Source organism: Nocardia sp. NBC_01388 (assembly GCF_045040085.1).
Lineage (GTDB): Bacteria > Actinomycetota > Actinomycetes > Mycobacteriales > Mycobacteriaceae > Nocardia.
The window spans coordinates 2,065,803-2,178,856 of the sequence record NZ_CP109553.1 but is presented as its reverse complement, the minus strand read 5'-3'; the positions used below and the strand labels follow the sequence as shown (position 1 = coordinate 2,178,856).

The 113,054-nt window shown below is 66.5% G+C and carries 113 protein-coding genes, 2 tRNA genes and 3 pseudogenes (2 of these 118 cut by a window edge); 52 read left to right on the top strand and 66 right to left on the bottom strand.

Translation table 11 applies throughout. The features are described from left to right. The 3 genes in view from OG716_RS10180 to OG716_RS10170 are tightly spaced (at most 32 nt apart) and all read left to right on the top strand, a layout consistent with a single transcriptional unit that may run on beyond the window. Positions 1-616: the end of a form I ribulose bisphosphate carboxylase large subunit gene (locus OG716_RS10180; RefSeq protein WP_355131685.1), read on the top strand. 842 nt of this gene lie to the left of the window's left edge; the window shows 616 of its 1,458 coding nt (coding positions 843-1,458); its start codon lies off the left edge, out of view; it ends in the stop codon at positions 614-616. A 32-nt stretch (positions 617-648) separates the two neighbouring features. After that, the gene (locus OG716_RS10175) at positions 649-1,071 is read left to right on the top strand and encodes a ribulose bisphosphate carboxylase small subunit (protein WP_405137382.1); all 423 of its coding nucleotides are present in this window, start codon (positions 649-651) and stop codon (positions 1,069-1,071) included. Positions 1,072-1,084: 13 nt separating this feature from the next. Further along, a complete protein-coding gene (locus tag OG716_RS10170) occupies positions 1,085-2,140 on the top strand; it encodes an AAA family ATPase (RefSeq protein ID WP_405137381.1) in 1,056 nt (351 codons plus the stop codon). Here the strand turns inward: OG716_RS10170 and OG716_RS10165 are convergent. Beyond that, complete coding sequence (locus OG716_RS10165) at positions 2,086-3,375, bottom strand: RNA-guided endonuclease InsQ/TnpB family protein (protein WP_405137380.1); 1,290 nt, start codon at positions 3,373-3,375, stop codon at positions 2,086-2,088. The genes OG716_RS10170 and OG716_RS10165 overlap by 55 nt on opposite strands. A gap of 121 nt (positions 3,376-3,496) precedes the next feature. On the opposite strand from OG716_RS10165, the gene OG716_RS10160 reads away from it, so the two are divergent. Together OG716_RS10160 and OG716_RS10155 are read left to right on the top strand one after the other, a co-directional pair. Continuing rightward, the gene (locus OG716_RS10160; protein WP_405137379.1) at positions 3,497-4,561 is read left to right on the top strand and encodes a class 1 fructose-bisphosphatase; all 1,065 of its coding nucleotides are present in this window, start codon (positions 3,497-3,499) and stop codon (positions 4,559-4,561) included. Positions 4,562-4,601: 40 nt separating this feature from the next. Further along, positions 4,602-5,480 carry a phosphoribulokinase gene (locus OG716_RS10155; RefSeq protein WP_297616995.1) on the top strand — a complete coding sequence of 293 codons (879 nt, stop codon included), beginning with the start codon at positions 4,602-4,604 and terminating at the stop codon, positions 5,478-5,480. Between the two features lie 68 nt (positions 5,481-5,548). Here the strand turns inward: OG716_RS10155 and OG716_RS10150 are convergent, their stop codons facing one another. Both OG716_RS10150 and OG716_RS10145 read right to left on the bottom strand, forming a co-directional pair. Then, positions 5,549-6,148 carry an HdeD family acid-resistance protein gene (locus OG716_RS10150; protein ID WP_405137378.1) on the bottom strand — a complete coding sequence of 200 codons (600 nt, stop codon included), beginning with the start codon at positions 6,146-6,148 and terminating at the stop codon, positions 5,549-5,551. 70 nt (positions 6,149-6,218) lie between these two features. Next, on the bottom strand, positions 6,219-6,941 hold the full coding sequence (locus tag OG716_RS10145) for a YoaK family protein (protein WP_405137377.1): 723 nt from the start codon (positions 6,939-6,941) through the stop codon (positions 6,219-6,221). 151 nt (positions 6,942-7,092) lie between these two features. Between OG716_RS10145 and OG716_RS10140 the strand changes: the two genes are divergently transcribed. Then, positions 7,093-8,259 carry a thiolase family protein gene (locus OG716_RS10140; protein WP_405137376.1) on the top strand — a complete coding sequence of 389 codons (1,167 nt, stop codon included), beginning with the start codon at positions 7,093-7,095 and terminating at the stop codon, positions 8,257-8,259. Between the two features lie 80 nt (positions 8,260-8,339). Here OG716_RS10140 and OG716_RS10135 read toward each other — a convergent pair whose 3' ends face one another. Continuing rightward, positions 8,340-8,609 (bottom strand): hypothetical protein, encoded by a 270-nt coding sequence (locus OG716_RS10135; protein ID WP_405137375.1) that lies wholly within the window; start codon positions 8,607-8,609, stop codon positions 8,340-8,342. Between the two features lie 411 nt (positions 8,610-9,020). After that, positions 9,021-9,500 carry a winged helix-turn-helix transcriptional regulator gene (locus tag OG716_RS10130; protein ID WP_405137374.1) on the bottom strand — a complete coding sequence of 160 codons (480 nt, stop codon included), beginning with the start codon at positions 9,498-9,500 and terminating at the stop codon, positions 9,021-9,023. 103 nt (positions 9,501-9,603) lie between these two features. Here OG716_RS10130 and OG716_RS10125 point away from each other — a divergent pair, with 103 nt between their 5' ends. The 3 genes from OG716_RS10125 to OG716_RS10115 all read left to right on the top strand — a co-directional run bounded on the left by OG716_RS10125 (position 9,604) and on the right by OG716_RS10115 (position 11,806). Continuing rightward, on the top strand, positions 9,604-11,010 hold the full coding sequence (locus tag OG716_RS10125; RefSeq protein ID WP_405137373.1) for an MFS transporter: 1,407 nt from the start codon (positions 9,604-9,606) through the stop codon (positions 11,008-11,010). Positions 11,011-11,159: 149 nt separating this feature from the next. Next, on the top strand, positions 11,160-11,360 hold the full coding sequence (locus OG716_RS10120) for a hypothetical protein (protein ID WP_405140308.1): 201 nt from the start codon (positions 11,160-11,162) through the stop codon (positions 11,358-11,360). Next, positions 11,321-11,806 carry a serine hydrolase gene (locus OG716_RS10115; protein ID WP_405139621.1) on the top strand — a complete coding sequence of 162 codons (486 nt, stop codon included), beginning with the start codon at positions 11,321-11,323 and terminating at the stop codon, positions 11,804-11,806. Before OG716_RS10120 ends, OG716_RS10115 begins: the two co-directional genes overlap by 40 nt. Here OG716_RS10115 and OG716_RS10110 read toward each other — a convergent pair. Further along, positions 11,803-12,333, bottom strand: coding sequence for an NUDIX hydrolase (locus OG716_RS10110; protein WP_405137372.1), 531 nt, complete (start codon positions 12,331-12,333; stop codon positions 11,803-11,805). The two genes, OG716_RS10115 and OG716_RS10110, sit on opposite strands and share 4 nt — an antisense overlap. A gap of 54 nt (positions 12,334-12,387) precedes the next feature. On the opposite strand from OG716_RS10110, the gene OG716_RS10105 reads away from it, so the two are divergent. Next, positions 12,388-12,837 carry an SRPBCC family protein gene (locus OG716_RS10105; RefSeq protein WP_405137371.1) on the top strand — a complete coding sequence of 150 codons (450 nt, stop codon included), beginning with the start codon at positions 12,388-12,390 and terminating at the stop codon, positions 12,835-12,837. A 1-nt stretch (position 12,838) separates the two neighbouring features. Here the strand turns inward: OG716_RS10105 and OG716_RS10100 are convergent, their stop codons facing one another. The 6 genes from OG716_RS10100 to OG716_RS10075 form a co-directional block, all read right to left on the bottom strand. Next, positions 12,839-13,693: a DUF1524 domain-containing protein gene (locus OG716_RS10100; RefSeq protein WP_405137370.1), complete on the bottom strand. Its 855-nt coding sequence runs from the start codon at positions 13,691-13,693 to the stop codon at positions 12,839-12,841. Between the two features lie 176 nt (positions 13,694-13,869). Next, positions 13,870-14,175 carry a hypothetical protein gene (locus tag OG716_RS10095; protein ID WP_405137369.1) on the bottom strand — a complete coding sequence of 102 codons (306 nt, stop codon included), beginning with the start codon at positions 14,173-14,175 and terminating at the stop codon, positions 13,870-13,872. A gap of 153 nt (positions 14,176-14,328) precedes the next feature. Further along, the gene (locus tag OG716_RS10090; protein ID WP_405137368.1) at positions 14,329-14,784 is read right to left on the bottom strand and encodes a hypothetical protein; all 456 of its coding nucleotides are present in this window, start codon (positions 14,782-14,784) and stop codon (positions 14,329-14,331) included. Between the two features lie 137 nt (positions 14,785-14,921). Next, on the bottom strand, positions 14,922-16,043 hold the full coding sequence (locus tag OG716_RS10085) for a nitronate monooxygenase (protein ID WP_405137367.1): 1,122 nt from the start codon (positions 16,041-16,043) through the stop codon (positions 14,922-14,924). 140 nt (positions 16,044-16,183) lie between these two features. Beyond that, positions 16,184-16,585: an NUDIX domain-containing protein gene (locus tag OG716_RS10080; RefSeq protein ID WP_405137366.1), complete on the bottom strand. Its 402-nt coding sequence runs from the start codon at positions 16,583-16,585 to the stop codon at positions 16,184-16,186. A 14-nt stretch (positions 16,586-16,599) separates the two neighbouring features. Further along, on the bottom strand, positions 16,600-17,169 hold the full coding sequence (locus OG716_RS10075; protein WP_405137365.1) for a TetR/AcrR family transcriptional regulator: 570 nt from the start codon (positions 17,167-17,169) through the stop codon (positions 16,600-16,602). A gap of 39 nt (positions 17,170-17,208) precedes the next feature. Between OG716_RS10075 and OG716_RS10070 the strand changes: the two genes are divergently transcribed. Beyond that, entirely contained in the window at positions 17,209-18,450 is a 1,242-nt protein-coding gene (locus OG716_RS10070) for a KasA/KasB family beta-ketoacyl-ACP synthase (RefSeq protein WP_405137364.1), read from the top strand. Positions 18,451-18,462: 12 nt separating this feature from the next. Here OG716_RS10070 and OG716_RS10065 read toward each other — a convergent pair whose 3' ends face one another. Then, positions 18,463-19,143: a phosphatase PAP2 family protein gene (locus OG716_RS10065; protein WP_405137363.1), complete on the bottom strand. Its 681-nt coding sequence runs from the start codon at positions 19,141-19,143 to the stop codon at positions 18,463-18,465. Between the two features lie 128 nt (positions 19,144-19,271). Between OG716_RS10065 and OG716_RS10060 the strand changes: the two genes are divergently transcribed. Further along, a complete protein-coding gene (locus OG716_RS10060; RefSeq protein ID WP_405139619.1) occupies positions 19,272-19,991 on the top strand; it encodes a response regulator transcription factor in 720 nt (239 codons plus the stop codon). On the opposite strand, the gene OG716_RS10055 is transcribed toward OG716_RS10060, so the two are convergent. Genes OG716_RS10055 through OG716_RS10040 form a run of 4 tightly spaced genes read right to left on the bottom strand, consistent with a single transcriptional unit; the run spans position 19,908 to position 22,303 of the window. After that, positions 19,908-21,356: an ATP-binding protein gene (locus OG716_RS10055; RefSeq protein ID WP_405137362.1), complete on the bottom strand. Its 1,449-nt coding sequence runs from the start codon at positions 21,354-21,356 to the stop codon at positions 19,908-19,910. The two genes, OG716_RS10060 and OG716_RS10055, sit on opposite strands and share 84 nt — an antisense overlap. Further along, positions 21,346-21,558 carry an MYXO-CTERM sorting domain-containing protein gene (locus tag OG716_RS10050; protein ID WP_405137361.1) on the bottom strand — a complete coding sequence of 71 codons (213 nt, stop codon included), beginning with the start codon at positions 21,556-21,558 and terminating at the stop codon, positions 21,346-21,348. The genes OG716_RS10055 and OG716_RS10050 overlap by 11 nt, the downstream gene beginning before the upstream one ends. Positions 21,559-21,611: 53 nt before the next feature. Continuing rightward, positions 21,612-22,025 carry a hypothetical protein gene (locus OG716_RS10045; protein ID WP_355131557.1) on the bottom strand — a complete coding sequence of 138 codons (414 nt, stop codon included), beginning with the start codon at positions 22,023-22,025 and terminating at the stop codon, positions 21,612-21,614. Then, positions 22,022-22,303 carry a hypothetical protein gene (locus OG716_RS10040; RefSeq protein WP_355131559.1) on the bottom strand — a complete coding sequence of 94 codons (282 nt, stop codon included), beginning with the start codon at positions 22,301-22,303 and terminating at the stop codon, positions 22,022-22,024. Before OG716_RS10040 ends, OG716_RS10045 begins: the two co-directional genes overlap by 4 nt. A 160-nt stretch (positions 22,304-22,463) precedes the next feature. On the opposite strand from OG716_RS10040, the gene mtnA reads away from it, so the two are divergent. From mtnA to OG716_RS10020, 4 genes are all read left to right on the top strand, one after another. Then, positions 22,464-24,227 (top strand): S-methyl-5-thioribose-1-phosphate isomerase, encoded by a 1,764-nt coding sequence (gene mtnA, locus OG716_RS10035; protein ID WP_405137360.1) that lies wholly within the window; start codon positions 22,464-22,466, stop codon positions 24,225-24,227. Between the two features lie 21 nt (positions 24,228-24,248). Next, positions 24,249-24,824: a 1,2-dihydroxy-3-keto-5-methylthiopentene dioxygenase gene (locus tag OG716_RS10030; RefSeq protein ID WP_405137359.1), complete on the top strand. Its 576-nt coding sequence runs from the start codon at positions 24,249-24,251 to the stop codon at positions 24,822-24,824. After that, on the top strand, positions 24,821-25,504 hold the full coding sequence (gene mtnC, locus OG716_RS10025) for an acireductone synthase (RefSeq protein WP_405137358.1): 684 nt from the start codon (positions 24,821-24,823) through the stop codon (positions 25,502-25,504). The genes OG716_RS10030 and mtnC overlap by 4 nt, the downstream gene beginning before the upstream one ends. 142 nt (positions 25,505-25,646) lie before the next feature. Beyond that, entirely contained in the window at positions 25,647-26,309 is a 663-nt protein-coding gene (locus tag OG716_RS10020; RefSeq protein ID WP_405137357.1) for a maleylpyruvate isomerase family mycothiol-dependent enzyme, read from the top strand. Between the two features lie 193 nt (positions 26,310-26,502). On the opposite strand, the gene OG716_RS10015 is transcribed toward OG716_RS10020, so the two are convergent. The 8 genes from OG716_RS10015 to OG716_RS09980 all read right to left on the bottom strand — a co-directional run bounded on the left by OG716_RS10015 (position 26,503) and on the right by OG716_RS09980 (position 34,328). Beyond that, a complete protein-coding gene (locus tag OG716_RS10015; RefSeq protein WP_297624611.1) occupies positions 26,503-27,105 on the bottom strand; it encodes an ATP/GTP-binding protein in 603 nt (200 codons plus the stop codon). Continuing rightward, entirely contained in the window at positions 27,086-27,457 is a 372-nt protein-coding gene (locus tag OG716_RS10010) for a DUF742 domain-containing protein (RefSeq protein WP_297624609.1), read from the bottom strand. Before OG716_RS10010 ends, OG716_RS10015 begins: the two co-directional genes overlap by 20 nt. Then, entirely contained in the window at positions 27,457-27,882 is a 426-nt protein-coding gene (locus OG716_RS10005) for a roadblock/LC7 domain-containing protein (protein ID WP_327139512.1), read from the bottom strand. The genes OG716_RS10010 and OG716_RS10005 overlap by 1 nt, the downstream gene beginning before the upstream one ends. Next, positions 27,860-30,394: a nitrate- and nitrite sensing domain-containing protein gene (locus tag OG716_RS10000; RefSeq protein ID WP_405137356.1), complete on the bottom strand. Its 2,535-nt coding sequence runs from the start codon at positions 30,392-30,394 to the stop codon at positions 27,860-27,862. Before OG716_RS10000 ends, OG716_RS10005 begins: the two co-directional genes overlap by 23 nt. A gap of 100 nt (positions 30,395-30,494) precedes the next feature. Continuing rightward, entirely contained in the window at positions 30,495-31,067 is a 573-nt protein-coding gene (locus OG716_RS09995) for an ATP/GTP-binding protein (RefSeq protein ID WP_355131576.1), read from the bottom strand. Between the two features lie 8 nt (positions 31,068-31,075). Continuing rightward, positions 31,076-31,483, bottom strand: a complete 408-nt coding sequence (locus tag OG716_RS09990; RefSeq protein ID WP_405137355.1) for a roadblock/LC7 domain-containing protein — start codon at positions 31,481-31,483, stop codon at positions 31,076-31,078. Further along, entirely contained in the window at positions 31,461-33,830 is a 2,370-nt protein-coding gene (locus OG716_RS09985; protein ID WP_405137354.1) for a nitrate- and nitrite sensing domain-containing protein, read from the bottom strand. The genes OG716_RS09990 and OG716_RS09985 overlap by 23 nt, the downstream gene beginning before the upstream one ends. 186 nt (positions 33,831-34,016) lie before the next feature. Continuing rightward, the gene (locus OG716_RS09980; protein WP_405137353.1) at positions 34,017-34,328 is read right to left on the bottom strand and encodes an alpha/beta fold hydrolase; all 312 of its coding nucleotides are present in this window, start codon (positions 34,326-34,328) and stop codon (positions 34,017-34,019) included. 455 nt (positions 34,329-34,783) lie between these two features. Between OG716_RS09980 and OG716_RS09975 the strand changes: the two genes are divergently transcribed. Next, the gene (locus tag OG716_RS09975; protein ID WP_405137352.1) at positions 34,784-36,337 is read left to right on the top strand and encodes a succinic semialdehyde dehydrogenase; all 1,554 of its coding nucleotides are present in this window, start codon (positions 34,784-34,786) and stop codon (positions 36,335-36,337) included. A 61-nt stretch (positions 36,338-36,398) separates the two neighbouring features. On the opposite strand, the gene OG716_RS09970 is transcribed toward OG716_RS09975, so the two are convergent. Beyond that, positions 36,399-36,770: a hypothetical protein gene (locus OG716_RS09970; RefSeq protein ID WP_405137351.1), complete on the bottom strand. Its 372-nt coding sequence runs from the start codon at positions 36,768-36,770 to the stop codon at positions 36,399-36,401. A gap of 481 nt (positions 36,771-37,251) precedes the next feature. Beyond that, positions 37,252-38,514 carry a transcriptional regulator gene (locus OG716_RS09965; protein ID WP_405137350.1) on the bottom strand — a complete coding sequence of 421 codons (1,263 nt, stop codon included), beginning with the start codon at positions 38,512-38,514 and terminating at the stop codon, positions 37,252-37,254. 238 nt (positions 38,515-38,752) lie between these two features. Between OG716_RS09965 and OG716_RS09960 the strand changes: the two genes are divergently transcribed. Both OG716_RS09960 and OG716_RS09955 read left to right on the top strand, forming a co-directional pair. Then, on the top strand, positions 38,753-39,340 hold the full coding sequence (locus tag OG716_RS09960) for a hypothetical protein (protein ID WP_405137349.1): 588 nt from the start codon (positions 38,753-38,755) through the stop codon (positions 39,338-39,340). Positions 39,341-39,348: 8 nt separating this feature from the next. Further along, positions 39,349-40,026 carry a hypothetical protein gene (locus tag OG716_RS09955; RefSeq protein WP_405137348.1) on the top strand — a complete coding sequence of 226 codons (678 nt, stop codon included), beginning with the start codon at positions 39,349-39,351 and terminating at the stop codon, positions 40,024-40,026. On the opposite strand, the gene OG716_RS09950 is transcribed toward OG716_RS09955, so the two are convergent. Further along, positions 39,984-40,433, bottom strand: a complete 450-nt coding sequence (locus OG716_RS09950; protein ID WP_355131594.1) for a nuclear transport factor 2 family protein — start codon at positions 40,431-40,433, stop codon at positions 39,984-39,986. The two genes, OG716_RS09955 and OG716_RS09950, sit on opposite strands and share 43 nt — an antisense overlap. A 137-nt stretch (positions 40,434-40,570) precedes the next feature. Here OG716_RS09950 and OG716_RS09945 point away from each other — a divergent pair, with 137 nt between their 5' ends. The 4 genes from OG716_RS09945 to OG716_RS09930 all read left to right on the top strand — a co-directional run bounded on the left by OG716_RS09945 (position 40,571) and on the right by OG716_RS09930 (position 44,482). Next, positions 40,571-41,236 (top strand): ATP-binding cassette domain-containing protein, encoded by a 666-nt coding sequence (locus tag OG716_RS09945; protein ID WP_405137347.1) that lies wholly within the window; start codon positions 40,571-40,573, stop codon positions 41,234-41,236. Next, positions 41,233-42,015, top strand: coding sequence for an ABC transporter permease (locus OG716_RS09940; protein ID WP_405137346.1), 783 nt, complete (start codon positions 41,233-41,235; stop codon positions 42,013-42,015). Before OG716_RS09945 ends, OG716_RS09940 begins: the two co-directional genes overlap by 4 nt. A gap of 172 nt (positions 42,016-42,187) precedes the next feature. Then, on the top strand, positions 42,188-43,168 hold the full coding sequence (locus tag OG716_RS09935; RefSeq protein WP_405137345.1) for a terpene synthase family protein: 981 nt from the start codon (positions 42,188-42,190) through the stop codon (positions 43,166-43,168). A 150-nt stretch (positions 43,169-43,318) separates the two neighbouring features. Further along, positions 43,319-44,482, top strand: coding sequence for a polyprenyl synthetase family protein (locus OG716_RS09930; protein ID WP_405137344.1), 1,164 nt, complete (start codon positions 43,319-43,321; stop codon positions 44,480-44,482). 163 nt (positions 44,483-44,645) lie between these two features. On the opposite strand, the gene OG716_RS09925 is transcribed toward OG716_RS09930, so the two are convergent. Continuing rightward, positions 44,646-46,274 (bottom strand): amidohydrolase, encoded by a 1,629-nt coding sequence (locus OG716_RS09925; protein WP_405137343.1) that lies wholly within the window; start codon positions 46,272-46,274, stop codon positions 44,646-44,648. A gap of 33 nt (positions 46,275-46,307) precedes the next feature. Next, positions 46,308-47,834, bottom strand: coding sequence for a PucR family transcriptional regulator (locus tag OG716_RS09920; protein WP_405137342.1), 1,527 nt, complete (start codon positions 47,832-47,834; stop codon positions 46,308-46,310). Between the two features lie 267 nt (positions 47,835-48,101). Between OG716_RS09920 and OG716_RS09915 the strand changes: the two genes are divergently transcribed. Beyond that, positions 48,102-48,482, top strand: coding sequence for a YybH family protein (locus tag OG716_RS09915; RefSeq protein WP_405137341.1), 381 nt, complete (start codon positions 48,102-48,104; stop codon positions 48,480-48,482). 972 nt (positions 48,483-49,454) lie between these two features. Here OG716_RS09915 and OG716_RS09910 read toward each other — a convergent pair. From OG716_RS09910 to OG716_RS09870, 9 genes are all read right to left on the bottom strand, one after another. Continuing rightward, positions 49,455-50,963 carry a DUF222 domain-containing protein gene (locus tag OG716_RS09910; protein ID WP_405137340.1) on the bottom strand — a complete coding sequence of 503 codons (1,509 nt, stop codon included), beginning with the start codon at positions 50,961-50,963 and terminating at the stop codon, positions 49,455-49,457. A gap of 146 nt (positions 50,964-51,109) precedes the next feature. Continuing rightward, positions 51,110-51,709 carry a DUF1152 domain-containing protein gene (locus OG716_RS09905; RefSeq protein WP_405137339.1) on the bottom strand — a complete coding sequence of 200 codons (600 nt, stop codon included), beginning with the start codon at positions 51,707-51,709 and terminating at the stop codon, positions 51,110-51,112. Next, the gene (locus tag OG716_RS09900; protein ID WP_405137338.1) at positions 51,642-52,085 is read right to left on the bottom strand and encodes a hypothetical protein; all 444 of its coding nucleotides are present in this window, start codon (positions 52,083-52,085) and stop codon (positions 51,642-51,644) included. The genes OG716_RS09905 and OG716_RS09900 overlap by 68 nt, the downstream gene beginning before the upstream one ends. Positions 52,086-52,150: 65 nt before the next feature. Continuing rightward, positions 52,151-52,966 carry a hypothetical protein gene (locus OG716_RS09895; RefSeq protein WP_405137337.1) on the bottom strand — a complete coding sequence of 272 codons (816 nt, stop codon included), beginning with the start codon at positions 52,964-52,966 and terminating at the stop codon, positions 52,151-52,153. A gap of 209 nt (positions 52,967-53,175) precedes the next feature. Continuing rightward, positions 53,176-53,901, bottom strand: a complete 726-nt coding sequence (locus tag OG716_RS09890; protein ID WP_405137336.1) for an ANTAR domain-containing protein — start codon at positions 53,899-53,901, stop codon at positions 53,176-53,178. Between the two features lie 9 nt (positions 53,902-53,910). Continuing rightward, positions 53,911-54,777: an ANTAR domain-containing protein gene (locus tag OG716_RS09885; protein ID WP_405137335.1), complete on the bottom strand. Its 867-nt coding sequence runs from the start codon at positions 54,775-54,777 to the stop codon at positions 53,911-53,913. 24 nt (positions 54,778-54,801) lie between these two features. After that, entirely contained in the window at positions 54,802-56,664 is a 1,863-nt protein-coding gene (locus OG716_RS09880; protein ID WP_405137334.1) for a CheR family methyltransferase, read from the bottom strand. Further along, positions 56,664-57,263, bottom strand: a complete 600-nt coding sequence (locus tag OG716_RS09875) for a chemotaxis protein CheB (RefSeq protein ID WP_405137333.1) — start codon at positions 57,261-57,263, stop codon at positions 56,664-56,666. The genes OG716_RS09880 and OG716_RS09875 overlap by 1 nt, the downstream gene beginning before the upstream one ends. Before the next feature lie 43 nt (positions 57,264-57,306). Further along, positions 57,307-57,747: a T6SS immunity protein Tdi1 domain-containing protein gene (locus OG716_RS09870; RefSeq protein ID WP_405137332.1), complete on the bottom strand. Its 441-nt coding sequence runs from the start codon at positions 57,745-57,747 to the stop codon at positions 57,307-57,309. A 163-nt stretch (positions 57,748-57,910) separates the two neighbouring features. Here OG716_RS09870 and OG716_RS09865 point away from each other — a divergent pair, with 163 nt between their 5' ends. The 3 genes from OG716_RS09865 to OG716_RS09855 all read left to right on the top strand — a co-directional run bounded on the left by OG716_RS09865 (position 57,911) and on the right by OG716_RS09855 (position 60,741). Beyond that, positions 57,911-58,972, top strand: coding sequence for an AraC family transcriptional regulator (locus tag OG716_RS09865; RefSeq protein ID WP_327139544.1), 1,062 nt, complete (start codon positions 57,911-57,913; stop codon positions 58,970-58,972). Positions 58,973-59,092: 120 nt separating this feature from the next. After that, positions 59,093-59,926 (top strand): DUF4389 domain-containing protein, encoded by an 834-nt coding sequence (locus tag OG716_RS09860; RefSeq protein WP_405137331.1) that lies wholly within the window; start codon positions 59,093-59,095, stop codon positions 59,924-59,926. Then, entirely contained in the window at positions 59,923-60,741 is an 819-nt protein-coding gene (locus OG716_RS09855) for an SDR family oxidoreductase (protein WP_405137330.1), read from the top strand. Before OG716_RS09860 ends, OG716_RS09855 begins: the two co-directional genes overlap by 4 nt. Before the next feature lie 78 nt (positions 60,742-60,819). Here OG716_RS09855 and OG716_RS09850 read toward each other — a convergent pair whose 3' ends face one another. Beyond that, positions 60,820-61,002 carry a hypothetical protein gene (locus OG716_RS09850; RefSeq protein WP_327139547.1) on the bottom strand — a complete coding sequence of 61 codons (183 nt, stop codon included), beginning with the start codon at positions 61,000-61,002 and terminating at the stop codon, positions 60,820-60,822. A 101-nt stretch (positions 61,003-61,103) separates the two neighbouring features. Between OG716_RS09850 and OG716_RS09845 the strand changes: the two genes are divergently transcribed. Beyond that, positions 61,104-61,838 carry a molybdopterin-dependent oxidoreductase gene (locus OG716_RS09845; RefSeq protein WP_405137329.1) on the top strand — a complete coding sequence of 245 codons (735 nt, stop codon included), beginning with the start codon at positions 61,104-61,106 and terminating at the stop codon, positions 61,836-61,838. Further along, a complete protein-coding gene (locus tag OG716_RS09840) occupies positions 61,822-62,448 on the top strand; it encodes a cytochrome b/b6 domain-containing protein (RefSeq protein WP_405137328.1) in 627 nt (208 codons plus the stop codon). Before OG716_RS09845 ends, OG716_RS09840 begins: the two co-directional genes overlap by 17 nt. 428 nt (positions 62,449-62,876) lie before the next feature. On the opposite strand, the gene OG716_RS09835 is transcribed toward OG716_RS09840, so the two are convergent. The 3 genes from OG716_RS09835 to OG716_RS09825 all read right to left on the bottom strand — a co-directional run bounded on the left by OG716_RS09835 (position 62,877) and on the right by OG716_RS09825 (position 64,701). Beyond that, the gene (locus OG716_RS09835) at positions 62,877-63,308 is read right to left on the bottom strand and encodes a response regulator transcription factor (protein WP_405137327.1); all 432 of its coding nucleotides are present in this window, start codon (positions 63,306-63,308) and stop codon (positions 62,877-62,879) included. Positions 63,309-63,466: 158 nt separating this feature from the next. Continuing rightward, positions 63,467-63,967 (bottom strand): VC0807 family protein, encoded by a 501-nt coding sequence (locus tag OG716_RS09830; protein ID WP_405137326.1) that lies wholly within the window; start codon positions 63,965-63,967, stop codon positions 63,467-63,469. A gap of 206 nt (positions 63,968-64,173) precedes the next feature. Beyond that, a complete protein-coding gene (locus OG716_RS09825; protein WP_405139617.1) occupies positions 64,174-64,701 on the bottom strand; it encodes a TetR/AcrR family transcriptional regulator in 528 nt (175 codons plus the stop codon). A gap of 167 nt (positions 64,702-64,868) precedes the next feature. Between OG716_RS09825 and OG716_RS09820 the strand changes: the two genes are divergently transcribed. Next, a complete protein-coding gene (locus tag OG716_RS09820; RefSeq protein WP_405137325.1) occupies positions 64,869-65,813 on the top strand; it encodes an aldo/keto reductase in 945 nt (314 codons plus the stop codon). Between the two features lie 17 nt (positions 65,814-65,830). On the opposite strand, the gene OG716_RS09815 is transcribed toward OG716_RS09820, so the two are convergent. Then, positions 65,831-67,126, bottom strand: a complete 1,296-nt coding sequence (locus tag OG716_RS09815; RefSeq protein ID WP_405137324.1) for a glycosyltransferase 87 family protein — start codon at positions 67,124-67,126, stop codon at positions 65,831-65,833. On the opposite strand from OG716_RS09815, the pseudogene OG716_RS09810 reads away from it, so the two are divergent. Next, positions 67,057-67,500, top strand: a pseudogene (locus OG716_RS09810) (sigma factor); the annotation flags it as partial. The gene OG716_RS09815 and the pseudogene OG716_RS09810 overlap by 70 nt on opposite strands. Before the next feature lie 220 nt (positions 67,501-67,720). On the opposite strand, the gene OG716_RS09805 reads toward OG716_RS09810, so the two are convergent. Together OG716_RS09805 and OG716_RS09800 are read right to left on the bottom strand one after the other, a co-directional pair. Then, positions 67,721-68,650, bottom strand: a complete 930-nt coding sequence (locus OG716_RS09805) for an SMP-30/gluconolactonase/LRE family protein (RefSeq protein WP_405137323.1) — start codon at positions 68,648-68,650, stop codon at positions 67,721-67,723. 121 nt (positions 68,651-68,771) lie between these two features. Beyond that, positions 68,772-69,584 carry a helix-turn-helix transcriptional regulator gene (locus OG716_RS09800; RefSeq protein ID WP_405137322.1) on the bottom strand — a complete coding sequence of 271 codons (813 nt, stop codon included), beginning with the start codon at positions 69,582-69,584 and terminating at the stop codon, positions 68,772-68,774. Positions 69,585-69,739: 155 nt separating this feature from the next. Between OG716_RS09800 and asnB the strand changes: the two genes are divergently transcribed. Further along, entirely contained in the window at positions 69,740-71,584 is a 1,845-nt protein-coding gene (gene asnB, locus OG716_RS09795; protein ID WP_405137321.1) for an asparagine synthase (glutamine-hydrolyzing), read from the top strand. Between the two features lie 247 nt (positions 71,585-71,831). Next, complete coding sequence (locus tag OG716_RS09790; protein WP_405137320.1) at positions 71,832-77,939, top strand: amino acid adenylation domain-containing protein; 6,108 nt, start codon at positions 71,832-71,834, stop codon at positions 77,937-77,939. 149 nt (positions 77,940-78,088) lie between these two features. Here OG716_RS09790 and OG716_RS09785 read toward each other — a convergent pair. Both OG716_RS09785 and OG716_RS09780 read right to left on the bottom strand, forming a co-directional pair. Next, positions 78,089-78,171, bottom strand: a tRNA-Leu gene (locus OG716_RS09785). A 76-nt stretch (positions 78,172-78,247) separates the two neighbouring features. Continuing rightward, positions 78,248-78,565 carry a hypothetical protein gene (locus OG716_RS09780; RefSeq protein ID WP_405137319.1) on the bottom strand — a complete coding sequence of 106 codons (318 nt, stop codon included), beginning with the start codon at positions 78,563-78,565 and terminating at the stop codon, positions 78,248-78,250. Positions 78,566-78,692: 127 nt separating this feature from the next. Between OG716_RS09780 and OG716_RS09775 the strand changes: the two genes are divergently transcribed. Next, positions 78,693-80,978 (top strand): ATP-binding cassette domain-containing protein, encoded by a 2,286-nt coding sequence (locus tag OG716_RS09775; RefSeq protein ID WP_405137318.1) that lies wholly within the window; start codon positions 78,693-78,695, stop codon positions 80,976-80,978. Between the two features lie 84 nt (positions 80,979-81,062). Here the strand turns inward: OG716_RS09775 and OG716_RS09770 are convergent, their stop codons facing one another. Next, positions 81,063-81,893, bottom strand: a complete 831-nt coding sequence (locus OG716_RS09770) for a hypothetical protein (protein WP_405137317.1) — start codon at positions 81,891-81,893, stop codon at positions 81,063-81,065. Between the two features lie 251 nt (positions 81,894-82,144). Between OG716_RS09770 and mihF the strand changes: the two genes are divergently transcribed. After that, on the top strand, positions 82,145-82,459 hold the full coding sequence (gene mihF, locus OG716_RS09765) for an integration host factor, actinobacterial type (RefSeq protein WP_297624306.1): 315 nt from the start codon (positions 82,145-82,147) through the stop codon (positions 82,457-82,459). 134 nt (positions 82,460-82,593) lie between these two features. Further along, positions 82,594-82,676 (top strand) — tRNA-Leu (locus OG716_RS09760). Between the two features lie 61 nt (positions 82,677-82,737). On the opposite strand, the gene OG716_RS09755 is transcribed toward OG716_RS09760, so the two are convergent. Further along, entirely contained in the window at positions 82,738-83,289 is a 552-nt protein-coding gene (locus OG716_RS09755) for an MFS transporter (protein WP_405137316.1), read from the bottom strand. On the opposite strand from OG716_RS09755, the gene OG716_RS09750 reads away from it, so the two are divergent. From OG716_RS09750 to OG716_RS09735, 4 genes and pseudogenes are all read left to right on the top strand, one after another. Further along, the gene (locus tag OG716_RS09750) at positions 83,201-83,641 is read left to right on the top strand and encodes a hypothetical protein (RefSeq protein ID WP_405140306.1); all 441 of its coding nucleotides are present in this window, start codon (positions 83,201-83,203) and stop codon (positions 83,639-83,641) included. The two genes, OG716_RS09755 and OG716_RS09750, sit on opposite strands and share 89 nt — an antisense overlap. Before the next feature lie 19 nt (positions 83,642-83,660). Continuing rightward, positions 83,661-83,876, top strand: a pseudogene (locus OG716_RS09745) (alcohol dehydrogenase catalytic domain-containing protein); the annotation flags it as partial. Next, entirely contained in the window at positions 83,857-85,257 is a 1,401-nt protein-coding gene (locus tag OG716_RS09740; protein ID WP_405137315.1) for an amidase, read from the top strand. The pseudogene OG716_RS09745 and the gene OG716_RS09740, both read left to right, overlap by 20 nt. Before the next feature lie 214 nt (positions 85,258-85,471). Beyond that, on the top strand, positions 85,472-85,672 hold the full coding sequence (locus OG716_RS09735) for a hypothetical protein (protein ID WP_355121398.1): 201 nt from the start codon (positions 85,472-85,474) through the stop codon (positions 85,670-85,672). A gap of 66 nt (positions 85,673-85,738) precedes the next feature. On the opposite strand, the gene OG716_RS09730 is transcribed toward OG716_RS09735, so the two are convergent. The 6 genes from OG716_RS09730 to OG716_RS09705 form a co-directional block, all read right to left on the bottom strand. Continuing rightward, on the bottom strand, positions 85,739-86,986 hold the full coding sequence (locus tag OG716_RS09730; protein ID WP_405137314.1) for an MFS transporter: 1,248 nt from the start codon (positions 86,984-86,986) through the stop codon (positions 85,739-85,741). A gap of 67 nt (positions 86,987-87,053) precedes the next feature. After that, positions 87,054-87,851 carry an SPFH domain-containing protein gene (locus OG716_RS09725; RefSeq protein WP_405139615.1) on the bottom strand — a complete coding sequence of 266 codons (798 nt, stop codon included), beginning with the start codon at positions 87,849-87,851 and terminating at the stop codon, positions 87,054-87,056. 163 nt (positions 87,852-88,014) lie between these two features. Next, complete coding sequence (locus OG716_RS09720; protein ID WP_405137313.1) at positions 88,015-88,173, bottom strand: hypothetical protein; 159 nt, start codon at positions 88,171-88,173, stop codon at positions 88,015-88,017. 143 nt (positions 88,174-88,316) lie between these two features. Next, entirely contained in the window at positions 88,317-88,874 is a 558-nt protein-coding gene (locus tag OG716_RS09715; protein WP_405137312.1) for an AAA family ATPase, read from the bottom strand. A gap of 25 nt (positions 88,875-88,899) precedes the next feature. Continuing rightward, positions 88,900-89,394 (bottom strand): hypothetical protein, encoded by a 495-nt coding sequence (locus OG716_RS09710; RefSeq protein ID WP_405137311.1) that lies wholly within the window; start codon positions 89,392-89,394, stop codon positions 88,900-88,902. Positions 89,395-89,537: 143 nt separating this feature from the next. After that, a complete protein-coding gene (locus OG716_RS09705; protein WP_405137310.1) occupies positions 89,538-90,323 on the bottom strand; it encodes an SDR family oxidoreductase in 786 nt (261 codons plus the stop codon). Positions 90,324-90,415: 92 nt separating this feature from the next. On the opposite strand from OG716_RS09705, the gene OG716_RS09700 reads away from it, so the two are divergent. Then, the gene (locus OG716_RS09700) at positions 90,416-90,772 is read left to right on the top strand and encodes an ArsR/SmtB family transcription factor (RefSeq protein ID WP_405137309.1); all 357 of its coding nucleotides are present in this window, start codon (positions 90,416-90,418) and stop codon (positions 90,770-90,772) included. A 105-nt stretch (positions 90,773-90,877) separates the two neighbouring features. After that, on the top strand, positions 90,878-91,993 hold the full coding sequence (locus tag OG716_RS09695) for a hypothetical protein (protein ID WP_405137308.1): 1,116 nt from the start codon (positions 90,878-90,880) through the stop codon (positions 91,991-91,993). 168 nt (positions 91,994-92,161) lie between these two features. Here the strand turns inward: OG716_RS09695 and OG716_RS09690 are convergent, their stop codons facing one another. Further along, a complete protein-coding gene (locus tag OG716_RS09690) occupies positions 92,162-93,292 on the bottom strand; it encodes a glycosyltransferase (protein WP_405137307.1) in 1,131 nt (376 codons plus the stop codon). 131 nt (positions 93,293-93,423) lie between these two features. Between OG716_RS09690 and OG716_RS09685 the strand changes: the two are divergent. The 3 genes and pseudogenes from OG716_RS09685 to OG716_RS09675 all read left to right on the top strand — a co-directional run. Continuing rightward, positions 93,424-93,642, top strand: a pseudogene (locus OG716_RS09685) (GMC oxidoreductase); the annotation flags it as partial. A gap of 161 nt (positions 93,643-93,803) precedes the next feature. Further along, positions 93,804-94,025, top strand: coding sequence for a hypothetical protein (locus OG716_RS09680; RefSeq protein WP_327139593.1), 222 nt, complete (start codon positions 93,804-93,806; stop codon positions 94,023-94,025). After that, on the top strand, positions 94,022-95,245 hold the full coding sequence (locus OG716_RS09675; protein ID WP_405137306.1) for a hypothetical protein: 1,224 nt from the start codon (positions 94,022-94,024) through the stop codon (positions 95,243-95,245). The genes OG716_RS09680 and OG716_RS09675 overlap by 4 nt, the downstream gene beginning before the upstream one ends. Before the next feature lie 400 nt (positions 95,246-95,645). Here OG716_RS09675 and OG716_RS09670 read toward each other — a convergent pair whose 3' ends face one another. From OG716_RS09670 to OG716_RS09660, 3 genes are all read right to left on the bottom strand, one after another. Next, positions 95,646-97,112: an FAD-dependent oxidoreductase gene (locus OG716_RS09670; RefSeq protein WP_405137305.1), complete on the bottom strand. Its 1,467-nt coding sequence runs from the start codon at positions 97,110-97,112 to the stop codon at positions 95,646-95,648. A gap of 424 nt (positions 97,113-97,536) precedes the next feature. Continuing rightward, positions 97,537-97,845, bottom strand: coding sequence for a hypothetical protein (locus OG716_RS09665; protein WP_405137304.1), 309 nt, complete (start codon positions 97,843-97,845; stop codon positions 97,537-97,539). Between the two features lie 83 nt (positions 97,846-97,928). Beyond that, positions 97,929-98,930 carry a phospholipid scramblase-related protein gene (locus OG716_RS09660; protein ID WP_405137303.1) on the bottom strand — a complete coding sequence of 334 codons (1,002 nt, stop codon included), beginning with the start codon at positions 98,928-98,930 and terminating at the stop codon, positions 97,929-97,931. 178 nt (positions 98,931-99,108) lie between these two features. On the opposite strand from OG716_RS09660, the gene OG716_RS09655 reads away from it, so the two are divergent. From OG716_RS09655 to OG716_RS09645, 3 genes are all read left to right on the top strand, one after another. After that, positions 99,109-100,326, top strand: a complete 1,218-nt coding sequence (locus tag OG716_RS09655; protein WP_405137302.1) for a hypothetical protein — start codon at positions 99,109-99,111, stop codon at positions 100,324-100,326. A 387-nt stretch (positions 100,327-100,713) separates the two neighbouring features. Then, positions 100,714-102,063: a M20/M25/M40 family metallo-hydrolase gene (locus OG716_RS09650; protein ID WP_405137301.1), complete on the top strand. Its 1,350-nt coding sequence runs from the start codon at positions 100,714-100,716 to the stop codon at positions 102,061-102,063. Positions 102,064-102,087: 24 nt separating this feature from the next. Next, positions 102,088-102,624 carry a YbhB/YbcL family Raf kinase inhibitor-like protein gene (locus OG716_RS09645; RefSeq protein WP_405137300.1) on the top strand — a complete coding sequence of 179 codons (537 nt, stop codon included), beginning with the start codon at positions 102,088-102,090 and terminating at the stop codon, positions 102,622-102,624. A 117-nt stretch (positions 102,625-102,741) separates the two neighbouring features. On the opposite strand, the gene OG716_RS09640 is transcribed toward OG716_RS09645, so the two are convergent. Continuing rightward, on the bottom strand, positions 102,742-104,571 hold the full coding sequence (locus tag OG716_RS09640) for an AMP-dependent synthetase/ligase (RefSeq protein ID WP_405137299.1): 1,830 nt from the start codon (positions 104,569-104,571) through the stop codon (positions 102,742-102,744). A 139-nt stretch (positions 104,572-104,710) separates the two neighbouring features. After that, entirely contained in the window at positions 104,711-105,619 is a 909-nt protein-coding gene (gene ribA / locus OG716_RS09635) for a GTP cyclohydrolase II RibA (RefSeq protein WP_405139613.1), read from the bottom strand. A gap of 205 nt (positions 105,620-105,824) precedes the next feature. Here ribA and OG716_RS09630 point away from each other — a divergent pair, with 205 nt between their 5' ends. Further along, entirely contained in the window at positions 105,825-106,439 is a 615-nt protein-coding gene (locus OG716_RS09630) for a GTP cyclohydrolase (protein WP_405137298.1), read from the top strand. 7 nt (positions 106,440-106,446) lie between these two features. Here OG716_RS09630 and OG716_RS09625 read toward each other — a convergent pair whose 3' ends face one another. Further along, positions 106,447-108,003: a carbohydrate kinase family protein gene (locus tag OG716_RS09625; protein ID WP_405137297.1), complete on the bottom strand. Its 1,557-nt coding sequence runs from the start codon at positions 108,001-108,003 to the stop codon at positions 106,447-106,449. 555 nt (positions 108,004-108,558) lie between these two features. Here OG716_RS09625 and OG716_RS09620 point away from each other — a divergent pair. Continuing rightward, positions 108,559-108,834: a hypothetical protein gene (locus OG716_RS09620; RefSeq protein WP_355121447.1), complete on the top strand. Its 276-nt coding sequence runs from the start codon at positions 108,559-108,561 to the stop codon at positions 108,832-108,834. A 166-nt stretch (positions 108,835-109,000) separates the two neighbouring features. Then, entirely contained in the window at positions 109,001-109,426 is a 426-nt protein-coding gene (locus OG716_RS09615; protein ID WP_405137296.1) for a hypothetical protein, read from the top strand. Positions 109,427-109,530: 104 nt separating this feature from the next. Here OG716_RS09615 and OG716_RS09610 read toward each other — a convergent pair whose 3' ends face one another. The 3 genes from OG716_RS09610 to OG716_RS09600 are packed head-to-tail and all read right to left on the bottom strand — an operon-like array spanning position 109,531 to position 111,919. Next, positions 109,531-110,610 (bottom strand): quinone-dependent dihydroorotate dehydrogenase, encoded by a 1,080-nt coding sequence (locus tag OG716_RS09610; RefSeq protein ID WP_405139611.1) that lies wholly within the window; start codon positions 110,608-110,610, stop codon positions 109,531-109,533. Between the two features lie 32 nt (positions 110,611-110,642). After that, positions 110,643-110,909: a DUF5703 family protein gene (locus tag OG716_RS09605; protein ID WP_355121451.1), complete on the bottom strand. Its 267-nt coding sequence runs from the start codon at positions 110,907-110,909 to the stop codon at positions 110,643-110,645. Beyond that, positions 110,909-111,919 (bottom strand): YncE family protein, encoded by a 1,011-nt coding sequence (locus OG716_RS09600; protein ID WP_405137295.1) that lies wholly within the window; start codon positions 111,917-111,919, stop codon positions 110,909-110,911. The genes OG716_RS09605 and OG716_RS09600 overlap by 1 nt, the downstream gene beginning before the upstream one ends. Before the next feature lie 148 nt (positions 111,920-112,067). Between OG716_RS09600 and OG716_RS09595 the strand changes: the two genes are divergently transcribed. After that, positions 112,068-113,054, top strand: partial view of an RNA-guided endonuclease InsQ/TnpB family protein gene (locus OG716_RS09595; RefSeq protein WP_405137294.1) — the 5' portion only. It continues 336 nt past the right edge of the window; only the first 987 of its 1,323 coding nucleotides appear in the window; its start codon is at positions 112,068-112,070; its stop codon lies beyond the right edge, outside the window.

Sequence of the window (113,054 nt, the reverse complement as noted above, 5' to 3'; positions counted from 1 at the left end):
CATGTCGAAGTGGGCACGCCGCAATGGCATGCTGCTGCACCTGCATCGCGCCGGGCACTCCACCTACACGCGGCAGAAGACGCACGGGGTGAGCTTCCGAGTGCTGGCGAAATGGTGCCGGCTGATCGGCGTCGATCATCTGCACGCCGGCACTGTCATCGGCAAGCTCGAAGGTGATCCGCACACCGTCAAGGGGTTCTACGACACGTTGCGCGACAACCACATTCCCGCGAATCCGCGCAATGGCATCTTCTTCGACCAGGACTGGGCGAGCCTGCCCGGTGTCCTGCCGGTCGCCTCCGGCGGCATTCACGCCGGTCAGATGCACCAGTTGCTGGACCTGTTCGGCGACGATGTGTGCCTGCAGTTCGGCGGCGGCACCATCGGGCATCCGATGGGCATCGCCGCGGGCGCGGAGGCCAATCGCGTCGCCCTGGAGGTGGTGGTGAAGGCCCGCAACGAGGGTCGCGATCTGCTCAAGGAGGGCCCGGACGTGCTGCGCCGTGCTGCCGAGACCAATCGCCCGCTCGCGGTCGCGCTGAAGACCTGGGGCGACGTCACCTTCGAGTACACCTCGACCGACGCCCCCGATGCCGTGCCGACGTCCACTCGCTGAACGCCCTCTTTCACGAAAGCCAGGTAACCGCAATGCATCTGCGTCACGGCACCTTCTCGCACCTTCCGGATTTCACCGACGCCGATATCGCCGCTCAGGTGCGCTACGCACTGCTCAACAACTGGCCGGTCTCCATCGAATACTCCGACGATCCGCATCCTCGGAATATGTACTGGGAGATGTGGGGCCTGCCGCTGTTCGATCTCGATGAGCCCGACGGCGTGCTCGCCGAGATCAATGCCTGCCGGGCGACGTTCCCGCGCCACTACGTTCGCATCACCGCCTATGACGCGACGTACGGGCGGCAGACCACGGCGCTGAGCTTCCTCGTGCAGCGCCCGGCGGACGAGCCCGGATTCCGCCTCGACCGCACCGAGGGCGTCGACCGCACCCAGCGCTACGGCTTCCATCCCTACGCACTGGATGTTCGCCCCGGCGAACGCTACAGCGGCTGAACGGGTTTCGGCAGTGAGCACACAGCGCCCGGCAGCGCCCGGTGTCCGCGCACCTGCGGCCGGACACCAGGCGAACGGGTTTCAGATGCACCGGCCCGGGGCCACGAGCTCCGGTCCGGTGGCCGGGTCGGCCGGCGGTCCCGGACCGGAGGACACGGCGGCCGACCTCCTCGCCGCCGACGCCCTGCTGGATCTGTCCAGCGATGTCGCGGGCAAGGATGTCGAGGACACCCTCAGCAGGCTCGATGCCGAGCTGGTGGGATTGGCGAACGTCAAACGCCGGGTGCGGGAGATCGCATCCCTGCTGCTCATCGATCGCGCCCGGGAACGTTTCGGCCTGCAGGCCACCCGGCCGACCATGCATATGAGCTTCACGGGCGGGCCCGGCACCGGGAAGACCACGGTCGCCCTGCGCATGGCCGAGATGCTGCACGCGCTCGGCTATATCCGTAAACCCAAGGTGCACACCGTGACCCGCGACGATCTGGTCGGCCAGTTCATCGGCCACACCGCGCCGAAGACCAAGGAGGCCCTCGCCAAAGCCGCCGGGGGCGTCCTGTTCATCGATGAGGCCTACTACCTGTTCCGGCCGGAGAACGAGCGGGACTACGGGCAGGAGGTCATCGAAATCCTGCTGCAGGAGATGGAGAACGAGCGCACCAGCATGGTGGTGATCGTCGCCGGCTATCCGGACCGCATGGAGACGTTCTTCTCCGCGAACCCGGGCCTGTCCTCACGGGTGGCGCATCACATCGAGTTCCCCGACTACACCCACGACGAACTCCTGGCCATCTCCCAACTCATGGTGGCCCAGGAGAACTTCTCCTTCGATGATGCTGCCACGCAGGCGTTTTCACGCTACCTCGAACTGCGTATGACCCGGCCCCGCTTCGCCAATGCCCGCAGCGTGCGCAATGCCCTCGAACGCTGCCGCCTGCGCCAGGCCAAACGCCTCGTCGAATTGCACCGGCCGCTGAGCCGCACCGATCTGATCACGCTGACCGACAACGACGTCTACGGCAGCAGCGTGTTCGCGGACGCCCCCACAGCGGAGGTGTCAGCCCAGTGAGGAATTGACGCCATCCCCTCGAGGATGAGGGAACTTCCAGCTCTCGCGAACTGGGCTTTCTGCTTCATCGACGACTGCCCGCACGGAGTGCTCCGTTGAGGTCTAACACCATCTCCACAGACTGTTGCCGCCCGCCCGGCGGCCAGGATGTTCTTTGCGGCGTTGATATCCCGATCGTGGGACACGCCGCAGTCACCGCATGTCCAGGTTCGGATCTGCAGCGGCATCGATTCAGCGAGCGCACCACACTCGGAGCACAACTTCGACGATGGAAACCACCGGTCGACCACGATAACTTCGCGTCCGTACCACGCACCCTTGTACTCCAGCATCGCCCGAAATTCACCCCATCCCGCATCCGAGATTGCGCGGGCGAGCTTCCGATTCTTCACCATGTTGCAGACCGGCAAGTCCTCGACTACGAGCGTTTGGTTCTCACGTACGAGCCGAGTGGACAATTCGTGCAGATGCGCGCGCCGACGATCTGCGATACGTGCATGGATGCGGGCAACCTTGCGGCGAGCCTTGTTTCGATTTGCCGAGGCGGGCGCCTTTCGAGACAAGGCTCGCTGCGCCTTGACGAGTCGCGCACGATGGTGGGTTCCGTGGCGCGGGTTGGGGATCTTCTCGCCGCTCGAAAGTGTCAGCAACGCATCCAGTCCCATGTCGATCCCGACTTCGCCGCTGACAACCGGCAGCGGCTGAACGCGTGCGTCCTCGCACAACAGCGAGACAAACCAGCGTCCCGCACCATCTTGGGACACTGTCACAGTGGAGGGTTCAACTCCGTCGGGAAGTGGACGCGACCACACGATGTTCAGCGGGTCGGCCATTTTTGCGAGGGTCAGCTCGCCATGCTTCCATCGGAAACCACTGCGGGTGTACTCCGCTGCGGCACGAGACCGCTTGCGCGACTTGAATCTCGGATAGCCGGACCGTTTGCCCCAGAACCTCGTGAAAGCGGATTGCAGGTGCCGGAGCACCTGCTGCAGCGGTACCGACGACACGTCGTTGAGAAAACTGAATTCCTCGGTCTTCTTCCAAGCAGTAAGCATCGCCGACGTGTCGCTATAGGTGACCCGCTCACCGCGTCCTTCCCACGCCTCGGTCCGCGCCGCCAGAGCCAAGTTGTATACCTTCCGAACACATCCGAAGGTTTGGGCCAGCTCAGCTGCTTGCTGTGGCGTTGGATAGCAGCGGTACCGAAATGCTCGCTTGACAGCAGTGGAAGGCACGCCAGCGAAAGTAGCACATACGTTCGAACTGGATCCTCGTTTTGCGTAACGCATCTTTCGTGGCCCACCCCGCAGCGGGCCTTCCCTGGAATAGTTGATTAGAGGCGCGATGCCCGAAGGTATGAAGACACTCACCCGCTACACCATCGAGCAGGAGCATCGGCATCCCGGATCCTCCGGGGAGTTCTCGGCGCTGCTGAATGTGCTGGCCACGGCCACCAAAATCATTGCCAATCAGGTGATGCGGGGTGCGGTCGTGGGCTCGCTCGGCTCGTATGACGCCGATAATCTGCCGGTGACGGTGCATCGGAGGATGGATGCCATCGCACACGACATCATGGTGTCGGAAAGTCAGTGGAGTGGGCCGCTGTCGGCGCTGGTGTCCGAGCAGATGAGCGGATTCCATGCCGCGCCCGCGGAGGTCCGGCGGGGGAAGTATCTGCTGGCCTTCGATCCGCTGGACGGGTCCAGCAATATCGATGTGAACCTGCCGGTGGGAACGATATTCAGTGTGCTGCGGGCGCCGGAGGACGGGCGGGCGGCCGCGGCGGAGGACTTCCTGCAACCGGGCGTGCAGCAGGTGTGCGCGGGATTCACGCTGTACGGTCCGGCGACCATGCTGGTGCTCACCACCGGGAACGGAGTGGACGGGTTCACCTTGGATCGGGAGGTCGGGGCCTTCGTGCTCACCCATCCGCGCATGCGAATCCCGGACGACACTTCGGGTTTCGCGATCAATGCCGCCAATGAGCGGTTCTGGGAACGCCCGGTGCGCCGCTATGTGCACGAGGCGCTACAGGGCGTCGAAGGCCCGCGCGGGCGGGATTTCAATATGCGCTGGGTGGCCTCCCTGGTGGCCGATACCTTCCACATCCTCACTCGCGGTGGGCTTTACATGTATCCGCGCGACACCCGGCATCCGGCTCGCCCCGGCCGGGTGTCACTGCTCTACGGCGCCAACCCAATCGCCTTCATCGTCGAACAGGCCGGCGGGGCCGCCACCACCGGACACGAACGGGTACTGCAGGTGCAGCCGGGGGAGCTGCACCAGCGGATCCCGTTCATCTTCGGCTCGCGCAACGAGGTCGAGCGCATCGAGCGCTATCACACCGAACCGGACGAGGGTCCCATTTTCGACGCCTCACTGTTCGGCAGTCGCTCGCTGTTCCGCTCGGCGGGGCGCTGATCCGGCGCGAAATCCGCTGTCCGGCAATCGAGGAGGTGCCATGTCGGTCAAACATCCCGTCGTCGCGATCACCGGATCTTCCGGTGCGGGGACAACCAGCGTCACGCGGACCTTTCAGGAGATATTCCGCCGCGAGGGCATCAATGCGGCCATCGTAGAAGGGGATTCGTTCCACCGGTTCGACCGCAATGCCATGCAGCTGGCCATGGCGGAGGCGGAGCAGACCAACAATTCGCAGTTCTCGCACTTCGGGCCGGAGGCGAACCTGCTCGGCGAGCTCGAAACGCTCTTCCGCGACTACGGGGAGACCGGAGTCGGGCCGGTGCGCCGGTATCTGCACGACGATGCCGAGGCCAAACCCTATGGGCAGCCGCCGGGGACATTCACACCGTGGGAGGAGCTGCCGCCGGGCAGTGATCTGCTGTTCTACGAGGGATTGCACGGTGCGGCCGTCACCGAGGGCATCGATGTCGGCCAGTACACCGATCTGCTGGTCGGTGTGGTGCCCATTATCAATCTGGAGTGGATTCAGAAGGTGCACCGGGACAAGACCGAACGCGGCTACTCCAGCGAGGCGATCATCGACACCATCCTGCGCCGCATGCCCGACTACGTGAATCACATTTGCCCGCAGTTCTCCCGGACCTATGTAAACTTCCAGCGAGTGCCGACGGTGGACACCTCGAATCCGTTCACCACCCGCAGCATCCCGACCGCGGACGAGAGTTTCGTGGTGATCCGCTTCGCCGATCCCAAGGTGATCGATTTTCCGTATCTGCTGTCGATGCTGCACGACTCGTTCATGTCGCGGCCCAACAGCGTGGTCGTGCCGGGCGGGAAGATGGATCTGGCCATGCAGCTCATCTTCACCCCGCTGATCCTCCGGCTGATGGACAAGCGGCCCAAACGCCTTCGCTGACAATGCTTCCGCCGAACGAAAACCGGCGGCCGCCCCGCAGGGACAGCCGCCGGAAAGGAAAGCGGAACTCAGAAAGCGCTCGGAAGCCTGCCCGCGCCGCTCTTCACCTGGAAGGCGGAGATCATCTCGAAGATTCCGATGAAGATCAACCACCAGCCGGCCACCAGCGTCAGGGCGACGATGGAGGTGAACGGCGCCGCGATCAGCCAGCCGCCACCGATGACCAGCACGATGCCGAAGAAGATCGCCCAGCCGCGGCCCGGCATGCCGTCGAGCGAGAGCCCGGTGATCAGCGTGCTCACGCCGCGGAAGATCCAGCTGATGCCGATCCAGATGGCAAGCAGCAGAACCGCTGTCGCCTCACCCTTGTCGCGCCAATTATGGAAGCACAGGAAACCCAGGATGAGCGACAGAATTGCGCTGATAAAGCCCAGGATCCGCATTCCCGCGCTGAGGTGGACAGCGAATGCGGCAATGAGCTGGAAGAAACCGGATACGACAAGATAGATGCCGAAAAGAATGCCCGCGACGACAATCGTCTTACCGGGCCAGGCGAGGATCAGGATGCCCAGTACCACCGAGAGGAGGCCGGTCACCAGGATCGACTGCCACGCACTTCGGGCCAGAGCGTGGACCGGCCCTTCGGAAACTTCCTCTTTGGTTGTCATGCTCGAGAGGATATGCCCAGTTCGGGCGATTTGCGGTGTATTTGCTCGGTGTGGTGCACGGTTGTGATGGTCACGCCACGCCGTCGCCTCGGCGTTTCGGCTTGTGGTGCACCCAGCGCGGATCGGCCCACCACGTATAGGCCGCGACGATGGCCGATCCCGCCAACGCGGCGTCGAGCATGTTCGCACCGTCGACCACAAGGCTGACCAGTCCACCGATGAGCGCGCCGAGTGCGAACGAGGCGTATTGCACGCCGTAACCGAGCCAGTCGCGCACATTCCCACCACCGGCCACATGGCGTTCGACACCCTGTGCGAATTTCACCAGCGTGCCCGTCACGTAACTGACCGGAATTGACACCTCACCGTTCTTCACGAACGAGGTATTCAACGCGCCCATACCGAAGGCCACGAACACGATCTGTATCAGTCCGATTCCTCGTTCACCCAGAATATCGTCGACCACGTCCGCGCCGAGTAGGGCGAAAGTCGTCAACGTGGTCGCGCCGTGCGGATGATTGCTCCACCAGAATCGGCGAAACAGCGAGGCGATGAAAACGCCCAGCAGGAACGAGAAGATGAGCAGGGCAGCGCCACCGGCAAGAGTGTGATCGCCGGCGAAATTGCCGAGCACGGCACGCTCGGTATTACCCGTCATGAAGGTGACGAAATACCCGGCGGAATGGGTGTAGGCGGCCGCGCCGATATAGCCGGCCAGGATCGACAGGACCGAGGACAGGCGTGTCTCCAGATCCCAGAAGGGGCTGGGCGAGACATCCTCGAGGGGGGTCATGGCAACAGGCTAGCAACCGAATTGGGACTACCGGGGGAGGTGAATCCGGACCTTGAAACGCGGCCCCCGCACGGCTTCACGAGGGTGCGGTACAGTACTGATGTTAACCGGAATTCACATCCGGTTGGGCAGGCACGAACAAGGAGAAGCCATGACCTCCGCCGTCATCGTAGACGTCGTCCGCACCCCATCGGGTAAGGGGAAATCCGGTGGTGGACTGTCGGAAGTACATCCCGCGACACTGCTCTCGGGGGTGCTGGAAGCGCTCGTCGACCGGACCGGCATCGACCCTGCGCTCGTCGATGATGTGATCGGCGGTTGCGTGACGCAGAGCGGCGAGCAGGCGTTCAATATTTCGCGAACCGCAGTGCTCGCGGCAGGTTTTCCCGATGCGGTCCCCGCCACTACCGTGGACCGGCAGTGCGGATCCTCACAACAGGCCGCGCACTTCGCCGCCCAGGGCGTCATTGCCGGGGCCTATGACATCGCCATCGCCTGCGGCGTGGAATCCATGTCCCGGGTGCCGATGTTCTCCAATGCCCAGGGCAAGGACGCCAATCGCGGGCCTATCGCGCACCGCTACCCCGATGGTCTTGTGCAGCAGGGGATTGCGGCCGAAGTGATCTCCGCGCGCTGGAAGTTCGACCGCGCCGCACTCGACGAATTCGCGGCCCGCTCGCACCGGTTGGCCGCCGCGACTGCGGCATCCGGTGGTTTCGACAATGAAATCGTCCCCGCCGGAACTCTGACCGCCGACGAGACCATTCGACCCACCACCAGCGTCGAAGGCCTGGCCGGGCTGAAGCCCGCATTCGCGGATGCCGAGTTCAAAGCGCGCTTCCCCGACATCGACTGGTCCATCACGCCCGGCAACTCCTCACCGCTGAGCGACGGCGCGTCCGCGGCGCTGATCATGAGCGAGGAGAAGGCCGCACAGCTCGGCCTGAAGGCCCGCGCCCGCTTCCACTCCTTCTCGGTCGTCGGCGACGACCCGCTGCTCATGCTCACCGCCGTCATCCCCGCCACCCGCAAGGTCCTCGCCCGCGCCGGCCTGACCATCGACGATATCGACGCCTACGAGGTCAATGAAGCCTTCGCCCCGGTCCCGCTGGTCTGGGCGCACGAACTCGGCGCCGACCTCACCAAACTCAACCCCCGCGGCGGCGCCATCGCCCTCGGTCACCCGCTCGGCGCCTCCGGCGGCCGTATCCTCGCCACCATGCTCAACCACCTCGAGCAGACCGGAGGCCGCTACGGCCTCATGACCATGTGCGAAGCCGGCGGCCTCGCCAACGCCACCATCATCGAACGCCTCTGACGAATCCGAATCATGTGCGCCGCAAGAATATCCCTGCGGCGCACGCAGGCAGGCGCTACGGCGTCACCCGCCCGCGCTCTCTAACCGCCGGTCGGAAACCACTGCCATCCGGCGCCACCGTTGTCGATGCAAATCCAGCTCTGCCCGTCGGGAGACAAAATCTGTTCCTGATCGTTGGACGGACCACAAGGTTGCGATGGATAGGTGGCCTTGACGATATGAACGGCAGCCCGCTCGGGGACCGCCGCCGAAGCGGCCGCAGGCGCCGCCAAGACGACGGCCGCAAGACCGACTGCCGCGATCATCGGTCGGCTCACACCCCGGACAGCCGAAATCAGACGATTGCTCATAGAATTCCCTCCCGAAATTCGCAAGGCCCCAACGTCTTTCAGCCCTACCCCCTCGACTATGCCACGAACCCGGGCGCGGTGGCACGGCCGTCGACACCGTGGTTCCGCACCGACCGGGCTGTGGATTCGATTGCGGCCTGGCACGTTCGGTTTGACAGCGATGGTGGGCAAGCGACTCGCGGACACAGGGTTGCGTGGGTTGTCGGTGGGGAGTCGTAGCGCGGTCTCCGCGAAGTGAACGGTGGGGGTGGTGCCGGCGTGGTTGTGCGGGTTTCGTGGGATCAGGTGTTCGCCTGGCGAATGGGGCGGCAGTTCGTTGATGCCCGGGGTGGTTCGGATGCAGTCGAGGTGGCCGCGCGGCCGACTCTGCTTTTCGTGCGCTTACGTTGAGCGTCGGGCTGCTTCCCCCGACTACTCGGCCCTGGCCGGCAGCAGATCCGCAGACCGGGCCCCCGGCCCCAGGATCGGCTGAATATCGCGGCCGTGCAGCTGCTCGCCGCAGTCCGAGCACACCGGCCGCACCGTCATGGTGTGGCCGCACGCCTTGTGCACGGCCTCGATCGGCGGGCCGTCGGGGGCGGCCCAGGTGTCGCCCCACTGGCGCATGGCATTGACCACCGTCCAGAGTGAGCGCCCCTTTTCGGTGAGTTTGTAGTCGTAGCGGACCGGGTTGTCCTGGTAGGGCACTCTGTCCATGATTCCTTGGGCCACAAGGTATTCCAGGCGCTGGGTGAGTACGTTCCGGGCGATGCCCAGGCGCGAGCGGAAGTCGTCGAAGCGGGTGATGCCGAATAGCGCGTCTCGGATGATCAGGAGCGTCCACCATTCGCCCACGGCCTCCAGGCACTGGGCGATGGAGCAGTTCATGTCCTCGAAGCTCGTACGGCGCATGAGTCGAGCATAGTCGGTTGCTTCATAGAACTCACTGCTCTATCGTCCGTCTCATGATGCAACTCACTAATTGTGTGGGTGGCCGGCTGATGAGGGAGAGCTCGTGAACAGCGTTGTGGTGCGGAAGGAGCAGCGAGCCGTCGACTCGCGGGTGGTGCTCGGCATTGTCGCCGTCGGCGTGCTGCTGTCGAGCCTGGATCTGTTCATCGTGAATGTGGCGCTGCCGGAGATTGCGGCGGACTTCACCGGATCGAAGATCTCCGGGCTGTCGTGGGTGCTCAATGCGTACGCGATCGTGTTCGCGGCGCTGCTGGTGCCCGCGGGGCGACTGGGTGATCGCAGCGGAAACCGCCGCACCTTCCTGATTGGACTCGCGGTCTTCATTGTCGGATCGGCGCTGTGCGCGGTGTCGTGGGATGTGGGTGCGCTGGTGGCATTTCGCGTGCTCCAGGCGGTGGGCGGGGCCATGCTGATCCCGGCTTCACTGGGGCTGGTGCTGGCGGCGACGCCGCCGGAGCGGCGGGCCATGGCGGTGCGACTGTGGGTCGCGTTCGGTGGGCTCGGTGCGGCACTGGGACCGGTATTCGGCGGTCTGCTCGTCGAAATCGATTGGCGCTGGGTGTTTCTGGTGAATGTGCCGATCGGCTTGATCGCGCTGGTGATCGGCTTGCGGCTGCTGCCCGATCCGAGCGGTGACGGCGGCAGCCTGCCGGACGGCTTCGGCGCTCTCATGCTCGTGGGCTCGGTCGCGACATTCATTCTGGCGCTGGTGAAGGGTGAGGATTGGGGCTGGAGCTCCGCCCGCGTGATCGGCGGGTTCGCTGCCGCGGTGTGCTTCGCGATCGCCTTCGTGTGGTCCTCGCGCCGTCATCACAGCCCGGTGGTCGATCCGGCACTGCTGAAATTGCCGAATTTCGCTCTCATGCTGGCCAATTCGCTGCTGTTCAATATCGCGTTCGCGGGCATGCTGCTCTCGGTGGTGCTGTGGGCGCAGAACGTGTGGGGGTGGTCGGCGCTGCAGACCGGTCTGGCGATCGCACCGGGGCCACTGGTCGTTCCGTTCGTCGCGGTGCTGGCCGGACGGGTCATCGCCACATTGGGTGCGGGACTGGTGATCGCGCTCGGCGGCGTGTTGTTCGCGGCCGGAATCCTCTGGTGGACGGCAAGTATCACGCTGCAGCCGAACTACGCCGGTGGGCTGCTCGGCGGCATGCTGCTGACCGGACTCGGCGTCGGACTCACCATGCCGACCAGTTTCGCGGCCGGCACCGCCGGGCTGCCGCCGCAGCGTTTCGCCACCGGATCGGCGGTGCTGAGCATGGCCAAGCAGATCGGATTGGCTGTCGGCGTGGCAATACTGGTCGCGGTGCTCGGCACGCCGATCGGGCCCGATGCGACGCTCACGGCATTCCAGCACGGCTGGTACGTCATTGCCGGTGCGGCGGTGGCGGCCGGTGTGATCGGGCCGGCGGCCCGGCTGCCGCGCCCGGCCGGTGCCCAGGCCGAGTAATCGACGGTGCGCCGGTGTCGGTATCCCGGAGTGGGACACCGACACCGGCGCGCATCAGACTGCAGGCGGGGTTGGCACCAGGATTCTCAGGGCCGGACTCAGGGGTTGTCCCGATAGTCGGCGGACCCGGGTCTGCATACGGTCGATACATGCGAATTGCGCCGACGGTGACAGTGCTGGGCTTGCTTGCGGTGGCGGGATGCTCGTCCGTGAACTCCGACAACTCACCCAAAATGGTGACGAGTACACCGGTCGCCGTGTCCGCCCACCGGGTCGACCAAGTGCGCGCCGATATCGACGCCATTGTGCGATCCGGAGTCCCCGGGGTGATCGCCACCCTCACCGGCTGACCGATACCTACCTGCCCGCCACCGGTGACACCGGCCTCCGCGGCCCGCACCCGCACGGATACGGGACCGTCAACGGCATCGTCACCGACGAGACCCGGTCCGAGCCGTCCATTCCGTGGACGGCGGGCGCACTGATCTCCACCGGCTCCGACCTCAATCGTTTCTATTTGACTCTGCTCGCGGGGCAGATCGTCGCAGCCCCGCAGCTGAAGGAGATGCTGTCGGGCGCGCCGATGCCGGGTGGCCCCTTCTACTACGGACTGGGCATCGGAAACACCGAACTCTCTTGCGGCGCAGAGTACTTCGGCCATACCGGCGGTGTAGCCGGCTATGTCACCATTACCGGAGACACCCGGGAAGGCCGCGCCGTGACGATCGCAATGACGTCATCTCCCGACCCGGCGCCGGACTCCATGGCCCTGCTGAGCCACGCTCTCTGCCCCTAGGTGCGGCGGTGGAGCTCAGCGGCGAGGGTGAGGAGTTCGGGCATATGCGCGCCGTCCGTCGCCGCGAGGTCGACAGCCTCCGCCAACGAGAGGGCGCGGACCTCCAGAATCTGTTCCGCGTCAACAGGATTGGCGGGGGAGCCGGTGAGAACGACATCGGCGGTGCACCAGAGCCAGGCTTTGCGCGGGTGCGGCTGCCAGGGCCGGTACGGCGCGGGGCGGTCGGTCACGGCATGGTGCGCGCCGATCCACTGCATCGGGCCGGCCAGTTCGGCCCCGGCTTCTTCTCGCAGCTCCCGGATGACGCACTCCAGCACCGACTCCGACGCCTCGCGCGTGCCTCCCGGCACTATCCACACATCCCGATCGTCCCGGCACAGCACGATCCGATCCCCGACAAAACAGATGACATGAATATTGGTCACCAACTCATCCGCCGGCAATTCGGTCGAGAACTGGACGTCCAGCCCGCCCCATTCCCATCGGGCAGGCGTGTGCAGCAGCGGATATCGATCGGCAAGCGTCATGCCTCGACCGTAGCCGGAGTCCGCAACCGGAACGTGTTTCAGTATTGTTCCCCCATGGCCTTCGTGATCGACAACAGCGTGGAGATCGACGCACCCGCCGAGCTGGTTTGGCAGGTGCTCACCGACGTGGACAAATACGGCGAATGGAACCCCTTCGTTCCCTCCTGCCAAACCACCCTCGAACCCGGCACCCCCATCGACATGCAGGTGCGCTTGGGCGGGAAGAACCCGCGCAAGCAGCGGGAATTCATCTACTCGCACACCCCGGGCAAGGAATTCAGCTACCGGATGAAGCCGGTCCCGGGCCTGCTGCGCAGTCAGCGCCAGCACATCCTGACTCCGCTGGAGGACGGTCGCACCCTGTACGAATCGCACTTCTATATCGCGGGCCCCCTGAACCCGCTCGTCGGCGGATTGTTCGGCGGCGCCATGCGCAAGGGATTCGACGGGATGACCGGCGGACTAAAGAAACGTGCGGAATCCCTGAACGCGGTGCGCGACTAGCTTATTCGCAGGCTACGCCGTCGCCGTTGCCGTCCAGTTGAAGTCGGTAACCCGGATCGTTGCGGCGTAGCGGGGCTTCACCGGCGGCCCGTACCTCGTCACAGGTTTTGAAATAGACCGTGACGGTGCTGGTCGCCGGGGCGGCGGGAGTGGTTGCGCCGCAGGAGGAGAGCACTTTTGCCATGGCGTCGTGCTCGGGGCGGGTTATCCAGAGGCTGTAGACGGTTTTGACCTGGATCTGGCGGGCGACGTAGGTGCACTGGTAGTCCTTGCGGGGCGGGAGCCATTCCGCGGCATCGGAATCGCCCTTGCCCTGGTTGGTCGGGCCGTCGACGGCCTGGAGGTTGCGCGGGTCGTTGGCGAGGTTGCGGCGCTGTTCGGGGGAGAGTTGCTGAGCGCCGGTCATCCAGGCATTGCTCAGTGCCACAATGTGATCGATCTGGACGGCGGAGCTGGTGTCGCGGCCCTGTGTGAAGACGATGGTCTTGCCGGTGTAGACATCGGCCAGGGTGCCGGAGACGACCTTGCATTTCTCCTTGGGATCCACCGCCGGGGTCCGCAGATCCCGCTGCAGGATGTCATTGCGGGTGTCGCACCCATTGTGACCACCCGAGACGGCGACATCGTGGCTCCAGGCCAGGCCGAACTGCTCGCGGCTGTAATCCGTTTTGGGAGCGCGGTTCTGGACCGGGAGGCGCTCCAGCAGCGACCGCGCCTGCATCACCTCATCGGTGGGCGGAGTCCTGGGGCCCGGCCTGTTCGTCAGCACCAGGGCGATGACGGTGACCAGTAGTAGCCCGGCAATAGCGAGGGGCAGCAACAACTTCCGGACGCGCGATGGCTTTTTCTGCAACATGTCCGGAACACCGTGCCAATCCGGCGCCCGAAACAGCAAGTCGCACGGCGTGTTCGGAGACCGGTGTCACAGCCTCGGCGAACGAGGGTGGCGCTCTCGGCTCGAGCCGAGAGCGCCACTGCGGTCAAAGAACGTGCGAGGAGGAAACCGGCCCGCTCATCGGGGCGGCCTTACCGCTACCAGCGGTCGCGGCAGTGATCGGCGTCCGGATGACCCCACTGATCGTGTTCGTCGTTATGCCAATTGCCCTGCCTGTCGCAGTGCCAGTCGTAATCGCCGCGGGGTGCGCGAGGGTCGTGGAAGTCGGGATGATCGTTGCCGCCCCATTCCGGCGGACTCCCGGGATTGCAGCCGGACATACATGGTGGCTGCTGATGCATCGGGACAACCGTATCGGCGCTCGACGTCCCCGCGAGTGGGGCGGCGAACAACGCGCCTACCGCCGCGACGGCGAATACGCGACCGATTATCTTGCGTTTCATCGTGATTCCTTTCCAGTCGTTTGACCAGCAACGATCTACCCGACCGTCCCGCCATCGTATTTACCCGCTGAATAACAACAGGGTCATTCTCTGGCGGTTCGAAGAAAACTCACAACTGAAGAGCGAGACGCACAGAAAGAATAGAAGCTGCTTCTAATCTTTTGTCCAGAATTGCCGAAACAGCAACCACGGCCCGGTTCGGCTGAGTATTCGCTGTGAAATGCGGCGCTGCACAATGCCTAACGCTGCGAGCGGCAGCAACCACAGCGGGAACAATCCCACCCCCAGAGCGGCATGCACCACCCAGGCGCCCGCCAATGACGGACCGCCCCATGAGTTTTCGAGATCATCCCCGGCGAGCAGCGGATAGAACGCGCCGCGCACCAGTGCGACGACGGCCAGAAGCACCGCGAACCAGGAGAGCAGGCCGATCACCGCGGCGAGCAGCGAATGCACGGCAGTCCGCCACGGGCTGGGAGCGCGCAGCTCGAACGATTCCCGGAACACCCGCCGGGTCACTCGGGCTCGAACCCCGGTGGAGGCGAACGCGATCGGAAGCGAGAGCACCGCGTAATACGCTGCCCGCAGTATCCGTTCACGCTTCGACATGGGCACCACGGTAGCGGCGGCCGGATCCGGAACCGCGCATAGAAACGGCCGGACCTGATCGCATGCCCATTAACCTGCGCAAAGACGAATCGCCGCAACGACATTGCTGTCGGCGCGGCGATTCGGGGGAGTGCGTATTACGCGTTGTTCAGCTTGTTCAGTCGCTCGCACGCCTCGAGGTATTCGGCGATCAGGCGCTGCACGACATCGGCGGAACGCTCGATCTTGTTCATCTGGCCGACAACCTGGCCGACCGGGTTGAAGTTCACGTCCTTGGCGGCCTCGGGGTAGCGGTGGCCACGCTTGACGCCGTCGAGGGCGACCATCATCTGCAGCGGCATGCCCAGCGGGTTCGGGGTGTCCTCCCGCTCCCACGCCTCGGTCCAGTCGTTCTTGAGCATGCGGGCGGGCTTTCCGGTCCAGGACCGCGACCGCACGGTGTCACTGCTGGTGGCGTCGAGGTAGCTCTGCATCTGCGCGGGCGGCACATTGGCCTCCTCGACGGTCAGCCACAGCGAACCGGTCCACGCGCCCGCCGCACCCATGGCCAGCGCGGCGGCGACCTGACGGCCGTTGCCGATGCCACCGGCCGCGAGCGCCGGCAGATCGCCGATCGCGTCGATGACCTGCGGCCACAGCACCAGCGAGGCGATCTCGCCGCAGTGTCCGCCGCCCTCGGTGCCCTGCATGACGACGAAGTCGAGCCCGGCTTCCTTGTGCTTGAGCGCGTGCTTGACCGAACCGCACAGCGCGCCGATCAGGCGGCCGGAGTCCTGGATCTGCTTGATCACGTCATCCGGCGGGGTGCCCAGTGCGTTGGCGACCAGCTTTGCCTTGGGGTGCTCGAGAATGACCTCGATCTGCGGGGCGACCGTGGTGGCGGTCCAGCCCAGCAGCTGATTGTGCCGTTCGCCCTCGGGCAGATGCGGGACGTGATGGTCCTCGAGGATCTTCTCGGCGAAATCGCGGTGGCCCTGCGGAACCATTTCGGCCAGTTTGGCTTCCAGCTCCGCGGGGCTCAGGCCATCGGCGCCCTTGCCCTCGTACTTCGAGGGGATGACCAGGTCGACGCCGTAGACGCCCTGTACATGCTCGTCCAGCCAGGCGAGCTCGACCTCGAGTTCCGCAGCGGTGAACCCGACCGCACCGAGTACGCCGATGCCGCCGGCATTGCTGACCGCGGCAGCCACATCGCGGCAATGGGTGAAGGCGAAGATGGGGACATCGATGCCCAGGCGATCACAGATCTCGGTACGCATGTGGGTGGGGCTCCTCTAACTTCCCGGCACTGGAATGTTCTGCCCATCACACTAGAACATGTTCCATATTCAGACCAGTCTGTCGAAGACCGGCGGCAGGAACATGCCACCAGCTTGTTCTAGTTGCCGCGAACATGCAGTCAGCGGATCAGCAGGCCGTCCGCACGCAGATCGTCGAACAGCAACTGGTCCACCGGAGGTACGTGCGGCCGATCCGCATAGGTGAACCAGGCCATCTCCTCTATCTCACTGCTGACGGACAGGGTGCCGACATAGTCCGCCGTGTAGCAGGCCATCCGCACCACCGCACCGGGGATCTCGGCCTCGTACGTGCCGACGTGCGCGACCGACTCCGGCGCCAGGGCAACGGTCAACTCCTCGTGGATCTCTCGCACGAGGGTCTGCAGATCCGTCTCCGCGCCTTCCCTTTTGCCGCCGGGGATATAGAAGACGTCCTTGCCCCGCGGCCGAGCGCACAGGATCCGCCCGCTCTCGATGCGCACCCACGCCACCGTGTCGATCAGTCGCTGCTCCGTCTGCATCCCCGCAGCCTAGGTCAGCGCGAGTACAGGACCGCTTGCTCCACAAGGCGGTTCACCGCGCGAGTCACCCGATCTTCGTCGCCGGTGATCCAGAAGTCCTGAATGAGGCCGCGCATGCCGGAGATGAGGAGGGTGGCCGCGGCCTCGGGATCATCGTGGGCGGGGTCGATGCGGGCGAGGGTCTCGGTCATGGCGGTGACCAGGACCTGGATGGTGTCGTTGGCATACGAGTCGAACGGACTGCCCGGGACGCAGGCCGCGCCCAGGACCTGAAGGAGGACTCGGTTGCTGACGGCCCCGGGCCCGGCGGTGTTGATCGCGAACGAATGCGAGAGGCGGGATCTGAGGACGGCGGGGTCCTCGATGCCCCGGAAGAGCGCGGCGATGTCCGGGCGCTGGGTTTCCAGGGCGGCGACGAGCATTTGTTCTTTGGTGCCGAAGTAGTGGATGAGCATGCGGGAGCTGGTGCCCAGGTACTCGGCCAGCGGGCGCAGGGACAGTTCGGCCAGGCCGTGGTCGGCGATGTAGGCAATGACTCCGGAGAGGAGTTCGGCGCGACGAGCATGGTCGAGGGGGCGTGGCACGGGTTGACTGTAGCGGACGGTACAGGTATTCATGTCGGCATGGGTGTAGCAACTGGTACAGAAACTCGGCGCGTGGTGGTCACCGGAATGTCGGCTACCACCTGCCTCGGGGCCGATCTCGATACGACGTGGACGCGGCTGCTGGCGGGTGAGAGCGGAATCGCCCCGCTGACAGACGATTTCGTGGCGGACAACCAACTTCCGGTGCGGATCGGCGGCCGGTTGACCGCGCAGCCGGGGGAGCAGCTGACCCGAATCGAACAGCGGCGCATGTCCTTCGTCCAGCAGCTGGCCCTGGTGCTCGGGCGGCAGGTGTGGCGGAAAGCCGGGTCCCCGGAGTTCGACGGGGATCGGCTGGCGGTCGCGGTCGGCACGGGGCTCGGCGGCGGGGAAGCGCTGGTGCACGCGGTGGATGTGATGCGCGCCGGGGGATATCGGAAGGTGCCGCCGATGACGGTGCCCATGGTGATGCCGAACGGCTCCGCCGCGACCATCGGCTTGGAGCTCGGCGCGAAAGGCGGTGTCTACGCGCCGGTTTCCGCATGTGCGTCGGGCGCGGAAGCCATCGCCCACGGCTGGCGGCTGATCGCCACGGGTGAGGCGGACGTGGTGGTCGCCGGTGGCGTGGAGGGTCATATCGATGCCGTGCCGATCGCGAGCTTCGCCATGATGCGGGCCATGAGCACGCGCAATGACGAACCCGCCCGCGCCTCGAGGCCTTTCGACCGGGAGCGCGACGGGTTCGTCTTCGGCGAGGCTGGCGCCATGCTGGTGCTGGAATCCGAGGAGCATGCGCTGGCGCGGGGTGCGCACATCTACGGTCGAGTGCTCGGCGCGGGCATCACCTCGGACGGCTATCACATCACCGGCACCTCCCCGGACGGTGACGGGGCCGCGCGGGCCATGCGCAAGGCGATCACCTCGGCGGGCCTGTCCGCCTCCGACATCGACCACATCAATGCGCACGCCACGTCCACTCCGGTCGGCGATGCTTCCGAAGCCAATGCCATAACCGCCGTGACGCCCGAGGCCTCGGTGTACGCCCCGAAGTCCGCCCTGGGCCACTCCATCGGCGCGGTCGGAGCCCTCGAGGCGATTCTCACCCTGCGCACGCTCGAGCACCAGATCATCCCGCCCACACTGAATTTCGAGCAGCCCGACCCCGATATCGACCTGGATATCGTCGCGGGCAAGGCGCGCGCCGCGAGCATGAACTACGCGCTGAGCAACTCCTTCGGCTTCGGCGGCCACAATGTCACACTGGCACTCGGCCGGGCCTGACGTGGCGAAACCCTAGCCGCGCAGGGCTTTCGGCACCAGAGCCGCACCGCGCGCCGCCACCGGGCGCAAGAGCGTGCAGCAGACGGTCAGCCACAGTGCGCCGAAGAGCAGGCCGCCGAGAATATCGGTGGGCCAGTGCACTCCGAGATACAGCCGGGACAACCCGACGGCGAGGACGAAAAGGCCGGCGACAACCACGAGCAGCGGGCGCCAGAGGCCGTGCAGCAGCGGCAGTATCAGCGCGACCAGAGCTCCGACGATAACCGTCGAACCCAGTGTGTGCCCGGACGGATAGGAGTGATTGGTCTCGATGACCAGGTGATCGATGACCGGTGGACGATCCCGCCCGATCAGCAGTTTGCCCGCGAAGGTCAGCACCCCCGCCCCGAGCGCGGTGATGCCGAAGAATATCGCCGTCTCCCACTGCCGCCGCCAGGCCAGCAGTCCGCAGACCAGCACCGCGAGGATCGCCATCGTCGTCGTGTCACCGAGCGCACTGATCACCTTGGCGATCGAGGTGAGCATGCTGCTGCGATGGTCGATGAACCATTGCAGCCAGCGCGCGTCCGGTCCGAGCGGATCGGGATGCGTGATCACTGCGAGGGTCAGCGCCAGCGTGAGCGCGCCGAGCGTGAGCAGTGCGACCCGAGCGGCGGGCGCGGACAGCAGTGGCCGCGGACCGGTTGCGGGCACCGATGGATTCTCCTGCAGAGGTGAGGTGGCGGACGGCATCCGTCGACCATGACATGCGGCCGCTGAGAGGAAGTTGAGAAGCCGGGTCGGTGAGCAGGCCCGCAGGCGGCCTGTTGCATGCTTGGGCGGTGCGGGTACTGGTGGTGGAGGATGAGCAGCGTTTGGCGCGCACGATCGCCCGCGGGCTCGAGCTCGAGGGTTTTGTGGTGCAGCTCGCCCACACCGGCGGCGAGGGGCTGTGGTGGGCGCTCGAGGACGATTTCGATGTCATCGTGCTCGACATCATGCTGCCGGAGCTGAGCGGCTACGAGGTGCTGCGACGGCTGCGGCAGCGAGATGTGTCGACGCCTGTGCTCATGCTCACCGCCAAGGACGGTGATTACGAACAGGCCGACGCGTTGGATCTGGGCGCGGACGACTACCTCACCAAGCCGTTCTCCTTCGTCGTACTGATCGCCCGCCTGCGCGCGCTCATGCGCCGCCGCGCCCCGCAGCAGCCGTCACTGCTCGCCGCGGGCGATCTCACACTCGATCCGGTGCGCCGGTCGGTGCACCGCGGCGGCACCCCTCTCACCCTGACGCCCCGCGAATTCGGACTGCTGGAATTCCTGTTGCGGCACAAGGGCATTGCCGTCACCAAGACCGAGATTCTGCGCAATGTGTGGGATGCCAACTACGAGGGCCCGGAGAATGTGGTCGAGGTGTATGTCGGCTATCTGCGTAAGAAGATCGACGCGCCGTTCGGGCACAGCAGTATCGAGACGCTACGGGGCGTCGGCTACCGGCTGATCGACGCCGGGACCGCCGACGGGCAGGTCGATCACGAATCGAGCGCCACCCCAGGGTGATTCGCCGACCGTGACGGTGCCCGCATGCGCGGCCACCAGCTCCGCGACAATCGCCAGGCCGAGCCCGGAGCCGCCGGACGCCCGCGCGCGATCGGCCTCGAGCCGGACGAAGCGGCCGAAGATCCGCTCCCGGTCGGCCACTGGAACTCCGGGACCGTCATCATCGACCACCATGCGGGCGCGCTCACCCTCCTGCGTAATGATGATGGCCACCTGCGAATCGGCGTGTGCGGCCGCATTGTCGGCGATATTGCGCAGTACCCGGGCCAGCCTGGCCGGATCGCCGATCACCCGTGCGGGCCGGATATCGGTGCGGACCGTCACGGTGCCGCGAGCCTTCAGCGCGGCGGCCTGCGCATCCCCGAGATAGTCGAGATCGACATCGCCGGTGCGCAATTCGAGCCCGTGCTCGTCGGCGGCGGCAAGGGTGAGCAGATCCTCGATGAGGTGCCGCATACGCTCGGTCTCGGGCAGCAGCGTATCGCTGATGAGATCACGGTCCAGCACCTCGGGCCGGTCCCGCGCCAATTCGAGTGCCGCGGTGACCGCGGCCAGGGGGCTGCGCAATTCGTGCGAGGCGTCCCCGACGAACCGGCGCTGTGCCAGATGCCCTGCCTCGATGCGAGCGAGCATGCCGTTCATGGTCTCGGCCAGCCGCGCGATCTCGTCACGCGCCGCGGGCACCGGCACCCGCTCGGACAGATCGGTCGCGCCGATCCCGGTCACCCGCCGGCGGATCTCCTCCACCGACCGCAGTGAGCGTCCCACCAGCAGATAGGTCGCCGCCGCGGCCGCCGCGACCACCACCGGCCCGCCCACCGCCACCAGCGCCGCCACCCGGGTCACCGCATGCTCGGCCGATTCGGTGCTCACCGAGACCAGCACGGTGTACTTCCCCAGCGGTGTCGCCACCGTGCGGGCGGAAATGCGTAGGTCCGGATCGTCGTCCGAATGCGGCCGCAACCCGATCACCCGATCGCCGACAGCGGCCGGATCCAGCAGCGGGGCAGCACTATTCGAATCCGACGACCGCACCACCCGCCCGTCCGGGTCCACCACCTGCACCGTTTCGATCGGGCTCCCGGTGGCGAACAGCGGACCCGGCAGTTCGGTCATCGCATTCTCCGGCGGATCGTCCGCCGAGATCCGCGCGAGTTCGGACGCGAGCGCATCCATCCGGGTTCCGGCGGTGGTATCGAGCTCTCGGAGCAATGACCGATGCAGCAACCAGAGCATGGCCATGGCCGCCACCAGCAGTACTGCCCCCACCACCAGCGCGGAGGCGATCGCCGACCGAACGCGCAGCCCCCAGTGCGAAGGCCGCGACCACTCCGGAATCCGATTCACCCACCCATCATCGGCCACGACCCGCACCGATCCGTGCCCGGCGCACCAGCCACGCCAGCACAAGGAACAGCAGCGGCGCGAGCAGGACAACCGGCACGGTGGCCGCGCCGGTGATCGGCTGCAGCGCATCGATCACGCAGTCACCGATGCGCTGACCGATATCCCGGACGAAGTCGATGCGATCCGATTCCCCCGGAACCTCCTGAGCCGCCCACGTCACCCGCTGAACGTACGCGCGAGATGCGCCGCAGGCCACCGGCTCTCAGCGGGCGCTCAGGGCAGCGTGTCGGTCTGGATGCGGGGGTCGAGTTTGCGGAGGGTGTCGGGGCGGTCGGTGAGGCAGGGCCAATCCCGGCTCACCGCTTCGATGGTCGCGTGGCCGGCGGGGATCAGGGAGTCCGCGTCTATGCGGTCGGCGAGGGCGGCGCCGAGTTGATCGCTCGCGGGACGGTCGAGGGGCTGGATCACCGTATTGGGCAGGTCCAGCAGCACGGCGAGGATATCGAGGCGGCCGGCCGGGATGAGTGCGCGCGCGGCGGCCAGGGCGGTGGCCGGAACGATAATGGTGTGCCCGGCGTCAGCGGTGGCCCAGACCACCGATTGCACATATGCGACGCGATGCGCCCATGCGGTCAGAGCGGCCGTGTCGAAGACGACGCCGCCCAGGGTCGAGCCTGCGGAGGTCATGCTGCGCCGGCATGGTCGCCGGCGGCGTCCTCCTCGGATAATGGGGGCAGGCCCTGTACGGCCCGCGCTCGGTTGATGAGGTCGAGAGGTGGCCGGCCGCCGAAGACCTGCTCGATGCGGGCCAGGGATTCGGCCCGGTCGACGCGGACCTTCACGGATTCGGCCACGAAGGCCGAAATCGATTCGATGCGGCCCTTATTGCGCCATTCATCGAGCGTGGCGGCGACTTCTTCCGGCATCGTCACGGTGATCTTTCGGGTGCGACGCTGTCTCGCCATACCGGAAGGATACTTGGGTATGGGCGACAGGTGCGACATGCCCGCACCCGGAGTCGGGAGTTTCCAATTCCGCTGATCTGAAACCTGCCGGTCACGCGGCGATCCGTGTTCGATACGGTTGACGTGCGCCCATATCGCCAAGCTCAGAGGACAGATGCAGATGGATGAGAGTTCGATCGCGTGGGTCGACGGTGCCCTGGTCACCATCGATCAGCGTGCGCTGCCGCAGCAATTGCGGGAGCTGCGGATCACGACGGTCGACGATCTCATCGACGCCATCACATCGCTGGCCATCCGCGGCGCTCCGGCCATCGGCGTGTCCGGTGCGTTCGGCGTGGTGCTCGCGGCGCTGGCGGCGACCACCGACGGTGTGGTGAATACCGCTCAGGTGCAATCGGAGTCCGCGCGTGTCGCGAATGCTCGCCCCACGGCGGTCAACCTGGCCTGGGGCGTCAAGCGCGCGCTCGCGCAGCTGCCCGGCGGCGTGCAGGCGGTGCTCGACGAAGCGCTGGAAATGCTGGCCGAAGACGGCCGCGTGAATCTGGCCGCCGCGACCCATGCCGCCGATCTGGTGCAGCGGCTCTGCGGGGATCGCCCGCTGCGGATTCTCACGCACTGCAATACCGGCCGGCTGGCGACCACCACGGTCGGCACCGCCATCGGCGCACTGCGGGTGCTACACGAACGCGGGGTGCTCGCGGAAGTGATTGTGGACGAGACCCGTCCGCTGCTGCAGGGTGCGCGCCTGACCGCCTGGGAAATGGCAGAGGCCGGAATCCCGCACCGGCTCACCATCGATTCGGCCGCGGCGTGGGCCATGGCCACCGAGGGCGTGGACGCGGTCCTGGTCGGTGCGGACCGCATTACCGCCGACGGGTCCGTCGCGAACAAGATCGGCACGTACATGCTGGCCATTGCGGCCGAGCGGCACGGGATTCCGTTCATCGTGGTCGCTCCCGAATCCACTCGGGATGTCGCGACCGCGCAGGGCAGCGACATTGTGGTGGAGCAGCGCGCGGCGTCCGAGGTCACCGGATTCGGCGGTGCGACAACGGCTCCCGAGGGCACACTGACCTTCAATCCGGCCTTCGATGTGACACCCCCGGAGCTGGTCACCGCGGTGGTCACCGAAAACGGTGTGCTCGGCGCGGCTTCCGGTGACGAGTCCGGATCCAGCCTGAGCGATCGTCTCGACGCGCAGTGGATGGCCGACTACGAGCCCGCTGACGAGCCCATCGCCTTCGGCGCAGCGGCGGGTGATTTCCTCGCCTCCCTCGCCGAACCCGTTGTGGACGAGCAGTACGAGGACGGAGAAGCGATCGCGACGATCGCCCGCGGCCTCTACGCCAACGGCTGGATGCCGGGCACGGCAGGCAATATCTCTGTGCGTCAGGCAGATGCGGCCGTCATCACGGCGAGTGGCTTGTCGAAAGGCGAGCTCACCGCCGACGATATGGTGACCGTGGCGGTGGCCGATTCCCGGCCGCTGGTCGCGGGCGCGCGAAAGCCCTCGGCGGAGAGCGCGATTCACACCGCCGTCTACCGCACCACCGGAGCCGCCGCGGTCGTGCACGTCCACCCGCCGCATGCGACCGCCCTGTCCATCGGTGCGGGCGGTGCCACGGTGCAGCCGGTGCGCTTTTCCGGATATGAGCTGATCAAGGGCTTGGGCGGCGCGCGCCCCGACTTCATCGACATTCCGGTGTTCCCGAATCATGCCGATGTCCCGCAGATCGGCGTGGATATCGAGAAGTACCTGACCGAGCACCCGGATGCCCCGCCGGTGCTTTTCATTGCCGGGCACGGCATTACGGCATGGGGTGCAAGTCTGGCCCAGGCCCGCGATCGCGCCGAATGCCTCGAGGCCATGAGCGAATTGATCACATTGACCGGGCGTCGTGAGATCCCGGTGGGCGAGAACTAGTTCCCTGAGGAGGAACCTCGAATGACTTTGCTGCAGATCATGTCCGATAAGGACGCCGCCGACGTCACCCTGCGCACCACCGATGACGCGGTCATCGCGGCCGAACTGAACAAGCGCGGCATCGTCTTCGAACGCTGGTCGCTGTTCGAGGGTCTCGACGGCGCGACGGCGACCGAGGACCTGCTGGCCGAATACGACAACCGCATCAAGGCACTCAATGCCGACGGGCGCTACAAGTTCATCGACGTGGCCCGCATCCACCCGGACGAGTCCGATCCGGAGTGGCCCGCCAAGGCGGTGGCCGCCCGCACCAAGTTCCTGGACGAGCACCGGCACGCCGAGGACGAGGTGCGTTTCTTCGCCGCCGGGCAGGGCTGCTTCTATCTGCACCTGGGCGACGAGGTGCTGGCAACCGTCTGCACCGCAGGCGATCTGGTGTCGGTGCCCGCGGGCACGCTGCACTGGTTCGATATGGGCAGCGCCCCGGAGTTCGTGGCGGTGCGGTTCTTCGAGGAGCAGGACGGCTGGATCGGCGATTTCACCGGTGACCAGATCTCCGGCGGCTTCCCGACCCTCGATGAGCTCCTGGCGGCATGATCAAGGTCATCGTCCTCGATATCGAGGGCACCACCAGCCCGACCAGTTCGGTGCGCGAGGAGCTGTACGGCTACACCCGCGACCGGTTGCCGGGCTGGCTGGCCGAAAATCAGGGCGGGGCGGCCGATTCCATTCTGGCCGATACCCGGGCGCTGGCCGATCGGCCGGACGCCGGGATCGACGAGGTGGCGCAGATCCTCATCGGCTGGCTGAATTCGGATGTGAAGGCCGAACCGCTCAAGGCCGCGCAGGGCATCATCTGCGCGGAGGGGTTCCGCAACGGCGCGCTGTTCGGCGAATTCTTCCCCGACGTGCCGCCGGTGCTGCGCGCCTGGCGTGCGACCGGCCTCGAGCTCTACATCTACTCCTCGGGTTCGGTTCGCAATCAGAAGGATTGGTTCGAATTCGCCCGCGGCGGAGACCTGTCTCCACTGGTCAGCGGGCATTTCGATCTGACCACCGCCGGCCCGAAGCGCGAGGCGTCCTCCTACGAGAAGATCGCCGGCACGATCGGCGTTCCAGCGGAGAGCATCCTGTTCCTGTCGGATCATCCCGACGAACTGGATGCGGCCGTCGCCGCAGGCTGGTCGGCCGTCGGCGTCGCCAGGCCGGGGGAGCCGAACCCCCCGCGCCCGCCGCACCGCTGGATCAGCGATTTCGCCGACGTCGAACCGAACTGAGCCGCAAGGTAATCGCGGCTGCCGTAGTCGCCGGGTCCGCAGGAGTTCGGAAAACTTCTCCCACGAGCGACGATTCCGCCGCACGGGGGGAGTCCTACCTTGGACCGAGAAATGCGCGGACCACGGTAGGAGACCACTCGACATGAGCGAACCGGAACCGACAAGAGATATTTCGCACGTCACCGATGTGTGGCCGCTCGTCCACGCGGAGCGAGCCGCGCTGGCAGCGGATCTCGCGGACTTGACCGACAAGCAGTGGACTACGCAGTCACTGTGCACCGAACTGACTGTGCGCGAGGTGCTTGCCCACCTCACCGCCGGCGCGACCCTCACTCCCGTGCGGTGGCTGGCGGGCGTGATCCGCTGCCGGTTCGACTTCGAGAAGCAGGTGGCCATGCGGCTGGCCGAACACCTGGGCGCGAGCCCCGCCGAAACACTCGACAGGTTCCGGGAAGTCGTCACGAACACCACCAAACCGCTCATGCCTACCGTGGCGATGCTCGGTGAAGTGATCGTGCACGGAGAGGACATCCGGCGGCCGCTGGCCATCCACCGCGACTACCCGATCGACACGCTCACGCGGGTGGCCGAGTACTACCAGGGCACCAATCTCCCCGTCCTGACCAAAGGCCGGATCGGTGGCCTGCGACTCGTCGCGACCGACGGCCCCTTCACCACCGGCTCCGGCTTGCCGGTGTCCGGCACCACCGTGGCCCTGATCATGGCGATGGCCGGGCGTAGCGCGTACTGCGACGAACTCGACGGTGACGGTGTCACCCGCCTGCGAGACCAGGGGTCCCGGTAGCAGGCGACGAAAGTCCAGCGGTCTCACCCCTGCCCGAATCGTGTTGACACTGACTGACTCTCATCACACACTGACCGAGTCACAGTGTCTGCGCGGGAAAGCCGCGTGACCGTGGATGTCCGATGATCACACGGTGGTCGGCCGCTCAGCCAGATCGCGCCCGTTCCGGGTTCCGGAACGGGCGCGAGTGTGGTCAGGGGGTGATCAGCTGGCCGCCGGGTGCGGCGGCCTTGGTGATCAGGTATTCCACCAGGGCCATGAGGACGTTCTTGGCGGAGGCGCGATCTCGGGCGTCGCAGAGCAGCACCGGAATGTTCTCGTCGAGGTCGAGGGCGTCGCGGACCTCGACCGGTGTGTAGACCGGCGCGCCCTCGAAGCAGTTGACCGCCACCGTGAATGCCACGCCGCGCCGTTCGAAGAAGTCGATCGCCGCGAACGAGCCTTCGAGTCGCCGGGTGTCGGCCAAGACGACCGCGCCCAGCGCACCGCGCGCCAATTCGTCCCAGAGGAACCAGAATCGGTCCTGTCCGGGGGTGCCGAACAGGTAGAGCACCAGGTTCTGGTCGATGGTGATGCGACCGAAGTCCAGGGCCACCGTGGTGGTGGTCTTGCCCTCCACGCCGCGCAGATCGTCCACGCCCGCGGAGAGTTCGGTGATCAGCTCTTCGGTGCGGAGCGGCGTGATCTCACTGAGCGCCGCCACCATAGTCGTTTTGCCGACGCCGAACCCACCCGCGATGAGAATCTTCACCGAGGCGGCCAGGGGCCGGGAATTGTCAAAGTTTTCGGATGCCATCGAGTACAGCTCGCAAAATGTTGAGGTCTCCGGGCCCCGCGTCGGAGACCGGTGACCGGAAATTGAGGATGCCGTCGGAGATGAGGTCGCCGACGAGGATTTTGGTCACTGCCAGTGGAAGCCGCAGCGCGGCAGACACTTCGGCGACGGACAACGGGAGTCTGCACAGGCGGACGATGTCGCCGTACTCAGGTTCGACACGTCGCAGCGGTGGCGCCGCATTGGGAACCACCACCGCTGTGAGCATGTCGAGATCGTGCGCTGCGCCCATGGTTCGACCGCCGGTGCGCGCGTACGGGCGCACCAGCGGCCCAGCGGCGTCGTCGAACCAATGATCCCCCGGCCGAGCCATCATGAGATCCGGGGGTTGACCTGTCCGGCCAGATGATGGCGCGGCGTGGTGGACAGGTAGGTGCCGACGCGCTGCACCGTGAGATTCATTTCGTAGGCGACCATGCCGAGGTTGGCCTGCTCGCTGGCCTGCAGCGCGAGGCAGGCATTGCTGCCGGCCGCGGTCACGAACAGCACTGCCCGGTCCAGCTCGATGACCGCCTGGCGGACACCGCCGCCGTCGAAACGGCTGCCCGCGCTGCGGGCGAGACCGTAGAGGGTGGAGGACATGGCGCCGAAGTGTTCGGCGTCCTCCCTGCTCATGGCGGAGGAGCGTCCCAGCAGCAATCCGTCGGTGGAGTGCACCACCGCGTGTCGCACGCCTGCGAGCCGATCCACCAGATCATCGAGTAGCCAGTTGAGATCACCAGCGTTTGAGGTGGTCACCGTCGCCTTCCTGTCGTTCCTGGAATGGTTTGGACGTCGGCTCGACCGTACCGGGATCGGCCCGGCGGCCCTGCCTGGTTCCGTTTTCGATGGCGGACATGAGGTCTCGGGCCTGCTCGGCCGTGCGGGTGGGCTGATCCGACGATTCGGTGGTCGTCGTGTCCTGCGCCAATTCCGGTGCGAGACTTGCCTGCCGGCGCCTACGCGGTAGCGCGGGCCGGGCGTCCGAGCCAGTGTACTGGGAGCGATCGAATTCCCGTGAGCGGAAACCGATATCGGGCTCGGTCTGGGAGAGCGGTGGCGGACGGTGCGAGTTCGGCTCCGTCGGCGGCTCGTACGGCCGCAGTTGGGGTTCGAATGTCATCGGGCGCTCCGGGGCGCGGGGTTCTGGCCGGGCCGGGAAGGACGGGGGGAGTGCCGCGGGTGCGGCGGGGGGCTCGAGCTGCCGCGGCTGCTGCGGCTGTTCGAGCTGCTGTGCGGCGGCCTCGGCCTGCCGGGCCGTTTCCACCGCGAGGGCGGCATGGAACTGCCCGGTGTCGAAAGCGCTGGGCACGGCCGGGATTTCACCGGTGCGGCCCGTCGATACGGTGAGGCTGGAGGGCACCAGCACGATGGCGCGCACGCCGCCGTAGTCCGATTCGGTCAGGCGCACCGAAATGCCGTTGCGGACCGCCAGCTGAGCGACCACGAACATGCCCAGGCGGGAGTCATCCGATAGCGTATTGACGCCGAAATCCGGTGGGTTGCGCAGCATGTCGTTGATGCGGGCGATCTCGGACTCCGGCATGCCCATGCCCTGGTCGACGATCTCGACCGCGATGCCCTTGCCGACCACATTGCCGCGCACCTCGACCTGCGACTGCGGCGGTGAGAAGTGCGAGGCATTGTCGACGAGTTCGGCGAGCAGGTGCACGAGGTCGGCAACGGCGGTGCCGGCCACGGCCACCTCGGGCAGCCGGGCGATCTTGACGCGGGTGTAGTCGAGCGCCTCGCCCACACCGCTTCGTACGACCTCGATGAGCTGCACCGGGTTTCGCCACTGCCGGCCGGGCTGGCCGCCCGCGAGAATGATCAGGTTCTCGGCATTGCGACGTTCGCGGGTGGCGAGGTGATCGAGCCGGAAGAAGATCTCCAGCAGCGCCGGATCCTCCTGCTTGGCCTCGGCCTCGTCGAGCACCTCGAGCTGACGGTGCACCACGACCTGGCTGCGGTGCGCGATATTGAGGAAGACCGCCTTCACACCCTCACGGGTGCGGGCCTCGGTGACCGCGGCGTTCACGGCGGCGGTGTGCGCGTGGCCGAAGGCCTTGGCCACCTGGCCGATCTCATCGGTGCCGAAGTCCAGTTCCGGTGTCTCGGTAGACACCTCGACCTGCTTGCCATCGCGCAGCTGCGCCATGATCTCGGGCAGGCGCTCGTCGGCGAGCACATTGGTCTGGTCCCGAAGTCGCTTGAGCCGCCGGATGATCCGGTTGGCCAGCACCAGCGCGATGAGGAACGCCGAGGCGGAGACCAGCAGCATGGCCCCACCCGCGAGCGCGGAGTTGCGCGCGCTGGTGTCGGCGGCGTCGCCGGCCGCGGCCAGCGACTGCTTGCTGACCCGGTCCCACTGCTCGAGCAGCGCCTTGTTGATCTCGTTGACCGCGTCGTGCCACTCGGCCGGGGTGAAGGTCAGCGGTGCGACGGGCGGGGTGGCGCCGTTCTTGAGGGGCGCGGCAGTCAGGGGATCGAGAGCCCGTGCCATGAGCACGTTCTCCATCATGATCAGTTTCTGCCAGGCCGGATCATTGACGACCGAGGCGCCGGAGGTGTCGCCCTTGCTGCCGTCCGCACCGGCGAGCAGGCCGACATTGACGCGGTACGCGCCGACGACACGGGTGAACTCGATGGCCAGATCCGGTGACAGCGTGCCGTTGTTGATCAGGACCTCGGCCAGTGCGGCTGCACGGGAGAGCATTTCCGATGCCGAGACGATCTGCAGCGTCTCGGCCGTTCCCATCGCGACCTCGGGATTGGGGGCGGTGGTCTCCACGGCACGGGTGCCGATGGAGATCAGATCGAGCAGGTGACCGTAGAACTGGTAGGCATCGGCCAGCGGCAGCGCATTGGCGTCGATCTGGGTACGCACGGCCGCGAGTGACCGGCTCAGCGTGACGAACCCGCCGACATCACCCTTGACGTCCTGGGGGCCGAGGTTCTCCATGTCCTTGGTGGTCCCGGCCATGCCGCGCAGTGCGTCGTCGAGCCGAGTCCTGGCCTGGGTCAGGCCTTTCGGATTGGGCTCGTCACCCGCGAGCTGGGCCAGCGTGAGCTGGCGTTCCAGCTGCACCGAACTCACCAATTCCTTGCTGAGCGGTGTGGCGGCGGTGAGTGCGTCCGCCCATTCTCGCGCGTTTGTGCCCTGTACCACCAAATATCCCGCGCCACCCACACCGATCACGAGCAGCGCGAGGCTCGGGACGAGTGCGATGGCGAGAACACGGGTCCGGACCCCGAGCCTCGCTCTGAACATCGGCACAACGTAACGGGCGAACGTCACATAAGTCACTTAGATCCCGTTGAGCGGGAACATGATTGACACACTCGGTGATGCATGCACCGGTATGAGTCACTCAGGCGACCGCACGCGCAATGAGATATTCGGCGAGCGTGGTCAGCACGGTCTTGCAGGAACCGCGGTCACGCGCATCGCAGAGCAGGATCGGGACGTGCTCGTCGAGATCCAGTGCCACACGGACTTCTTCGGGGCTGTAGCGCGGCGCACCCTCGAAACAGTTCACGCCGATGGTGAAGCCGATGCCGCGGCGTTCGAAGAAATCGATCGCCGCGAAGGAGTTTTCGAGCCGCCGGGTGTCGACCAGGATGACCGCGCCCAGCGCACCGCGCGCCAGTTCGTCCCAGAGGAACCAGAAACGGTCCTGGCCGGGCGTGCCGAAGAGGTACAGCACCAGTCCGGCATCCACGGTGATACGGCCGAAATCCAGGCCCACCGTGGTGGTGGTCTTGCCCTCGATACCGGTGAGATCGTCCACGCCCTCGGAACGTTCGGTAATGATCTCCTCGGTGCGCAGCGGCGTGATCTCGCTGATCGCGCCGACCATGGTGGTCTTGCCGACGCCGAAGCCGCCGGCGATCAGAATCTTCACCGATTGGGCGAGCGGCTGGTCCGGCTCGGGGCGGGTCATCCGGGCGCTCAGCCGAATTCGCCGGGGCGCCGCGCGGCGGTGGACAGGTATGAGCCCACCCGCTGCACAGTCATATTCATTTCGTACGCCACCATGCCCAGATTAGCGTCGATGCCGGTCTGCAGCGCCAGACAGGCATTCGCACCGGCGGCGGTGACGAACAGGACGGCGCGATCGAGTTCGATGACCGCCTGGCGGACGCCGCCGCCGTCGAATCGGTGTCCGGCACTGCGGGAGAGCCCGTAGAGCGTGGAGGACATGGCCGCGAAGTGTTCGGCGTCCTCGCGGCTCATCCGGGTCGAGCGGCCCAGCAGCAGGCCGTCGGTGGAGTGGACCACGGCGTGACGTACTCCGGCGAGTTTCTCGACGAGATCGTCGAGGAGCCAGTCGAGGTCACCAGCGGGGGAGGTGTTCACCGTCGCCTTCCTGTCGATAGGTGGTGGGTTGGGGGAGCGTGCCAGGATCGGCGCGGCGGCCCTGGCGGGTGCCGTTCTCGATGGCGGACATGAGGTTTCGGGCCTGTTCGGGGCCGCGCTCGGGGCGCATCGGCTCGGCTTCGGGCAGCACGGGGTCCTGTGCCAGTTCCGGTGCGAGACTGGCCTGGCGGCGACGGCGCGGGAGCGAGGGGCGGTCGCCGTTCTCACGCGGGTCGCCGTCCGGGCGGGGGTCGCGGCCGGTGTCGTACGAACGCACCTGCGGCGCACCACCGGTCATGGCGGGCCGGGTCTCCGGGGCCGGATCGCGTGGAGCGCTGCGCAGAGCGGGCAGATCCGCGGTGGGCGGGTGGTATTCGGCGCGGCGCGGCAGGGGAAGCTGGCCGGAGGTGTACTCCGGCGACGGCGTCTCACCGGCGACGAGTGCGGCGGGCACCAGCACGATGGCGCGGATGCCGCCGTAGTCCGATTCGGACAGGCGCACCGAAATGCCGTGCCGCCCAGCCAGCTGCGACACCACGAACAGACCCAGGCGGGAGTCCGAGGAGAAGCTGGTGATGCCGAAATCGGCGGGCGTGGCCAGCATCTGATTGACGCGGTCGAGCTCCGCTTCGGGAATGCCCATGCCCTGATCGCTGATCTCCAGGGCCACACCCCGGGCCACCGAGCTGCCGGCGACCTGGACCTGCGCCTGCGGCGGGGAGAACGAGGTCGCATTGTCGATGAGCTCGGCGAGCAGGTGGATCAGGTCGCCGACCGCGCCGCCGACAATGAAAGACTGTGGCAGCCGCCCGGTTCGGACCCGCTTGTAATCGACCGTCTCGCCGACCGCGCTGCGCACCAGTTCCATGAGCGGCACCGGATTGCGCCACTGGCGCCCGGGCTGGCCACCGGCGAGGATCACCAGATTCTCGGCATTGCGGCGCTCGCGGGTGGCGAGATGATCGAGGCGGAAGAAGATCTCGAGGACGGCCGGATTCTCCTGCTTGGATTCGGCCTCGTCGAGCAGTTCCAGTTGGCGGTGCACCACGACCTGGCTGCGGTGGGCGATATTGAGGAAAACCGCCTTCACGCCCTCGCGGGTGCGCGATTCGGTGATCGCGGCGGCGACCGCGGCGGAGTGGGCGTGGCCGAAAGCCGCTGCCACCTGCCCGATCTCATCGCTGCCGAATTTCAGCGGGGGAGCCTCGGTGGCGCTGTCGACCTGTTCGCCCGCTGCGAGCCTGCGCATGGTCTCGGGCAGATGCTCATCGGCGAGGGCGAAGGTCTCATCGCGCAATCGCCGCAGCCGCCGGATGATTCGATTCGCCAGCGCCAATGCGACCAGGATCGCGCCCAGTGCGACAACCAGCATGGCGCCACCGGCCAGCAGCGAATTTCGGGTGGTGCGAGCGGCGGCGGAACTGGCCAGGTGCTGGGCGCGCATGTTCTCCGACTGCCACAGCTCGGCCAGTGCGTGATCGACCTCGGCGGCCTTGGACTGCCAGTCCTCGATGGACAGCGGTAGCACCGTGCGCGGTGCGGTGGCGCCGGCGGTCCGGGGCAGCGCGCGCTGCGCCAGTACGGTTTCCATCGCACCGAGCTGCTGCCAGGCCGCACCGCCGGTGAGGGCCTTGGCGGCCGCCGCCTGTTCGGTATCGGTGTCGGTGAGCAGACTTTCGATGCGGGTGCGGTAGTAGCCGAGCAGGCGGACGTATTCCCCGGACAGGTCGGTGGTGAGCCCCGGCCCGCCGTCGATGAGCGCCGCGCCCAGTGCGGTCGCGCGGCTCATCGCCTCCAGTCCCTGCAGCACGGCGCCGGCCTGGGCGAGTTCGATGGCGGTGGATGCGTCCGGTGCGTGCTTCTGCGCGATCTGCACACCGGCGAGCACAAGCTGCGGCATGGCGCTGTAGAAGGCGTCGGCATCGGCGGTGGACAGCGTGGTCGCATCCGCTCCGGCGCGGATCTGGGTGAGCTTTCCGCCCAGATCGCCCATGGCGGCGGCGGTGTCGCCCATCGCCTGCGGCCCGATGCTCGACAGGCGGGACTGCGCGGGCGCGATCTGGCGCAGCGCATTGTCCAGTCGCAGGCGGGCGGCCGCGAGATCGCGCACATCGATTTCCGCACCGGCCGAGCGCCATTCGGTGAGCTGCCGTTCGAGCTGGACGGCCTCGATGAGTTCGCGGGTGGGCGCGACACCCGATTGCAACTCGTCGGCCCAGGTGCGGGCATTGTTGGAATGGTCGATCAACGTGCCTGCCGCACCGACGCCGATCAGTACCAGCGCGAGACTCGGAACGAGTGCGATGGCCAGAATTCGCGTCCGCACCCCGAGCCGCCTGCTGAGCATTGCCCGAGGGTAGCCATCAGATGGCCGGATGGGGTATGCGAGTCCCCTTGAGCGGGACGGGATTTGACGCGCGGACCGGGCGTCCGGTATGCGATTTCGGTCGGGATGCCACCGGCGCAGTCTCTGAATCCGTTGCGAGAGAATCCTTCTCGCCCACGGTCTGGCCAACCGAGGTCACCACCTGTGTTACGCATCGCGTTTCCTGGTCAGAGGATAGCCGCGCATTCCCGAGCGCGTAGCCGGTTCGCCGTCGACGCGGCTCACGAGGTCGGCGACCCGATCGGCGCGGGCGGGCCACCACTCCCGGGGCAGGCTGTGCGCCATGCCTTCGAAGATCACCAGCCGCGCACCGGGGACGGCCGCGGCGGTGGCCCGGCCGCCGCTGACATCGAAGGCCAGATCCGCGGTGCCGTACATGACGAGGGTGGGCACGCGCACCTCCCGCAATCGCGCGGTGCGGTCCCCGGAGCCGAGGACGGCCAGCGTGTGCCACATCATGGCGTCGAAGTCGAAACCGCGGTCGTAGGCCAGGCCCGCATTCTCGATCGCCGCGGCTTCGTCGAACTCGTAGCCGGGGGACCGCAGTGCGCGTGCGGATTCCAGTCGCCACGCGATGTACTCGTCCCGAGTCGACGGCAGGCCCTTTGAAGTGGGAAAGAAATATCGGGCCTGCGCACCCCTCGTGACGCAGGCCCGATTTCTCTTGGGTGGAGAAACTAGATCGTTGCTGTGCGGTAGTGCTGCTACTGGATGATTGTTCGTCGCTCGCCGTTCATTGGTTACAGATTGTTTGCCTGATCAGGCAAAACGGACAATCCGACGGGTGCGGAGGGATCGGCATTTCCGGTCGGAAACCCGACGCGAGCGGCCTGGATCATGGAGTCGGAGGCCGGGGGATTCGAGCAAGGGTAGATTGCCTGTATCCGAGGGTTACTCATAAGTAGGAGGCAACGATGCCCGTGCCGGCAGCCGCAGTGTTCGAACGTCTGAAGACGTTCGCGGCGGTGGACACGACCGAGGACCGCGATCACCGGGCCATCACCGAGGTGTTCACCGGTAAGACCCTCGGCACGGTGCCGGTCGGTACCGCCGCCGATGTCACCACCGCGGTGACCAAAGCCCGTGCCGCCCAGGCGGAATGGGCCGCGCGCCCGATCAAGGAGCGCGCCGAGGTCTTCAATCGCTACCGGGATCTGGTGGTGGAGAACCGCGAATACCTGATGGACGTGGTGCAGGCCGAGACCGGCAAGGCGCGCTGGGCGGCTCAGGAAGAGATCATGGGCCTGATGATGGCGGCCCGCTATTTCGCCCGAGTCGCACCGCAATTGCTCGCCTCGCACAGTGTGGCCGGGGCCTTCCCGCTGCTGAACCGGGCGTCCGTGCGGCATGTGCCCAAGGGTGTGGTCGGCGTCATCGCCCCGTGGAACTACCCCATGCTGCTGTCGATCGGTGATTCGATCCCGGCGCTGCTGGCGGGCAATGCCGTGGTGGTGAAGCCCGACAGCCAGACCCCGTACTCCTCGCTGGCCAATGCCGAACTGTTCGCCCGGGCCGGACTGCCGCGCGATCTGTTCGCCGTGGTGACCGGTCCCGGCACGGTGGTCGGCACCGCGATCGTCGATGTCTGCGACTACCTCATGTTCACCGGTTCCTCTGCCACCGGCCGCACGCTGGCCGAGCAGTGCGGGCGCCGGCTCATCGGGTTCTCCGCCGAACTGGGCGGCAAGAACCCCATGATCGTCACGGCCGGAGCGAATCTCGACAAGGTGGCCAAGGCCGCGGTGCGCGCCTGCTTCTCCAATGCGGGGCAGCTCTGCATCTCCATCGAACGCCTGTACGTCGAGAAGTCGGTCGCCGCGGAGTTCACCGAGAAGTTCGTCGCTGCTGTCAAGGACGCGAAACTCGGTGCGGCGTACGACTATTCACAGGACATCGGCAGCCTCATCTCCGAAGCGCAGCTGGAGACGGTCACCAAGCATGTCGCCGACGCCGTCTCCAAGGGTGCGAAGGTGCTGGCGGGCGGCAATGCCCGCCCCGATCTCGGCCAGCTGTTCTTCGAGCCGACCGTGCTCACCGACGTCACCGACGCCATGGAGTGCGGCCGCAATGAAACCTTCGGCCCGCTCGTCTCGATCTACCCGGTCGAGAATGTCGAGGAGGCCATCACCCGCGCCAATGACACCGAATACGGCCTCAATGCCAGTGTCTGGGCGGGCAGTAAGGCCGAGGGCGAGCGCATTGCCGAACGCCTGCACGCGGGCACGGTGAATATCGACGAGGGTTATGCCCCCGCCTGGGGCACCACCGGTGCGCCCATGGGTGGTATGGGTATCTCCGGTGTCGGCCGCCGGCACGGTCCCGACGGTCTGCTGAAGTTCACCGAACCTCAGACGGTCGTGGTCACCCGATTCCTGAATCTCGATGCCCCGCCGCTGATTTCGCAGGACAAATGGCAGCCGTTCCTCATGGGCGTCGCCCGCGCCGTCCGGTTCCTGCCGGGCCGCTGACCCGGGTCCGAGCAGGTTCGCTCGACGCCGCCGCTTCCGCCGGCGGCGTCGAGCGACGTTATTACTGAATCAGCCACTCCAGCGCCGGGAACGCAAGTGCGGTGCGCTCCATCCCTTTTCCGTCGACCGAAACGGACGGGCGGATCTGCAGGCGAGCGCCGGGCGAGCACCCTTCGAAGTACTCCGGTCCGATGAAGCCGAGCGCGTAGCCGTTCTGCAGCTCACCCTTGGTGAGAGGTGCGCCGGACCTGACCCGGAGCGACGAGGCGTCCGAGCCGGCGAACTGGCAGGAGATCCACACCGCCTGCCCGACCCTGGCGGCGGGCCATACGGGAAGCCGGACGGTAGCTCCGGCCGTGACCTTGGACAGCGGCAGAACACCCGTTCCGCCGGCTTCCTCGATATCAGGTCCTTGGAGATCGTCGAGCGCCAAGGTTTTTCCTCCGTCGAATAGTGGGCCGCGGGCGACCCGGTGCAGCACAACCTGGCGGAACCGTAAATATCCAGTCCCGCAGGCGGATTCATACTCGCACCTTTGGCCCGCCCCCGCCGGGGTTGCACACAGGTACGGCGGTCGCACACAGGTACGGTGGCGCGGCCGGCCCGGAGAAACCGGCCGCGTCACCTCTCATCCGGCCGAATCGGCGCCTCGGCGTGGGGCGGGAGCCGCTTCCAGCACCGCCGCCTCGGCATCGGTGAACAAACGCGACCGAATGATGAATCGGACCCCCTCGCGGTCCTGATCGCATATGTGCGGTGACCGGGGTCACCATGAACCGGTGAGGTTGGTGCGTGGTTGGCGCTGGGTTGGTGAAAAGTAGGCTGTTCAGTGCAACCTTCGCGCAACCGCCCACCACCGGTCGGGGTCGGTTCGTATCGCCGAAAGAGCCCGTCTCCGAAGCCCGTTCGACCAATTATGCGCGTAGCGCGGTGTGCAGCCGGGCCGCGGCCAGCGCGCGGCGGCTGTCGCCGGGGGCGAGCAGGCGCAGGGCGTGCTCGTGGATCTCGATATCGTCCGGGCAGCGCTGGCCCAAGCGCAGCGCGTGCTCGGGATTCCGGTCGGCCAGCACGGCGGTGCGCAGGCAGACGTCGAGATGTTCGCGCCACTGCACGATGCCGGGGGTATCGGAATCCGGTAGGAACGGACCGCGATACACGCGGACGGCGGTGGTGAGATCGCCCGCCTCCAGTGCCGCGAGCAGTTCGGTGGCGTCGCAGGCGAGCGGTTCGGTGAGCATGTAGCGGCGGTCCGCGATCTGACCGTCGGTGGCGCGGCGCAGCCGGGAGATATCGGCCTTGAGGGTGCTGGGGGATACCGACCGGTCGCCGTAGACAGCGGCGTGTAGACGTTCGGGCGTGAAGCCTTCCGGTTCCAGCGCCAGCAGCGCGAGGATCTCCAGCTGACGCGGGCGCATGGCTATCTGATGCCCCTGCTTGTACAACCGCGGCACACCCAGGCATTCCAGCCGGGTACGGGCGACCGGACGGGATTGCGCTGTGTGCAAACGTGATTCGATGGCGGTGACCAGGGCTCGCACTGTTGTCAGGATCATCGGGTGCGAGCGATCCCAGTAGGTCGACAGATCCAGTACACCGAGCTGCCTGCCGTCGGCGGCGCGAATGGGCGCGCAATAGCAGACCCAGCCGTGCAGGGCCTGCACCAGATGCTCTGCGGCCCATACCGAACTGGGCCGTCCGCTGTGCAGTGACAGGGCCACACCACTGGTGCCCATATACGGCTCGTCCCAGCAACCACCCGGCGCCAGGTTCACCGTTTCGGCCTGCCGCCGCACCGATCGGTCGCCACAGCTGAACAGCACCGTGCCCACCTCATCGGTGACAACGGCGATCATGCCGGCGTCTTCGGCGATCGCACGGATCTCACCGGCCAGCTCGGTCACCGGTGTGCGCAGCGGGGATTCGGCCCAGCGCGAACCCAAATCGTCCCGATCAGTGGAGGGTGCAACCGCCCTTGCGGGATCCACCGTGCGGAGCGAACGCTCCCACGATTCGACAACTTCGCTGCGCAGCACCGCCGACTCGGAACGCGGGATGGGCGTCGCCTCGGAATGCAAGACAGGCGGCGGCGCCGACGGCCTGCCACCGCCGACAGCCCAGCGCGACCACACCTTCTCCAACTCCGCACGCTGCTGTGATAGGGCGGGCAGGTGTTCCATCGCGCAAACTCCTCGCAGGGCGACCGGAAATGCGATACCCCATGATGGCGTGCGGTGCCGACATGCGTACCCACTTCGGCGCAGTCCATGCGTTAATTCGATTCGACCGCTTCGCAGACTTCGCCATGGCCGCGATCCGCAGATCCACTCGACGGATTCGGCTGGCGGACCGCCTGTTTGAGCTCGTGGCCTCGAGGCATTACGTCAGCACGAAGACTTACTCGACCAGGAGGATCGAATGTCGGGTGCAGTAATGACAGTGGTCATCATCTTGATAGTGGTCGCGGTGGTGGTGTTGCTCGGCGTAGCCCTGTGGCCGCGTATGCGGAGCCGGCGATTGCGTGAGCGATTCGGCCCCGAGTACGACCGCACCGTGGACGAGTCGCAGAACCGGCGGGTCGCGGAACGTGAACTGGCCGAACGGGAACGGCGGCATCAGCAGCTGGAACTGCGGCCGCTGAGCGAGGACGAGAAGCAGCGCTACAACATGCAGTGGGCGCACGTGCAGGAGCAATTCATCGACGATCCGGCGAAATCGCTGCAGAACGCCGATCGGCTGCTCACCTCGGTCATGACCGATCGCGGCTACCCCACCGAGGACTACCACCAGCAGTTGGCGGACCTCTCGGTGCAGCATGCCGGACCGCTCGAGCAGTACCGGAGTGCGCACGATATCGCCGAACGAGCCGGGCGCGGTGAGGCTTCCACCGAGGACATTCGCGCCGCGATCGTGAACTACCGGGAGCTGTTCGTCGACCTGCTCGACGACAACGGGGCCGATCAGCCCGCCCGCAACAAGGTCGACCAGACCGCACAGAACAAGTGAGGCATGACATGAGCATCGAATCCGATAAGACGAAGAACAAAGCAGCCGTGGAGAATTCGGGCTACTCGCCCGAGGCCCCGGCGTACGACCGGAACTCGACGACCGGCGCGAGCACCGTCATCGACCCGGACAGCGTCACCGATGAGCCGAATGCGGATGCGAGCTACAAGACGACGTACAGCGATGGCATCGCCGGCGGCGAGGGCAGCCGCCAGCTCGGTCAGCAACGCGGAGTCGACGACAGTGAGCAGCAGTTCGGTCAGCAACGCGGAGTCGACGACGGCGCCCAGCACCTGGACGATCGGCGCGGCCTCGATGACAACACCCGGCAGTTGAGTGAGCAACGCGGTGGCGGCACTCAGCAGCTGAGCGCACAGCCCGGCCTCGACAGCACCGGGCAGGCGAGCGGGCAGAGCGATCTGCGACAGCTGCGCGAGCAGTGGCGGGAAGTGCAGACCATGTTCGTCGACGACCCGCGCGATGCGGTGACACGGGCCGACGGCCTCATCTCCGGCACCATCCAGGGGTTCACCGACACCTACACGCAGCGCCGCCAGGCCCTCGAAAAGGGCTGGTCCGGCGATGATTCCGCTGACACCGAACAACTGCGGCAGGCGCTGCGCGGTTACCGCGACCTCTTCGATCAGCTGATGACGGCCTCGGCGGGTGGTGCCACGAACATGTAGGACTTCTCCTCGATCCGCTGGCTGATCCGCCACCCGCCATCGACCCGCACGAAGCTGTCGTGGTACCAGAGGCCGCACAGCATCAGACGGCGATGACCGTCCGCACCCTCCACGAGCATCGGGTTATGGCACATGGTGCGGGCGGTGGCGGCGTCGCCTTCGACCCGGATCGAGGAGTTCGCGACCAGGTGCTGGAACGCGGAGAAATTGGGCATGACGGTGGCCAGGAACTGCTTGGTGGATGTCAGATCACCGGCCGGGCCACCCATTGCCGTGTAATCGATATGCGCGTCGACGGTGAAGATCTCGTCCAGCAGGTCCCACTGGTGGGTGTCCACCGCGTGCGAGTAGCGGACCATCAAATCTTGGATCTCCAGGCGGTCCGAAATCTCCTGTAGGGACAGCATGGTTGCCTCCGGGTAGAGCTCATACAACGGTGGGTCGGTGCGCAAGCGTACGCGCGGACCGATAGCTGACCTTGTTGTTTTCCGAAAGATCTGGGGTGCAATCGATCTCATTCGGACTGGTCGGGCATTGTGGTGCCGTGCCCACCATAACCCTGGAGCAGGTCAGTGCAGTTCACGGAGAAACGCCGCAGTTCACGGCGATCGACGCGGTATTCCCCGCCGGTCGCTGCACAGCGGTGGTCGGACCGAGCGGCGCGGGCAAGACCACGCTCCTGCGCCTGCTCAACCGGTTCGGCGAACCCAGCGGTGGGCGAATACTGCTCGATAGCGAACCGATCGCGGCATTGGATGTCCTGGCACTGCGACGCCGGGTCGGGCTGGTACCGCAGCGACCCACGCTGCTCACCGAGACGGTGCGCACGGAGGTTCAGGTCGGCAGGCAACTGGCCGATACGAGCATCGGCGCGCTACTGATCCGCGCCGGGCTGCCGGCGGCCTTCCTCGACCGGCGGTGCGCGGAGCTGTCCGGGGGAGAGGCACAGCGGGTCTGCCTGGCCCGTGCACTGGCGGTGCGGCCGGAGGTGCTGCTGATGGACGAACCGACCTCGGCGCTCGACGGTGTCGCGGCGGGGGCGGTGGGGGACCTCATTCGCACGCACACGGCCGACGGCGGCAGCGTGGTACTTGTCAGTCACGACATCACCTTCGTCCGCGAGGTCGCCGATGAGGTGTGGTCGCTCGCGCAGGGACAGCTGTCGCGCACTGTGCATCCGCGCGACACCGGCGCAGGGGAGCAGCAGTGAGCACGACAACCGGACTCTCCGTGCCCGACTGGCCCGGAGTCGCGGCCTCCCTGCTGCTGGTCGCACTCGCCGCGGCGGTCGCCTACCGGCAACATCTGCACCTGACCCGTGAGCTGTTGATCGCCGCAGCCCGCGCGGGCGTCCAGCTGATCGCGGTCGGCGCGATCCTGGTGATCCTGTTCCGCCACACCGGGCTGCCGGGCGCGCTCGTCTGGGTCGTCCTGATGGTCGTCATCGCGGGCTATGTCGCCGGCCGCCGGGGCGCGGGCCTGCCGCACGCCCGCCGCTCCGCCACCCTCGGCGTCGCCTTCGGATCGACCGTCACGCTCGGTGCGCTGATCCTGCTGGGCGTCATCTCCACGCAGGCGCGGGTGGTGGTGCCGGTGGGCGGCATGATCGTCTCCTCCGCCATGCAGTCCACCGGAATCGCGCTGCGCCGCTTGGCCGAAGACGCCCGCACGGCCCGCGATGCCATCGAAGCCCGTCTGGCTCTTGGCCTCTCGGCTCGCGAATCGTTCCTGCCGCATCGGCGCTCGGCCCTGCGCACCGCGCTGATTCCCGCCATCGACTCCACCAAGGTCGTCGGCTTGATCAGCCTGCCCGGCGCGATGACGGGCCTGATCCTCGCCGGTGTGGACCCTCTCACAGCGATCCGCTATCAGATAGTGGTCATGTATATGCTGCTGGCCGCAACGACTCTCGCCGCACTGGCCGGCGCCCGCGCCGCGGAGCGCACTCTCTTCGATCCCGCACAGCGTTTGATCACACTTCCGGGGTAGTCCCAATCCGACTGGGCGGCAGCTTCTTCCCGCGATATCGATCACCGAGACCGGGCCGGATGTGATTTTCATGCCTCTGACTGGCGCGAATAGCGGTTAGGTCGCAGGATCTGTCTGAAAGGTCGGTATTGTCGTAAGAGCGAGTAAACTGGTTGGGAGATAGGCAGTTTCGATGGAACCAACCGAATTTTTCATGCCGTACGCTGCGGAGGGGCTCAACCCTCGGGAGCTGGAGGCTGAGGCGGGTATGTGGGACTGGCTCGAGAAGTTCGAGCTCGTACCCACCGAATTGACACGGCGCCGTATGGAGCGCACCAGACCGGCCAGAATGTACGCCCTGTGGTGTCCGGCGGCCGAGGTACACGAGCTGACGCTGCTGAGTCAGTACACCGCATGGGCTTTCGTGGTGGACGATCAGTTCGATATTGAAATACCTGATCCACAACGCTGTTTGGACGCCATCACAGCGCTCAACGCGGTATTCGACAGTGACAGGCAACCTTCCGGCGTCCTCGCCGTATCCTTCGCCGACCTGTGGCGGCGTCTGTCGGAGGGGCGCTCGCCGGAGTGGCGCGAAAGCGTGCGCGCGGAGATCCGCGATTGGCTGTGGACGTACTACACCGAGAGTGTGGGGCGGCTCTCCGGCAACCTGCCGGATCTGGAAACGTATCGCGCGCATCGCCGAGATGGTGTGGCGCTCTTCATCTTTCTGGATATCAGCGAGCGCGCCGAGGGCGTCGATCTCACGCCGGCGGCCCGCTATCTGCCGGCCATGCGTAGCTTGCGGGAAGCCGCGGTCGAGCATATGGGGTTGTTCAACGATGTGCTCTCGGTCGCCTCGGACGAGGCGTCGGGGTATCTCTACAACTCGGTGCTGCTCGCCGAGTACCACTTCGGGCACAGTCGCACCGAGGCGCTGACGCTGGTCAACAATATGCTCACCGAGTGCATCGAGCGCTGCGAGGCGGCGCTGGAACGGCTTTCGGCCGAGCTGCACGACGCCGGGATCAACGATCGTGACCGCGCCGACACCTTGGCCACCGCAAAGAATTACACGGTGTACGTTCGGGCGAATTTCGATTACCACTACCAGGCGGCCCGTTACACGAGCGCGCCGATCGAAGCGCTCGAACACGGGCTGCCACTCACCTGAGCTGCGGCGCAGTGGCTGATGCCGAACTGAAATCGGCAGGCGGTCCCGCGTTTTCACTCAATGATGGGAGGATTGGCATTCTTCTACGCATGGCCGCCCATCTGCCACCGGGTGGCTGAGGAGGCCGTGTCCGAGTGAGCGGGGCCGATTATGCGCGCGTCGAAACCGACCAGAACAACAACCGGACAGCACCTCGAAAGCCTCCGCCGATGGGCGCTGTCCCGCCCGGCGGTGCCGAACCTGACCGGCCACAGCGAGATTCGCCAACGGCCGGCCGACCACGGGCAACACCCGAGCGACAGTGCGGTGGAGCGCGCGGCGCGCAGACAGCTCGCTGCCGCCCGCACCGCCATCGAACCGGTGCTGCGGTCCGCGGTCGAGTCGCTGTCGGAGCCGCTGAATCATATGGCGGGCTACCACTTCGGCTGGTGTGACACCGACGGCACGGCGGTGACCGGGGTGCAGGGCAAGGCCTTGCGCCCCGCGCTCACCTTCGCAGCCGCCGCGGCCTGCGGCGGCAGCACCGAGCAGGCGGTGCACGCGGCGGCGGCGGTCGAACTGCTGCACAATTTCTCGCTCGTGCACGACGACGTCATGGACCAGGATCCGTTCCGACACGGCCGCCCGACGGTCTGGCGGGTCTGGGGCGAGACCAATGCCACGCTGCTGGGAGATGCACTGCAGGCGCTGGCATTGGGCGTGCTGTCCGACGGGGTGCCCGAACTGGTGACCTCCGAGGCGGTCATCCGGCTGGCTCGTGCCACCGTCACGCTGTGCCGCGGGCAATACGAGGACTGCGCCTTCGCGAGCCGATCCACGGTCAGTGTCGAGGAGTACCTGAACATGGCGGCGGGTAAGACCGGCGCGCTGCTCGGGTGCGCCTCCGCGCTCGGCGCACTGTGCGCCGGCGCGGATCATCGGGTGGTTTCCGGGATGCACACCTTCGGCAATGAACTCGGTCTGGTGTTCCAGCTCGTCGATGACGCCATCGATATCTGGGGCGATCCGGCGGTGACCGGCAAACCCGCGCACAGTGATCTCATGCAGCGCAAGCAGTCCTTCCCGGTGGTCAGCGCGCTGGCCTCCGATACCGTGCACGGCCGTGAGCTGGCTCGGATGTATCAGGCTCGCCAGCCCATGACCACGCAGCGGGCGGCACGCGCGGCGGATCTGGTCGAGAAGGCGGGCGGCCGGCAGCACACCCTGGGACGGGCTGCGGCCGCGCTGGAAGCTGCTTTGCAGGCGCTGCCGCCGGAGGTCGCCGCGGGAGATCTGACGGCGCTGGCGGAGCTGGTCGCGCACCGGGATCGGTAGGTGTACGCACAAGAGGATTTATATGTAACCGACGGTTACACATACTTTGACTCTTACCGAAGAGGGGGAGAATGCCGCACACGACGGGCAGCGATGCCGTAAACCATAACACCGCTGCGCGCGTGCTGCGGCGTCACCCCACACATTGCTCCGGGCCGGCTCGCTAGCCGAAGACCCGCACGCCGCCGACGAACGTCTGCGCCACACCGATACCGGCGATCTCGGCAGGAGCAACCGCGAACGGATCACGCTCCAGCACAACGAGATCCGCGAGTGTGCCGACCCGCAGACTGCCGGTGTCGTCGCGCCGGTTCACATACGCCGATCCGGCCGTGTACGCCGCGAGCGTCGTCATGAGATCGAGCCGCTGATCCGGCAGCAGTGGCGGTAGGCCCGAGCCGGGGATGACGCGATTGACCGCGGTGTGGATGCCGGCCAGCGGATTCGGTTCGCTCACGGGCCAGTCGCTGCCGCAGGCCAAGGTGGCTCCGGCGCGTGCCAAATCGCCGAAGAGGTACTGACGCTCGGGCAGATCGCCGCCCAGGAACGGCAGGGTGAGGTCGTCCAGTTGCGGTTCGTGCCCGGCCCACAGCGGTTGCAGATTGGCGACCGCGCCGAGGCGGTGGAATCGGGGGATGTCATCGGGATGCACCACCTGCAGGTGCGCGAGGTGATGACGGTTTCCGCGCGGGCCGTTGGCGTGCAGCGCGGCTTCGATCGCGTCCAGGGATTCCCGGACCGCGCGGTCACCGAGGGCGTGGAAGTGCACCTGGAAGTCGTGGGCGTCCAGCTCGGTCACATACCCGCGCAGTGCCCGCGGGTCGACGAAGCTGAGCCCGGAATTGGCGGTGCAGCAGCCGCGGTGATCCTTGTAGGGCTCGGTCATGGCTGCGGTGAAGTTCTCCGCGATGCCGTCCTGCATGATCTTGACCGTATCCAGCCGGAAACGGTCGGTGCTGAACTGCTTGCGGCGCAGCAGCATTCCCGCGATCTGCGCGGCGCCCTCATCGCGTTCCCACCACTGGGCGCCGGTGACGCGGGCGGTGAGCAAGCCGCGTTCGGCGGCGTCGAAGTAAGTGGTCGTGGAGTCGAAGGTGCCGTTGTCGGAGCTGACAATGGCCTCCTGCCAGCCGGTGATGCCCAGCGAATGCAGGAGCGATTGCGCACGGAGCAGTCCGGCCATCCGGTCCTGGGGTGTGATGGGCGGCAGTATCCGCTCGACCAGGTCCATCGCCCCCTCCTGCAGCACTCCCGAGGGGGCTCCGCTGTTGTCGCGTTCGATGCGGCCGTCGACCGGATCGGGTGTGTGGGCGGTGAGGCCTGCCGATTCCAGCGCGCGGGTGTTGGCCCAGGCGCCGTGGTAGTCCCGGTTGGTCAGGTACACGGGCCGGTCGGCGACGACGGCATCGAGTTGCGCGCTAGTCGGCAGGCCGCCGGGGAAGCTCTCCATCGACCAGCCGGTGCCGGTGATCCACTCCCGCTCCGGATGTGCGGCGGCGTAGGCGGCGATCCGGCGGAAGTATTCGCTCGGATCGGTGGTTCCGCTCAGATCGCAGGAGGCCAATTCCATGCCCGCTGCGGCCGCGTGCACATGGGCGTCCTGGAATCCGGGCAGCAGCGCGCGGCCGTCCAGATCCACGACTTCGGTACGGGGGCCGATGAATTCGCGCACCTCGGCGTGGCCGACGGCCGAGATGCGGTCACCGGTGACCGCCAGCGCTGTCGCGCGGCTGCGGGCGGAGTCCATGGTGAGGACGCTGCCGCCGGTGAACACGAGGTCGGCGTGGGTCATGAGCATGCTCCTGACAACGGTGGTCGGTCGGAATCAGTTGCCGCGGGCCAGGATTGCCAGCAGCAGTTCGGCGCGGACTCGGGCACTGTCGAGATCGCAGCCGAGCAGGCCCTGCGCGACGGTGATGCGTTTGCGCAGAGTGTGGCGGTGCACACCGGTCGCCGCTGCGGCCGCCTCCCATTGACCGTTGGCCTCCAGATAGGCGCGCAGCGAGATCAGCAGGTCGGTGCCGTGTGCGCTGTCGTGTTCGGTCAGCGGGGTGAGGACGGTGTGCGCGAGGGTGTCGAGCACGCGGCGAGTGGTGTCGAAGGACAGCAGCGAACTGCCGGTCAGAGTGCCGAATTCCGAAGGGGCGCTGCCGCGTTCGGCAGCGGAGGCGGCAAGTCCGGCGGCGTCGGCGGCGGTGACCAACTCCCGCAGCGAGTGTTCACCGCTCAGCCCGAACCGCACCGACCGGCGCACGCCAGGGGCGAGATCGGCGGCCAGTTGGCCCGCGAACGCCACCGGTGCGACACCGGGCAGCACCACCAGAACCCGGCGGTCGACGATATGCAGGAACAGGGGATGGCCGGAGCGCACCGCCATACTCTCGGCAATGGAGCGCACGCCGTCGACGGCCTCGGTCGTATCGCAATCGGCGGCGAGCACCCGAATCCGGCCGGCGGCGTCGGCGGCCTGCGCCAGATGTGCCCAGGCCGGGTTCAGGTCGGCATCGGTGTTCAACAGCAGGCCCAGCACCGTGCTGTTGAGCCGGTGCTGGGCCTCCCATAATCGTGCGGGCTTCTCGAAATCGAGGGTCAGCAGCGAATTGGCGTGGCCCAGCAGGATCTGGTCGACAGCGCTCAGCGGTGCGGTGCTCACGACCACCAGATCGCCGTGCACCCGACCGCCGACGCCGATGCGCTGGTGCGTGATCGTATGGCCGGACGAGTCGGTGGCCACGCCGCTCGCGCCCGCCGACCGATCGGCAGCCAGGGCGGTGCGCACCGTATGCAGCAGTTCCTCGGCCGGGGCGGCGGGATGCACATCGGTGACGTGGGCATTCGTGTCCAGCACCAGGACGGTCGCGCGCAGGGAGGTGGCCAGCTCGCGGACGATGGCACGCGCGCCGGAGCGCACCAGAGCCCGCGTCATGCGCGGCTGGGCACGGGAGGCGCGCAGCAGATCGTCGTGCTGGAGTTGGGCGGAGCGCTCGGTAATGCGCTTGACGATCGCTGCGAACGGGGTGGGCAGGGGGACTTCCAGCAGTGGAATGCCGATCTCGTCGGCGGCCGCGATCAGATCGGCGGGCACCTCCGGATGCGTGAGCCCCGTGCCGAAACCGACTGCGGCAACACCACGTTGGTTCAGGCGGCGCAGGTAGGTCGCCCGACCGGCCGCCGAGGTGGGCAAGTGCATACCCGTGGTGAGGACGAGCTCGCTACCGGACAACCAGCGAAACGGATTCTCCAATTCGGTCGTCACCACAAGCGAGATGGTTCGCCCGGTCCCGGCCGCGCCGCCGCGCAGCTCGATCGAGAGATCGGGCTGCGACAGAATCCAGCTGACGGGAACGGCCACGGGGTGAGTCTACGGGCGGTCCCAGTGGACACAGTGTCGAAGACACGCTAGGCAGATCGCCATTTCGGCACACGTGTACCGGCGAGTCCTCGGCGGATCAAAAGAGCAGGCAAACACTGTGAGGTTCGGCCACCGATCCCAACCCTGTCCGGTTCTGACCATGACGGGTCCAGTTTCGACCTCGTCGAAGGACTACCGAGCGAAGAGCATAGATGGGCGGCGGAGCGACCCCGCGAGCCGACCGATCACAGCGAAGGAACATCCGTCATGGACACCCGAATCACCGACCCCGCCCAGCTCCCGGCCCTATTCGAAGAGCGCCTCAACGCAGGCGACGTCGATGGCGTCCTAGCCCTCTTCGCCCCCGACGCAGCCATGCGCACCACCGCCGGACAAGTCATCACCGGCGAGCAAGCTCTCCACCAGGAAATCACGGGCACAGTCGCCGCAGGCGCCCACCTCTCCAACACCCCGCGCCACGCCCTCATCACCACAGACACCGCCCTCCTGATAACCGACTGGACCATGCAGCTCAACACCCCCGACGGCACCCGAATCTCTCCCACCGGCACCACCGCAAACATCGCCCGCCAACAGACCAACGGCCAATGGCGCTTCACCCTCCTCAACCCCCTCGGCACAGCCTGACGATTCCCCCGAACAGCGAGCCTGCTTCTTACCCTTCGTCTTTCGGGTTTTGTTCTCGAGAACGGGACCACAGCCGGTCGACCCGGCTGGTACCACAGATGTTCTCCCAACCGCGGGAGGTCAACCGGGTACGGCTCCCTACGTGCCCAGCACGGCCATCTCGGGCTTTGCCCGCACCCCCTGTTGACCAACCCTGTCCGGGACGCAGGCAACCCAGGTGCACCGACGGTTTCGGCATAGAAGCCATCGGCCGCCATGGACGGAACGGCGGGTCTCTCAGCGGCACAACGGTTATCAGGTCTATGCCGCGTAGGCACCTGCTGTGCGGTCGGAGAGAGGGCCTGTGTAGTGCCTGCTTCGGGGGGATTCGAGGCCGAGGTAGGCCGGTGCACCTGGGTTGCTTGCGCCGAGGGGCGGTGGTGGGTTTCTGGGTGCGGGCAGGGCCCGAGATGGCCGTGCTGGTGACGCCGGGGTAGGGGTACCCGGTTGACCTTCCGGGCCGAGGAGATACCTGCGGTACCGGCGGGGTCGACCGGCTGTGGTCCGGTTTCACAGACACCACACGAAAAGACAAGAGCCGAAAGACAAGGACACCTGGAAACAAGGAATCGAAGAACAAGAACCCGGAAGGCCACGTCGGGCAACGGCCTACAGCAGGAGCGGGATCAGGCCGGCAGCGGCAGCAGCAGCGGCAGCAGCGGCAACGGCAGCGGCAACGGCAACGGCAGCGGCAGCGGCAGGGGCAGGGGCAGGGAAGACTCGCGGTCTGGCGTGGTGGCGTGGTGGGCGGGCAGAGTCGGTGGTGGTCCTAGGTGGTGTTGCCGCCCTGCGGGTACGCGTCCGGGGCGGGGAAACCTGTTGTCGCGGTGGGGTTGTCCTTGTTCGGCGAGCGAACCGGCCTGAAAGCCGATGCGGCAACGACCTCCAGCACCGACAGGAACAACCTGTCGGAGACACCAGAGGCCGGGGGACCTATTGTCGTGCCGGAGGTGTGGAGGTCCGGCGGACCGAGCGGTCCCGAACCGGTTGCGGGCGCACCGGATTGCAGTAGTTGCGAGGGCCCATCGACGGCGGAACCTCGGTCAACAACTCCTCGGGATGGTGCAGGTGATTGACCCGTGGCGTCCGGGTCGGGTCCACATGCGCCGGGGCGATCCACGCGGTCCGGCCCGGGAAGTCCGAATCCGCACCGAGTTTGATGGTCTTCCACCCACGTGGCCCGTCCTTGACCAAGGCATGGCAGTGATCACACGCCAAGGTCAGGTTCTCGATATCGGTCGGGCCGCCCTTGCTGAACTCGGTCACATGATGGGCCGCGGCCATACTCGCCGGAGCGCTGCAACCCGGGCGGGTGCAGCCGCGTTCGGTGGCGATCAACGCCAACCGTTGTGCCGGGTTCGCCAACCGGATTTCCCCGATATGCAACGGCATCCCGTTCTTGTTCTTCACGAGCACGAACGTCTTGCAGTGGCGGGCCATCAACCGGAGGGCGTTCTCGACCGGGACCTGCCCACCGGTGGCGGTGGTGGCCACCCCCGCAGCGCGTTCGACATCCTCGATGCTCATGGTCATGATCGTGGAGACCGGCAGCCCACGGTGCGATCCCAGCTTGGCGGGGTTGAAGTCCGGGTGCAACACCGCCAGCAACGCATCGTGCTGGCGTTGGGCCTTGCTGCGCTCGTCCCGGGCCGCGCACGCCTCCAGCACATCCCGGGGCACCGGGTTGTCCTCGTCCTCGGCCCACGGGCTTTCCTTGTCGGCCGGGTTGCACATACCGGGACGGGCCAGCTTGGCCATGACAGCATCGAATGCCGCACGGGCGTCGGGGGTGAGTTCGACGGTGAGGGTGGACATGAGGTCGTAGCGTTGCGGGCTCAGAACCGCGCTGCGCTGGTTCTGCCGGTCCGCGTCCTCGGTGAGCTTGCCGTCGGGGTCCAGGAAACCCAGGATCATCTCCCCGATCCTCGGCAGATGTGTCGGGTCCAGGGCGCGCGCCTGGAAGGCGAGTTGCTTCTCGGCGTAGGCGCGAGCCTCAGCAGGAACCTTGCCGGGCAACCGGTTCATCACCTGCCGGATGACCCGCACATGATCGAGCGAAATCGCCCCCTCGTCCAGGGCTTGGGCCGAACACGGCAGCACCGGGGCCGGGTCGGGCTCGTCACCGACGCGGTGCCACACCGCGAGATCCTCCGCGGCACGCCACCGGTTGATCGCATCCCCGTGCGAGATATGCAGCACCGATTGCAAATACAACGCCGGGCTACCCGAGCCGTTGAGAGCGGGCAGCGACCGCGCACACGCTTGCACGATCAGATCCCGTTGCACCGACGCCAACCGGCGAGTGCTGGTTTCGATCTGCTGCATCAACGCCACGATGTCGGTGTCCGGCAACGGGATCAAAGGCAGAGCAGTGAGGGATTCGACCGCAGCGACCAGTGCGGCTGCACCGGTCGCGATTGCGGATTCTCCCCCTGATTCCATGCCTCTATTCTACTCCCGGAAATCAGACCCGGAAAGGCGAATTCCGTTGTGATATAAGCCTATTCAGAATACTCGGATTTTATCTTTCAGCTCTTCTTGTTTTGCTTCTTCTTGTCCAGGATGCGTCTTTGTCTTTCAGGCTCTTATCAGTGGGGGATGGTGGTGGCGGGGCGGGGTTTGGGGCGTGATGTCAGGTGGGCCTCGATTAGTTGGGCTACCTGGTAGGGGTGCTCGGTTGGGTCGAGGAGGGGGAGGTATTCGACTGTGCGGGCGAGGGCGGGGAGGTCGACGGTTAGATACATTGCCATGAAAGGGTTTACGAATAGTTTTGTGCCGGTGGTGCGGGTGGTGGAGTGGACGTTGCCGAATTCGCCGCGTGGGGCGTCGGCGATTTGGGAGTGGACCACGGTCGGGCGTAAAGGGGTTTCGGTGAGGGCGTGAGTGACGGCGGATGTGTAGGCGGCGGCTTCGGGGCTCGCAAGGGGGATGGAGAGTGCGCCGAGGAAGGCGTTCTCGCGTTGTAGTGCGGCGAGGTTTTCCAGGACGTGGGCGTGGCAGACGCCGTGGTAGGCGTCGCTACCGAATCCGACCGATACCACCAGGCGGTTCAGGCCGTGCAGTCCGGCGACGGCGGCGAGGCTGGTCATGTCCTCCTGCGGGGTGCCCAGGCCGGACTCGTCACCGCGCAGCAGGATGTCGGTGCCACCATCCACCAGTACGAGAGCGTCTACACCGAGGTGCTCCACCAGGAGCGGAATACGCCGAACGTAGCGGCTGGACACCGGATTTGGAGAATGCGTAGACGATCGCCTCGCGGCCGGCGCTGTCCAGCCAGCGTGCCAGGCTGCGTTCGGGGAAGTAGTCGTCGTTGCCGGCGGTCTCCGGATTGACGGCGGCGACTCCGGGCAGCAGCCAGTCTTCGAGCGGGATCCGGCGCAGGTCGCTGAACGACAGGTTTGCGAGATGCACCTTCTTGCCGAGACCCTCCAGTGCCACGGCGAGCGGGATTCCCCCGTACACGTCGAATCCGCCACCCGCCCCGGCGATCAGCACGCTGGAGGCATCACGAAGCCGGGTGAACAGCGGCGGCTCGGACAAGCAATACGAAGTCACCCCCGCCATCATTGCGACAGTAATGACACGGCGCCAGCAGGTTTCCCGAGCGGGACGGCCGCCGCCCGTCGAAATCAGACCTTGCCGGGGACCGTTTCGGATTCCTGTTCCACAGTCTTGGTACGGGTTGTGTTGTAGCTGTACGCAATTCCGCCGACGAGCACTGTCAGGAGCACGGCGGTGGTGCCGTAGGTGCCGAAACCCAGACCGCCTTTGTCATGCGATTTGGAGAACAGGTCGCCGACGGTCGCACCGAGCGGGCGGGTGAGGATGAAGGCCATCCAGAACAGCAGAACGCCGGACACATTCGTGAAGTAGTGGGCCGCGAGGATGACTGCCATGACGACCGCGACCAGCGCCGCACTACCCCAGTAGCCCAGCCCGGAGCTGTCGGACAGGTAGTCGCCCAGCGAGGTGCCCAGGGTGTTGGACAGCAGGATCGCGGCCCAATACAGCGTCTCCCCACGGAGATTCGTGATGTCGCTGACGTCGAAGGTCTGGCCGCTGCCGCGCCAGACGAGGAAGACCACCGCGAGGCCGCTGATCAATAGTGCTGCCCCTGCGCCGTAACCGAGACCGCCGCCGGTGTCCGTACCGTCGCCCGGACCGCGGTTGATCAGGTCGGACATGGTGGTGCCCGCGGTGCTGGTGGCCGCGATGACGGTCCAGTACACGGCGGGCCGGAAGTGCCGGGACCGTAACTGGACGCCCAGACTGACCACGAATATGGCCAGGAACAGCACCGACGCGGCCGCGTATCCGAGGTGAAGCGTTTGTGCGAGCAAATCGCCGCCGGTCTCTCCGAGCGTCGTGGCGGCAATCTTCAGCACCCAGAATATTGCCGTGACCTGGGGGAGTTTGTATCCGGCATTCGCGGGCGCGGATGGCATGCGTGTGTGCCCTCTCTCGGCGTGGAATCTGACGGACGATCGACAAACGAAGTTTGCCGGTAGTCCGCTGTGAACACGCTGAGATCCGTGGATCGGTCAGACGGCGAATCCGATTGCCATCAGAATGAAGCCGAAGAGCTTTGTCAGATCACGCCATGCAGTGGTGGCGCGGTGTCGTGTAGTAGCGACCTGCCCAGGGGCCGGGGTGACTATTTGCCCGGTTCGCCGATCCGGGCCCGCCCCTCCACCACATCCTGCGCGAGTGTGGAAAGCAATAGCTGATGGTTGCGCGCATACCGGCGCAGCACGGCGAACGATTCGTCCATGGTCAGTGCCATTCGGGTCGAGACGATGCCCTTGGCCTGCTCGATGACAACACGGCTGGACAGGGCTTGTTCCAATTGCGCACTCAGCGTGCGACTCTCGTTCAGTTCACGCTCGCGCAGCAGGGTGATCGCAGCGGCATCGGCCAGGGATTGACCGAGAATCAGTGCCGCCGGATCCAGCGGCTCCGGACCGTCGCGGTAGAGCACCAGCGCGCCGACCGGTGATTCACGCGTCCGCAGGGGGACGGCCGCCACCCGGGTATAGCCGAGCGTGTGCGCCCGAGGGACGTAGCGCCGCCAGCGCTGCCGGGGGATCGGACCGTCGAGCACAGCCTCGGCCACCGGCGCACCGGTCCGGCGACAGTCGTAGCCGGGGCCTTCCCGCCAGGCGGATGCCTCTGTTTCCAATTGTGCGACTTCGGGATCCGAGGCGCCGCTCACCGGAGCTCCCGATTTCTCGTCGAGGATGACCGACGCCGCGCCGACACCCAGTACTTCGACACTGCAGTCCGCGAGTGTGGTCAGCAGAGCCGGTATGTCGTAGTCGTCGCGCAGCGTTTCGGCCAACGACACGAACGCATCGGCCAGCCGCTGATCCGGCCTGGTCATGACTTCCCCTTATTCGAGTCTCGTGGCTCCGAGATTGATCTGCTGTGCGACGGTTTCCAAAGGTTCTCCGGTAGCGAACGCACGGGCCTTGATGAGGGCCAGCGCATCGCTGATCGAACACTGCTGCTGTTCCGCCAGTCGCCCGGCAGCCTGGTGCACCACCGGCCGGTGATCGGCTCCGCCGTACAGCCCAGGGTCACCGTCCGGGCCGAGCAGCACACCACCGACCGACAGCGCGTCGGCCACCTCGATAATTATCCCGGATTCCGCCCAGCCGGGCTGCGGATCGAAAACCGTTAGCGCACCGATGGATCCGGCAGGCGTCCGCAACGGTACAGCGACCACGGCGGCGACGCCGAGAGCCGCCAGCGCGGATCCGTAACAGGGCCAGCGTTCTTCGATCGCGGGCCCGGCGGCCGCGACGAGCCGGCGGTCGCGCGTCGCGTCCACGGCCGGGCCGGCGCCGAGGACATATTCCAAATCCTGTGCACTGCGCGCGGATTGGTTCGATGCGGCAACCGCGAGCTGACTCCGATCGGCGCCGACCAGCGTGAGCGCGGCGCTTCGGGCTCCACAGGCTTCCGCGACCCCCGCCATGAACACCGGGGGACGAGTGCCGCGATCCACCAGCCATGCTGTCACGCGGCGAGCGTAGGACTCCTGCAGGCGCGCAGCCGCAAGATGGCGGGCCGTCATCCGGTGGTGCATATCAGCCATGTTCAGGTGGAACTGCCGACCCGTTTCGGCGGCGAGACGTTCGTGCCGCTCGGCCGATACCTGCTGTCGCGCGGCGCGTTCCCGAGCCCGTGTGACATTCAGCCACGCGGTGGCTACCTGTGCGGCAATCGATTCCGAACCGCTGCTCGATGCGGTCATGGTCATAGCATACGACTCTCGGCCTCAGCTGACGGCGCCGTTTGCGATGTCCTCCATCAACAGCACAACGCCACCCTTGTGCCCGGCAAACGGAGAACAGGTCACCGAGCACTGGATGGTGCGTCCGATGCGATTCACCGACGGGACGATGAGCGCACCCGCCTGTTTGCCGGAAGCGATGCACTCCTGAATGGTGTCGTGCAGTTCAGTGGTGGGCAATCCGAAGCTCAACGAGAAGAAAGGCTCGTCGAGCGCCTCGTCGGCGCGCAGGCCCCACAGTTCGCTCGCACCGCGATTCCAGCTGCGCACCTTCATATCCGCGGAGAGCACGACGACCCCGGCCGCGATACTGCTCATCACGCCTTCCAGGAAAGCACGCGCCTCGTCGAGATCCATTGTGCGGAGCTGCATCTCGTCGTTCATGGTTTCGAGCTCTTCATTGCCGGACTGGAGTTCCTCGTTGGTGGTCTCCAGCTCCTCGTTCGTGGATTGCAGTTCCTCGTTGGTGGTCTCCAGCTCCTCGATGCTGGATTGCAGTTCCTCGTTGGTGGTCTCCAGCTCCTCATTGGTCGACTGAAGTTCCTCATAGGCGGTCTCGAGATCTTCCCGGACTCGTTTCACCTCGTCCTTGAGCCGTGTTGCCAGGGTGACATCGGAAAAGGTGATATTGATGACGACCGGAAGACCGGGTCCCTGCGAGATCGGCTGGATGAGAATGTCGAAATACTGCACGTCCTCACCGAGACGGCGTTCAGCCGCATTAACGCGCAGCGTCCGGCGCTCATGCGTGGCCTGGTCGATGAGCGAACGCAGTTCCGTAGGCCGATAAGACAATTCGAGGTCCTGGAAGGGACGGCCTATATCGTTCATCGAGATGCCGAACTGGGATCGCGCCTGATTGTTGATCATGACGACGGACCCGTCCGCGTCCAGCGCGATACCTGCGCCGGGAGCCGCGTCGAGTATGAGCTCACGCAACTGGCGCATGCGTGTGGCCGCCTGGATTTCCGCGCCGACGCCCGGCCGGATCTTCATCTGGGACGGAGCATACGGCCGGCCGCCGCCCGGGCGGCGGCGGAAGATGCGCTGGCGGATACTGATCGCTTCGAAACGCTCGCTGTCGCTCAGCAGCATTTCGGCCTTACCGAGGAACAGGTACCCGCCCTCTCGCAGGGCGAAATGGAAGCGGTCGATAATCTGGCTCTGCGCCTCGACATTGAAGTACATCACGGTATTGCGGCACACCAGCAGGTCGAGCCGGGAGATCGGCGCATCGTGCGTGATGTCGTGGCGGCCGAAGATCACCCTCCGCCGCAGATCGGGGCGGAAGACGAATTGGGCACCGCTCGGTTCGAAGTACTTCTCGCGGAACTCCGGAGACAGCGCCTCGAGCGACTTCGCCGGATACAAGCCCGCCCGCGCTTCCCGCAGCGCTTCCTCGTCCACATCGGTGGCATAGACCTTGACGCGGTTCATGCATTCGTCGATACCGAGCGCCTCCGCGAACATCATGACGAGCGAGTACGCCTCTTCACCGCTCGAACAGCCCGCACTCCACACCCTGATGTCGGACTCGGGCGCGACGGAGGCGAGCACCTCGGGCACCACCTCACGCTGCAGCAGCGTCCAGGCGTCCGGATCGCGGAACACGGCAGTGACATTGATCAGGATCGTATTGAACAGGGTCCGGAACTCGTCCGCATCGGCCTCGAGCCGGTCGCGGTAGTCCGGGTAGGTCAGCACCGCAACCTCACCCATTCGTTTGCGAATGCGGCGACTGAGGGTGGAGCGCTTGTAACCCGTGAAGTCGAACCCACGCGCATCACGAATAAAGCCGAGCAGATCCTCGAGCTCCTGATCGAGTTCCGCACCAGCCGGTTCGGTCATTACTTCCTCTCTGAGTCGACGAGTTCGCGAATCACGGCCGCGATCTCGTCAAGAGGTAGCACGAAGTCGACGCAACCGGTGCTCACCGCGGCCTTGGGCATGCCGGTGAATTCCGCGGTGGCCGGATCCTCGGCAATGACGGTGCCGCCGCGCGACTTTACCGCCTCCACCCCCATGGCTCCGTCGCTACCGGTTCCGGTCAGCACACAGGCAATGGCCCGTGCCCCGTAGGCGCCCGCGATCGACTCGAAGAGCAAATCGGCTGAGGGACGCAGAAAGTGAACCAGCTCGCTGCTCGACAGCGTGACGACGCCCCCGGCGCCGACCAGCAGATGCCGGTCGGGCGGAGCCAGATAGACGGTACCCGCGACGGCGCGCTCACCGGTCTCGGCGAGTTTGACATCGAGTTCGGTTCTGCGCGCCAGGACTTGGGCGAGCACCGTCCGGTGTCGCGGATCCAGATGCTGCACAACGAATATCGGCACCCGAAGGGCGGGGCCGAGCGCACCGAGCAGTACGCCGAGCGCGGTGACGCCCCCTGCGGACGAGGCCACCGCCACCACGTCGAACTGCTCCGAGGGATACCGTCCGGACGTCATACTTCGAGCCTAGCCCGGTTTTCCGGCTCCAGGTCCGGGCCGTTCAGTCGCTCTCGAACCCGTGCGCCTGGGCTACGAGATCGAAAAACACCCACACGCCGCCCCTGTCATAGGAATCCGGATCCTCGGAACCGCCGAGGAACGGATACGGGGTGGCGATGTAGACCTCGTCCTCCGCGAGCGGGCCCAGCCGCCGGCGAATTGCCGAAACATGCTGTGGCTGCAATACATAGGTGAGAAAGTCCGGATCGAAGAGCACTCGGTCGATGAACGCGGTCACGTCCGAGAAGGCGCCGTAGCCCTTGGTGCCGGGACTGTACGGATCGAGCACCGCGTACTCACCGGTGCGCGTGCTCATCAGAAAGGCGTGACCGAGGTCCGAGTAGCCCACCACGGTGTCGAACCGGGGGAAGTGCGGCGCCCACGCCGGCATCACCTGCTCGAAGCGGTAGGGGCCGACCAACTGGAAGGGGACACTTGTCACTGGCCCCATCCAACCAGAGTCGGCACCGCCCACCCGATCCGGCCTGTTCCGCGCCCGCGGGGAATCGGGCCCTGCGAGCCACACGGAGTCGCTGTCGCGTCAGCGTTGTAACTACCTGGGGATTTTGCGGAAATGTATGCCGCATGTTTGCGAAGATGACGAGATGTCGGGCGAGCTTGGGCGGTTGCGCTCCATCAATAACGCGGCTCTACTGGTCGAGTTCGGGGCCGGCCGAGGGTTGACGATGGACTCCATGCTGGTGCACACCGGCATCAAGGAGAGCGATCTGACCGAACCGGCGGCGGAGATCGAGCTCGAGCAGGAGTTCGAGTTGATGGCCAATATCCTCGCCGGGACCGATGACGAGCCGGGACTCGGGCTGCTGGCCGGAATGCAGTGCCATCCAACAAGTCTCGGCATCTGGGGCTTTGCGATCAGCACCAGTCCGAATCTGCGCCACGCCTTGGAGATCGGGCTGCGCTACGTCGACCTGTCCTTCACCGCCGCCCTGCACCGCCTGGACAAACGCGGCGCCGACGTCGCGATCCTCCGGGACGACAGTATGGTGCCGCCCGGTATCAGGCGGTTCGCGCTGGAGCGTGATCTGGTAGCGATCGGCACGGTCCAGCAGGATCTGCTGCCGATGCGACTGCCCGCCGTCCGGCTGGAGGTCCCGCTGGAGCGACATCCCATGTACGAGACGGTGTTCGCCATGCTCGGCGTCTCCGATATGACTTTCGGCGCGCCGAAGCTTGTATTGACGCTGCAAGCGTCGTCACTGGAACTGAAACTGCCGCAGGCGAATCCGGCCAGTATGAAGATCTTCGAGGAGCAGTGCGCGCAGATCGTGCAGCAGCGGCAGCAACGCGGCGGAATCAGCGGGCAGGTCCGGGAACTGCTCATTCATCGGCAGGGGATGGCCGATCAGTCCGATATCGCAGCCGATCTGGGCCTCAGCGTGCGCACCCTGCGGCGTCGCCTGGCCGACGACGGGACGACATTCCGGGAGTTGAGCGGCGAGACCGTCGGCCTGCTCGCCGAGGAATTGCTCACTGCCGGACTGACTGTCGAGAGTGTGGCGTGCCGGCTCGGCTATGCGAGCGTGTCCGCATTCGGCTCGGCCTTTCGCGCCTGGAAAGGTCAGACACCGGGCCAGTACGCCCGGCAGAGCCGCACCCCGCGACTGCGCGCCGTCGGCGATCAGAGCTGGCGGCCACCCACCTGAGCCGAATCCACGGCACCGCAGGCTCGGCCATGGCGGCGCGGTTACCGGTCGATCAGCACACTCCGAGTTACATTTCGCTCACCTGACCGCTGCTCGACCGTGAAAGCGAGCGTGATGACCATGAGCGAGACCTGGCCCGGCGAAACCTGGCCTGCCCCTGGTGAGACCCTGGTCGAACTGGATATCTTTCCGCCCGAACAGCATCGCCGCTGGACCGTACTGCTGCGCGCGCTGCTGGTGATTCCGCAGGCGATCGTGCTGTGGTTCCTCAGTATCGCAGCATTCTTCGTGGTGGTGTGCGGCTGGTTCGCCGCACTGGCGACCGGGCGCCTGCCGGACTGGTGCGGTGACTATCTGCGCGGCTATTTCGCCTACACCACACGGGTATCGGCGTATTCGATGCTGCTGGTCGACGCCTACCCGCCGTTCGCCTGGAACCCGGCGGACTATCCGGTGCGCGTGCTGTTCCCGGCGCCGACACCGCTGAATCGGGTGGCGGTGCTGTTCCGGCTGGTGCTGGCCTTCCCGATTCTGGTGTTCGCCAGCTGGCTCATGACCGGCTGGGCGATCATCGCGATCGTGCTGTGGCTGATCGTGCTCATCACCGGCCGCATGCCGCGCTCGGTGTTCGAGGCCGTCGCGGCGGTGCTGCGCACCCAGATTCGGACGCAGGCCTACACCTATCTGCTGACGCCCGCGTACCTGAAGGGCATCTTCGGCGATCAGCGGCCGCTGCCGGTCGCCATGCCCGGTGCGCCGTGGATCGAGCCGGTGCCGCAGTCGCCGACGCGGCCGCTGCTGCTCTCACAGGGCGGTCAGGTGCTGCTGATCCTCATGCTCATCCTCGGCATTGTGGCGGGTCTGCTGGAGAACGTGGTGGGCGGCAGCAGTTCCGACGATGACATCGATTCACTTGCTTGGAGTGCACTCCAGGTCACTACCGTGATCGCATGAGCAAAGTTTGGTTCATCACCGGAGTCTCACGAGGATTCGGCCGCGAGTGGGCACTCGCGGCATTGGAGCGAGGCGACAGCGTCGCGGGCACCGCGCGCGATCTGAGCACGCTCGACGATATCGTCGGCAAATATCCCGATACCTTCCTGCCGATCCGGCTGGATGTCACCGACCGCGACGGCGACTTCGCCGCGGTACAGCAGGCTGCCGAGCGGTTCGGGCGGCTGGACGTGGTTGTCAACAATGCCGGATACGGACAGTTCGGCATGATCGAGGAGCTCACCGAGGACGAACTGCGGGCGCAGTTCGAAACCAATGTCTTCGGCGCGCTCTGGGTCACGCAGGCGGCCGTGCCGATCCTGCGGGCGCAGGGCAGCGGGCACATCCTGCAGGTCTCCAGCATCGGCGGCATCTCCGCCTTCCAGAACCTCGGCGCGTACCACGCGTCGAAGTGGGCGCTCGAAGGGTTCTCGCAGTCCCTCGCACAGGAAGTCGCGCCGTTCGGCATTCATGTGACGCTCATCGAACCCGGCGGTTTCGGCACCGACTGGTCCGGTCCGTCGTCCAAGCACGCCACCCCGAATCCGGCCTACGATGCGGCCCGCGCGGCCCGGGCCTCGCAGCGTTCCGGCATGCCCAGCGGTGATCCGACCGCCACCGGCGCCGCGATTCTGGCCGTGGTCGATGCGGACGAGCCGCCGCTGCGCATCTTCCTCGGCGAGGTCCCGCTGGCCATCGCCACCGCCGACTACGAGTCGCGGCTGGCGCTGTGGCGCAAGTGGCAGCCGGTTTCGGCTGCCGCACAAGGCAACTGACGTAGGTGCGACAGAGCAGGGTGCCCACGGTGTGGGCACCCTGCTCTGCTGTCTGTTGTCGTAGCGAGTGCTGTTCGGCTAGCGGCGATAACCACGCACCGCGAGGAGAATCCCGGCGATGAAGACGACCGGGCCGATGATGGACCAGGTGACGGTATTGCTCATCGGGCTGCCCGAGACGACGCCGAAGCCCTGCAACGACCAGAGCAGGCCGGCCAATCCGATGATGACGCCGAGCGCTACGAGAATGGGGCTGCGCATGAGCTGCCTTTCGGTTGCACCGCGAGGGGCGGCGAATTCTGATTCCACACTAACCGCCACCGGATGCGCGGGCGCGGTGACTATCGGTGGATAGTGGAGGTGTGCCAGCAGAAAAGCCTTCCGCGCAAGATCGCCCGGGCGCGCCGGTCGGGCGTCGCGTGGTGCTCGGGCTGCTCGCGGCGGGTGCGGCGGGTGTGCTCGGCGGCGCCCAGCTCCAGAAGGGTCTGGAGGCGGTGCTCGGGCCGATCGGCATCCGTGATCCGACCGGTCTGGTCGGACTGCTGCCGGTGGGCAATACCTTTCGCTTCTACTCGGTCACCAGCGGCGCTCCCAAGCGCGATGCGAGCAATTACCGGCTCGATATCACCGGCCTGGTCGACAACAAGCGCACCCACACCCTCGCCGATCTCCAGGCCATGCCACAGACGAACCTGGTCCGCGATTTCCAATGCGTGACCGGCTGGCGCGTGCCCGAGGTGCACTGGAGCGGCGTCCGGCTCTCGGATCTGCTCGACGACGCCGGGGTGAACAGCGCGGCGACGGCGGTGCGGTTCACCTCCTTCGACGGGACCTATTCCGAGAGCCTCACCCTCGCGCAGGCGCGGCGCGCCGATGTTCTTGTCGCACTGGAGATGATCGACGGGCCGGTCACCCATAATCACGGCGGACCGGTACGCCTGTACGTCGCGCCGATGTACGGCTACAAGAGCTGCAAATGGCTTTCCGGGATCGAGCTGACCAGTGAGGTGGTTCCGGGCTACTGGGAGCACCGGGGTTACTCGATCGACGGCTGGGTCGGGCAGTCGAACGGACGTAATGATGACCCGACCAGCTGACGCGGCCGAGCGCGACCTGCACCGGTTCGGCCGTGCCGAACGCTGGGTGCACTGGGCGACCGGAGTGCTCGTCATCATCTGCATTCTCACCGCCGCGATCCTCTACAACGGTTCGCTCGCGGTAATGGTCGGCAACCGGCACACCGTCGAAATCATCCACGTCTATTGCGGATTCGCGCTTCCGGTACCGATCCTGCTGGGTCTGGTATCACGGGCCTATCGCGCGGACCTGTCCCGGCTCAATCGTTTCACCAAGGCCGACTGGTTGTGGTTCCGTTCCAAACGCCGCCGCCTGACGGGTGCGGAGGTCGGGAAATTCAATGCGGGACAGAAACTCAACGCGGCACTGAGCGCCGGCTCGATTTTCGTCCTGCTCGGCACCGGCATCGTCATGTACTTCCCGGACTGGACCCGGCTGGCCTGGCGCACCGGCGCGACCCTGATGCACGACTGGTTCGCACTGGCCTTCGGAATCCTGGTGGTGGGCCACCTCATGTACGCACTGCGGGATCGAGAAGCCATGCGCGGCATGCTCACCGGGAAAGTGTCCGAGTCCTGGGCCACGCACGAACATGAGCTGTGGGCGGCTGAGAACGACGCGCAGCCGTAGCGGTCCGGCGCGCCGGCCGTCTATTCCGCTGCTCCGAAACGCAATTCAAGTTCAGCTGTTGATTTCGGCGGTGGCGGGTGCTGGGAGCAGGCCGGCGGCGAGGTCGAAAAACGCTCGGGCGGAAGGGGGTTGGGGGCCGTCCTGACGGTAGACCAGGGCTACGGTGCGGTGCAGGAGTCGCGCAACAGCTTTGCCATGTCCAGGGTCAGCGGCGGGCATTCCATCATGCCGACCGCCACATTGCCGCGCATGGCCATCACGCCTCGTTCGGGGTGCGGCTCGAATACGCCGGACAGGCGAACGATTCCGTGGAAATGCTCGCGACCATGATCGTGATCGTCACCATCGGCATTGTCATCGACCGCCTCTTCACCGCCGCCGATCACGCCCTCCGCAACCGCCGTGGCCTGATCGCGGAATGAATTACGTCAGAGGCCGGTGAGGCGTGTGTGAATTCGAGTGAGCAACTCGCCGGTGCGGAATGGCTTCAGCAGATAGTCGGTGGCGCCGGCCGCCATCACCAGTTCGATGAAGTCCGGATCGTTTTCGTCGGCGAGGACAACAATCGGCACCACCGTGTGCCGGCGCAACTGCAGGCAGATCTCCGAACCCCGCAGATCGGGAAGGGCGAGGTCGACCAGAACCAGGTCTGGATGCCAGCTGTCGGTCGTGATCAGCGCCTGTCCACCGGTGGCGGCCGGCATGGCGTCGTATCCCGCCTTCGCCAGGACGATGGCCGCCATTTCGGCCACCGCGGGATCGTTCTCCACGATGAGCACCTTGACGAGCTCGGAATTACTTCGGCCGAGGGGAACGGGCGGTAGTGCCGTCCGAGATACCGCTGGCGGATATTGGTTCATGGCAGTTCCTTCGCCTACGGGATCCCCGACCCGCGACCCGTGTCATGTTGAATTGCCAGCACGACCAACGGACCTTGACGCTATACCCGTCTGCAACCATTCAGCAATAGAAATGTGAGCTAACCCCGCGTTAATTCGCGGGGATCTCACACTCATCGCTATGCGGTCACGGTCCGGGCCGCTGGCTGCGGCTTTCGGGTCGAGCGCAGGGTCCTGGTGATCAGCAGGCCGAAGACCGTGACCATGAGGATCTGAGACACGTTGGCCGCCATATTGATCGGCAGCACATAGATGGCAGCGATCCGCAGCGAGGCATCGATCGGCAGGGCGATGCCCCACACCGGCGAGACCCGGAACCAGCGGGCGCGCATGGCGGCGGTACTCGCGATGGAGCGGAATTCCTCCTGCTGCGCGGCGCCGCCCGCACGAGCGAAACGCTGTGCGGCGTAATAGGCGAGCGGGCGATCGATGAGGCAACTGCCGACCAGGACCACGCCTGCCGTCAAGGATCCGGAGGAGTCCTTGGCGAGAATGAAGCGGGGATCACCGGTGGTGAAGCTCAGCACGAGACCCGCACCGAACAGGGCGAGCAGGAACAGGGCGAAGGGGTCGAGGGTCCGCTGGCGCAGCGCTACCCAGACCATCCGCAGGCCCGCCACGACGGTGCCGTTACCGCTATGACACAACAGCCTTGGGCCCGAATCACCAGAGCCGATGCCGAAAGCGATGCGGGCAGGCTGGCACCACCCCGCGCTCCCTGTGATCCCGGCCGAATCGGTCGGCACCTGAGCCGTCAATCTCGTGCTGCCGGAACGATACTCACTGCCGCTGTCGAACGAACCTCGACCCGATCGAGGCGGGCGGGCTAGTCGGCGGTGCGCAGGGCGTCCATGACCAGGTCCAGGAGGCGGTCTACCTGGTCGGGGGCATCGCCGGCGGCGGTGCAGATTCCCAGGAGCATGAGGGTGAGGTCGTCGGGGTTGATATCGATTCGGAGGGAATCGGTTTCGGCGCCGGCGGTCAGGAGGGTGGCGATGGCGGCGGTAATGCGTTCGCGGGTGTTCGGAGTGGTGATGCGGCCGGTGGCCCAGCCGGCCCGGAGGGTGTCGATCATGCCGCGCTTGGTGGTGAAGAAGGTGGCGTACTTGCCCATCCAGGCTCGGAGGGCGGCGTCCGGGGGGAGTTCGCGGAGGAGGGCGGCGGCGCTGTCGGTGACCTCGTCGAGTTGGGTGGCGTAGACGGCCTCGACCAGGTCTTCGCGGGTCGGGAAATGCCGGTAGAGGGTGCCGATGCCGACACCGGCTTCGCGGGCGACGCCCTCGAGTGAGACGGGACCGGCGGCCGCGGCGAAGGCGGTCCGGGCGACGGCGAGGAGTTTGTCGCGGTTGCGCACGGAGTCGGTGCGCGGGGTGCGGGTGGTTCTGGGCGTCGCGGCGGGGTCCTCGGCGCTGGGTGGGGTGTTGCTCGGTTTCAAATCGGAGGCCCCTCCGGTTCAGTGGTACGCTCAAAGTAACGGAGGCTCCTCCGCTTATCTCATCGTCTCATACGGAAAGAACAGCCATGAGCGTGAACAACACACCGTCCGCCCAGCTCACAGCCGCCGGTGTTCCGCGCGCCGGTGGCAACGGGACCCTCGGGCGGCATACGGTCTCCCGCATCGGTTACGGCGCAATGCAATTGGAGCGCCTGCACGATGACCGCGACGCCGCGATCGCACTGCTGCGGCGTGCGGTGGAACTCGGCGTCGACCATGTCGACACCGCCGAGTTCTACGGGTTCGGGTTCGTCAACGGGCTCATTCGCGACGCATTCAGCGCTGACGACGGTGTTGTCGTCGTGAGCAAGGTGGGCGCCGACCCCAATCCCGGCGGTCGTATTCGGCTGCGCCCGGCCCAGCAGCCCGACCAGCTGCGGGCCAGCGTCGAGGACAATCTGACGTCGCTCGGCCTGGAACAGATTCCGGTGGTCAACCTGCGCCGCCTGGACGCCGGGCCCGGCCTGCGGGCCGAGGGTGACCAGGTGGTGGACCTGGACGACCAGCTCGCGGCGCTGATCACGCTGCGCGAGGAGGGCAAGATCGGCGGGATCGGCCTGAGCAGCGTGACGCTCGACGGGCTGCGCCGAGCCCTTCCGGCGGGGATCGTGTGCGTGCAGAACGCCTACAGCCTGGTGATGCGCGGCGATGAGGACATGCTGCACCTGTGCGCCGCCGAAGGCATCGCCTGGATGCCGTATTTCCCACTGGGCAGCGCTTTTCCGGGTCTGCCGAAGGTGACCGATGCCCCGGCCGTCATCACCGCCGCGCAGGCGCTGGACCGCACACCCGCGCAGGTCGGCCTGGCATGGCTACTGCATCACGCGCCGAATGTGCTGCTGATTCCCGGTACCGCCGATATCGGCCATCTCGAGGCCAATGTCGCCGCCGGAACGATCCCGCTGGACGACGCTGCCCTCGCCGCGCTGGATGCGGCCGAATCATTCTCGAACGACATCCGGCTCGGCTGAGCCACAGCGCATTTCGATCAGTTTCGAGAACCGACCAGATCAGGTTCGAGCGCCGAGTCACGACGATTCGACGCCTCGGACCGCCGCAACCACAGGGCCGTCGCCGCGAACAGCGCGAGTGTCAGCCAGATGTAGGCATTGTGGTCGAAGAAAGCGAACGGGCTGCGGTTCGGAAAGTCGAAAACACTGCCGAAGTGGATGCCGACCAGGTCGAACGCGCCACCGGAGGTGACCAGGAAGACCGCCACCAGCCCCAGCGGCGCCACGATTCCGCGGCGGCGCAAGGCGAGATCACCCAGGTAGACCAGCAGCGGTGCGATCCACACCCAGTGGTGAATCCAGCTGTAGGGCGAGACCACGGTGGTGGTCAGTCCGCACAGCACGATCGCGGGCAGTTCGCGCCCGGTCGCCGACAGCCGCCGCGCCAGCAGCAGGCAGACCACGGTGATGGCGAGGGCGCCTGCGAGCCACAGCAATTGGAGCTCGTGGGCGCCCAGGGAACGGGCGATCATGCCGCGCAGCGACTCGTTCTGCGGGTTTGTCGGAACACCCACTCGCGCCGGATCGTCGAAGGCGCCGCCCCAGAACGTCACCGAATCCTTGGGCAGCACAGCCAGACCCACCATCATGGTGGCCACGAGCGAACCGACCGCGGTGGCAGCGGCCCGGTATCGGCGCGTCACCAGGAAATAGAGCACGAAGAACACCGGGGTCAGCTTGATTCCGGCGGCAATGCCGGTCAGCACACCCTTCCAGCGCGAGGAATCGGGCAGCGCCATATCCGCCAGCACGAGCAGCAGCAGCAGAATATTGACCTGCCCGAAGGCCATGGTCTCCCGAATCGGCTCGCACAGCATGAGCAGGCCGGCGATCGACAGGCCCAGCACCACGAGCCGCCGATCCCGCCGATAGCCCAGGACCGACAGCGCCGCCCACATCGACCCGGCCAGCATGGCGAAATTGCCGAGCGCGCCGATCCAGGTGAACCAGGCACCGCGCAACGCCACCAGAGGTACGAACAGCAGTGCGCCGAACGGTGAGTAGACGAACTCCCAGACACCGCGGGTGTGTCCGCGCAGCGGGGTGTCATAGACCGAAACACCATCTGTCACGCGCTGCGCGGCGATCTGATAGGTGCCGAGATCGACCAGGTGCATCATGGTCCGCGGTGCGGCCAGTACCTGGTGCAGATAGTAACCGCCCGCCGCGGCGCCCAGTAGCGCCACCACCCAGACCACCGCCGATGGAATCGTGCGCCGTTGCGGCACACCGCGATTCACGGCTGTCACCTGCTCGATCGTCGACAACGCCATACCTATCCCCACTGCAGAGTGCTACCTATAACCCGCCCCACCGTAGTGACACAGCTCCGTGCCCGCCAGGCGGCGGCCGCGTGCAGCGCGTGGACCTGGCGTGTCACCTTTCGCGCCTGCGATTCGTCAGCACTATGAGTCACCCGTCGACAGGGAGTGTGATCGTGACGCGTCTCGACCTGCCGGCAGCCGAGTTCGAGGGGCAGCGCCCGCGCTTGAAATCGGTGGCCTATCGCATGCTCGGTTCGCTGGCGGAAGCCGATGACGCCGTGCAGGAGGCGTGGCTTCGGCTGGCCCGCACCGATACCGGCGAGATCGGCAATCTGCCCGGCCGGCTGACCACCGTGGTCAGCCGGTTGTGCCTGGACATGCTCCGCACCCGGACCGCGCGGCGCGAGGAGCCGCTCGAGGTCCGCATGCCGGATCTGGTACTCGGCCGCGACGATTCGACCGATCCGGAACTGCGGGTGCTGCTGGCCGATTCGGTGGGACTGGCTTTGCAGGTGCCGGCGGAGCTGGCGCGACCGGAACGGCCGGCCTTCGTCCTGCACGATATTTTCGGGCTGCCGTTCGGACAAACCCCGCTAACTCGCCTCAGCCGAGGTGGACGCGGAGCACGTCGCCGCGTCCGGTGGCAACCATCAGGTCATCAGTGCCCGGGACCGGTACCACCGCAGCCATCGGGCTGCCGGTCAGCACGGTGCAGGCGGTGTGGGTGCCGGGGTCGACGCGGACCAGGGTGCCCGCGGTGGTGGCGACGTAGAGGAATCCGCCGGGGCCGGTGGTGAGGTCGTCGGCCAGGCCCAGGTCCGCGGCGGTGCTCTGCGCCGAGGGCGCATCGACCGGGATACGCAGGATGCGCCCCTGCGGGCTCAGATAGACGGTGGTGTAGACCGAATCGCCGTCGACGGCTACACCGTTGACGCCGAACGTCTTCGCCTGTGCGGTCCAATCGGCGTCGATGGTGCCGTCGTTGCGGACGCGGACGACACCGGAGGTGGTGTCGGCGATGTAGAGATTGCCTGTGGCGTCGAATGCGGCGCCGTTCGCCATGCCGAGACCGTCGACGAAGACCTCGGGTGCGGGCGCGGCGGCGGTGGGGTCGAATCGCACGATGCCGCTGTTGTGCGTGCCGGGCAGCATGTTCAGCGTGGTGTCGCCGTACACGACATACATCAGGTGATCGGGACCGAGGCGGATCGCACCCGGCGAAGTCACCGAGACGGACGCGGTGACCTTGCCCACCGAGTCGTAGCGCTGCACCACATTTCGATAGAGCCGCGATACCCAGAGGTTGCCCTGCGCGTCGTAGCCGAGGTTCTCGGCCCAGTCGACGAACGGGATGTCCGGCCCGGTGACCGTGGTCGCGGCGGCGGGGGAGCAGGCCGGGGATTCGGCGTGCGCGGCGGCGGGTGCGGCGACACCGGCGGCCGTCAGAGCCACGAACGCGGCACAGGACGAAGCGACCCCGCGATACCGGAAGCGGTTGCGGACATGGGGGTGGTTCGGCCGCGAATCCGGCACGAGCTCTCCTGCGGTTCGAGTGGTTGCCGCGAGAACGCTCGCAGCGGGTCCATGCATGGTAGGTACAGTCGCGGATTCTATGCCTGGGTGCACGGCACCCAGGCACGGTTCACCGTCGAATTCAGTCGGCGCAGCGCGCGGTGCGCAGGCCGAGCCGGGCCAGTGCTTCGACGGTGGGGCCGGGCTCGGGCTGATACAGCATCAGGCGCTGGCCGGCGGCCCCGCGCACATCGAAGGACTGGTAGGTCAGTCGAAGCAGGCCGACCTCGGGGTGGCGGAATTCCCGGGGATCGGTGGTCGCGGCGCACAACGTGTACGAACGCCAGAGCTCGGCGAATTCGACACTGGCAGAATTCAATTCGTCGATCACCAGCTGTAGTCGCGAATCGTCCGGATACATGGCCCCGACTTGCCGGAACGCTGCCACGATCGCCTGGCAGGTCCAGGTCCAGTCGACGCAGAACTGCGGACTGACCGGCTCGAGGAAGGTCATGCGCGCCAGATTGTCGATGCGCGGATATACCGAGAAGAACGCGTCGGCCATCGCATTGGTGGCGAGGATGTCCATGGCCGGATTCAGGACGAAAGCCGGTGCGGCCAGATAACTTTCCAGAATTTGCCGCAGCACCGGACCGACCACCTCTACCGGCTGCCCCGGCATGGCGACGCCCGCGAGCCGGTAGAGGTGGTCGCGCAGTGCCACATTCAGCAGCAGCGCCCGGCTCAGCGCATCGAGCATCTGTGCGGAGGGATGGCGCTCGCGCCCTTGTTCGAGACGCGTGTAGTAGTCGGTATTCATCCCGGCCGACTCGGCGACCTCCTCGCGGCGCAGCCCGGCGACCCGGCGCCGGCCGTAGGAGACCAGCCCGATCTCGCCGGGGCGCACACTTGCCCGCCGCGCACGCAGGAAGTCGCCGAGCAGGTTGTCCGTCATGCCGCCCAGGCTAGGCCGCGACCCGGTGTGACGTGCCCCGAGCTACTCGATAGCAGCCCTGCGCTCGTCGCCCGAACCCTGGCGCGCGCGAGTCCCGTTGTGTTACAACAGGGTTACTAGTAATTGCATAAGCTAACTATCTAGGAGGCTGTGGAATGTGCGGTATTACCGGCTGGGTGGCATTCGATTCCGATCTCACCCAGGAACAGCAGATCCTCGAAGCAATGACGGAAACCATGGCCTGCCGCGGTCCGGACGGCCGCGGCACCTTCGTGCACACCCACGGCGCACTCGGGCATCGACGGCTCGCGATCATCGATCTGCCCGGCGGGGCCCAGCCCATGGGTGTGCGCACGCCCGCGGGCGAGGTGGGGCTGGTGTACTCGGGTGAGACCTACAACTTCCGGGAGTTGCGCACCGAACTCACCGGGCTGGGCCACACCTTCGACACCGACAGTGATACCGAGGTGGTGCTACGCGGCTATTTGCAGTGGGGCACAAGCGTTGTCGACCACCTCAATGGCATGTACGCCTTCGCCATCTGGGATCAGCGCACCGAAACGCTGGTCATGGTGCGCGACCGGATGGGCATCAAACCGTTCTACTACTACCCGACTCGCGACGGGGTGCTGTTCGGATCGGAACCGAAGGCCATTCTGGCAAATCCGCTGGCGCGCAGGGCGGTTGACCTGGACGGTCTGCGGGAGCTGTTCACGCTCACCAAGGCGCCGGGCTGGTCGCTGTGGAAGGATATGCGCGAGGTACTGCCCGGAACGCTGATCACGGTGGACCGCAACGGCATTCACCCGCGCACCTACTGGCGCCTGAATGCGGTCGAGCACACCGACAGTCGCGACGACACCGTAGCGAAGGTGCGCGAGCTGCTCACCGATATCGTCGACCGGCAGCTCATCGCGGATGTGCCCCGGTGCGTACTGCTCTCCGGCGGACTCGATTCCAGCGCCATCACCGGGCTGGCGGCCGCCAGGCTCGCACAGCAGGGCGAACAATTGCGCACGTTCTCGGTGGACTATGCCGACCAGGAGGAGAACTTCGTCCCCGACGAGATGCGCGATACCCCCGATTCACCGTTCGTGCGGGAGGTGGCGGCGCTGGTGCGGTCCGCGCACGAGAATGTGGTGCTGAATCCGGCACAGTTGTCGGATCTATCGGTCCGGCGGGCCGTCATCGCCGCCCGCGATATTCCCGCCGGTCTCGGCGATATGGATACGTCACTGTATTTGCTGTTCAAGGCGATTCGCGCGCAGTCGACCGTGGCGCTGTCGGGTGAGTCCGCCGATGAGGTCTTCGGCGGCTACCGCTGGTTCCACGACGAGGTGGCCGTCAAGGCCGACACCTTTCCGTGGATGGCGTTCAGCAACCCGCTGGCCGGTGAGTCCAGTCTGCAGGTGCTCAATCCGCGGCTGCGCGAGCGGCTCGATATCGAGACCTATATCGGCGACCAATATCTGACCGCCGTCGCCGAGGTCGAGCATCTGGACGGCGAATCCGAGATCGAACATCGCATGCGCACCGTCTGTCATCTGCATCTGACCCGGTTCGTGCGCGCGCTGCTCGATCGCAAGGACCGCGCGTCCATGGCCGTCGGTCTGGAGGTGCGGGTGCCGTTCTGCGATCACCGGCTCGTCGAATACGTTTACAACACACCGTGGTCGATGAAGACCTTCGACGGGCGCGAGAAGAGTCTGCTGCGGCACGCGACCAAACATGTGCTGCCCCACTCGGTGGCACAGCGGGTGAAGAGCCCCTACCCCTCGACTCAGGACCCCGGCTACGCGGCCAATCTGCAACAGCTGGCGAAAGAGCTGCTCACCGAGCGTGATTCGGCCCTGTTCGATCTGGTCGATCGAGCGTGGCTGGAGGGAGCCGTAATCCAGGACCCGGCCACACTGGAGAGCCACACCCGCGTCGGACTCGACCGGGCGATAGACCTGCACACCTGGCTGGACATGTATTCACCCGAGCTGCAGCTGGACTGACCGACTCGGTGGAAAAAGCAAGCTGTCGAGGCAGGAATTCCTGCCTCGACAGCTTGCCCCTGATCGACGACTGGGCAAACGCCGCAGCACTTCTCCCGAATGGCAAGAGCGGACACCGGTATCGGTCGTAGCATCAGCAATAATTTCCGCTCATCCCTCGGCAGGACGATAAATGCATGATGGCACCCGTGTACCCAAGGCCCACTCAGCCCGCAGGGATCGCGGCGCGATAGGCAACCGGAGTCTGGTGTCTCAGCTGGCTGCCGCGGTCGAACGCGATCCTGACGCGATCGCCGTGCGCACCGAGGAGGTCGAGCTGACCTACCGCGCGCTCGACGCGTTCACCAACCAGTGGGCACACCGGTTGTGCACGCTGGGCGTCGGACCCGAAGACCGCGTGGCCGTCGTCCTGGCTCGATCGGTCGACTCGATCGCAGCGATCTGGGCGATCGCCAAAACCGGCGCCGCCTTCGTGCCGATCGACCCGTCCTATCCACGCGCACGCATCGAGTACCAACTCACGGACAGTGCGTGCACCTACGGAATCACCGATCGGCGCTCCTTACCCAATCTCCCCGACGGGGTCCATTGGCTGGCAACCGACGACCCGCACCTGCTGGAGGACCTCGCCCAGGAATCTGTCAGCGCGATCTCCTACCTCGATCGACGTGCACGCTTGCGTACCTCGAATATCGCCTACCTCACCTACACCTCCGGCTCGACCGGGCGACCGAAAGGCGTCGGCGTCACCCATACCGGTCTGCCGGGTTTGTGCGCTCAACTGCAAACCACGCTCGACATCACCTCCACCGCACGCGTTCTGCACTTCGCCTCACCCAGCTTCGATGCCTCGATTCTCGAGTTGCTGCTTGCGATCGGATCGACAGCTGCCATGGTGATCGCCCCGCCCACGATCCTCGGTGGCGCAGACCTCGCCGCCTTTCTGCACCGGCACCGGATCACCCACGCCTTCCTCACGCCTTCGGTCCTGGCGACCATCCAGCCAACCGGACTCGACGATCTCGGCACCGTCGTCGTCGGCGGGGAGCCGTGTCCGCCGTCGCTGCTTCGGCAGTGGGCCACGCCGGGGCGCCGGTTCCACAATGCGTACGGCCCCACCGAGACCACCATCGCCACCACCCTGAGCGGCCCGCTGCGCGCTGCGGACACCGTCACCCTCGGCGCTCCCGTCGAGGGTGCGGACCATCGCATTCTGGATTCCCGATTGCGAGCCACCCCCGTCGGTGCGATCGGCGAGTTGTATGTGGCCGGCCGCGGTCTCGCCCGCGGATACACCGGTCACCCGGAAGCGACCGCAGCGCGATTCGTACCGGACCCGGTCGGCGCGGCGGGCGACCGGATGTATCGCACCGGAGATTTGGTGCGCCGCAACAATTCCGGCGAACTGCAATACATCGGCCGGATCGACGATCAAGTCAAGGTCCGCGGCCGGCGCATCGAACTCGGCGAGATCGACGCCGTTCTCACCGGTCTGTCCGGCGTCGTGGACGCGGCGACCGTCGATCGCACCACCGCCGCCGGCGCTACCGAACTCGTGTCCTTCGTGCGCGGACACGCGGACCTGCCCATCCGATCCACGGATATCCTGGCCGCGCTCGCCACTCGATTACCGGCCTATATGCTGCCGAATTCGGTGACCGTGCTGGATCAATTCCCGCTCACGCCCACCGGAAAGATCGATCGCGCGGCACTTCGTGCCCTCCCGGTGGCACAACCCACCGCATCCGGCCTTCCCTCCAGCGTCGGAGAACAAGCGGTCACCGACGTCTTCGCGCAGGTGCTCGGACACGAGAACCTGAGCAGCGATACCGATTTCTTCGCCGCCGGCGGCAACTCACTGCTGGCGACCCAGGTCGCGGCTCGATTGAGCCAGATCTGGAAGACGCAGATCCCCACCCAGTTGCTCTTCGAGCATCCCACCATCGCCACACTGACCAAAGCCATCCGATCCCAGCACTTCGACGCGGCCCGAGCGCCACTGGTGGCAGGCGTGCGACCGGATCGAATTCCTTTGTCGCCGAACCAACTACGCTTCTGGTTGCGCAACCAGTTCGACACCGGCTCGGCGGTCGACAATATCGGCTTCGCCCTCCGGCTGAACGGTATCGACAGCGAAGCGCTGCAGGCCGCGCTCATCGACGTGGTAACCCGCCACGAGGCGCTACGCACGCGGTATCCCGCCGACGGCGCCGGCCCCCATCAGGTGATCCTGGACCCGGGCGCCGTCGCCGATCGCTTCGCCCTCCTCGATGTCGGCACCGAGGAGGCGTCCGCACTTGTGCATCGCATCCTGCGCCAAGGCTTCGACGTCACCGCCGAAGTGCCGCTGCGGATTCGGCTGCTGCGTACGCCCGATGAGCACATCCTCGTGTGCGCGGTGCACCATATCTGCGCGGACGGCTCCTCCCTGGCTCCACTGGCCGCCGATATGGCGCAGGCCTATGCCGCCCGGCACGCGGGCAGTGCACCGCACTGGCAACCGGTGACCGTCCAATATGCCGACTACGCTCTGTGGCAACAACAACTCCTCGGCTCCCGCGAGGACACCGATTCCCTCTTGTCACAACAACTCCGGTACTGGAGTCGAGAACTCGACGGCCTGCCCGAGCAGCTCGATCTGCCCGCCGATCGACCCCGGCCCGCGGTCGCCTCACTGCGCGGTGCGACACTCGATGCCCTGGTGCCCCCCGCCGAACACACCGAGCTACTGGGCTTCGCCCGCAGCCGGAACGCGAGTCTGTTCATGGTGATGCGCACCGCGCTGGCGGTCCTTTTCGCTCGATTGTCGGCCACGACCGACATCGCGATCGGCGTCCCGATGACGATCCGCGCCGAACCGGCGCTCGACGGTGTGGTCGGAATGTTCGTCAACACCACTGTGTCCCGAACTCGCGTGGACCTCACCGAAACCTTCTCCGCGCTGCTGGCGCGGACCAGAGACCGCGACCTGGCCAATTTCGCTCACTCCGAGGTGCCCTTCGAACATGTCGTGGATGCGGTCGATCCGCGGCGATCACCGGGTCGGCACCCGCTCTACCAGGTCGGATTCGCATTCCAGAACTTCACCCGCGCCCAACTGGACATCCCCGACACGGGACTGTCGCTGTTCGACGTCGAGGCCGAGACGGTGAAGACCGATCTGCACATCGGCGTCATCGACTCTCGCGAACCCGACGGATCCCTCGGGCCGATCGGGATCCGATTCGGTTACAGCACGGATCTGTTCGATCGAGAGACGGTCAGGCGGTTTCTGGACGCCTACCTTCGGTTGCTGCGCTCGATCCTGCAGGACGCGTGGACACCGGTCGGCGATCTGGCGCTCACCGATGCCGAGGACCGCGGCGATCCCACCTACCTCGATCATCGGCTCCCGCCCGAAATACTGACCGCGGCCCTGGCGCGGCAGGCCGCCGATCGCCCGGACACGATCGCCGTGGTCAGCGGCCCGGAGTCGATCAGCTACGGCCACCTCCGCGATCGGGTCACCCGCCTGGCACGCTGGCTCATCGGCCGGGGGATCGGGCCGGAATCGATTGTGGCAGTGGCCATGCGCCGTTCGATCGATCAGGTCGTGGCGCTGTACGCGGTCGCCGAAGCCGGTGGGGCCTGGGTGCCGATCGATCCCGACCACCCCGACGAGCGCAACACCTACATTCTGGACTCCGCTGCGCCGCAATGCATTCTGACGACAACCGCGGACCGATTCGGTCTCGGGGGCCCGCATGCCGTCGACGACCTGGACCTGACCGCATTCGCCGCGGGACCGATATCCGACCGCGAGCGTCTCGCCCCACTGCGCGGTGACAACCCCGCCTACGTGATCTACACGTCCGGCTCGACCGGCCGTCCCAAAGGTGTTGTGGTCACCCATGACGCCATCGTCAACCAGCTGACCTGGATGCGCACCCGCTACCGAGTCGAACCACACGATGTCTACCTGCACAAAACCGCAGCCACCTTCGACGTCTCGCTCTGGGGGTATTTTCTTCCGCTGTCGGCGGGCGCACGGCTGGTCCTGGCCGGACCAGAAGAACACCGAGACCCACACGCGATCAGCCATCTCATCGCCACCCACCAGGTCACGCTGACCGACTTCGTTCCCACCATGCTCGCCCTCCTCGCGCGATCGGCCCGATCCCACCAATTGCGTTCGCTGCGCGCGGTATTCGTCATCGGGGAGGCACTGGCGCCGGACACCGCCCGGGCATTCGCCCAGCTCTGTCCTGCGGAATTGCACAACCTCTACGGGCCCACGGAAGCCGCGGTGAGCATCACCGAACATCGGGTGGACGACAACGACCTGTGCGCACCGACCGTTGCCATAGGTGTTCCGGTCTGGAATTCCCGATGCCGGGTACTGGATTCCCGGCTGCACACCGCGCTGCCCGCTGTGCCGGGCGAGCTGATGCTCACCGGCGTGCAACTCGCCAGGGGCTATCACCGTGCGCCCGGGCTCACCGCGAGCAGATTTGTCGCCGACCCGTTCGGCCCGCCGGGCACACGGATGTACCGCAGTGGTGATCTGGCCCGGCGGCGAACCGACGATATGCTCGAGTATCTGGGGCGCACCGATTTTCAGGTCAAGATTCGCGGACAGCGCATCGAGCTCGGTGAGATCGAAGCCGCGTTGCTCGAAGACGCCGACGTTGCTCAAGCGGCTGTCACGGTGCACAGGTCCGACGCCGACGCCCGCCTCATCGGCTACGTCGTACCCCGGCCCGGAGCGAGGGTCGACTCGAAAGACTTGCGCCGCAATGTATCCACTCGGCTACCCGGATATATGGTCCCCTCGACAGTGCTGGTCCTGTCCGCGCTGCCGGTCAACACCAGCGGCAAGCTCGATCGTGCCGCCCTCCCCGTACCGCGGTTCACCGGCGACAGCGCCGTGGCACCGCGCACCGCGCTGGAGGCGGCCATCGCCCAGGCGTTCTCGCAGGTGCTCGACGTGCCGGACGTCGGTATGGCGGATGACTTCTTCGACCTCGGCGGATCGTCTCTACTGATATTCCTGCTGCATCAGAGACTCTCCGAACAACTCGGGCGCGACGTACCGATGTCGGCAATCCTCAACGCGCCCACGGTTGCCGGGATCGCTGGCTATCTCAACGGCGCTCGGAAGCCACACGCTCCCCGCACACCCGCCGCCGACGCCATCCTCGAGCCCACGATCACCGCGGCCGCATGCGCGCCCCGCCGAGCAGGACCCGACGCCGACGTCCTGCTCACCGGGGCCACCGGATTCCTGGGCGTACACCTGCTCCACGAATTGCTGAGCAGCACCGACGCTCGAGTGTGGTGCCTGGTGCGCGCCCGTGACGACCAAGCCGCGCTGCGGCGGATCACCGAGTCGCTCGCGCAATTCGGGCTGCCCGCCGACCAAGTCGGCGATCGGGTGACCGCGCTGCCCGCGGACCTGTCCGCCCCGCAACTCGGCTTGTCCACCGCACAGTTCGATCAGCTCGCCGAACACGTGGACGCGATCTATCACAACGGCGCCCGAGTCAACCATCTCGACCCCTACGAACGCCTGCGCGCCCCCAATGTCGAAGGCACACGCTCGATACTGCGACTGGCGACCACCCATCGGGTCAAGAGCGTGCACTTCATCTCGACGCTCGGCGCGGCGATGCCGGCGGATCATCTCCCCGGCCTCGTCACCGAGAACGACCGATTGCCTGCGGATCAACTCCAGGACAATGGCTACCTGATCTCGAAATGGGTTGGCGAGGAACTGGTCCGGCAAGCCGGCGAGCGCGGCGTCCCGATCACCATCCACCGGCCCGGCACGATCTGCGGGCACACCCGCACCGCAGTCAACAACCCTGACGACGCGTTCTGGAACATGATCCGCGCTGCGGCGATTCTTGCCATGGCGCCGGATGTCGGCGATGCCACGGTCGCACTCGTCCCAGTGGACTACGTCGCACCCGCGATAGTCGCCATCGCCGCACAACCGCGCCGAGAAGTCGTGTTCCATCTGGTCAACCAGACGCCCCTCGAGGTCCGGGACGTCCTCGATTGCCTGCGCGAGTACGGCCTCCCGATCACGACCACCCCGTTCGACATCGTGCACAGCACACTCGAACGACGGTCTGCCGCGGATATCGCCGACGGTGACGACTCACTCACCCGCGCTGCCCTTCTTGCCCCCACCTTCGCCGGACTCGCAGGGCAGACCCGCTATTCCGACATCCACGCACAAGAGGCCTTGCGCCACAACGGCATCCACTGCCCAGCCATCGACCGCACAGTGATCCACCGCTATCTGGACCGATTCTCCGCCTCCGGATTCCTTCCCCGGCCCATCGTCCTCGAGCAGCAGCTCCCCGTGTAGGCGCGAAAACGATGTCGAGGCCGGTACCGTCGCTGCGGTACCGGCCCCGACGTTCGATCCGGCACCTGAGACCAGAACTGGCCTACGACAACAGAAACGGGCGGTTTCGGCTGAAACTGATCCGAAACCGCCCGTAGGCTTACTGCTTGTGTCGAGAGGGGGACTTGAACCCCCACGTCCCTAAGGACACTAGCACCTCAAGCTAGCGCGTCTGCCATTCCGCCACCCCGACCGGTGAACCTCGACAAGATTAGCCGAGGGCTCGCCGAAACCGGAAATCGGCTGGTGCAGGCCGGTTTCGGACGGAATTACTTCTTGATGAAGATGCCGGCGATGTCAGCGTTCTTGATCGGGGTGTCAGCGTTGGACTGCACCTGGCACAGGGCTTGGACCGAAGCCATGCTCAGATCGACATTGGTGCCGGAGGGCTCGTTCTGATTGCCCGTCTGCTGCTTGATGAACTTGGTGATGGTGATGCGCTGGGTGTTCGCATCCTGCTTGAGGTAATCGGTGCACTTGGTGTCTCCGCCCTGATTGACGGCTGTCTTGATCTCGCTACAGCCGCTCATCAGCGTGACGGCGAACGCAGCGGCGGCCACGCCGGCGGTCCATCGCATGGTCTTCATGAGCGTCACTGTAGAGCGGCGCCCTCGATCGGCAATCCTGGCTCGACCCTGAGATTGCCCGGATTTGGTGTGATTTGCGTCACAAATGCCCGCACATTTCGGGGGTACGTGATGGCAAGGTTGAGGCATGTCTGCTGCTTCCGCCGAAACGATTCGGGTCCTCGGCGCCCGCGAGCACAATCTCCGCAATATCTCCCTGGAGATCCCCAAGAACAAGATCACCGTGTTCACCGGGGTGTCCGGATCCGGTAAGTCCTCCATCGTGTTCGACACCATCGCCATCGAATCGCAGCGGCAGCTGTATGCCACTTTTCCGGCCTTCATCCTCAACTTCCTGCCCCGGTACGAGCGCCCGCACGCCGAGGCCATCGAGAATCTGACCGCGCCGGTGATCATCGACCAGAAGGCGGTCGGGGGCGGGCCGCGCTCGACGGTCGGAACCATGACCGATATCTACGCGCTCATCCGCGCACTGTTCGCGCGCTTCGGATCACCCTCGACGGGACTGGTCTACGACTATTCCTTCAATACCCCGCAGGGCATGTGCACCGAATGCGACGGCCTCGGCATGACGATCACCGCTGATCCCGACAAACTCGTGGACCGGAGCAAATCACTCAACGAAGGCGCGATCCTGCTCCCGGGATACGGTGTCGGCAGCGGAGATTGGCAGTTGTACGGCAACTCCGGGCGCTTCGACCTGGACAAGAAGCTCGCCGACTTCAGCGAGGCGGAATGGCACGCTCTGCTGCACGGCAGCGGCGGCAAAGTGGAGCTGGCTTTCAACAAGGGGACCTGGAAAGCCAACTACGAGGGCCTGGCCGACAAATTCACCCGGTCGCGGGTCAAGCGCGACACCTCGGGGCTGTCGGAGAAGACGCGCGAACAGATTCAGAAGTTCCTGCACGAAGGGGTGTGCCCGGCCTGCCACGGTGCGCGGCTCAATGAGAAGGCCTTGGCCACCAAGATCAATGGGCACAATATCGCAGAGTGGACGGCACTGCAGATCACCGATCTGATCGAGGTGCTGGACCAGGTGACCGATCCCGCGGCGCAGGGTCTGGCCGAGGCGACTCGCGTCGCACTGAGCCGGGTCGCCGATATCGGGCTCGGATATCTGAGCCTGGACCGGGCGACCTCGACGCTGTCCGGCGGTGAGGGCCAGCGTTTGAAGATGATCAAACACCTGGGCAGCACGCTGGTGGGAATGACCTACATCTTCGACGAACCCAGTGTCGGACTGCATCCGCGCGATGTCGGGCGGCTCAATCACATGCTGGAGGCGCTGCGCGACAAGGGCAATACGGTGCTGGTGGTCGAGCACGATCCCGATGTCATCCAGATCGCCGACCATATTGTCGATGTCGGACCGCGGGCGGGCACACACGGCGGCGAGATCATGTTCACCGGCAGCTTCGCGGAACTTCGGGCCGCGGACACGCTCACCGGACAGGGATTACGGCGGACGTTCGCGGTGAAGGAGTCGTTCCGGGCGGCCACCGGCGAACTGCGGATCGACGGGGCGAGCGCACACAACCTGAAGAATGTTTCCGTCGGGATTCCGACCGGCATTCTCACCGCTGTCACCGGTGTGGCCGGGTCGGGCAAGAGCAGCCTCATTCGCGACGAGTTCATGGCGCGGTACCCGGATTCGGTGTTCGTCGATCAATCGGCGATCGGCGCTTCCTCGCGCTCGACACCCGCCACCTATCTGGGGCTGATGGATCCCATTCGCAAGCTGTTCGCCAAGGCGACGGGGGAGCCCGCTGGCCTGTTCAGCTTCAATTCCGACGGTGCGTGCCGCGAGTGCGAGGGCCGCGGCGTGATCATCACCGAGGTCGCCTATATGGATCCGGTGACCACGCACTGCGAATCCTGTGACGGGCGGCGGTTTTCCGAGCAGGTGCTGGCACTCACGCTGCGCGGCAAGTCGATTGCCGATGTGCTGGAGCTCTCGGCCGAGGATGCGGTGGAGTTCTTCACCGAAAAAGCACTGAATGCCAAGTTGCGCACCATGAATGAGGTCGGGCTCAATTATCTGAGCCTGGGGCAGGCGATGAGCACACTGTCCGGCGGTGAGCGCCAGCGCATCAAACTCGCCACCCAATTGCAGCACAGCGGCACCGTGTACGTGCTCGACGAACCCACCACCGGGCTGCACATGTCCGATGTGGATACGCTGCTGCGGCTCATGGACGGGCTGGTGGAGCGCGGTAATACCGTTGTGGTGATCGAACACGATCTGGATGTGGTCGCGCATGCCGACTGGGTGATCGACCTCGGGCCGGACGGCGGTAAGAACGGCGGCGAGATCGTGTTCACCGGGACGCCGGCGCAGCTGCTGCGGCATCCGGATTCGCTGACCGGTCAGTACCTGCGGCTGCATCGGGAGGGGTCGGCCGTCCGCGGCTGAGAGCCATTGCGGCCGTGGCGAATCCGCCGCGGCCGCAGTGCGTGCCGGTTGGCAGCGGCTGCCGGGTTTCGGCATCTCCCAGGGTCAGTGGCCTGATTCGGCGGACATCGCCGCCCGCCAGATCCGGGCTTCGGTGGTTTTACCGCGTCTTTCGAGCACCTCCGCGACCCCGGCCATGGCGCGCACGTCACCGTGGTCGGCGGCCATACGCCACCAGTGCTCGGCCTCGTCCAGCTGCGCGTACCGCAGCAGGACCACGGCCAGGTCGTACGCCGCTCCGGCATGCCCGGAATCGGCTGCCTGCCGCCACAATTGACAGGCCTGCAGCTCATCCCCGCGACCGTGCATGGCGACGCCCAGGTCGTAGAGCGCACCGCCGTAACGACCGGCCTCGGCAGGCGGAATCGGATCGGGCGGGGTGGGGCAGGTGGCGAATTCGACGACCAGTTCGGTGAAGTCGGGCGGACCGACACCGGTGCTGCAGTGCAGGACCAGGCAGGAGCGCTCGCGGGTGATGAGCATGCCGTAGTTGCCGGACCAGGACACGATCGCCTCGTTCGCATCCACCCACACCGGGGTGAGCGAGAGGGCCGCGCCCGCGCCTGTCGGGCAGACCCGCAGGTCGATGCCCTCGGCCATGGCATCACTCCAGACGTCGACCCCGCCCAGTTGACGGCCGTCGAGCTGTACGTGCCCGCCCTCCACGGCCAGTCCGATGCCGAGTCCGTGCACACCGTGCCGCGGTTGCGCCGAGCGCAAAGTCAGCGTGACAGTGGTGGGTACGTCGCCCAGCACCTCCGAAAGCACCGGGTAAACCTTCGCCCCGTGCCAGGTCAGCGGCTCGCCGCCGGCGTATCTGTCCCCGAGTGGCGGTTCGTCCGTCGCCCGCTCGGCGTCCTGATACAACCCGGTCATTCGCCCCGCCTTCCACCGGTGCTCCCTTGATGTCGCGGCCCACGGTAGTACCCCTCCGGGCCTGTGCGCCCGGTATTTGCCAGGTGTCCATACGAGCAAACTTCTGGTCGTATGACCTGTGGTGCGAAGCGCTTTCAGCAGGTCGCTCGACGTGTTGAGCCGGAACACGCGGTGTGTCGTACCGGTTGCGGGGCCGGTGTCATGTTTACTCGACGCCGACGTACCAGCGAACGAGTGAAAGGTAAGGACATATGGCTCTGCCCACAATGACCCCCGAACAACGCTCCGAGGCGCTGGCCAAAGCCGCCGCGGTTCGTAAGGCCCGCTCGGAGTTGATCGCGCAGGTCAAGCAGGGATCGGTCAGTCTGGCGGAGGTGCTCAAGCGCGCAGACAACGAGGACCTGGTCAAGAAGACGAAGGTTGCGGCCGTGATCAAGGCGCTTCCGGGCATCGGCCCCGTCAAGGCCGCCAAATTGATGGATGAGGCGGAAATCCCCGCCGACCGCCGTATCGGCGGACTGGGCTCTCGCCAGCGCGCTGCGCTGCTGGAGGCGTTGACAGCCTGATCTCGGAGGGTCGCCGACCGGGTCGAACTTTGACCCGGCGGCAACCGCTCCACCACGACTACCAGCGAGAATGCGAATCAACCTGGACGATTTGGTCCACGCGGGCTGATCCGATAACCTTGCTGAGCAACCCGGTCGGGGTGGCGGAATGGCAGACGCGCTAGCTTGAGGTGCTAGTGTCCTTAGGGACGTGGGGGTTCAAGTCCCCCTCTCGACACAAAGCAAGCTCCGGATATTCTTCACCGAATATCCGGAGCTTTTTTTGTGTCCGCGAACGCCTAACGTCGCGGTGTATCGGCCATGGCCGGTCGGCGCTGCCGCGGCAGCATCAGCGCCGGCAGGATCGCGACGGCACCGATCGCCAATGCCCACCAATAGGTTTGGCTGAACGCGTGGGTGAACGTGTCGGCCTCGGGGGTCCGATGCGCGATATTGCGTTGAATAAGCACCAGCAGCGCGGCAACGCCGGACGAACTTCCCGCGCGAATACCGACATTGGTAGCGGTTGTCGCCGAGGGGATCTCGGAGTGCCGCAGGGTTTTGTAGCTGACGCCCATGGCCGCGGGCATGATCATGCCGTGTCCGAGGCCGATCACGAACAGTATTGCCACGACCAGTAAGGCGCTGGTACCCGGCTCGATTCGGGTCAGGCCGAGGATTCCGAGCAGGACCACCGGCAGTCCGGTGAGGATCAATAGTCGCGGGGAGTGTTTGTCGCTGAGCTTGCCGGTGCCGCGGCCAGTGCGTCCACATCGGAGCGCACTGCTGGAAGCGGTGTGCGATGATCTCGGCGTGGTGGGCGGCCTGTCCGAATTGGTCAAGGCATTCACCAACCCCGAACCACTCGCGGCGCTGGCCGAATTCATTGCCTGCTTCGCGCGCTTCTGGCAGGCCGACCGCGCCGCCATGCGGCGACTGCGCGCGCTGGCCGCGCTCGACGCCGAAGTGCACGCGGTCATCAGCGCCCGCGACGAGCGCCGCCCCGAAGGCCTGGCGGTATTGTCAGCCCCCTTCGCCGATGGGAACTCGCCGGGGGAGAGCACCGATCAGCGGGTACGAATCCTGCTGTCCCTCAACAGCTTCGAGACGTTCGACACCATGGCCGGACCGGAAGGCGACCTGTTCGACGCCGTCCGGGTGATCACCGGCATCGCGGCCACCGTACTCGGCGCGAACGCCTAGTTCCGGGGCTCAGCCGGTCCATCCCGGTCACGAGGTCGCCGGGATTGTGACCGAAGTCCATTACTGCACCGCCGGATTCGCGGTCGGCGACCGGGTCCGCGGCATGACCGACTGGCGCGGTCATGCGCTCACCACCGACGAGGGGTGGCGCGAGGTGGCCGAATACGGGCTCGATTGGCAAGGCCTGTATGCGGTGCGGAACCTATGCTCGGCTGATGGACAATCGTCTGGATAGCTTCGGTGATGATGCGCTCGGCCGTCACGATGCGGTCGCGCTGGCCGAGGCGATCCGCACCGGCGCGACCTCGGCCGCGGAATTGGCCGCGGCCGCCGTGGCCCGGGCGCAGCAGATCGATCCGGCGCTGCATGCGGTTGCCTGTGCGAGCTACGAGGATCCGCGGTACGGCGAGGACAAGGCGGCCGCGCTGTTCGGTGTGCCGACCTTCGTGAAGGACAACACCGATGTGCGCGGCCTGCCGACCAATCACGGCAGTGAGGCATTCCGCGCGCGGCCCGCGCGCAAGGACGGCGCGTTCGCCCGGCAGCTGCTCAGCACCGGGATGACGGTGCTCGGTAAGTCCCGGTTGCCCGAGTTCGGGTTCAGTCCCTCGACGGAGTTCATGACCGAGGAGCCGGTCCACAATCCTTGGGACACCGAGTATTCGGTCGGCGCGTCCTCCGGCGGGTCGGCCGCGCTGGTGGCGGCGGGTGTGGTGCCCATCGCGCATGCCAATGACGGCGGCGGGTCCATTCGGATTCCGGCCGCCTGTGCCGGATTGGTCGGGCTCAAGCCGAGCCGGGGCCGGCATATCGACGGCGAGATGGCGCGCACCATGCCGATCAATATCGTCTCCGAGGGTGTGCTGACCCGCACGGTGCGCGATACCGCCGCCTATCTCGCGGCCATCGAGGACTACCACCGCAATCCGGCGCTGCCGCCGATCGGCACGGTGCTCGGTCCGGCCCGCAGGCGACTGCGCATCGGCCTGGTACTGGATACGACCATCGGCGAGGGCATCGACGAGCAGACCCGCGCGGCCGTGCTGCACACCGCGACACTGCTGGAGCAGGCCGGACATCGGGTGGAGCCGATCGCGCTGCCGATCACCGCGCAGTGGGCGCACGATTTTGTCCAACTCTGGTCGCTGCTGGCCGATTTGGCCGCCAGCACCGGCAAACTCACCTTCGATCGCTCCTTCGATTCGAGCAAGCTCGACGGCCTCACGCGCGGGCTGCGGGCTCATCACCGGGCGACGCTGCACCACACACCGGGTGCGCTGTGGCGGCTGCGCAAAACCGCGGACACGGTGGCCGGGATGTTCGCCAAGCACGAGCTGATCCTCTCGCCGGTGCTCACCCATATCACCCCGAAGCTCGGATACCTCAGCCCGACAATCGAATTCGATGAGCTACTACATCGGCTGACGGGCTATGCCGGCTTCACGCCGATCAACAACGTGGCGGGTACCCCGGCGATCTCGCTGCCCATGGGCATGGCGGCCGAGGGTGTGCCGATCGGCGTGCAGCTCTCGGCGGCCTACGGCGATGAGCGCACCCTGATCGAGACCGCGTACGAACTCGAAGCGGCATACCGGTTTCCCACACTGGCGTACTGAGGATCGGCCGGCGCGCGGCAGTTGCGCACCGGTATCCGGGTGGTCGAAGACGTCGACCGGATGCTGGCTGGATGACCTCAACGATGTGGATCCCGGCCGAAAGCGCGCCGCGCCGACCGGCCGGAGATCCGCATCCGACCGGCGGTGGTCAACCCACCCCCACCGGTTCTGGCATGCTCGTGAGAGAAATCGGCCGAGCACAGGGAGATTCGACATGCGGCTCAGTTCATTGCTGGTGTGCGCGTGGCTCATCATCGGGGCGGTGGCGGCCGGGCAGCGAGACTACTTCACACACGTGAGCAATAACTGCGCCGACTTCGGAACCATCGCGCTGACCGTGCTCGCCGGTCCGCTGAACTACACCGGTCTCAACCCCAAGGTCACCAGCTGCGAGCTGCCGCAACCCAGTCCGTGACAACCGCACGGACACCGGTATGCCCCGGGCAACCGCGCGGACACTACCCGGCATGGCTCGGACAATTCAAGGCACGACCGCCGTGGATGGATCCACCGGTGCAGCCAGGCGACGACCACCGATCGCCAGCGCCGCGGCGAGCGCCAGCCCGATCACACCGGAGATCAGCAGCGGGAGTTGCCCGTTGCCCTGCCACGCCAGCCCGGCCCAGATCCCGGCGATGAGAACCGCGCCGCCGGTGAGTCCCTGATACAACCCCTGCGCACCGCTGTGCCGGCCGGGCGGGGCGAGATCGGATACCCAGGCCTTGCCGACTCCATCGGTGGCGGCGGCGAATCCGCCGTAGATCGGCAGCACCAGAAACACCCATGCGGGTGAATCGACGAGGCCGAGACCGAGGTATCCGGCGGCGAAGCAGACCAGCCCGAGCGCGAACACCAGGTGGCGCGGAATGCGATCCGACAGTGCGCCGGCCGGATAGGCGAGCCCGGCATACGCGATGTTGTAACAGATGTACGCGCAGATCACCCCCGCGGTCGACAAGCCGAGTTCGTATGCGCGCAGCAGCAATAGCGCATCCGCGAAGTTGACCAGTGAGAACACGGTCAGCACGCCGATGAGTAGGCGCAGGCGCGCCGGCAAGGCCTCCCGCGCCGCCGATCCGGCGACCGGGGGCGGTGAACCCTGTGCCGCCGTGGAACCCTGTGCCGCCGTGCGGTTTTCGCGCACCACGGCCACCAGTGCCACCGACAGCACCGCCGGGACCACGGCGATCAGCAGCAGTGGGCGGATGGCATGGTCGAACGCCTCGTAGAGTCCGAGGCCGATCGCGGGACCCAGGACCGCGCCCGCCGTATCGGACGCGCGGTGGAATCCGAAGATCCGGCCCCGGTAGGCGGGGTCGGCGTCCACCATCAACAGTGCATCGCGCGGCGCACCGCGAATGCCCTTCCCGATCCGGTCCACCCCGCGGCCCGCCAGCACCAGCGGCCAACTGCCCGCGACGGCGACCAGTACCTTTCCCACCGCCGCAAGGCCGTAGCCCGCGGCGATCAACGGGCGCTTGGCATACCGATCCCCGAGCCTCCCGGCGACAATCCTGGTCAGGGCGGCAATGCCTTCGGCCACACCCTCCACCACGCCGACCACCGCCACCGGTGCCCCGAGGGTGACGGTGAGGAAGATCGGCAGGATCGGGTACAGCAGTTCGCTGGCGGTGTCCTGCAGCAAACTCACACCGGACAGCACTCGGACATTGGGTGTGAGCCACTTCGCCCGGCGGGCGGGCGGACTCGGGTCGCGCCGCGGGGCCATGGCGCACGAGTCTGCCACTCCCGGAGCCCGGCCGCCTCATGATCGACGGCGGCCGGGTCGCGACAGGCTATTGCGTGGTGTCTCCCGCTCCGTTGTGCACCGGCACGGGAGGTCCTGTCACCGGCGGCGATCCGGACACGATCGGGGTGACCGCAGCGGTGGTTTCCCGGGCGAAGAAGGCGCCGATATCGTTCATCGTGCTCATCAGCTGCGCCGGGAACACCACCGTGGTGTTCTTGTCGACGCCGATTTCGATCAGTGTCTGCAGATTGCGCAGTTGCAGGGCGAGGGGGTGCGCCATCATGATGTCGGAGGCGTCACCGAGTGCCGCCGCTGCCAGCGATTCACCCTCGGCCGCAATGATTTTGGCTCTCTTCTCACGCTCGGCCTCGGCCTGCTTGGCCATGGCGCGCTTCATGCTGTCGGGCAGTTGGATGTCCTTGAGCTCGACCAGCGTGACCTCCACGCCCCAGTCCAGCGTGGTGATGTCGAGGATCTGCCGGATATCGGCGTTGATGCTGTCGGTATCGGAGAGCGCCTGGTCGAGGCTGTGTTTGCCGACCACCTTGCGCAGGGTGGTCTGCGCGATCTGATCGATGGCCGAGTACACATTCTCGATCGCGACGACGGATTTCTCCGCGTCCACCACCCGGAAGTAGGCGACCGCGGAGATATCGACGCTGACATTGTCGCGGGTGATGATGCCCTGCGATTGGATCGGCATGGTGACGATGCGCATCGACACCTTCATCAGCCGGTCCAGGATCGGAATGATCAGATTCAGTCCGGGTTCCCGGACGCCGATCACCTTCCCGAGCCGGAAGTGCACACCCCGCTGATACTGGAAGATCACCCGGATCGACATTGCTACCACGATGAGCAGCACGATCACGAGGACCACAACCACCCCGATGACGGCTTTCACGACTTCTCCTCACGAGAATCGAAGGCCGGCCGCCGCTAGAGGTGTCGTAGCTATGGGGATGTATGCACCGCGATTCGCCGGAAGCTATCCCGGCCGACTGCTTTCAGTATGCCCTCACCGCACCTACCGCGCCGTACAGCCGGTCAGGACCGGTCGGTTCGCGGCCGGTGAGCAGGCCGTGGATCTCGTCGACCAGCGCCTCGAAGCCGAGCGTGCGGCGCTGGCGCGGACGGGTTTGGGGGATGTGGATCTCGGCGATCACCCGGCCGGGGTGGAGCCGAGCACCAGGACGCGGCCGGCCAGCAGGACGGCCTCCTCGATATCGTGGGTGACGAGGCAGGCCGCATTTGGTGGGGAAGTCGGCGGTGCTCCAGAGGGCGCCGTTGACGGTTTCCTAACAGAACCTCACGGCGACAACGGATCACGCGGCGGCGCGAGCGCGGCGAGGATATCGCCGTGGATGCGGTCGGCAATCGCGTCGAGCGGCCAGCCGGAGTCGATTCGGATCTCGGCGGCGAATCCCAGGGGCTGCCAGCCGTGATACCACTGCGCGAGCATGCTGGGCGGCACCTGCGCGGCCAGTGGGCGGCCGGCATGGCGGAGGAGCGTTTCCTCCAGGGTGAGGTCGAAGGCGTACAGCAGACTGTGCGCCGCGGCGGCGGCCAAGCGCTCGAGCATCGCTCCGTAGCGGTTCGTATCGAGAATGCCCTCGACGATCACCACCAGGCCGCGCGTCAGGGCGAACAGTGCGATGTGCTCGATCAATTCGACATTGAGACGCCCTTCCGCCTCGGGCTCCCAGGTCATCTGGCGGCGCACCACATCCTGGGGCACCACTACACAGCTGCTGCGCGCCATGCGGTGCTGCACGATGCCGGCGGTGGTGGATTTGCCCGAGCCGGAATTGCCGCGAATCACCACCAGCACACCGGAACGGACGCGTGCGGCGGCATGGGTGGTCATCGTGATCACCGTAGTGCCGCCGGATTCAGGAGCGGACAGGCAGGATGCGACCGTCGGCGGTGTGGACGTGGATCAGTGGATGTTCACCGGCCGGCGTGCGAACCAGTGCGAACGCCAAACCGTTGGGTGCGATCGGCGCGGTGTAACTGTCGATGGTCGAAATGACGGTCAGAGTCGTCGCATCGGCCGCGGCGGTGCCCAGGACCGCGGACCAATTTCCCTCCGCTCCGGCATGTCGGACGCGCGAGCGACTCATCCGCAGCAGTGGCCGATGTTCGGCCGTTCGGGCCGGGCGCGCCCGCGATGTGGGCCGGGGGGTGCCGGCGACGAACGAGGGCGCGACCCACTCGCCGTCCTGGTTCGCGACGATGACGATCACGCGGAAGTCGCGGCTCTCCAGCAACACCGCGGCGGCGCCTTCATCGTGCTCGATCATGGCGACGGGCTGGAATTGCTGGTCCAGGGCGGCGAGACGGGCTTGCGCCGCGGTGAGTGCGGGGTGGGACGGAACGGGATTCATGGGGTAACCCCCTTCGGGCCGGGACGCCGGAGGGCCGAACCATAAATTCTAGGCACGCTCGCGGAGTGCTGCCAGTTGTGTGCCGGGACCGAAACAAACACGCGGCGGCCCGGATTCGTGCGGTTCGGCGCGCCGCGACTCGATCACACGGTCTTGATCGCGCCGCCGTCGATGACGTAGTCCGCGCCGTGGATGGCCGCCGCCAGCGGTGAGGCGAGATAGGTGACCAGGGCGGCGATGTGCCGGGGCTGCGCGAATTCGCCTGTGGTGACGCCCATCTCGCGGGGGATCTCGCGCAGCAACTGCGCCTGGGTGACGCCGCGGGCGGCCGCGAATTTGGCGCCGGTGCCGCCGGGGCCGGTCCACTGCTCGGTGAGCACCGGGCCGGGGGAGATGGTGTTGACCCGGACGCCGCGCGGGCCGAACTCCTCGGCGAGACCTTTGCTGAAGGTGCTCACCGCACCCTTGGCGGCGGCGTAGGTGAGCGGCGAGGTATGCGGAATGCGGGCGGTGATCGAGGAGAAATTGACGATCCCGCCGCCGCGCGCGAGGAGCGCCGGCAAGGCCGCGCGCGAGGTGCGGACCATGCTGAAGAAGTTGAGTTCGAACATCTCGGCCCACTGCCGATCGGTGGATTCCAGGAAGGTCGCGGGCAGGTCGTGGTCGCCGCCGCCACCGAGGTTGTTGACCAGCAGGTCGATCCCGCCCAGGGCGGCGGTGGCCTGCGCGATGAACTCGGCCGGGCCGTCCGGAGTGGTGAGATCGGCGGTGATCACCTCCGCGCCGGTGCGCTTCAGCTCATCGGTCGCGGTGCGCGCGCCCGCGGCGACGCGGACGCCCTGGGTGATGAGCTCTTCCACGATCGCCAGGCCGATGCCGCGGCTCGCGCCGGTCACGACGGCGGTGGTGCCCTGCAGTTCCAAATCCATGAGTGCTTCCGTTCGGTAGTTTCGCTGACGGTTCGACTGTACGAAGATCTTCTAACTATTGCAATGTTAGAAAGAACTCATACAATCGAACAGTGACCGTTTATCACCCCGACCTGGATCGACTCGCGGTCGAAGATGTCCTGGCCGCGCTGGGCAACCCGGTGCGGATGCTGATCGTGCGCGAACTCGCCGCGTCCGAGCAGGCGCGCACCTGCGGGAGCCTGCCGCTGTCGGTCACCAAACCCACCGCCACCCATCACTGGCGGGTGCTGCGCGAATCCGGTATCACCCGGGAGCGGCGGGAGGGGCGGACCAAATTGGTCGAGCTGCGCCGCGAGGAACTTCAGCAGCGATTCCCGGGCCTGCTCGACGCCGTGCTGACCGCAGCGCCACCCCTCGGCACACCCTCGACGGAATCAGGCGCACGCCTGGATGTTTCGACGCCGTAGCCGCGGCCGCCGGCCTACGCCGAGAGTGAACCGGATACGCGCCGCGCGTGATCTACGGTCACAATGGCGTGGATCGGCTTGCAGTACGCCAGGAGGGTTCAACCGATGAGTGAAGTGCTTCTGACTCCGCCCGATGCGACGGAGGTGCGGCTGGTGGCCCGCGGCGTGGCGACCGCCGCGCAGGGTGAGCAGGGGCTCACGCCGCTGCAGCAGTTGCTGATTCCGGCGCTGTTCCTGTCGCTGACCGGGCATGCGGTGGAGTTGGCGGAGCTGGAGCCGATCAGCCCGCAGGAGTACGCGGCCGGGCTGACCCGGCGCAACCGGATCTTCCGGGAGCGGGTCATTCAGACCATGCTGCTGGCGGCGCTGGTGGTGCGGCCGCTGCCGGCCAGTGTCGCGGACAAGCTGCAGCAGTTCGCGGATGCGCTGGGCGTGGACGACGATATGATCTCCGTCGCCCGCAAATACGCCGAGGGGGCGGAAGATCTTGCGGCGGTGGATTTCTCCCGCAACGGCTATCTGGGCGGGATCGACACCACGCGCTTGAACGCCCTGCACACCAGCGAGCTGGACAGCTCCTGGAGCGCCGTCGTCGACGATCCGGCACTGGCCGGGCGCTGGGCGCAGCTGCGTGAGCTGCCCATGGGCACCCTCGGGCGCGGGGTGGCCGACTTCTACCGCGACCGCGGCTTCGTCACCCCCGGCCTGCCCGGGTCCGCGCCGCCGCTGCTGGCCCAGCACGACTGGGTGCACGTGCTCGCCGGATACGGCACCACCCTGGAGAACGAGATCGAGGTGTTCGCCTTCATGGCGCGCGCCAATGACGACCCACGCGCCTTCAGCCTGCTCGCCATGGTCATCTCCCTGTTCGAGACCGGGTATCTGCGTTCCGGCGCAGGGCTTTTCGAAGCGGACGCGGGCCATCTGCAGGCCACCGGCATGGCGGGGCGTCTCGGCGACGCCCTGCGCCGCGGCGCCCTCACCACCGGCAGCCACGATTTCCTCGACCTGGACTGGTTCACTCTCGCCGATCGCCCGATCACCCTGATACGCAAGGAAATCGGCCTGGTTCCCAAGTCCGCCGCAGCCCTGAGTTCCGGCTCGGTCGGCCCCTGGCAGCCCGGCGGAATCACGCCCTACCAACTCAATTCCGCCCGCACCAGCGCCCAGGCCGAGGACCGCGACTACATCCCCTGGACCCCCGACCCGGCCCGCGATTGATCCCGCCCCGCGCGCGAGGCCTGCTCCAGGAATCAGACGGCCCTGCGGCGGCCTCGGTGAGCACAGGGCCCGCGGCCGTCTCGGTGAGCACAGGGCCCACCCGAACGGAGCCGAGTCCGGCAATGCACGGCACGATCTCCCCGCTGTCGATGCCTGGCGAGGAGTGGATCAGGCGGAGCCGAGTAGGTCGAGCATGCCGGAAACCGCTGCGGGCCAGGTGAATTGCTCGGCTCGGGTGCGGGCGGCCTGGCGGCGTTGCAACAGGGGGCGGGACAGGACGTCGGTGACCGCCCGGGCGAAGGCGTTCGGGTGATCGGCGGCTACCGCGCCGCAGTCGGCGGTCACGATATCGGCGAGGGCCGAGGAGCGGCTGGCGACGACGGGAGTGCCCGCGGCGAGGGCTTCCAGGGCGGCGAGGCCGAAGGTTTCGTGGGGGCCGGGAGCCAGGGAGACGTCGGCGGTGGCCAGCAGCGTGGCCAATTCGGTTCTGTCGGTGATGAATCCGGTGAAATGTACGGCGGGAAGGCCGTCGTGCAGCGGCGGAATGGTGCGGGCGCGGCGCTCGAGGGCTTCGCGGCGCGGGCCTTCACCGGCCACGACCAGGCGGGCGTTCACGCCCTCGCGGCGCAGTCGGCCGAGGGCTTCGATGCTGCGGTCGACGCGCTTCTCCACCGAGAGGCGGCCGCAGTGCACCAGCAGGGCGTGATCGTCCGCACCGAGGTCGGTGCGCAGGCGGTGGTCGTGTCGGTCGGGGGTGAACATGTCCAGGTCGACGCCCAGCGGTACCAGTTCCACATTCGGGACGTCGATGCGCTGAAACTCCTCACGGGCGAATTCCGTTGTGCAGACGACGATGTCGTAGTTCTGGGCGGTGCGGCGATTGGCGGCGTCGGCGGCCCGGCGGGCGGCGGGGCCCGGCAGCACCTGGCCCAGGAGGCGGTCGAGTCGCTCATGGGAGATCATCACCCCCGCCACATCGCGGCGGCGCGCCCAGTTGCCGAAACCGCGCAGTGTCAATCGATCCGACACCTCCAGCACATCGGGGCGCAGTCCGGCCAGCACATCGGCCACCCGCCGGGGATGGGCCGCGCGATAGCCGCCGGTCCACGGAATCGCGGGCGCGGGCACGGTGATTCGCAGTACCCCCGAGGGCAGCAACTCCTCGCCCCGGCGCGGGCCGGGGACGATCAGCACCACCTCGTGTCCGGCGGCGACGTATCCCGCGCCGAGGTGATGCAGTGCGGTGCGCAGCCCCCCGGAGCGCGGACCGTAGAAGTTCGCAAGCTGCACGATGCGCACTCGCTGATCGTGCAGGGCACCGGGTTACCTGCGGGACCTGATGCACCAACGCCGTATGAACTCCAGCGGAAGAAGCCGCAACCCGAAAGCCCGGCGCCACCGACCGTTCGCCCGGCCGGACCCCTAGTGCAATGCGACAGCGCGAAACACGGTGGTCGGCGCGGCCGTCCGTCCGGCCTGACAACGGCGTAACCCACATGACGGGTCCGCATCCACTGGGGACCGCGCGCATGGGCGGGGACGCGCGCACCGCCGTCGTCGATTTCGAGCATCGCGTGTTCGGCGCCACCGGGCTCTGTATCGCGGACGGTTCGGTGGTGCCGACCTCGCTCGGGGTCAACCCGCAGGTCACCATGGCCATGGCCATGGCACTGCGGGCGGCCGATGCGATCGGGCCGAGCTGCGGTGAACAACAGCACAATCCGGACTGGCGCGGTGCAGGCGATCTTGGTACACCTTGGTACACGAAAACCGGAGTGATCCGGGTCATTCGGGGAACAGGGGACGCATCATGGAAGCCAGAGCCGAACTCGAGCGGGAACTGGGTGGGCCACTGGCTGCGCTCGATCTGCTGTCTGAAGCCGAAACCGCCGATCTGCTGCAGGTTTTCCGGCAGGCGCAGCGCACCGAGACCTCCGATATGGTCGAGGCCGTCGACAAGACCGTCAGCGCGCTGCCGTGGCCCCTGAGCACCGCGGCCAAGAAGATCATGTTCGGGAACAAGCTCGGATGAGCGATCTGGTCACCCGGGCACAGCTGACGCTGCTGTCGCGGACGCTGCACGTGCCCGTGGAGCGGCTCGAACACCTCGAGAAGCTGGGTGCGCAGCACCTGCACGAACTGCAGGAGCGCATGGCGAAAGTGATCTTCGCTCAGCACAATGCGACATTCTCGCGACTGAGCATGCTGGTGCCGGTCATTCCGCTGAGTATTTCGCTGCCGCTGGTGCAGCGCATCGTTCCGCCGATGATCGCGGGGCGCGCGGCCGGTGCGATCGGTGTCGATCATCCGCGCAAGGCGGCCGAGGCGGTCGGCATGCTGAAACCCTCGTATGCCGCCGACGGTGCGCCGTACCTGGATCCGCACACCGTCGGGCAGCTCGCGGAGGTGGCGCCGCCGGGACCTGTCGTCGCGATCGTGAACGAAATACTGCGGCGCAAGGACTATGTGACCGCCGGGCCCTTCCTCGCCTATGCCACACCGGAATTGATTCGGGCGGTGGAGCAGGGCACCGACGACGATGAGGGATTGATCCGCTCGGCGGCGTACGCCTACTCCAGCGAGAGCATCAGCATGGTGGTGCGGCTGCTGCTCGACGGGCTCGGACAGCGGATTCCACGGCTGGTGCAGACCATGATCAACGGTTCCACCGAACTGCAACTCGCCGCGCTGTCGGTGTTCTCGCGCTGCGAACGCGATGTGATCGCGGGTATCGGCGACATCCTGTTCGATACCGGGTCCGCCCAGGAGATCGGTGCACTGGTGCGTGCCTTCGTCACCGCCGGTGCGATGCCGGAGACGCTGCGGTTCATCGGCGAGTTCAGCCCGGCCGCGCTGGATCTGCTCGCCGCCAATCCCGTGATCGGTGAACCGGAGACGATCGATGCCGTGGCGGCCGTGATCGACGGCAATACCGAGCCGGTGGTGTGGCGGGGGCTGCTGGAATTGGCCGAACGCGTCGATCCGGTGATCGCGCGCCGCCTCGGCGGGAAGGTGTCGCGGTTCGACAGTGCGGTGCTGGCGCGGGTGCCCGGCGTGCTGACCGCCGCGCACCTGTGGCCCCCGCTGCTGCGCGTGCTGGCGGCCGCCGAGCCCGACGCACAGTCGCGGATCGGGGAGGCGTGGTCGGGGCTGCCCGATGCGGAGCGACAGGAGATGTTGCAGCGGATTGCGGATCTGGGCCTGGGCGAACAACTTTCGGCGTTGATGGCGACCTTGCAGATCACGCACTGAGGGCAACGCCGCAACACTCCCGAGCGAGCAGACGGGACGTGCTGGTACTCAGCGCAATTCCTCGACCGTGCGCGCGAACGCGGCCGCACCGTGGCCCAGCCCGCCAGCTCCCGGGATTGCTCGGGGCTGGTGCTGTTCAGGTTGATCCAGTCGCGGCCCGCAAGATCGGCGGCGACCGGATCCAGGGTTTCGTGCACCGACGCGTGATCGAGCAGCACGGTCAGGAGCAGTCCTTTGCCACCGGCCGCCGCGGCCACCGATTCGGCCCGGATTACACCGGCTGCACCAGACCCCGCAAACGACACGGCTTCCGCACGCCCGCCTACATCCTCAACCAACTACTGTTGAACCCACCTACTGTTGCATCGACCGCCTGAATCCACCCGGCGTGTCGCCTCCATCAGAGCCCGCTCGGCGTTCGGGGGTGGTGGGTGGCGGCGTGGTGGCCGGCGGTGCGGCCGAAGGCCAGGGCGTCGGCAATGTGGAAGCCGCCGTCTTTGGACCAGGAGTAGGTGGAGCTGAGGTTGCCGGCGGCGTAGAGGGCGGGGATTACTTCGCCGAAAGGGTCCAGGACTTGGGCGTTTTCATTGCGGCGGGGGCCGCCGTTGCTCCAGGCCAAAATCGGGGCGGAGGAGAAGGCGTAGTAGGGGGCTTCGGTGAGCGGGGCGAGAGTGCGGGGGTGGCGGGAGAATTGGTCGTCGGCGCCGGCTGCGCAGGCGGCGTTGTAGCGGTCGACGGTGTGTTGCAGGGTGTTCGGGTCCACATCGAGCAGGGCGGCGAGTTCGGGGAGAGTGCCGGCGCGGTGGATCCAGCCCTTGTCGATTTCGGCGGTGTTGTCGGGGCTCCAGTCGTAGCCTTCGATCTGCTGGGCCCAGCTGACCGCGAGAACGTCACGGCCGGGGACGATCGGGCCTGCGCGGCGGGCGGATTCGTCGAAGAGGATGACCATCGGTTCGGTGGGAAAGAGCTGGTAGCTGCCGTGGATACGGGCGTGGCCGTGGCGCAGGGCAACGGTTTCATTGCAGCAGCGGCGACCGTCGCGGCCGAGGTAGATGTAGGCCTTGGAGTACGGGAACGCGGTGTAGAACCCGGCTTCGTAACCGGGAGCGCGTAATCCGGGCAGGGTCATCATGTTCGCCATATGCCACAGGTCGGCGCCGGCCTGCAGTGCCATGCGGTGGCCGTCACCGGTGGCGGCGGGCGATCCCCAGATCACCGGATCGGTGAGACCGAGGTGGTCGCGCACCATGCCGGGGTCCGCCTCGAAACCGCCGGTGGCCAGCACGATTCCGCGGCGGGCGCGGATGCGCAGGCCGGTCCCGTCGGCGGCGGTGGCCAGCAACCCGGTGATGACACCGTCCTCGACCACCAATTCCCTTGCGGGAGTCCGCAATCGCACCTCGATACCGCGGCTGCGCACGGCCTCGGCGAGCGCGGACCACAGCAGGCCGCCGCCCATCTTGCCGTCCACCCCGATCCAGCCGGTCATCACATCGCTGCCCTCGAGTTCGGGATACTCCGGCGGCGCCGGGACCGCCAATCCGACCGTGATGCCCAGGCTCTGCATCCATTCGGTATTGCGGGCGGTCTCCCGTGCCCACGTCTGCACCACCGGCTCCGGCACCGGCCGCCCGGCGCTGAGACTGCGCAGATAGGTGGCGGCCCGCTCCGGATCCCGATTCTCGAACCACACCGCCCCGGACACCCGCGTACTGCCGCCCTCCCTCCCGGCCGCCATCTTCTCCAACACCAGCACCTGCGCCCCGGCATCGTGCGCGGCGATAGCGGCCGAACATCCCGCCGCCCCGAAACCCACTACGACAACATCGGTTTCGACATCCCACCCACGGGATCCGGATTCGCTCATGACAGCACTACCCTTCCGTTCGTCCTGCCTGCGAACGGTCCCAGACCACACCCCGTCCGAAAACGCCCCTCCCACTGAGCGGGACCTCCCGCACTGATTCGCCCTGCGCTGCGGACGTCCGCACAAGCCTTCACACGGCAAGTGAGCCGGGCGGCCACCCTCAATCGCACCCCGCGCAGCGACCGACAGTTTCACCGGGCACCTGTGCCGGCCAAGTAGTCACCATGAGCATTCGCACAGCGAGTCGGCCGGGCCCACACAAAACCGCCTCCGGCGCAGCGGCCGACAACTGCGCCGGGCAAGCGGTCACCGTGAGCGTCTGCGCGGTGAGACGCGGTCAGATCCGGCCTCACCGGTAAAAATCGGGGCTACGCGGCATATTTCGCGCTGTGAGGGTGCTTTTTGACCGCTCAGACCGATCTGATCAGCCGGCGGCGGGCAGCGGGGTGCCGAACCAGCGGGACAGGGCTTCGGGGAGGCCGTCGGCGGCGGTGTCGCCGGCCCAGGCGACTATGCCGTCGGGGCGGATGAGCAGGGCCGAGAGTTCGCGGGGTTGAGCTGCTTTGGCGGTGACAACGGTGAGGCGATCGGGCCAGCGGGCGGCGATCGCGCGGAGCTCGGCGGAGTCGGTCAGGTCCAGGAGGATGCCGGTGCCGGTGGCGAAGTGCTCGCTCAGGCGGGTGCCGTCGGTGAGTTCGATATCGGGGTCGACCGCGCCGGTGAGGGGGTGCACGCCTACCGCGCAGGTATACGACGCCCGCGCCGCCGGGGCGCGGTGGGCTCGGTTTTCGGTGCCGGCCGCGCCCGGACGGGGTGTCAGTTCCAGCCGCGTGAATCCTGTTTCAGGGCGGTGTCGATGGCCAGGCCGGAGGCGACGACCATCGACAGAAGGGGCTGGGGGAGTTGGTGGTGGAGTTGCACGACGTAGTTGTCGGCGGTGGTGAACATGTTCTTGAGCAGGCCCTCCCAGGTTTTTGTGATGCGGGCGACCTCTTGGCCGGTGTGGTCGTGGATGGCGAAATTCCAGGCGCGCCAGTTCTCGGCGCGAATACCGCCGATTTGCTGACCGTTCACCACAAAGGAGAAGTTGATCTTGCCGATCATGTTCTCCTGGATGATCTCACCGATGGGGGCGCCGCTGCCGTGCTCGATCAGGAAGCGCGATTTGAGAATCTTGGCCGGGCGGGTGACACGCAGCAGGGTCTGGCCGTGGCCGTCACGGATCTCCAGTTTGTGCGTCATGAACTGGTCGTAGCTGGACATGAAGCGCACGGCCTTCTTGAGCGCGCTCTGCCCGACCTCCACCACCGCGCCGATCTGGCGGCCGTTCTGGTCGAAAACGCTGTACTCATTGGCCATTTCGATGAGCTTGACCTTCTGGTTCACCACCAGAATCGGCTCGGTGAACACGGTGCCGCCGCCCGCCTGCGCGGCGTTCACCCCGGCCTGCTGCCGCACCTGGCGCTGGATATCGGCGGGATTGTTCGCCGCGCCGACTTCCAGCTCCCACGGGTGCGCATCGCTGCGCGGCGGATACTGCTGCTGCGCGTATTGCCCCTGCGCGTATTGCTGCCGGCCTTGCGCGTATTGCTGCTGCGGCTGTTGACCGTATTGCTGCTGCTGCCCCTGCGGCTGCTGTTGGCCCTGCTGTTGCTGGCTGTACTGCTGCTGCCCTTGCGGCTGCTGGGCGGCCTTCGGTTGCTGCGGCTTCGCCGGGTGTTGCTGCGGCTGGGTGTGATTCGTCCATTGGCTGCCGTCCCACCACCGCAGGACGGCAGAACCTGGACTCTCGGGGTACCAACCCGGGGGATGACTCATGGCCGCATCCTAACGAGCTACTGAGAGTCTGCACCTTTTGCCTTTTTCGCCGCATCTGCCCGCCTATGATGAGCGGTCGAATACGGGGAGTCCGGACCACGGGCTCCGAGGACGGGGAAAGCATGTCTGCCACAGTCGAATTCGCCTATGGCGGAACCTCACCGACCCGGGCGGGCCTATGACCGATCTGGTGACCCGCGCACAGCTGGTACTCCTGGCAAGGACCCTGCACGTCCCGGTCGAACGGCTCGCACATCTGGAACGCCTGGGCGCGTCCCGGCTGCACGAACTGCAGCAGCGCATATCCGGCGCGCTCTTCGACCAGCACACACCGGTTTTCGAACGCATCAGCACACTGGTGCCGATCATTCCGCTGAGCATTTCCATCCCCATCGTGCAGCGCATGGTGCCGCCCACCATGACCGGGCGCGCGGCGGGCGCGGTCGGCGTGCAGCATCCGGGCAAGGCCGTGGACGCGCTGCTGCGGTTGAGCATCAACTACGCGGCCGACTGCGCGCCCTATCTGGATCCGCGCACCGTCGGCCAGCTCGCCGGGGACGCCCCGACCGCACCGGTCATCGAGATCGTGAACGAACTGCTGCGCCGGCGCGACTACATCACCGCCGGGCCGTTCCTGGCCTATGCCACACCCGAATTGGTGCTCGCGGTCGAGGAGGGCGTTCCCGATGACGAGGGCCTGATCCACTCGGCCGCATACGCCTACTCCGGTGAGAGCATCAGCGCCATAGTGCGGCAACTGCTCTCAGGTCCCGGCCACCGCGTTCCGAAACTGCTGGGCACCGTGCTCAACGGATCCAAGGAGCTGCGGCTGGCTGCGCTGTCGGTCTTCGCCCGCTGCGCGCCCGATGTCGTCGAGGCGGTCGGTGACATCCTCTTCGAGGTCGCGCCGCCCTCGGCCATCGCCGATCTGCTCACCACCTTCCTGGCCGCCGACGCCACCGACGATCTGCTCCGCTTCGCCGGTCAGCTCAGCCCGTCCGCCCTGACCCGGCTGGCCTTCAACCCGGTGATCGGCGAGAGCGCCGAAGCCCTGATCGCCGCCGTCGACGGCAGCAGCGAACTGGCCCTGTGGCGCGGTGTGCTGGAACCACTGGCCCGCACCCCCGCCGAAGTACGCCGCCGCGCCGGCACCCGCCTGGCCCGGCTGGACCCCTCGACCCTGATCATGCTGCCCGCCATCGCCCAGGCCGCCCGCCTGTGGGCGCCGCTGCTGTGGGTGCTGGCCGCCACCGATGTCGACGTGCAGGCCCACCTCGGCGAGCTCTGGGCCACCTCCACCCGCCTCGATCCGGAGATCCTGGAACGCCGCATCGCCGACCAGAGCCTCGAGTCCCTGCTGGCCACCCTCACCATGACCCTGCGCGTGCTGCGCTGACCATGACCCTGCGCGTGCTGCGCTGACCCGAGCCCGGCCCGCGGAACACGACCCGGCCGCTGTCGGACACGAACCGCCTCGATGGAGACGCCGTGCCGGGCGACGGCCGCTGCCTCCGCCGGCCTCCGGCTGTGCGGAATGCCGGTCGGAGGAAGACCGGCCACAACGTGGCGTGCGCGGTCGTGGAACCGTTCGATCTGGTCGCCGGGCGATTGCTCGCGCAGATCCGCGCCCTGGCCCCGACGCGTCGGCGTGCGGCGATGCCGGGTGGAAACCCTTGCGCGAAGGTTGATTCGAATTCGCGCGGGTGGGGCTCACCTGCGCGGGCGACACCACCGCGCGACGGCACTCGGGGGCGGGGCGGCGGCGAGGTGGTAGGAAAGGGACGTGTCCGAAACTGGCGAACCTCGTACGTCCCGCGCCGTCTCCGAGGTGGTGGACCTGGTCAGCGCGCTGATCCGGTTCGATACCTCCAATACCGGCGAACTCGAGACCACCAAGGGTGAGCGCGAATGCGCGCAATGGGTGGCCGATCAACTGCATCAGGCCGGGTACACCACCGAGTATGTGGAGTCCGGCGCGGACGGGCGCGGCAATGTGTTCGCGCGTTTGAAGGGTGCGGACTCGAGCCGCGGCGCGCTGATGATGCACGGGCATCTGGATGTGGTGCCCGCCGAGGCCGGCGACTGGAGTGTGCACCCGTTCTCCGGCGCTGTCCGCGACGGCTACGTCTGGGGCCGCGGCGCGGTCGATATGAAGGATATGGTCGGCATGATGCTGGCCGTGGCCCGGCAGTTCAAGATCGAGGGCACGGTGCCGCCGCGCGATATCGTCTTCGCCTTCCTGGCCGATGAGGAGAACGGCGGCCGCTGGGGTTCGCAGTGGCTGGTGGACAATCGGCCCGATCTGTTCGCCGGAATTACCGAGGCGGTCGGCGAGGTCGGCGGTTTCTCGCTGACCGTGCCGCGCCCGGACGGCACCGAGCGGCGGCTGTACCTGGTCGAGACCGCGGAGAAGGGGCTGGGCTGGATGCGGTTGCGCGCCAAGGCGCGTGCCGGGCACGGCTCGTTCCTGCACGAGGACAATGCCGTCACGATTCTGGCGCAGGCGGTGGCGCGCCTGGGCACGCACACCTTCCCGCTCGTGGTATCCGATTCGGTGGCCGAATTCCTGGCCGCCGTCACCGAGGAGTCCGGACTGCAGTTCGATCCGGCCAGCTCCGATATCGAAGGGCAGCTGGCGAAGCTGGGCACCATCTCCCGCATCATCGGCGCCACCCTGCGCGATACCGCCAATCCGACCATGCTGCAGGCCGGATACAAGGCCAATGTGATTCCGCAGACCGCCGAGGCCGTCATCGACTGCCGCGTGGTGCCGGGCCGGCAGGCCGAATTCGAGAAGGAGGTCGACAAGCTCATCGGCCCCGATGTCGAGCGCGAGTGGATCACCGAACTCGACTCGTACGAAACGACTTTCGACGGGCACCTGGTCGATGCCATGAACGCCGCCATCCTCGCGCACGATCCGGACGGGCGCACCGTGCCCTACATGCTTTCCGGCGGCACCGACGCGAAAGCCTTCGCGCGGATAGGGATTCGCTGCTTCGGCTTCGCACCGCTGCAGCTGCCCCCGGAGCTGGACTTCACCGCCCTGTTCCACGGCGTCGACGAGCGGGTTCCGGTGGCATCGCTGGAATTCGGGGCGAGCGTGCTGGAACACTTCCTGCTGAACTGCTGAGCCGACCTTTCGAGAGGACATCGCGTGCCCGACTACACCTATAACCCCTACGCCCCGCTGCCGCAACTGCCCGAGTTCACCCTGACCTCGAGCGATCTCACCGAGGGGCAGCCGCTGCACCTGGATCAGGTCAGCGCGCTCGGCGGCGCGGGTGGCAAGGATATTTCGCCGCAGCTGAGCTGGTCCGGATTCCCCGCGGAGACAAAGAGTTTCACCGTCACCGTCTTCGACCCGGACGCCCCGACCGCCTCGGGTTTCTGGCACTGGGTGGTGGCCAATATTCCCGTCACCACCACCAGCCTCGAGACCGGCCAGGGCAGCAAGGGCGGCGTCCTGCCCGCGGGCGCGGTCGTGCTGCGCAATGACGCGGGCCTGCACGAGTACACCGGCGCCTTCCCGCCCGCCGGACACGGACCGCACCGCTACTTCGTGGTCGTGCACGCGGTCGGCGTGGACAAACTCGAGGTCGACGAGAGCGCCTCGCCCGCCTACCTGGGTTTCAACCTGTTCCTCAATGCCATCGGCCGCGCCACCCTGATCGGCACGCACGAGCAGAAGTAGAGTTCGCGGCCGTGGATCCCGGCCGAAAGCAACCGGGATGACGGGCTCGATATGACTGTGGCCCTGGACAATTGGTCCAGGGCCACAGTCATATCCAGTGCCGTCAGACAGTGCCGATCAGGACAGGTTCACGACATTGTCCGGGGCGGGGGTGGTGTAGAGCGCGGCGATCTCGGCCGCGTACTTGCTGGTGATCGGGTTGCGCTTGAGCTTGAGGGTGGGGGTCAGCTCGTCACCGCCGGGCTCCCAGCCCTGCTCGAGGAGCACGAAGCGCTTGATCTGTTCCACGCGTGCGAGTTTCGTATTGGCAGCGGCCACCGCGGCCTTCACCTCGGCGATGATCTCCGGGCGCGCGGAGAGCGTCTTCAGATCGGCCTCCGGGATGCCCAGGGCCTTGGCGCGCACCGCGGCGGTATCGGGGTCGAGCACGATGAGCGCGGCGATGTACGGCTTGGCCTCACCGATCGCCACCACCTGGCCGACCAGCGAGGACGCCGAGGTCACGGTGTTCTCGATATTGGTGGGCGAGAGGTTCTTTCCCGCCTCGGTGATGATGAGTTCCTTCTTGCGATCGACGATGGTGACGTACCCGTCGCCGTCGATGGTCGCCACATCACCGGTGTGCAGCCAGCCGTCGCCGTCGATGGCCTCCTTGGTCTTCTCCGGCATCTTGCGGTACCCGTGGGTGACGATATCGCCGCGCAGCAGCAGCTCGCCGTCCTCGCCGAGGCGGATCTCGGTGCCCTGCAGCGGGATTCCGACGGTGCCGGGCTTGGGCTTGTTCATCGGGGTGTAGGTGCCGACGCCGGAGGTCTCCGACATGCCCCACACCTCGGTGACCACGAACCCGAGCCCGAGCATGTACTCGAGGGTCTCCGGCGGAATGGCCGCCGCGCCCGAGGCCGCGACCTTCAGTTCACCGAAACCCAAGGCCTCCCGCAGTTTCGACAGCACCAGGGCGTCGGCCAGCTTGTGCTGCACATCCAGCAGCAGCCCGCGCCCGCCGCCGGACAGGTCGGCGCGCGCGGCACTGATGCCGACGCCGATGGCCCAGTTCGCCAGCGCCTTCTTCACCGGGCTGGGCTCGGTGGCGAGCTTGGCGTCGATACCTGCCTTGATCTTCTGCCACACCCGCGGCACGCCGAAGAAGGCGGTGGGGCGGGCATCGGGCAGGGCGGCGGCGATTTCGCGCGGGTCCGGCACGCAGGTCATCTGCACACCGGTGAACAGATTGGCGCAGTGCCCGGAAATGCGGTCTGCCACATGGGCGGCGGGCAGATACGACACCGAGCGGTCGTCGAGGCCGACCGTCAGCGGGCCCGAGACGAGTCCGACGATCTGCGCGACCACATTGCGATGGGTCAGCTCCACGCCCTTGGACGGGCCGGTGGTGCCGGAGGTGTAGATGAGGGTGGCGACATCGTCGGATTTGACCGCCTGCCACGCGGCATCGAAGTCGAAATCGGCGGCGGGCGCGGCCTCCACCTCGGCGAGGGTGAGCGTGCCCGCGGCCGAGCCCTCGACCAGCACGATGTGCTCGAGCTCCACGCCCGCTCCGCGCACGGCGTCCAGGAACGCCGGTTCGGTGATCACGATCTTGTTCTCGGCATTGGTGAACAGATGCGCGATCTGCTCGGCCGAGGAGGTGTTGTAGATCGAGAACGGGGTCGCGCCCAGATGCAGGGCGGCGGTGTCGACCAGATTGAACTCGGGACGGTTGGTCAGCATGATGCCCACGGTGTCGCCCTGCGTGACCCCGATTCCGGCCAGCCCCGCCGCAATGCTGCGCACGTGCTGCCCGTACTCGCGCCAGGTGATCTCCCGGGTGCCGCCGACGGTGCGGATCGCGACCTGCTCCGGACGCAGCGTCAGCGTCTGCTGGAACGCCGCCGGAATCGTGAAAACCGTTTTGCCCGATTTGTGCGGATAGCCGATGTCTGTCGTCATAACCCTTTTCCGATTGCCTCTCGCTTCACCCGCCACCCGCATGCACCCATTCGACCTGCGAGAACCTCGACGTCCGAGAAGACACCCAACCGACCCACGCACATGGCCACACGCCCTGCTGTGGCGCGGCTCACTCAGCTTAGCCAGAAAGTCGCGCCTGTGTCGCGCGCTCCATCTGCTCCGCTCCGGCCGAAGCCCGCGAACGCGTGCGCGGGCCCGACAGTCGCCGCATCGCCGTTCGGGAGCGAATCCACGCGGTCGCAGCCGCGGGATGGGTCAGCATCCATGCCATCAGCACCACGCTCTGACTGGCCACGACAACCTCCCGCCCGGCGAAGAACGGCGCCGCCAGCGCGCCGCCGACCATGACCGTCCCCAGGATTCGCCTGCCCCAGATGGCTACTCGCCACGCCAGCCGCGAGGGCAGCCGATGACCGCCGAGCCGCCGCTTGGCCTCCAGATAGGCCATCGCGCGCGCACTGCGCGGCACCGTTGTCAGCGGAACCGGAGTGACGGCCAGTCCTGATCGGCGCAGGGCCTGCGCCTTGCCCGGATTGTTGGTCAGCAACCGTACCGACCCCGGGCCGAGTGCGGCGAGGAATTCAGCGGCCTGCACATAGCAGCGCGAATCGTCCTCGACCGCGAGCATGCGGTAGCTGGCGTACGTGTCGACCCGTCGCAACTGGGTGATGCGCAGTCCCTTCGCCTTCGTGATCAGTCCCGCGCCACGACCCTCCTGCTCGAGATAGATCAGTACGCCGACACCCTCGGACTGAATCCTGTTCATGGCCAGCTGCAGTTCGGGACCGCAATCGCAATCCTGGGACTCCAGCGCGTCGCCGTAGAGGCACCGCGAGTGGATTCGGACCAGTGGATCGGAGTGCACCTCGGGATCGCCGAACAGGAGCGCATGCCCGGCCGCACCGCGGTCATCGAATTCCACTACGCGCACGCGCAATTCCGAGCCCCTGCGGGTCAGTTGGTGCTCGGTCTGCGCGGCGAGACGATCTGGCTCATTCTGAACTGGCGCTCGGGACGGAGAGGACACGTCGGACACGACTGAGCTGCCAAGGATGGTCGGCACGGCAGAACCGTACAGCCGACCGGTCGATTGTGCCTGTCGAATGGGGACTCGAATTTGCCGAAAATTCGCCGACCTGCGCATATGCGTCGAATGTCGCAATATCCGCAGTCGGTCGACCTACCATTCTGTGACGGCCGGTTGCTCAGCGAAAAGTGTTCCAGGACAGGTCATGTGGACCAATCTCAACCATGCCAGCCACTGGTGCACCCGTGACGGCCGCGAATTGCGGGTGCGGGTCACCGATATTCGCGCCGACCAGGACTCCGGTCATGTCCTGGCCTTCGGTTCGATCTCCGACGGTTGCCTGGTCAGAATCCACTCCCGGTGTCTGTACGGCGAATCGCTGGGGTTCCAGGATTGCGACTGCAAACCGCAGCTCGATCGCTCACTCGACCTCATTCAGGCGGAAGGATCGGGCATCCTGGTCTACCTCGAGCAGGAGGGGCGCGGACACGGCCTGCTCGCCAAGGCGCGTGGTTACGGTGAGAGCGAGCGCACCGGGTTGGATACCTTCGCCAGCTTTCTGTCGCTGGGTTACTCCGCCGACGATCGCCAGTACAACCACGCGGCACAGGCTTTGGTGGATCTCGGCCTCACGGCCGTGCAGCTGCTCACCAACAATCCGCACAAGCTCAGCGCGGTCGCCAAGGTGGGCATCCGTGCCACCGTGGTGCCGTTGCGCACGCACCCGCGCACCGCGCGCGAGCGTGAGTATCAGGAGGCCAAGCGCATGTACGGGCACTGGATTCCCACCGATCGCGCGCCGTGGGCGATGGACTTCTAGCGGCCGGTCAGCGGCGCAGGTTCCCGGCTACGTCCTGTGCGGTCGCGGCACCGGAATCCTCGCCGTCGGCGAGCTTGTCGATGGCGTCGATCCTCGGCATGGAGGCCGGAATGCTCGAAATATCCTCTCGCGCAGAGACCGCGGCCGCGGCCCACTCCACATTTCGCTCATCGTCGTGCCGGCGCTGTGCCGCATCGGCCGAACGCACCCGCGTCACCAAGCGGTAGATCAAGGCGGAGATGAAGGCCGGTGACATTCCCGGCGCTCGAACGACCGGCCCCGCGGATCGTACCGACGACGGCAGCGATCCCGAACCCGGTGCGGCGGACGGAAACTGCGCGACGATGCTCTCCCGGTCGCGAAAGTGAATGGCGCACTGCGACCCATCGATCACCACGACGGCGCCGACCTGCAGCTCGAGCAGTTCCCGGGTGGTGTCGGCACAGGTGCCGCCCGGCCTCATACCGGCCAGTTCGTCCGCGGTGCCGATGAGATAGTCGACCTTGCCCAGCAGTGCCAGCACCCGCTCCGAGAGCTGTCGCGGCGGCGAGGCATTGACCAGCAGCCACGGCGGGGACTGCGGCTGCGACGCCGCGTCGATCACTTCGGCCATGACTTCGTCCGATTGCTCGAAGGTCAGCAGGACCGCCGCCGACGCGTGCAGTGCCTGGCGAATCGGTTCGTCGATATCGCGGGCGGCGAACCAGATTCGATCCTGTTTGTTGGCAATCGAGGTGTAACTCCCGTCGTGCGACATGATGACGGTCGCCACCGGAGTGCGATATCCGGAGATCACCGGGATCAGGCTGGTGTCGACATGCTCGCTGTGCAGATAGGTGAGGATCTTCTCCCCGTTGTCGTCATTGCTGACCGCGGCGAACAGGCGCGCGTCGAGCTCGAGGCGCGCCAGCGCCACCGCGCGATTGAGTCCTTTGCCGCCGGGGTGCTCGTCGAAATCGCCGAAAAGCGAGGAGCCCGGCCGGGGGAAGGTCTCGACGGTGTGAATGCGGTCCCAGGCCGCGTCGCCGACCACGACCACCGTCGAGCGCTCCCGCGCGCCCCGCACTTCCGCTGCCGGAACCACGGATTCGGAGATGAGCAGCGTGCTGAGCGCGGTGAACGCCTCCGTCTCGGGAGCGCCCGCCCGCAGCGCACGCGCGGTCGGGGTCGATCGCTCCGCGGGAGCCCGCACCGCTTCGTAGAGCACCTGCCAGTTCTCCGCCAGACAGCGACGGCGCATGCCCAGGTTCGGACCGTACAACCGGTCCGAGAGTGCGGCGGGCAGCACGGCCGACAACATTTCCAGGCACAGCTCGGCGTCGATGATCAGTTGATCTGTCGCAGCGAGTCTTCCGGCGAGGTAGCGGATCGCATGGGGGAGGGCTTCCTCGGGCGTCGTCCCGGCCAGATGCGCGTAGCGGCGCACGATCACCAGCTTCAGCAGCGGGCCGATATCGACACTGAGGTTGCGCTCCCCCCGCATGCCCGAGAGCTTGCGCAGCCGCTCGAGAATCCCGCGTACCGCATGAACGTCGATGCTGTGCGGAGGACCCGGAGTCGTCATACCGCCCTCACCTCCCACTCGAATGCACCCGCACCGCAGACTGATTCGAGGCCCGGCCGGATGGTCGTCGGGGAAGGTTCCGAGACACAATGCGGCGTTCTCGATGAATCGTTCGCCGGGCGGCAGAGTGTGCGCTGCCGCCCCAACGATACCGCCGAACATGTTTACCGACCAGGTAAAACGTCAATCCCGCTGAGACAAAGGCAAATGCCGCGAAGTGTCCGGCAAATGCCATACTGGAGTTGGCGAAGTTTCGCCCCCACCAGACAGTTTCGGAGGTCCTGGTGTTCGGAGTGATTTTCCTGGTTCGGCATTTCCGGCGGCGGCGCGCAGCGGCGAGCGAATCCGATACCGAGGCCGAGATCGCATTCGCCGGCTAGACCGGCGAGATTTTCCGGCGCAGCGAAAACCGGCCATCCGTCGTCGCCCGCTCCATCCACGCAGACCACACGTGGGTAGCGACATCTCCAGCCGATCAACACATTTCGATCGGCCCCTTCCGGCATCCCGGACACCGGGCGCCCGCGACGACACCTCACCCACAGGGAGACCGTCGTGATTTATGAGAGCAGCCGTTCGATCACCAGCAGCTTCTGCCCCGAATGGGCGCGCCGGCGCGCCGACCGGGGTGAACCGGCGTGGGAGTTGAGCTGGTGGCCGGAGGTGTTGTTGACCTTTGGACAGGCCAGGGATGCAATGGAACTGGCCGAGCTGTGCAGCGGGCCGGCGGAGCCGGGCGCGCGGGCGGAGACGCTGGCCGGGGAATTGGGAACCTCGGTGAAACATGTCATGGCCGTGCTGCATCAGCGGATGATGGAGCGGGGCAGATGAGCGCAGACCTCACCGGCGAGGCCGCACAGTGACACGCGGACGGGTGGGGAGTTGCCGTATGCAGCAATGAATTCCCGGCACATCGGGCGGTTCGGTAGGTGGTGAAATACCGACCGCTCGGTAATCGACGAAGAACACATACAGTTCGCCCAGGGAGGACCCAGCAGTGACAATCGATATCAATCAGCGGGAGATGACCAGTGACATCACCCCCGAATTCGCACGGTGTGCACAGGGGGAGCAGGTGTGGTCCCTGAGCTGGCTACCCGAACAGCGACTGACCCGGGAACAGGCGCATGCCGGAATGGAATTGGACGAAATCCTGTCCGATCCGGAGGTGGTCTTCGACGATGCCGCACACTCCGAGGCCGCCGAACGCGCCGCCCGGCTGGGCATCCTGGTCGAGCACGCGGTGGTCATGCTGGCGCAGCGCCTGGCCGAGCGCATGCACCGCGAGACGCTCCCGCCCTGCCCGGCCGACGCCGAACTGCCGCCGCTGCCGCAGTTGCCCGAGCCGATGCTCACCGGCTGGTTCACCGCGACCTACGCGCCCGCCACCACGGGTGCCCGCTCCCAGCACCTGTGGGCCTGACCGACCCGGTACTGCCTCGACCGCACACGTGCCCGCCGCGCACCAGCCCGCGCGCCGGGCCGCGACCAACCTGCCTTCGCGAGTCGAAACCGGCGCTGATCCGGTCAGGCCCGGGCGGTGTGCCCCGCGCCGACCGCCTCGGACAGGCTGGAGTAGCCGTGTGCGCGCAGCTTGATCGCCAGACCGTGATGAATGCGACGTGCCCAGAACGGACCGCCGTAGATGAAGCCCGTATAGCCCTGCAGCAGTGAGGCTCCGGCGAGAATGCGCTCCCAGGCCTGGTCCGCGGTTTCGATCCCGCCGACCGAGATGAGCACCAGCCGGTCCCCGACGCGCGCGAACAGCCGGCGCAATACCTCGAGCGAACGGTCCGCGACCGGTGCGCCGGACAGCCCGCCGGCACCGAGCGCGGCGACCTCGTCGGCATTCGTGCGCAGCCCGTCGCGGCGAATCGTGGTGTTGGTGGCCACGATTCCGGCCAGACCCAGCTCCACCGCGAGGTCGGCCACCGCATCGATGTCCTCGTCGGACAGATCGGGGGCGATCTTCACCAGCACCGGCACCGACACACTGTCCAGCACCGCCCGCAGCAGTGGGCGCAGCGAATCGACCGCTTGCAGATCACGCAGGCCCGGGGTGTTCGGGGAGCTGACGTTCACGACCACGAAATCGGCCAGCGGGCCCAGCAGTGTCGCGCTGACGGCGTAATCGGCGGCGGCATCGGCGGCCTCCACGACCTTCGTCTTGCCGATATTCGCGCCGATCGGAATACCGCCGGGGCGGCGCGTGGCCAGATACCGCGCGGCCGCTGCGGCGCCGTGATTGTTGAAGCCCATGCGATTGATCAGCGCCCGGTCGGCGGGCAGCCGGAACAGTCGCGGCGCCGGATTGCCCGGCTGCGCCTGCGCGGTGACCGTGCCGATCTCGGCATAGCCGAAACCGAGCGGACCCCACACCTCGGCGCCCTCGGCGTCCTTGTCGAAGCCGGCCGCCAGGCCCAGCGGGCTCGGGAAATCCACCCCGAACACCCGCGAGGCCAGCACCGGATCCTGCGCCACCAGCAGTGTCGAGGTCACCCACCGGCCCGGCGCGAACCGGGTCGACAGCTTCATCGCACCGAAGGCCAGATGATGGATGCGTTCCGGCGGGAGCAGGAACATCACCTTCAGCAGCAGGGCATACAGGCGTTCGCCGATATTCGTGAAGGCCATGCGGGTCACATCACCGCCTCGGGTGTCGGGGATAGCAGGGAACTCTTGCGGCGGCGCAGCAGCACCCGGCGGCTGCCGTCGGTGTAGGCACGCACCCGCGACAGCTCCCAGCCACCGAATTCGGCCTGAATGGCCAGGCGCATGGAGGCGGTCACGCGATTCATGTCCGGGGGGAGCCGTAGCGGCACGTATTCGTACTCGTCATCGCTGGAATGCTCCCAGCCTGCCGGTATCGGTCGCGATTGCCGCGCTGATCGTGATGCCCGAGCCATCACTGCCCTCTCTTCCGCTGGTCCGCGCCGATCCGTTGCAGACCGTCACCGGTCCCGGATCCCACGAACAGGTCACCGGTGCGGTCGTCGATGGTCACCGTGTTGGGCTGGCGCACTGTGGGATAGCGGCCCACCTCTACCGGTATACCCGTCGACAGGTCGTAGCCGACGACTTCGTTACTGCCTGTCAGCGTCACCCACACGGTCTCGGACCGCTTGTCGTAGGCGAGTGCGTAGGGCGAAGAGCCTACCGGGAAACCCTGGCGCAGGACCAAAGGATCGGCCGTGTAGACCAGCAGCTGGCCACCGGCGGTATCGGTGACGATGCGGCGGCCGAAGTGATCACCGATCATCTCGGCGGCCCCGTCCCCGGCGCGCAGGGTCAACCCGAGGCGGTGATCGGCCAGGTTCAGCTCGGCCAGGGCGGTCTGGTGGCGGTCGAGCACCACCACGGTATCGGTGCTGGTGTCGATGGCATCGGCGGACACCAGACCCGAAATGGTCTCTCGCACAGCGCCATCGGGGGCCAGCACGAGTACCTTGCCGCTGGCGAGCCCGGCGATCAGATCACCGCCGGCGCGCACCGCGGCCGCGTGCACATCGCCGTCGACCTTCACCTCGGTCAGTGCGCCGGAGGCGGCATCGACGCGAAGTATCTTGCCGGGCACCGCGATCAGGAACTCCCCGGGCTTGCCCAGCGAGAGCGCTGCGGCCGCCCCGGGCAGGGTCACCGTGCGCAGGGTCCCGCCGGGCTGCGCGAGCAGCTGCAGCGTGGTGCCCGGATCGGTGATCGAGGCGAGAATTCCGGTGCCCGGATCTGCCAGCAGATCGCGAATCGGCGCACTGGGCGTCACCGCACCGGCGGGCGCGGCGACCGCTTCCGGCGCCACGGCCGCGGCGACCGGATCCCGGGTCGGTTTGTCGGCGTCGTCCTTGGAGGAACAACCGGCCAGTACCGTCACCGCGATCGCGCCCGCGAGGACCGACCGGATCAAGCCGCGACGGCGCATGCAATGAACTCCTAACCACAAATGAACCATGCGTTCTTCTTCATGTAAACGTAGCGCGCGGTACCCACGAAGCCGACCGTGGGGAGCATGGCAACCGAATCCATCGAACGAACGCGGCTTTACACGCTAACAGGTTAGTGTGTAAAGCGTGTCCGACCAGGTGCGGCGTGCCTTCCGGTTCCGCTTCTACCCAACCGATACGCAGGCGGCGGAGCTGCTGCGTACGTTCGGTTGCGTCCGGAAGGTCTACAACCTCGCGCTGGCAGCCCGAACTGAGGCCTGGTATCAGCGTGGAGAGCGCGTCACGTACAACACCACGTCGGTAATGCTCACCCGATGGAAGCAGTCCGAGGAGTTGTCCTTCCTCGCTGATGTGTCGTGCGTCCCATTGCAACAGGGTCTGAGACACCTACAAGCCGCGTTCCTCGCATTTTGGGACAAACGAGCCAAGTATCCACGCTTCAAGTCCCGCAAGAAGTCTCGTGCCAGCGCGGAGTACACCCGGAACGCCTTCCGCTATCGGGATGGGCAGTTGACGTTGGCAAAGATGACCGAACCACTCGAAATCGTGTGGTCCCGACCGTTGCCGGAAGGTGCACAACCCTCCACTGTGACCGTGACACACGACAACGCGGGCAGATGGTTTGTCTCCATGCTGTGCGAAGACCCCGGTGTGCAACCGTTGCCGGAGAGTGCAGCGGCGATCGGAATCGACGCCGGTCTCCATGCACTGCTGACCTTTTCCACCGGGGAGAAGGTCGCCAACAAGAGGCACGAACGCCGCGAGCGCATTCGCCTGGCGAACGCACAACGCCTGGTTTCGCGCAAGCAGAACAGGTCGAAGAACCAGGACAAGGCTCGCAGAAAGGTGGCCCGGATCCATGCCCGCATCTCCGATCGACGGCGAAATGATCTGCATGAACTGACAACTCGACTCGTGCGTGAGAACCAAACGCTCGTCATCGAGGACCTGACTGTTCGAAACATGATGAAGAATCGCAAACTTTCACGCTCGATCTCTGACGCCTCGTGGCGCCAGTTCCGCACGATGCTCGAGTACAAGGCGGAGTGGTATGGGCGCACAGTTGTCGTGGTCGACCGATGGCTGCCGTCCTCGAAGCTGTGTTCGGACTGC

What these genes read in the sequence shown, in the direction of transcription:
- OG716_RS10140 (WP_405137376.1), top strand. Translation starts at nt 7,093, where the DNA reads ATGACCTCCGCCGTCATCGTAGACGTCGTCCGCACCCCATCGGGTAAG.
- OG716_RS09900 (WP_405137338.1), bottom strand. Translation starts at nt 52,085, where the DNA reads ATGGCGGGGGTGACTTCGTATTGCTTGTCCGAGCCGCCGCTGTTCACC.
- OG716_RS10100 (WP_405137370.1), bottom strand. Translation starts at nt 13,693, where the DNA reads ATGTTGCAGAAAAAGCCATCGCGCGTCCGGAAGTTGTTGCTGCCCCTC.
- OG716_RS09670 (WP_405137305.1), bottom strand. Translation starts at nt 97,112, where the DNA reads ATGAGCGAATCCGGATCCCGTGGGTGGGATGTCGAAACCGATGTTGTC.
- OG716_RS09780 (WP_405137319.1), bottom strand. Translation starts at nt 78,565, where the DNA reads ATGAAGACCATGCGATGGACCGCCGGCGTGGCCGCCGCTGCGTTCGCC.
- OG716_RS09735 (WP_355121398.1), top strand. Translation starts at nt 85,472, where the DNA reads ATGCGGCTCAGTTCATTGCTGGTGTGCGCGTGGCTCATCATCGGGGCG.
- asnB (WP_405137321.1), top strand. Translation starts at nt 69,740, where the DNA reads ATGTGCGGTATTACCGGCTGGGTGGCATTCGATTCCGATCTCACCCAG.
- OG716_RS09910 (WP_405137340.1), bottom strand. Translation starts at nt 50,963, where the DNA reads ATGGAATCAGGGGGAGAATCCGCAATCGCGACCGGTGCAGCCGCACTG.
- OG716_RS10040 (WP_355131559.1), bottom strand. Translation starts at nt 22,303, where the DNA reads ATGGCGAGACAGCGTCGCACCCGAAAGATCACCGTGACGATGCCGGAA.
- OG716_RS09715 (WP_405137312.1), bottom strand. Translation starts at nt 88,874, where the DNA reads ATGACCACCCATGCCGCCGCACGCGTCCGTTCCGGTGTGCTGGTGGTG.
- OG716_RS09815 (WP_405137324.1), bottom strand. Translation starts at nt 67,126, where the DNA reads ATGGCGTTGTCGACGATCGAGCAGGTGACAGCCGTGAATCGCGGTGTG.
- OG716_RS09955 (WP_405137348.1), top strand. Translation starts at nt 39,349, where the DNA reads ATGAGCATCGAATCCGATAAGACGAAGAACAAAGCAGCCGTGGAGAAT.
- OG716_RS09820 (WP_405137325.1), top strand. Translation starts at nt 64,869, where the DNA reads ATGAGCGTGAACAACACACCGTCCGCCCAGCTCACAGCCGCCGGTGTT.
- OG716_RS09890 (WP_405137336.1), bottom strand. Translation starts at nt 53,901, where the DNA reads ATGACCAGGCCGGATCAGCGGCTGGCCGATGCGTTCGTGTCGTTGGCC.
- OG716_RS10155 (WP_297616995.1), top strand. Translation starts at nt 4,602, where the DNA reads ATGTCGGTCAAACATCCCGTCGTCGCGATCACCGGATCTTCCGGTGCG.
- OG716_RS09875 (WP_405137333.1), bottom strand. Translation starts at nt 57,263, where the DNA reads ATGACGTCCGGACGGTATCCCTCGGAGCAGTTCGACGTGGTGGCGGTG.
- OG716_RS09925 (WP_405137343.1), bottom strand. Translation starts at nt 46,274, where the DNA reads ATGACCCACGCCGACCTCGTGTTCACCGGCGGCAGCGTCCTCACCATG.
- OG716_RS09605 (WP_355121451.1), bottom strand. Translation starts at nt 110,909, where the DNA reads ATGGCTCGGGCATCACGATCAGCGCGGCAATCGCGACCGATACCGGCA.
- OG716_RS09980 (WP_405137353.1), bottom strand. Translation starts at nt 34,328, where the DNA reads ATGATGTGGCACACGCTGGCCGTCCTCGGCTCCGGGGACCGCACCGCG.
- OG716_RS09730 (WP_405137314.1), bottom strand. Translation starts at nt 86,986, where the DNA reads ATGGCCCCGCGGCGCGACCCGAGTCCGCCCGCCCGCCGGGCGAAGTGG.
- OG716_RS09860 (WP_405137331.1), top strand. Translation starts at nt 59,093, where the DNA reads ATGAGCGAGACCTGGCCCGGCGAAACCTGGCCTGCCCCTGGTGAGACC.
- OG716_RS09630 (WP_405137298.1), top strand. Translation starts at nt 105,825, where the DNA reads ATGTGGACCAATCTCAACCATGCCAGCCACTGGTGCACCCGTGACGGC.
- OG716_RS09600 (WP_405137295.1), bottom strand. Translation starts at nt 111,919, where the DNA reads ATGCGCCGTCGCGGCTTGATCCGGTCGGTCCTCGCGGGCGCGATCGCG.
- OG716_RS09880 (WP_405137334.1), bottom strand. Translation starts at nt 56,664, where the DNA reads ATGACCGAACCGGCTGGTGCGGAACTCGATCAGGAGCTCGAGGATCTG.
- mihF (WP_297624306.1), top strand. Translation starts at nt 82,145, where the DNA reads ATGGCTCTGCCCACAATGACCCCCGAACAACGCTCCGAGGCGCTGGCC.
- OG716_RS09680 (WP_327139593.1), top strand. Translation starts at nt 93,804, where the DNA reads ATGGAAGCCAGAGCCGAACTCGAGCGGGAACTGGGTGGGCCACTGGCT.
- OG716_RS09935 (WP_405137345.1), top strand. Translation starts at nt 42,188, where the DNA reads ATGGAACCAACCGAATTTTTCATGCCGTACGCTGCGGAGGGGCTCAAC.
- mtnA (WP_405137360.1), top strand. Translation starts at nt 22,464, where the DNA reads ATGGATGAGAGTTCGATCGCGTGGGTCGACGGTGCCCTGGTCACCATC.
- OG716_RS10000 (WP_405137356.1), bottom strand. Translation starts at nt 30,394, where the DNA reads ATGTTCAGAGCGAGGCTCGGGGTCCGGACCCGTGTTCTCGCCATCGCA.
- OG716_RS10095 (WP_405137369.1), bottom strand. Translation starts at nt 14,175, where the DNA reads ATGAAACGCAAGATAATCGGTCGCGTATTCGCCGTCGCGGCGGTAGGC.
- OG716_RS09950 (WP_355131594.1), bottom strand. Translation starts at nt 40,433, where the DNA reads ATGCTGTCCCTACAGGAGATTTCGGACCGCCTGGAGATCCAAGATTTG.
- OG716_RS10080 (WP_405137366.1), bottom strand. Translation starts at nt 16,585, where the DNA reads ATGCAGACGGAGCAGCGACTGATCGACACGGTGGCGTGGGTGCGCATC.
- OG716_RS09725 (WP_405139615.1), bottom strand. Translation starts at nt 87,851, where the DNA reads ATGTCGATCCGGGTGATCTTCCAGTATCAGCGGGGTGTGCACTTCCGG.
- OG716_RS10090 (WP_405137368.1), bottom strand. Translation starts at nt 14,784, where the DNA reads ATGTCGAAGCGTGAACGGATACTGCGGGCAGCGTATTACGCGGTGCTC.
- OG716_RS10010 (WP_297624609.1), bottom strand. Translation starts at nt 27,457, where the DNA reads ATGGCTCGGCCGGGGGATCATTGGTTCGACGACGCCGCTGGGCCGCTG.
- OG716_RS10105 (WP_405137371.1), top strand. Translation starts at nt 12,388, where the DNA reads ATGGCCTTCGTGATCGACAACAGCGTGGAGATCGACGCACCCGCCGAG.
- OG716_RS09865 (WP_327139544.1), top strand. Translation starts at nt 57,911, where the DNA reads ATGTCGGGCGAGCTTGGGCGGTTGCGCTCCATCAATAACGCGGCTCTA.
- OG716_RS09960 (WP_405137349.1), top strand. Translation starts at nt 38,753, where the DNA reads ATGTCGGGTGCAGTAATGACAGTGGTCATCATCTTGATAGTGGTCGCG.
- OG716_RS09740 (WP_405137315.1), top strand. Translation starts at nt 83,857, where the DNA reads ATGGACAATCGTCTGGATAGCTTCGGTGATGATGCGCTCGGCCGTCAC.
- OG716_RS10150 (WP_405137378.1), bottom strand. Translation starts at nt 6,148, where the DNA reads ATGACAACCAAAGAGGAAGTTTCCGAAGGGCCGGTCCACGCTCTGGCC.
- mtnC (WP_405137358.1), top strand. Translation starts at nt 24,821, where the DNA reads ATGATCAAGGTCATCGTCCTCGATATCGAGGGCACCACCAGCCCGACC.
- OG716_RS09675 (WP_405137306.1), top strand. Translation starts at nt 94,022, where the DNA reads ATGAGCGATCTGGTCACCCGGGCACAGCTGACGCTGCTGTCGCGGACG.
- OG716_RS10145 (WP_405137377.1), bottom strand. Translation starts at nt 6,941, where the DNA reads ATGACCCCCCTCGAGGATGTCTCGCCCAGCCCCTTCTGGGATCTGGAG.
- OG716_RS10045 (WP_355131557.1), bottom strand. Translation starts at nt 22,025, where the DNA reads ATGACCTCCGCAGGCTCGACCCTGGGCGGCGTCGTCTTCGACACGGCC.
- OG716_RS09840 (WP_405137328.1), top strand. Translation starts at nt 61,822, where the DNA reads ATGACCCGACCAGCTGACGCGGCCGAGCGCGACCTGCACCGGTTCGGC.
- OG716_RS09965 (WP_405137350.1), bottom strand. Translation starts at nt 38,514, where the DNA reads ATGGAACACCTGCCCGCCCTATCACAGCAGCGTGCGGAGTTGGAGAAG.
- OG716_RS09800 (WP_405137322.1), bottom strand. Translation starts at nt 69,584, where the DNA reads ATGACGGACAACCTGCTCGGCGACTTCCTGCGTGCGCGGCGGGCAAGT.
- OG716_RS09915 (WP_405137341.1), top strand. Translation starts at nt 48,102, where the DNA reads ATGGACACCCGAATCACCGACCCCGCCCAGCTCCCGGCCCTATTCGAA.
- OG716_RS10085 (WP_405137367.1), bottom strand. Translation starts at nt 16,043, where the DNA reads ATGCGTACCGAGATCTGTGATCGCCTGGGCATCGATGTCCCCATCTTC.
- OG716_RS09770 (WP_405137317.1), bottom strand. Translation starts at nt 81,893, where the DNA reads ATGACCGGGTTGTATCAGGACGCCGAGCGGGCGACGGACGAACCGCCA.
- OG716_RS09975 (WP_405137352.1), top strand. Translation starts at nt 34,784, where the DNA reads ATGCCCGTGCCGGCAGCCGCAGTGTTCGAACGTCTGAAGACGTTCGCG.
- OG716_RS09655 (WP_405137302.1), top strand. Translation starts at nt 99,109, where the DNA reads ATGACCGATCTGGTGACCCGCGCACAGCTGGTACTCCTGGCAAGGACC.
- OG716_RS09695 (WP_405137308.1), top strand. Translation starts at nt 90,878, where the DNA reads ATGAGTGAAGTGCTTCTGACTCCGCCCGATGCGACGGAGGTGCGGCTG.
- OG716_RS10030 (WP_405137359.1), top strand. Translation starts at nt 24,249, where the DNA reads ATGACTTTGCTGCAGATCATGTCCGATAAGGACGCCGCCGACGTCACC.
- OG716_RS09930 (WP_405137344.1), top strand. Translation starts at nt 43,319, where the DNA reads ATGCGCGCGTCGAAACCGACCAGAACAACAACCGGACAGCACCTCGAA.
- OG716_RS10160 (WP_405137379.1), top strand. Translation starts at nt 3,497, where the DNA reads ATGAAGACACTCACCCGCTACACCATCGAGCAGGAGCATCGGCATCCC.
- OG716_RS10175 (WP_405137382.1), top strand. Translation starts at nt 649, where the DNA reads ATGCATCTGCGTCACGGCACCTTCTCGCACCTTCCGGATTTCACCGAC.
- OG716_RS10135 (WP_405137375.1), bottom strand. Translation starts at nt 8,609, where the DNA reads ATGAGCAATCGTCTGATTTCGGCTGTCCGGGGTGTGAGCCGACCGATG.
- OG716_RS10070 (WP_405137364.1), top strand. Translation starts at nt 17,209, where the DNA reads ATGGGTGTAGCAACTGGTACAGAAACTCGGCGCGTGGTGGTCACCGGA.
- OG716_RS09850 (WP_327139547.1), bottom strand. Translation starts at nt 61,002, where the DNA reads ATGCGCAGCCCCATTCTCGTAGCGCTCGGCGTCATCATCGGATTGGCC.
- OG716_RS09705 (WP_405137310.1), bottom strand. Translation starts at nt 90,323, where the DNA reads ATGGATTTGGAACTGCAGGGCACCACCGCCGTCGTGACCGGCGCGAGC.
- OG716_RS09885 (WP_405137335.1), bottom strand. Translation starts at nt 54,777, where the DNA reads ATGACCGCATCGAGCAGCGGTTCGGAATCGATTGCCGCACAGGTAGCC.
- OG716_RS10020 (WP_405137357.1), top strand. Translation starts at nt 25,647, where the DNA reads ATGAGCGAACCGGAACCGACAAGAGATATTTCGCACGTCACCGATGTG.
- OG716_RS10015 (WP_297624611.1), bottom strand. Translation starts at nt 27,105, where the DNA reads ATGGCATCCGAAAACTTTGACAATTCCCGGCCCCTGGCCGCCTCGGTG.
- OG716_RS09895 (WP_405137337.1), bottom strand. Translation starts at nt 52,966, where the DNA reads ATGCCATCCGCGCCCGCGAATGCCGGATACAAACTCCCCCAGGTCACG.
- OG716_RS09855 (WP_405137330.1), top strand. Translation starts at nt 59,923, where the DNA reads ATGAGCAAAGTTTGGTTCATCACCGGAGTCTCACGAGGATTCGGCCGC.
- OG716_RS09710 (WP_405137311.1), bottom strand. Translation starts at nt 89,394, where the DNA reads ATGAATCCCGTTCCGTCCCACCCCGCACTCACCGCGGCGCAAGCCCGT.
- OG716_RS10110 (WP_405137372.1), bottom strand. Translation starts at nt 12,333, where the DNA reads ATGACGCTTGCCGATCGATATCCGCTGCTGCACACGCCTGCCCGATGG.
- OG716_RS09995 (WP_355131576.1), bottom strand. Translation starts at nt 31,067, where the DNA reads ATGACCCGCCCCGAGCCGGACCAGCCGCTCGCCCAATCGGTGAAGATT.
- OG716_RS09985 (WP_405137354.1), bottom strand. Translation starts at nt 33,830, where the DNA reads ATGCTCAGCAGGCGGCTCGGGGTGCGGACGCGAATTCTGGCCATCGCA.
- OG716_RS09640 (WP_405137299.1), bottom strand. Translation starts at nt 104,571, where the DNA reads ATGACGACAGACATCGGCTATCCGCACAAATCGGGCAAAACGGTTTTC.
- OG716_RS10130 (WP_405137374.1), bottom strand. Translation starts at nt 9,500, where the DNA reads ATGCGCCGTACGAGCTTCGAGGACATGAACTGCTCCATCGCCCAGTGC.
- OG716_RS09835 (WP_405137327.1), bottom strand. Translation starts at nt 63,308, where the DNA reads ATGAACCAATATCCGCCAGCGGTATCTCGGACGGCACTACCGCCCGTT.
- OG716_RS09625 (WP_405137297.1), bottom strand. Translation starts at nt 108,003, where the DNA reads ATGACGACTCCGGGTCCTCCGCACAGCATCGACGTTCATGCGGTACGC.
- OG716_RS09775 (WP_405137318.1), top strand. Translation starts at nt 78,693, where the DNA reads ATGTCTGCTGCTTCCGCCGAAACGATTCGGGTCCTCGGCGCCCGCGAG.
- OG716_RS10120 (WP_405140308.1), top strand. Translation starts at nt 11,160, where the DNA reads ATGCGAATTGCGCCGACGGTGACAGTGCTGGGCTTGCTTGCGGTGGCG.
- OG716_RS09660 (WP_405137303.1), bottom strand. Translation starts at nt 98,930, where the DNA reads ATGAGTCATCCCCCGGGTTGGTACCCCGAGAGTCCAGGTTCTGCCGTC.